Annotated in this window: 113 protein-coding genes, 3 tRNA genes and 1 pseudogene; 69 read left to right on the plus strand and 48 right to left on the minus strand. The window is 57.9% G+C overall.

From position 1 onward, the window contains the following. Positions 1-206: 206 nt before the first annotated feature. Positions 207-1556 carry a heavy metal sensor histidine kinase gene (locus tag ACIPLA_RS11280; RefSeq protein ID WP_218399093.1) on the minus strand — a complete coding sequence of 450 codons (1350 nt, stop codon included), beginning with the start codon at positions 1554-1556 and terminating at the stop codon, positions 207-209. Further along, positions 1556-2236 (minus strand): heavy metal response regulator transcription factor, encoded by a 681-nt coding sequence (locus ACIPLA_RS11285; protein WP_218399094.1) that lies wholly within the window; start codon positions 2234-2236, stop codon positions 1556-1558. Before ACIPLA_RS11285 ends, ACIPLA_RS11280 begins: the two co-directional genes overlap by 1 nt. A gap of 152 nt (positions 2237-2388) precedes the next feature. On the opposite strand from ACIPLA_RS11285, the gene ACIPLA_RS11290 reads away from it, so the two are divergent. Continuing rightward, positions 2389-2925, plus strand: coding sequence for a plastocyanin/azurin family copper-binding protein (locus ACIPLA_RS11290; RefSeq protein WP_401173165.1), 537 nt, complete (start codon positions 2389-2391; stop codon positions 2923-2925). Between the two features lie 61 nt (positions 2926-2986). Then, entirely contained in the window at positions 2987-3817 is an 831-nt protein-coding gene (gene queF / locus ACIPLA_RS11295; RefSeq protein ID WP_401173166.1) for an NADPH-dependent 7-cyano-7-deazaguanine reductase QueF, read from the plus strand. Between the two features lie 171 nt (positions 3818-3988). Here the strand turns inward: queF and ACIPLA_RS11300 are convergent, their stop codons facing one another. Next, the gene (locus ACIPLA_RS11300) at positions 3989-4252 is read right to left on the minus strand and encodes a DUF4404 family protein (RefSeq protein ID WP_123497830.1); all 264 of its coding nucleotides are present in this window, start codon (positions 4250-4252) and stop codon (positions 3989-3991) included. Positions 4253-4361: 109 nt separating this feature from the next. Continuing rightward, complete coding sequence (locus ACIPLA_RS11305; protein WP_218399097.1) at positions 4362-4982, minus strand: HAD family phosphatase; 621 nt, start codon at positions 4980-4982, stop codon at positions 4362-4364. A 200-nt stretch (positions 4983-5182) separates the two neighbouring features. Between ACIPLA_RS11305 and ACIPLA_RS11310 the strand changes: the two genes are divergently transcribed. Beyond that, positions 5183-5872: a VacJ family lipoprotein gene (locus ACIPLA_RS11310; protein ID WP_218399098.1), complete on the plus strand. Its 690-nt coding sequence runs from the start codon at positions 5183-5185 to the stop codon at positions 5870-5872. Positions 5873-6101: 229 nt separating this feature from the next. Here ACIPLA_RS11310 and ACIPLA_RS11315 read toward each other — a convergent pair whose 3' ends face one another. Further along, positions 6102-6401 carry a PilZ domain-containing protein gene (locus ACIPLA_RS11315; RefSeq protein ID WP_218399099.1) on the minus strand — a complete coding sequence of 100 codons (300 nt, stop codon included), beginning with the start codon at positions 6399-6401 and terminating at the stop codon, positions 6102-6104. 275 nt (positions 6402-6676) lie between these two features. On the opposite strand from ACIPLA_RS11315, the gene rssB reads away from it, so the two are divergent. Together rssB and rssC are read left to right on the plus strand one after the other, a co-directional pair. After that, complete coding sequence (gene rssB, locus ACIPLA_RS11320; protein WP_218399100.1) at positions 6677-7858, plus strand: two-component system response regulator RssB; 1182 nt, start codon at positions 6677-6679, stop codon at positions 7856-7858. After that, entirely contained in the window at positions 7858-8340 is a 483-nt protein-coding gene (gene rssC, locus ACIPLA_RS11325) for an anti-sigma factor antagonist RssC (RefSeq protein ID WP_007897104.1), read from the plus strand. Before rssB ends, rssC begins: the two co-directional genes overlap by 1 nt. A 165-nt stretch (positions 8341-8505) precedes the next feature. Here rssC and ACIPLA_RS11330 read toward each other — a convergent pair. The 3 genes and pseudogenes from ACIPLA_RS11330 to dusA all read right to left on the minus strand — a co-directional run bounded on the left by ACIPLA_RS11330 (position 8506) and on the right by dusA (position 11999). Continuing rightward, positions 8506-9759: pseudogene (locus tag ACIPLA_RS11330) on the minus strand (IS3 family transposase). Between the two features lie 115 nt (positions 9760-9874). After that, positions 9875-10801, minus strand: coding sequence for a transaldolase (gene tal, locus ACIPLA_RS11335; RefSeq protein WP_008007128.1), 927 nt, complete (start codon positions 10799-10801; stop codon positions 9875-9877). A 178-nt stretch (positions 10802-10979) separates the two neighbouring features. Continuing rightward, positions 10980-11999 carry a tRNA dihydrouridine(20/20a) synthase DusA gene (dusA, locus tag ACIPLA_RS11340; protein WP_401173167.1) on the minus strand — a complete coding sequence of 340 codons (1020 nt, stop codon included), beginning with the start codon at positions 11997-11999 and terminating at the stop codon, positions 10980-10982. Positions 12000-12101: 102 nt separating this feature from the next. On the opposite strand from dusA, the gene ACIPLA_RS11345 reads away from it, so the two are divergent. The 3 genes from ACIPLA_RS11345 to ACIPLA_RS11355 all read left to right on the plus strand — a co-directional run bounded on the left by ACIPLA_RS11345 (position 12102) and on the right by ACIPLA_RS11355 (position 15705). After that, entirely contained in the window at positions 12102-13196 is a 1095-nt protein-coding gene (locus ACIPLA_RS11345) for a site-specific integrase (protein WP_401173168.1), read from the plus strand. A gap of 134 nt (positions 13197-13330) precedes the next feature. After that, entirely contained in the window at positions 13331-14758 is a 1428-nt protein-coding gene (locus tag ACIPLA_RS11350; protein WP_401173169.1) for an AAA family ATPase, read from the plus strand. A gap of 2 nt (positions 14759-14760) precedes the next feature. After that, the gene (locus ACIPLA_RS11355) at positions 14761-15705 is read left to right on the plus strand and encodes a DUF4435 domain-containing protein (protein WP_401173170.1); all 945 of its coding nucleotides are present in this window, start codon (positions 14761-14763) and stop codon (positions 15703-15705) included. Positions 15706-15763: 58 nt separating this feature from the next. Here ACIPLA_RS11355 and ACIPLA_RS11360 read toward each other — a convergent pair whose 3' ends face one another. From ACIPLA_RS11360 to ACIPLA_RS11395, 8 genes are all read right to left on the minus strand, one after another. Continuing rightward, positions 15764-16024, minus strand: a complete 261-nt coding sequence (locus tag ACIPLA_RS11360) for a pyocin activator PrtN family protein (protein ID WP_401173171.1) — start codon at positions 16022-16024, stop codon at positions 15764-15766. A 104-nt stretch (positions 16025-16128) separates the two neighbouring features. After that, positions 16129-16335 (minus strand): hypothetical protein, encoded by a 207-nt coding sequence (locus ACIPLA_RS11365; protein ID WP_401173172.1) that lies wholly within the window; start codon positions 16333-16335, stop codon positions 16129-16131. Positions 16336-16394: 59 nt separating this feature from the next. Further along, positions 16395-16625, minus strand: coding sequence for a pyocin activator PrtN family protein (locus tag ACIPLA_RS11370; protein WP_401173173.1), 231 nt, complete (start codon positions 16623-16625; stop codon positions 16395-16397). Next, positions 16622-17005, minus strand: a complete 384-nt coding sequence (locus ACIPLA_RS11375) for a hypothetical protein (protein WP_401173174.1) — start codon at positions 17003-17005, stop codon at positions 16622-16624. Before ACIPLA_RS11375 ends, ACIPLA_RS11370 begins: the two co-directional genes overlap by 4 nt. Then, entirely contained in the window at positions 17002-17277 is a 276-nt protein-coding gene (locus tag ACIPLA_RS11380) for a hypothetical protein (RefSeq protein ID WP_401173175.1), read from the minus strand. Before ACIPLA_RS11380 ends, ACIPLA_RS11375 begins: the two co-directional genes overlap by 4 nt. A gap of 10 nt (positions 17278-17287) precedes the next feature. Next, a complete protein-coding gene (locus tag ACIPLA_RS11385; RefSeq protein WP_401173176.1) occupies positions 17288-17665 on the minus strand; it encodes a hypothetical protein in 378 nt (125 codons plus the stop codon). Further along, entirely contained in the window at positions 17662-17865 is a 204-nt protein-coding gene (locus tag ACIPLA_RS11390) for a hypothetical protein (RefSeq protein WP_401173177.1), read from the minus strand. Before ACIPLA_RS11390 ends, ACIPLA_RS11385 begins: the two co-directional genes overlap by 4 nt. A gap of 139 nt (positions 17866-18004) precedes the next feature. Beyond that, positions 18005-18685: a LexA family protein gene (locus tag ACIPLA_RS11395; RefSeq protein ID WP_401173178.1), complete on the minus strand. Its 681-nt coding sequence runs from the start codon at positions 18683-18685 to the stop codon at positions 18005-18007. A gap of 438 nt (positions 18686-19123) precedes the next feature. Here ACIPLA_RS11395 and ACIPLA_RS11400 point away from each other — a divergent pair, with 438 nt between their 5' ends. The 20 genes from ACIPLA_RS11400 (at position 19124) to ACIPLA_RS11495 (ending at position 34610) form a co-directional block, all read left to right on the plus strand. Further along, a complete protein-coding gene (locus ACIPLA_RS11400) occupies positions 19124-19612 on the plus strand; it encodes a phage regulatory CII family protein (protein ID WP_401173179.1) in 489 nt (162 codons plus the stop codon). After that, entirely contained in the window at positions 19605-19811 is a 207-nt protein-coding gene (locus ACIPLA_RS11405) for a TraR/DksA C4-type zinc finger protein (RefSeq protein ID WP_401173180.1), read from the plus strand. The genes ACIPLA_RS11400 and ACIPLA_RS11405 overlap by 8 nt, the downstream gene beginning before the upstream one ends. Then, complete coding sequence (locus ACIPLA_RS11410) at positions 19808-22507, plus strand: DUF5906 domain-containing protein (RefSeq protein ID WP_401173181.1); 2700 nt, start codon at positions 19808-19810, stop codon at positions 22505-22507. Before ACIPLA_RS11405 ends, ACIPLA_RS11410 begins: the two co-directional genes overlap by 4 nt. Positions 22508-22834: 327 nt before the next feature. Next, a complete protein-coding gene (locus ACIPLA_RS11415; RefSeq protein ID WP_401173182.1) occupies positions 22835-23323 on the plus strand; it encodes a hypothetical protein in 489 nt (162 codons plus the stop codon). 259 nt (positions 23324-23582) lie between these two features. After that, positions 23583-23930, plus strand: coding sequence for a phage holin family protein (locus ACIPLA_RS11420; RefSeq protein WP_401173183.1), 348 nt, complete (start codon positions 23583-23585; stop codon positions 23928-23930). After that, on the plus strand, positions 23927-24658 hold the full coding sequence (locus ACIPLA_RS11425; protein ID WP_401173184.1) for a hypothetical protein: 732 nt from the start codon (positions 23927-23929) through the stop codon (positions 24656-24658). Before ACIPLA_RS11420 ends, ACIPLA_RS11425 begins: the two co-directional genes overlap by 4 nt. A gap of 190 nt (positions 24659-24848) precedes the next feature. Next, positions 24849-25346: a hypothetical protein gene (locus tag ACIPLA_RS11430; RefSeq protein WP_401173185.1), complete on the plus strand. Its 498-nt coding sequence runs from the start codon at positions 24849-24851 to the stop codon at positions 25344-25346. Continuing rightward, positions 25309-27384 carry a phage terminase large subunit family protein gene (locus ACIPLA_RS11435; protein ID WP_401173186.1) on the plus strand — a complete coding sequence of 692 codons (2076 nt, stop codon included), beginning with the start codon at positions 25309-25311 and terminating at the stop codon, positions 27382-27384. The genes ACIPLA_RS11430 and ACIPLA_RS11435 overlap by 38 nt, the downstream gene beginning before the upstream one ends. 2 nt (positions 27385-27386) lie before the next feature. Next, the gene (locus ACIPLA_RS11440; protein ID WP_028939679.1) at positions 27387-27608 is read left to right on the plus strand and encodes a DUF6148 family protein; all 222 of its coding nucleotides are present in this window, start codon (positions 27387-27389) and stop codon (positions 27606-27608) included. Further along, positions 27605-29215 (plus strand): phage portal protein, encoded by a 1611-nt coding sequence (locus ACIPLA_RS11445; protein ID WP_401173187.1) that lies wholly within the window; start codon positions 27605-27607, stop codon positions 29213-29215. The genes ACIPLA_RS11440 and ACIPLA_RS11445 overlap by 4 nt, the downstream gene beginning before the upstream one ends. Positions 29216-29217: 2 nt before the next feature. Then, entirely contained in the window at positions 29218-30570 is a 1353-nt protein-coding gene (locus tag ACIPLA_RS11450) for a S49 family peptidase (RefSeq protein WP_401173188.1), read from the plus strand. A gap of 42 nt (positions 30571-30612) precedes the next feature. Further along, positions 30613-31026, plus strand: a complete 414-nt coding sequence (locus ACIPLA_RS11455; protein ID WP_401173189.1) for a hypothetical protein — start codon at positions 30613-30615, stop codon at positions 31024-31026. A 39-nt stretch (positions 31027-31065) separates the two neighbouring features. After that, positions 31066-32010: a Mu-like prophage major head subunit gpT family protein gene (locus tag ACIPLA_RS11460; RefSeq protein ID WP_401173190.1), complete on the plus strand. Its 945-nt coding sequence runs from the start codon at positions 31066-31068 to the stop codon at positions 32008-32010. Positions 32011-32044: 34 nt separating this feature from the next. Next, positions 32045-32287 (plus strand): hypothetical protein, encoded by a 243-nt coding sequence (locus ACIPLA_RS11465; protein ID WP_401173191.1) that lies wholly within the window; start codon positions 32045-32047, stop codon positions 32285-32287. Continuing rightward, positions 32277-32486, plus strand: a complete 210-nt coding sequence (locus ACIPLA_RS11470; protein ID WP_401173192.1) for a hypothetical protein — start codon at positions 32277-32279, stop codon at positions 32484-32486. The genes ACIPLA_RS11465 and ACIPLA_RS11470 overlap by 11 nt, the downstream gene beginning before the upstream one ends. Continuing rightward, a complete protein-coding gene (locus ACIPLA_RS11475) occupies positions 32479-32766 on the plus strand; it encodes a hypothetical protein (RefSeq protein ID WP_401173193.1) in 288 nt (95 codons plus the stop codon). Before ACIPLA_RS11470 ends, ACIPLA_RS11475 begins: the two co-directional genes overlap by 8 nt. Before the next feature lie 2 nt (positions 32767-32768). After that, positions 32769-33221, plus strand: a complete 453-nt coding sequence (locus ACIPLA_RS11480) for a hypothetical protein (protein WP_401173194.1) — start codon at positions 32769-32771, stop codon at positions 33219-33221. Between the two features lie 11 nt (positions 33222-33232). Further along, positions 33233-33988: a hypothetical protein gene (locus ACIPLA_RS11485; protein WP_401173195.1), complete on the plus strand. Its 756-nt coding sequence runs from the start codon at positions 33233-33235 to the stop codon at positions 33986-33988. Beyond that, positions 33985-34335 carry a hypothetical protein gene (locus ACIPLA_RS11490; RefSeq protein WP_401173196.1) on the plus strand — a complete coding sequence of 117 codons (351 nt, stop codon included), beginning with the start codon at positions 33985-33987 and terminating at the stop codon, positions 34333-34335. Before ACIPLA_RS11485 ends, ACIPLA_RS11490 begins: the two co-directional genes overlap by 4 nt. A 65-nt stretch (positions 34336-34400) precedes the next feature. After that, entirely contained in the window at positions 34401-34610 is a 210-nt protein-coding gene (locus tag ACIPLA_RS11495; protein WP_401173197.1) for a hypothetical protein, read from the plus strand. Here ACIPLA_RS11495 and ACIPLA_RS11500 read toward each other — a convergent pair. Further along, a complete protein-coding gene (locus tag ACIPLA_RS11500; RefSeq protein ID WP_401173198.1) occupies positions 34599-35264 on the minus strand; it encodes a hypothetical protein in 666 nt (221 codons plus the stop codon). The two genes, ACIPLA_RS11495 and ACIPLA_RS11500, sit on opposite strands and share 12 nt — an antisense overlap. A 125-nt stretch (positions 35265-35389) precedes the next feature. Between ACIPLA_RS11500 and ACIPLA_RS11505 the strand changes: the two genes are divergently transcribed. The 9 genes from ACIPLA_RS11505 to ACIPLA_RS11545 are packed head-to-tail and all read left to right on the plus strand — an operon-like array spanning position 35390 to position 46520. Further along, positions 35390-38149 carry a hypothetical protein gene (locus ACIPLA_RS11505; RefSeq protein WP_401173199.1) on the plus strand — a complete coding sequence of 920 codons (2760 nt, stop codon included), beginning with the start codon at positions 35390-35392 and terminating at the stop codon, positions 38147-38149. Between the two features lie 8 nt (positions 38150-38157). Continuing rightward, positions 38158-38808 (plus strand): DUF2460 domain-containing protein, encoded by a 651-nt coding sequence (locus ACIPLA_RS11510; protein ID WP_401173200.1) that lies wholly within the window; start codon positions 38158-38160, stop codon positions 38806-38808. Continuing rightward, complete coding sequence (locus ACIPLA_RS11515; RefSeq protein ID WP_401173201.1) at positions 38805-39668, plus strand: DUF2163 domain-containing protein; 864 nt, start codon at positions 38805-38807, stop codon at positions 39666-39668. The genes ACIPLA_RS11510 and ACIPLA_RS11515 overlap by 4 nt, the downstream gene beginning before the upstream one ends. Next, a complete protein-coding gene (locus tag ACIPLA_RS11520; protein ID WP_028939665.1) occupies positions 39665-40135 on the plus strand; it encodes an NlpC/P60 family protein in 471 nt (156 codons plus the stop codon). The genes ACIPLA_RS11515 and ACIPLA_RS11520 overlap by 4 nt, the downstream gene beginning before the upstream one ends. Continuing rightward, positions 40107-42644 carry a phage tail protein gene (locus tag ACIPLA_RS11525; protein ID WP_401173202.1) on the plus strand — a complete coding sequence of 846 codons (2538 nt, stop codon included), beginning with the start codon at positions 40107-40109 and terminating at the stop codon, positions 42642-42644. Before ACIPLA_RS11520 ends, ACIPLA_RS11525 begins: the two co-directional genes overlap by 29 nt. Before the next feature lie 12 nt (positions 42645-42656). Next, positions 42657-44768, plus strand: a complete 2112-nt coding sequence (locus ACIPLA_RS11530) for a hypothetical protein (RefSeq protein ID WP_401173203.1) — start codon at positions 42657-42659, stop codon at positions 44766-44768. Then, on the plus strand, positions 44765-45526 hold the full coding sequence (locus ACIPLA_RS11535; RefSeq protein WP_401173204.1) for a hypothetical protein: 762 nt from the start codon (positions 44765-44767) through the stop codon (positions 45524-45526). The genes ACIPLA_RS11530 and ACIPLA_RS11535 overlap by 4 nt, the downstream gene beginning before the upstream one ends. 59 nt (positions 45527-45585) lie before the next feature. Beyond that, positions 45586-46011, plus strand: a complete 426-nt coding sequence (locus tag ACIPLA_RS11540) for a cell wall hydrolase (protein ID WP_401173205.1) — start codon at positions 45586-45588, stop codon at positions 46009-46011. A gap of 44 nt (positions 46012-46055) precedes the next feature. Beyond that, positions 46056-46520, plus strand: coding sequence for a lysis system i-spanin subunit Rz (locus ACIPLA_RS11545; RefSeq protein WP_401173240.1), 465 nt, complete (start codon positions 46056-46058; stop codon positions 46518-46520). A 45-nt stretch (positions 46521-46565) separates the two neighbouring features. Here the strand turns inward: ACIPLA_RS11545 and ACIPLA_RS11550 are convergent, their stop codons facing one another. The 7 genes from ACIPLA_RS11550 to ACIPLA_RS11580 all read right to left on the minus strand — a co-directional run bounded on the left by ACIPLA_RS11550 (position 46566) and on the right by ACIPLA_RS11580 (position 51309). Continuing rightward, complete coding sequence (locus tag ACIPLA_RS11550) at positions 46566-46805, minus strand: type II toxin-antitoxin system HicA family toxin (RefSeq protein WP_401173206.1); 240 nt, start codon at positions 46803-46805, stop codon at positions 46566-46568. A 3-nt stretch (positions 46806-46808) separates the two neighbouring features. Next, positions 46809-47132, minus strand: a complete 324-nt coding sequence (locus tag ACIPLA_RS11555) for a hypothetical protein (protein WP_401173207.1) — start codon at positions 47130-47132, stop codon at positions 46809-46811. Positions 47133-47710: 578 nt separating this feature from the next. Beyond that, a complete protein-coding gene (locus ACIPLA_RS11560) occupies positions 47711-48214 on the minus strand; it encodes a type II toxin-antitoxin system death-on-curing family toxin (RefSeq protein WP_401173208.1) in 504 nt (167 codons plus the stop codon). A gap of 37 nt (positions 48215-48251) precedes the next feature. Further along, positions 48252-48422, minus strand: coding sequence for a hypothetical protein (locus ACIPLA_RS11565; protein ID WP_401173209.1), 171 nt, complete (start codon positions 48420-48422; stop codon positions 48252-48254). Between the two features lie 573 nt (positions 48423-48995). Next, on the minus strand, positions 48996-49211 hold the full coding sequence (locus tag ACIPLA_RS11570; protein WP_401173210.1) for a hypothetical protein: 216 nt from the start codon (positions 49209-49211) through the stop codon (positions 48996-48998). Between the two features lie 309 nt (positions 49212-49520). Beyond that, entirely contained in the window at positions 49521-50348 is an 828-nt protein-coding gene (locus ACIPLA_RS11575; protein WP_401173211.1) for a hypothetical protein, read from the minus strand. A gap of 241 nt (positions 50349-50589) precedes the next feature. Next, a complete protein-coding gene (locus ACIPLA_RS11580) occupies positions 50590-51309 on the minus strand; it encodes a hypothetical protein (RefSeq protein WP_401173212.1) in 720 nt (239 codons plus the stop codon). Positions 51310-51975: 666 nt separating this feature from the next. Here ACIPLA_RS11580 and ACIPLA_RS11585 point away from each other — a divergent pair. Next, positions 51976-52404, plus strand: a complete 429-nt coding sequence (locus ACIPLA_RS11585) for a hypothetical protein (protein WP_401173213.1) — start codon at positions 51976-51978, stop codon at positions 52402-52404. A gap of 704 nt (positions 52405-53108) precedes the next feature. Here the strand turns inward: ACIPLA_RS11585 and ACIPLA_RS11590 are convergent. From ACIPLA_RS11590 to ACIPLA_RS11600, 3 genes are all read right to left on the minus strand, one after another. Next, positions 53109-53528: a type II toxin-antitoxin system YafO family toxin gene (locus tag ACIPLA_RS11590; RefSeq protein ID WP_401173214.1), complete on the minus strand. Its 420-nt coding sequence runs from the start codon at positions 53526-53528 to the stop codon at positions 53109-53111. A 6-nt stretch (positions 53529-53534) separates the two neighbouring features. Beyond that, entirely contained in the window at positions 53535-53681 is a 147-nt protein-coding gene (locus ACIPLA_RS11595) for a hypothetical protein (protein ID WP_192343297.1), read from the minus strand. Between the two features lie 147 nt (positions 53682-53828). Further along, positions 53829-54098: a hypothetical protein gene (locus ACIPLA_RS11600; protein WP_007947603.1), complete on the minus strand. Its 270-nt coding sequence runs from the start codon at positions 54096-54098 to the stop codon at positions 53829-53831. A 531-nt stretch (positions 54099-54629) separates the two neighbouring features. On the opposite strand from ACIPLA_RS11600, the gene ACIPLA_RS11605 reads away from it, so the two are divergent. Further along, positions 54630-55130, plus strand: coding sequence for a type VI secretion system amidase effector protein Tae4 (locus tag ACIPLA_RS11605; protein WP_401173215.1), 501 nt, complete (start codon positions 54630-54632; stop codon positions 55128-55130). Then, positions 55130-55585, plus strand: coding sequence for a type VI secretion system amidase immunity protein Tai4 (locus tag ACIPLA_RS11610; RefSeq protein ID WP_218399174.1), 456 nt, complete (start codon positions 55130-55132; stop codon positions 55583-55585). Before ACIPLA_RS11605 ends, ACIPLA_RS11610 begins: the two co-directional genes overlap by 1 nt. A 237-nt stretch (positions 55586-55822) precedes the next feature. On the opposite strand, the gene ACIPLA_RS11615 is transcribed toward ACIPLA_RS11610, so the two are convergent. From ACIPLA_RS11615 to ACIPLA_RS11665, 11 genes are all read right to left on the minus strand, one after another. Continuing rightward, positions 55823-56614: a transporter substrate-binding domain-containing protein gene (locus ACIPLA_RS11615; protein WP_401173216.1), complete on the minus strand. Its 792-nt coding sequence runs from the start codon at positions 56612-56614 to the stop codon at positions 55823-55825. Between the two features lie 373 nt (positions 56615-56987). Continuing rightward, positions 56988-57446, minus strand: a complete 459-nt coding sequence (locus ACIPLA_RS11620) for a hemerythrin domain-containing protein (protein WP_401173217.1) — start codon at positions 57444-57446, stop codon at positions 56988-56990. Positions 57447-57784: 338 nt separating this feature from the next. Next, complete coding sequence (locus ACIPLA_RS11625; protein WP_218399137.1) at positions 57785-58054, minus strand: heavy-metal-associated domain-containing protein; 270 nt, start codon at positions 58052-58054, stop codon at positions 57785-57787. 89 nt (positions 58055-58143) lie between these two features. Further along, positions 58144-60225, minus strand: a complete 2082-nt coding sequence (locus ACIPLA_RS11630) for a copper-transporting P-type ATPase (protein ID WP_401173241.1) — start codon at positions 60223-60225, stop codon at positions 58144-58146. 102 nt (positions 60226-60327) lie between these two features. Then, positions 60328-60534: a DUF2933 domain-containing protein gene (locus tag ACIPLA_RS11635; RefSeq protein WP_223569339.1), complete on the minus strand. Its 207-nt coding sequence runs from the start codon at positions 60532-60534 to the stop codon at positions 60328-60330. 30 nt (positions 60535-60564) lie between these two features. Beyond that, positions 60565-60975, minus strand: coding sequence for a hypothetical protein (locus ACIPLA_RS11640; protein WP_401173218.1), 411 nt, complete (start codon positions 60973-60975; stop codon positions 60565-60567). Positions 60976-61121: 146 nt separating this feature from the next. Continuing rightward, entirely contained in the window at positions 61122-62051 is a 930-nt protein-coding gene (copD, locus tag ACIPLA_RS11645) for a copper homeostasis membrane protein CopD (RefSeq protein ID WP_401173219.1), read from the minus strand. Positions 62052-62054: 3 nt separating this feature from the next. Further along, positions 62055-62438: a copper homeostasis periplasmic binding protein CopC gene (gene copC / locus ACIPLA_RS11650; RefSeq protein WP_218399140.1), complete on the minus strand. Its 384-nt coding sequence runs from the start codon at positions 62436-62438 to the stop codon at positions 62055-62057. Positions 62439-62493: 55 nt separating this feature from the next. Then, entirely contained in the window at positions 62494-63384 is an 891-nt protein-coding gene (locus ACIPLA_RS11655; RefSeq protein WP_401173220.1) for a copper resistance protein B, read from the minus strand. A 10-nt stretch (positions 63385-63394) separates the two neighbouring features. Further along, complete coding sequence (locus tag ACIPLA_RS11660; protein WP_401173221.1) at positions 63395-65188, minus strand: copper resistance system multicopper oxidase; 1794 nt, start codon at positions 65186-65188, stop codon at positions 63395-63397. Positions 65189-65333: 145 nt separating this feature from the next. Then, positions 65334-66038, minus strand: coding sequence for a murein L,D-transpeptidase catalytic domain family protein (locus ACIPLA_RS11665; protein ID WP_218399143.1), 705 nt, complete (start codon positions 66036-66038; stop codon positions 65334-65336). A gap of 81 nt (positions 66039-66119) precedes the next feature. On the opposite strand from ACIPLA_RS11665, the gene ACIPLA_RS11670 reads away from it, so the two are divergent. Continuing rightward, the gene (locus ACIPLA_RS11670) at positions 66120-67871 is read left to right on the plus strand and encodes a murein L,D-transpeptidase (protein ID WP_401173222.1); all 1752 of its coding nucleotides are present in this window, start codon (positions 66120-66122) and stop codon (positions 67869-67871) included. Here ACIPLA_RS11670 and ACIPLA_RS11675 read toward each other — a convergent pair. Continuing rightward, a complete protein-coding gene (locus ACIPLA_RS11675; RefSeq protein ID WP_192343305.1) occupies positions 67868-68350 on the minus strand; it encodes a hypothetical protein in 483 nt (160 codons plus the stop codon). The genes ACIPLA_RS11670 and ACIPLA_RS11675 overlap by 4 nt on opposite strands. 144 nt (positions 68351-68494) lie before the next feature. Between ACIPLA_RS11675 and ACIPLA_RS11680 the strand changes: the two genes are divergently transcribed. Beyond that, positions 68495-69160, plus strand: a complete 666-nt coding sequence (locus tag ACIPLA_RS11680; protein ID WP_218399146.1) for a ribonuclease T2 — start codon at positions 68495-68497, stop codon at positions 69158-69160. Between the two features lie 125 nt (positions 69161-69285). Here ACIPLA_RS11680 and ACIPLA_RS11685 read toward each other — a convergent pair whose 3' ends face one another. After that, entirely contained in the window at positions 69286-69930 is a 645-nt protein-coding gene (locus ACIPLA_RS11685; protein WP_401173223.1) for an HAD family hydrolase, read from the minus strand. Positions 69931-70162: 232 nt separating this feature from the next. On the opposite strand from ACIPLA_RS11685, the gene ACIPLA_RS11690 reads away from it, so the two are divergent. From ACIPLA_RS11690 to ACIPLA_RS11710, 5 genes are all read left to right on the plus strand, one after another. Continuing rightward, positions 70163-71734, plus strand: coding sequence for a diguanylate cyclase (locus ACIPLA_RS11690; RefSeq protein ID WP_401173224.1), 1572 nt, complete (start codon positions 70163-70165; stop codon positions 71732-71734). 160 nt (positions 71735-71894) lie between these two features. Next, positions 71895-72062 carry a hypothetical protein gene (locus tag ACIPLA_RS11695; protein ID WP_218399149.1) on the plus strand — a complete coding sequence of 56 codons (168 nt, stop codon included), beginning with the start codon at positions 71895-71897 and terminating at the stop codon, positions 72060-72062. A gap of 78 nt (positions 72063-72140) precedes the next feature. Continuing rightward, the gene (locus tag ACIPLA_RS11700) at positions 72141-74711 is read left to right on the plus strand and encodes an EAL domain-containing protein (RefSeq protein WP_401173225.1); all 2571 of its coding nucleotides are present in this window, start codon (positions 72141-72143) and stop codon (positions 74709-74711) included. Positions 74712-74811: 100 nt separating this feature from the next. Continuing rightward, entirely contained in the window at positions 74812-75606 is a 795-nt protein-coding gene (gene xth / locus ACIPLA_RS11705; protein ID WP_401173226.1) for an exodeoxyribonuclease III, read from the plus strand. A 117-nt stretch (positions 75607-75723) separates the two neighbouring features. Continuing rightward, positions 75724-76563, plus strand: coding sequence for an arylamine N-acetyltransferase (locus ACIPLA_RS11710; protein ID WP_218399151.1), 840 nt, complete (start codon positions 75724-75726; stop codon positions 76561-76563). Positions 76564-76644: 81 nt separating this feature from the next. Here ACIPLA_RS11710 and ACIPLA_RS11715 read toward each other — a convergent pair whose 3' ends face one another. Together ACIPLA_RS11715 and ACIPLA_RS11720 are read right to left on the minus strand one after the other, a co-directional pair. Next, on the minus strand, positions 76645-76989 hold the full coding sequence (locus ACIPLA_RS11715; protein WP_192343310.1) for a BrnA antitoxin family protein: 345 nt from the start codon (positions 76987-76989) through the stop codon (positions 76645-76647). Between the two features lie 3 nt (positions 76990-76992). Beyond that, positions 76993-77274 carry a BrnT family toxin gene (locus ACIPLA_RS11720; RefSeq protein WP_123501395.1) on the minus strand — a complete coding sequence of 94 codons (282 nt, stop codon included), beginning with the start codon at positions 77272-77274 and terminating at the stop codon, positions 76993-76995. A 254-nt stretch (positions 77275-77528) separates the two neighbouring features. Between ACIPLA_RS11720 and ACIPLA_RS11725 the strand changes: the two genes are divergently transcribed. Continuing rightward, entirely contained in the window at positions 77529-79046 is a 1518-nt protein-coding gene (locus ACIPLA_RS11725; RefSeq protein WP_123501394.1) for a nucleobase:cation symporter-2 family protein, read from the plus strand. Positions 79047-79220: 174 nt separating this feature from the next. Here the strand turns inward: ACIPLA_RS11725 and ACIPLA_RS11730 are convergent. Beyond that, positions 79221-79296 (minus strand) — tRNA-Asn (locus ACIPLA_RS11730). A 226-nt stretch (positions 79297-79522) separates the two neighbouring features. Here ACIPLA_RS11730 and ACIPLA_RS11735 point away from each other — a divergent pair. Next, positions 79523-79753, plus strand: a complete 231-nt coding sequence (locus tag ACIPLA_RS11735; RefSeq protein WP_218399152.1) for a hypothetical protein — start codon at positions 79523-79525, stop codon at positions 79751-79753. Here ACIPLA_RS11735 and ACIPLA_RS11740 read toward each other — a convergent pair. Both ACIPLA_RS11740 and ACIPLA_RS11745 read right to left on the minus strand, forming a co-directional pair. Next, entirely contained in the window at positions 79750-79950 is a 201-nt protein-coding gene (locus ACIPLA_RS11740) for a hypothetical protein (protein WP_007905992.1), read from the minus strand. The two genes, ACIPLA_RS11735 and ACIPLA_RS11740, sit on opposite strands and share 4 nt — an antisense overlap. A 235-nt stretch (positions 79951-80185) precedes the next feature. Further along, entirely contained in the window at positions 80186-81382 is a 1197-nt protein-coding gene (locus ACIPLA_RS11745; protein WP_123501393.1) for an amino acid aminotransferase, read from the minus strand. A gap of 337 nt (positions 81383-81719) precedes the next feature. Between ACIPLA_RS11745 and uvrB the strand changes: the two genes are divergently transcribed. The 11 genes from uvrB (at position 81720) to ACIPLA_RS11800 (ending at position 93270) form a co-directional block, all read left to right on the plus strand. Then, positions 81720-83735, plus strand: coding sequence for an excinuclease ABC subunit UvrB (uvrB, locus tag ACIPLA_RS11750; protein ID WP_008007189.1), 2016 nt, complete (start codon positions 81720-81722; stop codon positions 83733-83735). Between the two features lie 279 nt (positions 83736-84014). Continuing rightward, the gene (gltX, locus tag ACIPLA_RS11755) at positions 84015-85496 is read left to right on the plus strand and encodes a glutamate--tRNA ligase (RefSeq protein WP_401173227.1); all 1482 of its coding nucleotides are present in this window, start codon (positions 84015-84017) and stop codon (positions 85494-85496) included. Positions 85497-85686: 190 nt separating this feature from the next. Next, positions 85687-85762: transfer RNA gene (locus ACIPLA_RS11760), tRNA-Ala, on the plus strand. A gap of 80 nt (positions 85763-85842) precedes the next feature. Next, a tRNA-Glu gene (locus tag ACIPLA_RS11765) sits at positions 85843-85918 on the plus strand. Positions 85919-86100: 182 nt separating this feature from the next. Continuing rightward, positions 86101-86640, plus strand: a complete 540-nt coding sequence (locus ACIPLA_RS11770) for a TetR/AcrR family transcriptional regulator (RefSeq protein WP_218399154.1) — start codon at positions 86101-86103, stop codon at positions 86638-86640. Positions 86641-86670: 30 nt separating this feature from the next. Then, positions 86671-87504 carry an alpha/beta fold hydrolase gene (locus tag ACIPLA_RS11775; protein ID WP_123498688.1) on the plus strand — a complete coding sequence of 278 codons (834 nt, stop codon included), beginning with the start codon at positions 86671-86673 and terminating at the stop codon, positions 87502-87504. Positions 87505-87552: 48 nt separating this feature from the next. Further along, entirely contained in the window at positions 87553-88002 is a 450-nt protein-coding gene (locus tag ACIPLA_RS11780; RefSeq protein ID WP_030132386.1) for a thioesterase family protein, read from the plus strand. A gap of 166 nt (positions 88003-88168) precedes the next feature. Beyond that, positions 88169-89128 (plus strand): tRNA-dihydrouridine synthase, encoded by a 960-nt coding sequence (locus ACIPLA_RS11785; protein ID WP_123498692.1) that lies wholly within the window; start codon positions 88169-88171, stop codon positions 89126-89128. Positions 89129-89258: 130 nt separating this feature from the next. Beyond that, entirely contained in the window at positions 89259-89705 is a 447-nt protein-coding gene (locus ACIPLA_RS11790; RefSeq protein ID WP_008075938.1) for an Hsp20 family protein, read from the plus strand. A 188-nt stretch (positions 89706-89893) separates the two neighbouring features. Further along, positions 89894-90592, plus strand: coding sequence for a DUF1266 domain-containing protein (locus tag ACIPLA_RS11795; RefSeq protein ID WP_401173228.1), 699 nt, complete (start codon positions 89894-89896; stop codon positions 90590-90592). Further along, the gene (locus ACIPLA_RS11800) at positions 90589-93270 is read left to right on the plus strand and encodes a DUF805 domain-containing protein (protein ID WP_401173229.1); all 2682 of its coding nucleotides are present in this window, start codon (positions 90589-90591) and stop codon (positions 93268-93270) included. Before ACIPLA_RS11795 ends, ACIPLA_RS11800 begins: the two co-directional genes overlap by 4 nt. Here the strand turns inward: ACIPLA_RS11800 and ACIPLA_RS11805 are convergent. The 3 genes from ACIPLA_RS11805 to ACIPLA_RS11815 form a co-directional block, all read right to left on the minus strand. After that, the gene (locus ACIPLA_RS11805) at positions 93267-94958 is read right to left on the minus strand and encodes an Hsp70 family protein (RefSeq protein ID WP_401173230.1); all 1692 of its coding nucleotides are present in this window, start codon (positions 94956-94958) and stop codon (positions 93267-93269) included. The two genes, ACIPLA_RS11800 and ACIPLA_RS11805, sit on opposite strands and share 4 nt — an antisense overlap. 114 nt (positions 94959-95072) lie before the next feature. Continuing rightward, a complete protein-coding gene (locus ACIPLA_RS11810; protein WP_401173231.1) occupies positions 95073-98351 on the minus strand; it encodes a PAS domain S-box protein in 3279 nt (1092 codons plus the stop codon). Between the two features lie 84 nt (positions 98352-98435). Next, entirely contained in the window at positions 98436-99326 is an 891-nt protein-coding gene (locus tag ACIPLA_RS11815) for a LysR family transcriptional regulator (RefSeq protein ID WP_007905966.1), read from the minus strand. Positions 99327-99647: 321 nt separating this feature from the next. Between ACIPLA_RS11815 and leuC the strand changes: the two genes are divergently transcribed. From leuC to ACIPLA_RS11860, 9 genes are all read left to right on the plus strand, one after another. Further along, positions 99648-101066, plus strand: a complete 1419-nt coding sequence (leuC, locus tag ACIPLA_RS11820; protein ID WP_401173232.1) for a 3-isopropylmalate dehydratase large subunit — start codon at positions 99648-99650, stop codon at positions 101064-101066. 10 nt (positions 101067-101076) lie between these two features. Beyond that, positions 101077-101721 carry a 3-isopropylmalate dehydratase small subunit gene (gene leuD, locus ACIPLA_RS11825; RefSeq protein ID WP_007905962.1) on the plus strand — a complete coding sequence of 215 codons (645 nt, stop codon included), beginning with the start codon at positions 101077-101079 and terminating at the stop codon, positions 101719-101721. A gap of 138 nt (positions 101722-101859) precedes the next feature. Then, positions 101860-102627, plus strand: a complete 768-nt coding sequence (locus ACIPLA_RS11830; protein WP_401173233.1) for a class I SAM-dependent methyltransferase — start codon at positions 101860-101862, stop codon at positions 102625-102627. A gap of 59 nt (positions 102628-102686) precedes the next feature. Next, entirely contained in the window at positions 102687-103769 is a 1083-nt protein-coding gene (gene leuB / locus ACIPLA_RS11835) for a 3-isopropylmalate dehydrogenase (protein WP_218399159.1), read from the plus strand. 67 nt (positions 103770-103836) lie between these two features. Further along, positions 103837-104949, plus strand: coding sequence for an aspartate-semialdehyde dehydrogenase (gene asd / locus ACIPLA_RS11840; protein WP_008075929.1), 1113 nt, complete (start codon positions 103837-103839; stop codon positions 104947-104949). Between the two features lie 257 nt (positions 104950-105206). Next, complete coding sequence (locus ACIPLA_RS11845; protein WP_401173234.1) at positions 105207-106217, plus strand: aspartate-semialdehyde dehydrogenase; 1011 nt, start codon at positions 105207-105209, stop codon at positions 106215-106217. Between the two features lie 208 nt (positions 106218-106425). After that, positions 106426-109086, plus strand: coding sequence for a FimV/HubP family polar landmark protein (locus tag ACIPLA_RS11850; protein WP_401173235.1), 2661 nt, complete (start codon positions 106426-106428; stop codon positions 109084-109086). A gap of 348 nt (positions 109087-109434) precedes the next feature. After that, complete coding sequence (truA, locus tag ACIPLA_RS11855) at positions 109435-110259, plus strand: tRNA pseudouridine(38-40) synthase TruA (protein WP_032830732.1); 825 nt, start codon at positions 109435-109437, stop codon at positions 110257-110259. A gap of 63 nt (positions 110260-110322) precedes the next feature. Further along, complete coding sequence (locus ACIPLA_RS11860) at positions 110323-110943, plus strand: phosphoribosylanthranilate isomerase (protein WP_401173236.1); 621 nt, start codon at positions 110323-110325, stop codon at positions 110941-110943. The last annotated feature ends 117 nt before the right edge of the window (positions 110944-111060 follow it).

The following is a 111060-nucleotide window of genomic DNA, read 5'->3' on the forward strand; positions in this document are numbered from 1 at the left end:
TGTGTTACGGCGCGGAACCTGGGGGCGGGGGCTTGCTCGCGAAAGCGGTGTATCAGGCGACATCAATGTTGACTATGCCGCCGTCTTCGCGAGCAAGCCCGCTCCCACATAGATTTGCGCCTTAACTGACTGGCATTGGCCAATGGGCCGCGTTTTTTGTGGGTACAGGTTTATTACGTCATCGTTCTTCGCGGGCACTATTGGCCTCAATCCCCCTTCGGCAACTCAATCACAAACCGCGTCCATCCCTTATCCGATTCGCAACGAATCTGCCCGCCATGGGCGCGGATGATTGACTGGGTGATGGCCAATCCCAACCCCGCATGCTCACTGCTGCCTTCACGGCGCGCCGGGTCTGCCCGGTAGAAGCGGTCAAACAAGCGCGGCAACAAGTCTTCAGAAATCACTTCCCCGCTGTTTTCAACCGTCAGGCTCAGCCCTGTAGGCTGTTCAACAATCTTCACCCGAACCTCGCCACCGCCCGGGGTAAACCGCAGTGCATTGTCCAGCAGATTGGACAGCGCCCGACGCAACATGCTGCGGTCGCCCTGCATGCGCGCGGTGCCGTCACGACTCAATTTCACCTGAGCGTCCTCGGCCAGCGGCGCAAAAAACTCCAGCAGCACATCGGCTTCCTCCGACAGTTCCAGCGCTTCGCGCTTGGGCATCAGCAAGCCGTGGTCAGCCTTGGCCAGGTACAACATGTCGTTGACCAGTTGCGCCATCCATTGCAGTTCTTCGAGATTGCTGTGCAGTGCTTCGCGGTAATCCTCGATGGGGCGAGGGCGGGTGAGGGTGACCTGGGTGTGGGTCAGCAGGTTCGACAGCGGTGTGCGCAGTTCATGGGCGATGTCGGCGGAAAACGCCGAGAGCCGCTGAAAAGAGTCGTCGAGGCGTCCGAGCATGGCGTTGAAACTGTAAGCCAGTTCCTCGAGCTCTGGCGGCATGTCTGCTTCTGGCAGGCGAGCGTTGAGCGATTGCGCCGACACGCCGCTGGCGACCGCACTCATGCGCCGCAACGGGCGCAAACCGCTGCGTGCGGCCCAGGCTCCGAGCAGAGCAGTGGCCAGCGCCGACAAACTGACCGTCAGCCAAATCAGATGCTGCATGCGCTGCAGAAAATGTTGGTGATGGGTGATGTCCAGCAACAAGGTCAGTTGCGGTGAATCGGGTTTGTCGGGGAACAGCGGTGCATTCAGGACGCGGTAGTCAGTGCCGTCGTCGCTCATCGTCGACAGGCCCAACTGGCGCGGCAAGTCTTTGGGTAAACGGGCCGAGCTGTCGTACAAGCGTTGGCCGTCGCTGCCAATGATGCGCAGCGAAAGATCGGCTTGTCGGCTCAATTCATCGGCCAGTCTGGTCTCGCTTTCGCTGGACGGAATGTCATCCAGCGCCCGGCGCAAGCCAATCAGCTTGCCATCCAGCAACTGCTGGTCCAACTCGACAAAGTGCGCCTCGCTGGCGCGGCTGAACAACACCCCGGCGAACAACGACACCACGGCAGTGCAAGCTGCGAACAGCAGCGCCAGACGATTGCTTAGAGAGAGTCGGCGCATCAGGCAGGGCGCTCTTCAAGGACATAGCCCATGCCGCGCACGGTGTGGATCAACTTGTTCGGGAAGTCATCGTCGATCTTCAGGCGCAGACGGCGGATCGCCACTTCGATCACATTGGTGTCGCTGTCGAAATTCATGTCCCACACCTGGGAAGCGATCAGCGACTTGGGCAGAACTTCACCCTGACGTCGCAGGAGCATTTCCAGCAGGGCGAATTCCTTGGCGGTCAGGTCGATGCGCTGACCGTTGCGTTCGACCCGGCGACGAATCAGATCCAGACGCAAGTCGGCCAGTTGCAGGCTGGTTTCCTGAGGCGTGGCACTGCCGCGACGCAGCAGACTGCGAACCCGCGCCAGCAGTTCGGAGAAGGCGAACGGCTTGACCAGATAGTCGTCGGCACCCAGTTCCAGGCCGTGAACCCTGTCCTCCACGGCGTCTCGCGCTGTAAGAAACAGTACTGGTGTGTCGAGGCCCGCACCGCGCACTGCTTGCAGAATCTGCCAACCATCGCGACCGGGCAGCATCACATCGAGGATCAACAAGGCGTAATCGCCGCTCAACGCCAGTTGCTGGCCGGTGCTGCCATCGGCCGCCAGTTCGGTGGTGAAACCGGCCTCGGTCAGGCCCTGACGCAGGTAATGGCCAGTTTTCGGTTGGTCTTCGACAATCAGCAGTTTCATGGGCGACTCGGGCAGTTGGAACGGTGCGTTATACCGTGGGCGGCGGCGAGACAGGCCAACCTGACAAAGTTGTAATCTGCCTGTCAGGTGGCTGGCAGAGCCCGCGGGTTAAGTTTCCCACAAGCTGAACCTCATCTTGTTGGAGTGCGACTATGTTTTTGCAAAATCGTCTGGTACTGACCGCTTGCTTGCTGACTCTGAGCTTGGGACTGGAGGCTTCGCCGGCGCATTCCTACGACTTCGGTCAACCGGCGGCAGCGACCAATGCTACCCGTAGCGTTGAAGTGGTGATGGGCGATATGTCCTTCACTTCCAAGGCGATTGATATCAAGGCCGGAGAAACCGTGCGTTTTGTACTGGTGAATAAAGGCCAGTTACTGCACGAATTCAACCTCGGCGACGCGGCGATGCATGCCCGGCATCAGCAGGAAATGCTCCAGATGCAGCAAAGCGGCATGCTGATGCCTACAGGCATGAAGGCCATGGACCACGGCTCCATGGCCACAATGGACCATTCCTCCAAAGGGCATGGGATGAAACACGATGATCCGAACAGTGTGCTGGTGGAGCCGGGCAAAACCGCCGAGCTGACCTGGACCTTTACCAAGGCCACCAACCTGGAATTTGCCTGCAATATCCCCGGTCACTATCAGGCCGGTATGGTCGGCAAACTGACAGTCAGTCAGTAAGCACTCAAAGGCGGGAGCAAAGGCTGGTAGAATCCGCTGATTCTTCAGTCAGGTTTCCGTCATGCATCCCGCAGCCGAACATTCGCCGCTGGGCAAGTCCAGCGAATACATCGCCACCTACACGCCGTCCCTGCTGTTCCCGATCCCGCGCACCGCGAAATGGGCCGAGCTGGGCCTGACGGCTGAAACCCTGCCGTACAAGGGCGTGGACTTCTGGAACTGCTTCGAGCTGTCGTGGCTGTTGCCGTCCGGCAAGCCCGTGGTGGCGATTGGCGAATTCAGCATTGCGGCGGATTCGCCGAACATCATCGAATCGAAGTCGTTCAAGCTGTACCTCAACTCGCTGAACCAAACAGCGTTTGCCGACACCGCAAGCCTTGAAGCGACGCTGGCAAAAGACCTTTCGACCGCAGCCGGCAAACCGGTGGGCGTGCGGATTCGCAGCCTGAAAGATGTTGAGGCGGAAGGCGTCGTGGCGTTGCCGGGTGTGTGTATCGATGAGCTGGATATCAGCGTCAGCAACTACGAGCATCCGCGTCCGGAACTGCTGCGGTGCAATGAGTCGCTCATTATTGAAGAGTGCGTACACAGCCATTTGCTCAAATCCAACTGCCCGGTCACCAGTCAGCCGGATTGGGGCAGCGTAGCGGTGGAGTATCGCGGCGCGGCGCTGGACCATGCGAGTTTGCTGGAATACATCGTGAGCTTCCGTCAGCACTCGGACTTCCATGAGCAGTGCGTGGAGCGGATTTTCCTCGACCTGCAACGGTTGCTCAAGCCAGAGAAGCTGACGGTGTATGCACGGTATGTGCGTCGTGGCGGGCTGGACATCAACCCGTATCGCAGCACGGAAGAAGTGCAATTGCCGAACCATCGGCTGGTTCGTCAGTAAAGCTCCAATGTGGGAGCGGGCTTGCTCGCGAAGACGTGGGCACATTCAACATGAAAGTGCCTGCTAGACCGCTTTCGCGAGCAAGCCCGCTCCCACAAGGGATTGCATTTCAGGTCGCAGGCATTAAAAAGCCCCGCTATCGATAGCAGGGCTTTTTTGTATCTGGCGGGTTCAGATCCCCATGTTGCCCAACGCTTGCACGATGTTGCGCAAGGTGCCAGCAAGGGTCGGGTGTTCAAGTTCGAAGCGCTCGACGGCCAGGTTCACATTGTCGGCGAGGTTGGTGTCCTGGGTTTTGGTTTCGAGTTCAAGTTCCAGTTCGATCTGTTGCATCAGCGCGTGCAGGTCAGCGCGCTCGGCTTCGGTAAGCGGTGGATTCTGTTCCAATTGCTCGCGCAGTTTGTTGAGCTGTTCTTGCAGTTCGCGGGCAGGCATGGCGTTCTTCCTTTTATCGATAGGCACTGGCATAGACCGCAGCGGCGCGCCAAAGGTCTACGGCTGACCTTTAGATTAATCCACTCCCGGGCAACCTGCATGATCTCGATCAGGGCTTCTCACCCTTGAGCCGGCGCAGGCTGATATCGGCCAGGCAGGTGTCGAGTTCGCCCAGATGATCGATTACCGAATGCACGCCCAGGCCGAACAACTGCATTGTCGCCTTGCCGCGCAGATGTTCCCGTTCCTTTTGGCTTAAGACCTGCCATTCGCTGGGGGCCAGCCCGCACAGCGAGCCGCAGGACGCCAGGCCAATGGTCCACAACCCGGCATTCAGGCCCGATTGCAGGAGTCGCGGTTCGCCGCTGACCAGCACACAACCGTCCAGACGTTCGACATTCAACGCCATCAAGGCTTGCCAACAGGCGTTCGGGGCTGGCCATGGATTGATTGTTGCCAGGTGTTGCGAAGGTTTGATCCATTCCGGGAGTGCCCCGGCCAGAGAGTGGCTGAGGGCGGGGGGCAGTTCATCGAGCCAGGCGCAAGGAATCTGTTGGCGCTGCAAGCTGGACAGGCTGTCCAGAGCGCCAAGCGTGACTTCGGCATGCTCGGCAGTCAGTGTGCCACCTTGGCGAGTACGTGCGCCGAAATCCACCAGGCATCCGCTGAGGCCGAAAAGTACCGCGGTCAGGCTGGGGGCGATGAGAGGCGTGGTTTCGGCGCGTGGCATATCAACATCCTTGAAATAGTAACAAGGCTATTCGTGGACGGTGACAGTTGAGTGACACTGATGTGAATCGCTTCCAGCCAGGAGAATCATCCGGAGGCCATCGCGCACGATGCTGCCTAAACCGGGTTTTCCGTCATATACTAGCGGCCTTTGCGCCTGGGCCAAGCCCCCGCGCCAGTACGAATCCAAGGAGTTTCTCTATGCGCTGGAGCAATCAGCTCGTTCAGCTTTGTATGTGTGCCAGTGTATTGCTGGCTCCGTTCGCGGCCCAGGCGGCCACGGAAGAAGACCCTTGGGAAAGCATTAACCGCCCGATCTACAAGTTCAACGATTTTGTCGACACTTACGCACTGAAGCCATTGGCTCAGGGCTATCAATTCGTCACGCCGCAGTTTCTGGAAGATGGCATCCACAACATGTTTCGCAACGTCGGCGACGTGACCAACCTCGCCAACGACGTGTTGCAAGCCAAGCCCGCTGCGGCAGGCGTCGATACCGCGCGTTTGATCTTCAACACCACCTTCGGCCTGCTGGGCTTCTTCGACGTGGGCACTCAGATGGGCCTGCATCGCAATGATGAAGACTTCGGCCAGACCCTCGGTTACTGGGGCGTGGGCAGCGGCCCATACTTGATGCTGCCGCTGCTGGGTCCAAGCACCTTGCGTGATGCGCCTTCCAAGTATGTCGACGGCTATACCGGCCCGTACCGCTACATCCACGACGTGCCGGTGCGTAATTCGATCTTCGGCCTGAACATCGTCGACGCCCGCGCCAACCTGCTGTCGGCCGAGAAGCTGGTCAGCGGCGACAAATACACCTTTATTCGCAATGCGTACCTGCAAAATCGCGAATTCAAGGTCAAGGACGGCCAGGTCGAAGACGATTTTTAATCTCGACCGGTAAAACGAAGAAGGCGGCCATTTGGCCCAATGTCAGTCAGTTCAGGCGCCATCCATGTGGGAGCGGGCTTGCTCGCGAAGACGGCGGCACAGTCAACATTGATGTCGCCTGATACACCGCTTTCGCGAGCAAGCCCGCTCCCACAGGTTCCGCGCCTTAACTGACGGGTGTTGGCCATCTGGCCGCCTTCTTTCGTTTGGCTTGCTGGTAAATTCGGGGCTATTTCATTTTCAGGATTGTAAGCCCGAGTTTCTGATTGGAACCCTCCTGTGTTTTCACCCACACCACTTCGGTATCGGCCTCAAGGCCTTTGAGCGCTGCATGATCGGAATCAATCCGCACGCTGAGATGGTCACCGACCTTGAATAAGCGGGGCGCCTCAACTTGCATGCCACTGCTGGAAAGGTCGATGCAGACGGCTGGCACCTCGTCGCCTTCATGAATCAGCGCCACATCGGCATCGACCCGCATGCGGATGAAATCGCGCTTTTCGCTGTAGTCCCGATCAGTTTGGCTCATGGGCTCGATCCTTCCTTTGGGTTACGGTTTTGCCTGTTCTTATAACTCCCGGTGATTTGACAAGTAAAGACGTCAAGCGACCATCGGCGTGAGCTTGAAACGCCTCGCGGATGGGAGTACCGTCTGCGCCTTAGAAGGGCACCTTTGGTGTACCTGTAAGTAGGGCTAACGCTCGAAAACGGTGCGGCAGAGAGGCTAGAAAGCGAATCCAGTAGTGTGTGCGGGGCCAATGCCCAGCCTGCTACGCCAACCTAATTCTGGCGCCGTTTGCCCACATGCCAAAAACCAGTGCCACGCTGCTGATAATCGATGATGACGAAGTAGTGCGCGCGAGCCTCGCGGCCTACTTGGAAGACAGTGGTTTCAGTGTCCTGCAGGCCAGCAACGGCCAGCAGGGTCTTCAGGTATTCGAGCAAGACAAGCCCGACTTGGTCATCTGCGATCTGCGCATGCCGCAGATGGGCGGACTCGAACTCATTCGCCAGGTCACCGAGCTGTCGCCGCAAACCCCGGTGATCGTGGTGTCGGGCGCGGGCGTGATGAACGACGCGGTCGAGGCCCTGCGCCTGGGCGCGGCGGACTATCTGATCAAGCCTCTTGAAGATCTGGCCGTGCTCGAGCACTCCGTGCGCCGGGCCCTGGATCGTGCGCGCCTGCTGCTGGAAAACCAGCGCTATCGCGAGAAGCTGGAAAAGGCCAACCGCGAGCTCGAAGCCAGCCTGAACCTGCTCCAGGAAGACCAGAACGCCGGTCGCCAGGTGCAGATGAACATGCTGCCGGTCAGCCCCTGGAGCATCAACGAGTTCCAGTTTGCACACCAGATCATTCCGTCGTTGTACCTGTCGGGCGATTTCGTCGACTACTTTCGGGTCGATGAGCGTCGGGTAGCGTTTTACCTGGCGGACGTTTCCGGCCATGGCGCCTCTTCAGCCTTCGTTACCGTGCTGCTGAAGTTCATGACCACGCGCTTGCTGTTCGAATCCAAGCGCAACGGCACATTGCCGGAGTTCAAGCCTTCAGAGGTTCTTGGTCATATCAACCGGGGCCTGATCAGTTGTAAGCTGGGTAAACACGTCACAATGGTCGGTGGAGTCATCGACGAGGAGACCGGTTTGTTGACCTATAGCATCGGCGGTCATCTGCCGTTGCCTGTGTTGTACACGCCAGACAGTGTTCGTTACCTGGAAGGGCGCGGTCTGCCGGTGGGCCTCTTCAATGAAGCCAGCTACGAAGACCACGTACTGGAATTGCCACCAGTGTTCAGCCTGACGCTGATGTCTGATGGCATTTTGGACCTTTTGCCAGAACCCACACTCAAAGATAAAGAAGCTGCTTTGCCTCAACGGGTGAAGGCAGCGGGCGGCAGCCTGGATGGTCTGCGCCAGGTTTTTGGATTGGCCACGCTAGGGGAGATGCCGGATGATATCGCCCTGTTGGTGTTGAGCAGGAATCTTTAATGAGTACCGGTAGAATCCAGTTCGCCGAGCAGGATGGCACCTTCGTCCTGAAGTTCGTCGGTGAAGTTCGCCTGACCCTGTGTTCGGCGTTGGATGCGACTATTGAGCGGATCTTCACCGCGTTGAATTTCAACGCCATCGTGATCGATCTGACCGAAACCCGCAGCATCGACAGCACCACCCTGGGCCTGCTGGCCAAACTGTCGATCCTGTCGCGGCAAAAGGTCGGCCTGCTGCCGACCGTCGTCACCACCCACGAAGACATCACCCGTTTGCTGCAGTCCATGGGCTTTGAGCAGGTGTTCAACATCGTTGATCGCCCAATCCCATGCCCTGAATGCCTGACCGACCTGCCAGACCAGGATCAGTCCGAAGAAGTGGTGCGCGTCAAAGTCCTCGAAGCGCACAAAATCCTCATGGGCCTGAACGACTCCAACCGTGAGGCGTTCCATGACCTGGTGAATGCGCTGGAGCGGCACTGATTCCCCTGAAACGGTGTGGGTCGGTCTGATCCCACACTAGCCCCGCGTAAACTCACCATCCCGACCCACTACGAATCCCTGTAGGAGCGAGGCTTGCCCGCGAAGGCGCCATAACGATCACCACATCCCCCAGCGCGAAGCCTATTCAATCTCCAACATCAATGTCTAGTCCTGAAATAGGTTTACACCTGTTTCACCCTAACGCCCGATGCACCGCATCGGGCGTTTTGTATTTCAAAGACAGATGCGGTCGCTCACCGTTATAGATCGATACCGACTCACTCACCATCTTCTTCGCCTGCGTTAGATCCTGTGGCCTCTCGAGCAAAAGCTCTGTCTTCAATATTCCGTTGACCCGCTCCGCCAAGGCGTTTTGGTAGCAGTCATAGCCGTCCGTCATTGAACACCTGATGCCGTGTTTCGCGTGCAGTTCCTGGTACATCCCCGAGCAATACTGGCTGCCTCTATCCGAGTGATGAACCAGCGACTGCTCCGTTCGACGGTGCTTTACCGCCCGGCGCAGTGCGTGTGCTACCGACTCGGTGTGCAGGCTTTCATGGACGTGATAGCCCACGATCTTTCGCGAAAAGGCATCCGTCACCAGGCTCAGATAGGCCACACCCTCCTGCGTTGGCAAATAGGTGATGTCAGCCACCCAGACTTGTTCCGGGCCGCTTGGAACAACCTGATCAGGACCTGGCTTGAGCAGGTTCGGATGGCGTCGGAAGCGATGATGGCTGTCAGTCGTCTTGTGATAAGCCCGCTTGCGAGCCACCAATAAACGTCTTTCCCGCAGGATCGAAAACAGCCGATCTCGACCCACTTGCAGCTCAAGTTGAGGCTGGCAATGCAGCAAATAATGCAGCTTTCGGGTGCCCAAACGCGGCTGCCGCTGACGTTTTTGCTGAACGAAATCGGCAACCTTCTGATCCAGAACCAGACGAGCAGCGTAGGCGCGATTGCGTTTGTAGTAAGCCTGTCGGCTTATCCCCATGAACTGGCAAGCCCTGCTGATGCTCAGGTTTTGGATTCGTTTTTGCGCGAGGACTTGCCGGGACGCTTTTTTACGACAGAGAGACCGTAGTCATTTTTCAAAACATCCACGACCGCCTCGAAAAACTGCGCTTTCTGATTGGACAGCGCCAACTGTTCTTCAAGCTCTTTGATGCGTTGCTCTGGCGTTAATGGTCGGTTTTTGTCGGGCATAGACCCCATCCTCGGCGAGCCAATGTATGTGCCTGGGCTCCAATCCTGCCGACCATGCTTGCGTAACCACGTCAGAACGGTCGTTTTGCCTTGAATCCCGTAGCGCTCCTGAGCCTCTTTATAACTCAGCTCGCCTTTTTCGACCTGATCGACGACCGACAATTTAAAGGTCAGCGTGTAGTCGCGCTGACTACGCCTTTTTGCTGATTTCATTACGTCCTCCTGAAAAACGGATCAGAAGGTGTAAACCTTATTCAGGACGGGACACAACGCACAAAAAAGGGCGAACCCGCTAAGGTTCGCCCTTTTTGCACAGCTTCGAACTAGATCAAAGCTTGGCCTGCAACAACGCCTCAAGCTTCTCCTGATCCCGAGCAAACTGACGAATCCCCTCAGCCAGCTTTTCGGTCGCCATCGCATCCTCATTGGACAACCAACGGAACTGCGCTTCATTCAGGCTCAGACGCGCCTCGCCAGCATGCCCCGGCGCCAATTTGCGCTCCAGCTTACCAGTATCCGCCGCCAGCTTCTCCAGCAGATCCGGGCTGATGGTCAACCGATCACAACCGGCCAACTGCTCGATCTGATTCAGATTACGGAAGCTCGCACCCATGACCACAGTCTTGTAGTCATTGGCCTTGTAGTAGTTGTAGATGCGCGTCACCGACTGCACGCCCGGATCATCCGCGCCGGTGTAGTCGTTGCCGGTGGCCTTCTTGTACCAGTCGTAGATACGGCCAACGAACGGCGAAATCAGGAAAACCCCAGCGTCAGCACAAGCCGCAGCCTGAGCGAAAGAGAACAGCAAGGTCAGGTTGGTCTGGATGCCTTCCTTTTCCAGCTTCTCGGCAGCGCGGATACCTTCCCAGGTCGAAGCGATCTTGATCAGCACACGGTCACGGCCAACGCCGGCCTTGTCGTACAGGTCGATCAGACGGTGCGCACGCTTCAATACGGCGTCAGTGTCGAACGACAGGCGCGCATCCACCTCAGTGGAAATACGGCCCGGTACAACCTTCAGAATCTCTTGCCCTACCGCAACGCCAAAACGGTCGCTGGCCAGGCCCACATCGCCCTTGCAGTCGTGAACGCAAGCGTTCAGCAACTCGGCATAAGCGGGAATGGCCGCCGCTTTGAGCAGCAGGGAAGGGTTGGTGGTAGCGTCCACCGGTTTAACGCGAGCGATTGCTTCGAAGTCGCCGGTGTCGGCAACCACGGTGGTCATTTGTTTGAGTTGTTCCAGCTTGGAAGTCATGAGCGTGCTCTGTCCTATGGGTCTAATGACATTACCCGAGCGCTTGCAGCCACTCAAGGGCGCGTACGTGTATCGATAGCCCCAGCGGCAACATCCTGAAAACGGATGTTTGAAAGGCGGGGCGTGGTATCGGTAGATACGATGCTGAAATGGGGGACAGGTTCAACGCAGGTGACGGTTAGCGCCCCTCCAGCAACTCCGCAGCCTGATCCAGCAACGCCAAAGGCTCTTTGGCTTTATGAATATCCACCGACAACAACTGCCGAAACTTCCGCGCCCCCGGAAACCCGGTGCCCAGCCCCAGCACATGCCGGGTGATATGGTGCATCGACCCACCCGCCAGCAGATGCTCGGCGATATAAGGCCGCAATTGCGCCAGCGCCTCGGCCCGGCTGATCACCGGCGCCTTGCTGCCGAACAGCTGTTGATCCACCTCAGCCATCACATAAGGATTGTGATACGCCTCACGGCCCAGCATCACGCCGTCAAACGTCTGCAAATGCTCGTGACAAGCCTCCAGCGTCTTGATTCCGCCATTGAGAATAATCTCCAACTCTGGAAAATCCGTTTTCAACCGCGCCGCCACGTCATAGCGCAGAGGTGGAATGTCACGGTTCTCCTTCGGCGACAGCCCCTCCAGAATCGCAATCCGCGCATGCACGGTAAAACTCGTGCACCCGGCATCCCGAACCGTGCCGACGAAATCACACAACTCCTCGTAACTGTCCCGCCCATTAATCCCGATCCGATGCTTCACCGTCACCGGAATCGACACCGCATCACGCATCGCCTTCACACAATCGGCCACCAACTGCGGATGCCCCATCAGGCACGCGCCGATCATATTGTTCTGCACCCGATCACTTGGGCAGCCGACGTTTAGGTTTACCTCGTCGTAGCCATGGTCCTGGGCCATGCGTGCGCAGGCTGCCAGGTCCAGCGGGACACTGCCGCCGAGTTGCAGGGCGAGCGGGTGTTCGGCTTCGTTGTGACGCAGGAAGCGGTCATGGTCGCCGTTGAGGAGCGCGCCGGTGGTGACCATTTCGGTGTAGAGGAGGGCGTGCTTGGAGAGCAGGCGCAGGAAGAAGCGGCAGTGGCGATCGGTCCAATCCATCATCGGCGCCACGCTGAAGCGGCGAGACGGCTCGGAACGGGCTTGGTTAGTGTTTACGGGCGCTTCAGGCTTTTCGAAATTCATTGATACTGATCTTTTATACAGCGGTTTTTACCCATTTTTCCTTGTTTTTCGAAGTCGGTTGCTACAATGTAGCAAGCGAACTCAGCAATGTAGCAACTGGAAATGGGCACGATCACATCGCGCAAGCGCAAGGACAACTCGACGGCCTATACGGCGCAAATACGGATCAATCGGGACGGGAAGACAGTTTATCAGGAAAGCCAGACCTTCGACCGCAAGCAGGTCGCCCAGGCCTGGATCAAGCGTCGGGAGACGGAGCTGGCGGAACCTGGTGGCATCGAGCGCGCGAATCGCAAGGGTGTGACGGTCAAGAAGATGATCGAGCAGTACCTGGAGGAATACGAAAAGATCCGTCCGCTGGGCAAGACCAAGAACGCCACGCTGAACGCGATCAAGGACACTTGGTTGGGTGAGCTCGACGACTCGGCGCTGACCAGTCAGAAGCTGGTGGAGTTCGCGCAGTGGCGGATGAGCAAAGAGGGCGGCGGCGTGCAGGCGCAGACGGTCGGCAATGATTTGTCGCACTTGGGTGCGGTGCTGTCTGTGGCGCGGCCGGCCTGGGGTTACGAGGTCGATCCACTGGCAATGCCAGACGCCCGTAAGGTGTTGCGCAAACTCGGCATGGTGAGCAAGAGCAAGGAGCGCAATCGCCGACCTACCCCGGAAGAGCTGGATAAACTAATGAAGCACTTTTTCGAGATGCAGGTGCGCCGGCCGGGCTCGATTCACATGCCGAAGATAATCGCTTTTGCAATCTTCTCGACACGCCGTCAGGAGGAGATCACGCGGATTCGTTGGGACGATCTCGACTGCGCGCGGCAGGCCGTCCTGGTGCGGGATATGAAGAACCCCGGGCAGAAGATTGGTAATAACGTGTGGTGTCATGTGCCTGATGAGGCGTGGGCGATTTTGCATACCATGCCTAGGGTTGCTGACGTGATTTTTCCCTATAATGCCAAATCAGTTTCTGCTTCGTTTACAAGAGCTTGTTTATTTTTGGGCATCAACGATCTACATTTCCATGATTTGAGGCACGATGGGGTGAGTCGACTTTTTGAAATAGGTTGGGACATTCCGAGAGTTTCGAGTGTATCTGGCCATAGGGATTGGAACTCTCTGAGGCGTTATACGCATCTTAAAGGGAGCGGCGACTGCTACAAAGGACTCGAGTGGATGAAACGATTGGTTGTGATATAGATAAAAATTGATACTTGTACCGATACAGGTGGGCGCGAGTTTATTGTAATGCCACTTGTGTATGCGTCGTAGAAAATACCCGCTTTAACAAGAGCAGGTGATGGGTAATTTTTATATGCAAATGGAGATGCGAAATGCGAATGAAGTTGGATGTAAATAATTTGCCTCACCCTTTGCTTGAATATTTCGAGTTGCGTGGGGTAAATAAGTATAAGCAGCTGACATTGGGAATGGCCAGCTCAATAAAAATTGTAGCTGCGGAAAATGGGACTGGTAAAACAACGTTGCTGAATGCACTTTATGCAGTGCTGTCAAAAAAACTTGCAAAGCTTTCTATAATCGATTTTTCCGAGCTTGTAATTAAGTTTAAAGATCTTGATATGTTGGTTGTGTCAAAAAAAGACCTGTTTGCTACAAACTTGAAATCGCAGGAAAACTCGGCGTTTGATGAGCTGTTGGAGTTTGGTCTCAAGGTTCAAGATATAAATTATATTTTCTCAAAGTATAGTCACACCGATTATGAGGGGCTCCGCTTGGAGGAGGCCTATAATCGAGTATATCTGAACGGTCCGTATGATCAGGAAGATACAGAAGATCTGTTTGTGCGTGCAATGCCCAGAATTGAAAGTAATGCCGCTTATCAAACATTGGTTTCATACGTGGATCAAGGTTTAGATGGCGTGGAAGTATTATATTTACCTACTTTCAGGCGTATTGAGGCAGAGTTCTCTGAATTTAACTTTCGGAAAAGTCGTAGAAATAGGTTTCCTGTATTTGAATTGGACTCCAAGACTGACGACACTCTAATCTGGTTCGGAATGGCTGATGTTGAAGAGCGGCTGGAAGTTATTAGAGATAGGATTAAAGCTCAAACATTTGACGCCTATTCTCGTTTGAGTGTTAAATCACTTGAAGACCTGTTGTCCCCCACTACGAAATCTCCTCCGTCAATAGCTGTCGAAGATAAAGCTCTCCATACTCAGCTGACTTTAGTTCTTACTCGTTTGGGTGAAGCTCAAGGAGCTACGGCCGAGAAGCTTTGGAGTCTGATTAAGAGTGGCGAAATCAATAAGACTAATTATGATAGTCTTCGATCCTACTTGTTTCAGATGTTGGATATTTATACGCAAACTCAAGCGGATGAACAATCTATTGAAGGATTTGCTCAAGTCATCAATAACTATTGGGAAACTTCTGCGTTTGAAACAAGTTCCAAGCCTGAAAAGAGGGTTGTATTTGATAAGCTGGCATTGTCAGTTGATGTGAGAATTCCTTATAGTGTCGATCCTTTAAGTTTGAATGATTTGTCGTCAGGTGAAAAGCAGATTGTATCTATTTTTGCTAGATTGCATTTGAGTCCTGGTAATCGGTATATAGTATTAATAGACGAGCCTGAACTGTCTCTGTCTTTAGCATGGCAGCGACTGTTTTTGATGGATATACTTTCTGCGCCAAGTTGCAGTCAGCTAATTGCTATCACTCACTCTCCATTTATTTTTGATAACGACCTTGATCCATTTGCTGAGCCGTTGTTAGTAAAATATGAGAGGCCGCAGGAATGAGTATGGTCGAGCTGTCTCAGCAAACACGCGGAGCGGGCTTAATTGACTCTATGCGAAAAGCCCGTGAAATTCCCCAGGTTGTCTTGCAGCAATATAGTAGTATCAGAAGCAAAGGGGAGAACTCCTTAATATGTGTATTTGAAGGTAATGATGATCTTCCATATTACGGAACTGTATTTAGATTGGTGGCGAACGATCATACGTTTGCTCCAATTCTTTCCAAGGGGAAAGAGCAACTTTTAGCGTTTAGACAGCTGCTGACAAAAAGGGAGCTTAACGACCCTAATATTGCTTACTTCATAGATCGGGATTTTGATGGTTTCAAGGGTTATCCTGAGGGCGATGATGTCTATTGCACCGATGGCTACTCAATTGAGAATCAGATGGTTGGCCCTGACGTTCTCTATGACTTGTTAGGCTCCGAGTATAAGTGTGAGGCCAGTAATGATAGTGCTTGCGTTGATGCTATTGTTCAGCATTATGGCGCCAGACTTAATGAGTTCGTTGATGTTATGCGACCTGTTAATCAAATAATTTACTATGCTCGCAAAAATAAAATTCCCTTGTCTGGGATTGAAAATAAAATTCGTAAGTATTTGAAGTTTGAAGATGATGCTGTGGTCGCCACAGATAATGATGTTTTTGAACTTGTAGGATGGCCTGAGTTTATTGATTATTCTAGCGTGGACTTTAATGATCAAGCTTTTTTGGAGTTAGACCCCATAATTGACTGGAGGGGTAAATTTCTTTTCGGATTTTTCGTGGAGATGCTCACTTATTATAAAGCTGATCGCACGTCGGAGCAGCCTAAGCATTTTGGAAGCAAGATTGGAGTTAAGTTTGATCCTCGAGGTGAGTCAGTTAGGGTTTTTGCGGTATTAGCACCCGTGCCAGATGCGCTCAGACGCTTCATTCTTCGGTTGCCAGGGAGGATGGGGAGTCAATAAAATTTATTGATTTTTTAAAGTTGCAGTGAAAGCGGGACTGAAAGTCCCGTTTTTGCTATTAGGATATAATTTTCCTTTGCTCTTTTATTGCTTTTTCTCGTTGTTGATCAATGTATTCGGCGAGGTCTTTGATGTGAACTCCTAGCGCCGCTTTTTGGCTGTTAGTGCCAAGGCGAGTGATGGGTATGTTTATCTCGCCGGAAGATTGTTTCGCTTTAAATTTTTCGACAGTAAGATTCATATAGTCCGAACATACTCGGTCTAGTGGAATTACTGCCTTCCCATCATATTGGGCTATTAGTAAAAAAAAAGTATTCATGTATCACTTTCCGGTGTTAGTGGTCCAAGAGAAGCCGCTGTAGCCAAAATGCGGTATACCTCGATAGGGCCCGCCGGGATTCTTGGCGGGGTGTTGCAGTGGTTTTAGCTCAGATTGAAGCTGCCAATGGTCAGCTTCGCGCCGCCGCCGATTTCCTGTTGAACGACATCCTTGAATTCTTGTGCGAGGTCTTCGCGCAGTTGCTCTTCGCCAATCCAGCGCAGGCGCAGCAGAGGCTTTTCACCGTCGGTGAGAACGGCAACGCGAAGGCGGATGATCTGGACCTTCAGCCCTGTGTCAGTAGGTTTCATGTGCTGTGCCTCTTTGAGTGCATGTTGTTCGCCCCTAGATGGCAGGGGCTACCGTTGAATCAGGCCGCTTGGGCATCGAGGAAGTCGGCCAGGTCGTGCAGGTAGACCACCCGTTTCGCGCGGGCCGAGTCGTGTAGGCGTTTCACAACCAGCGCGATGCGCCCGGCCTTGATCTCGTTCAGCAGGTAGCGGTCGGTGCGGATATGCGTGAAGTACTGTTCGCGTACTGCGGTCAGGGACGGGCAGGGCGTAGCGAACTGGCGTCGTAGTTGTTCTAGTGTGTTGCTCACGCTGCGTCCTCCCCGAACCCCTCCGGCTGGGACAGCAGCTTGAGGCGGATCAATTCAGCGAGGCCTTCTTTGCTTTTGCCGATGCCGGCGGCGCAGACGTGGCCATCTGCATCAGCTACTACGGCACCGAAGGGATATTCGGGCGAGTTGGTCGGGGTGACATAGGCGGTCTGGTCTTCGTGGATTACGTTGTTTACACAACGGAACACTTCAGCCAGTTCTGTGCTGAGCGCTGGCACGCTTTCCAGCAGCTGGACTGCTTCAGTCGAGGCCCCTAGGATCGTGGCGCGGCTTATCACGCCTGGGCAGCTCAGGTAGATCGGGATTAGCTTCAGGGCGCCGAGCGCTTGGGTATAGGCGTTGAGTTGATTGGTTTTCATGCGACGGCATCCTTTTTGGTAATGGTGATTCCCAGCTTCTTGGCCAGCCAATCCACGCCGTCTTTCTTCACCATCACCACGGAGTAGTGACGGCATTTGTTGAGAGACGGGATCAAGATGCTGCGTTGGTCCGAGTACAGGTGCCCTCGCTCTCGGTACTGGCTGGCGAGGTCACCACTGCTATTCAAAATGCCCAGTTCCCGCAGCCTTGTGCGGAAGGCGCGGGGCTTGAGGCCGAGCACTGCGGCCGTTTCGTTCAGGGTACGGTTCATGGCGCTGTCCTTAGGCTACGAGCAGTTTGCGAAGGCCATTAATTAAGGCTTCCGACTCGTCCAGCATTCGATGCATCTGTGTGGCCAAGTGCGCGAGCTCTGGGTTCGGTGCGGGCGGCTGCGCTGACTCGATTCGGCCATTGGCAATGTCCTGAATGAACTCCCTGAGGTGCAGGTGATTGGCTCGATCCGAACGCTTGAGCGTCAGGTGTCCGGAGTGACCACCGAAGTCGACGCTGATGACTGCGCTATCGTCGGTGAGCTCGACTTCGAAGCTCGCATGGATGGTTTGCTCTGGGCGCTGGAGTGGACACACAGCCGCACCACCCACCTGCAGGATGTTGTGTAGAAGTTCTTGCTTAGCGAGCGGAATCAGATAGTCATTCATGCTGCGTCACCGCCGAATGGGGCAGGTGCCTCATCAAGCGCAGCAATGTCGGCTGGCTTGATTGTGGCAATGCGGCCTTTTGAGGTGGTGATGACCAGAAGCCCGGTGCGGAGCTGGATTGTTTCAATTGCGGCGCGGCTGCTGCATGCTGAAGCATGTAGGTAGACCGGGCAGCGGGTTTTGCTGTGCTGTGTTTGCATGGCTCGTACTCTTTGGTGAGAGGTATACGATGCAGACGATACAAATACGTATTGATCCAGTCAATACGTGTTTGAATTGATTTTTGGATGGGCCACAAAAAACCCGCATGAAGCGGGCTTTGTTTAATTCCGTTACGTATTAAAAAATTTCGAGCTTCGAAAAGACGACTCCGCAAATTATCGCATCGGTTCCTAATTCGATAATGGGTTCCGGCCATGCGGGGTTCAAAGGTTTTAAGAACCGTCGATTTCCTTCCATCACCAACTGCTTAAACGTCGCCTCTTGGCTATCAACTAGTTTTGCGATGACCAACGAGCCATTCTCCGGATCTTTCGCTGGATCTACAAAAATGATGTCGCCATCTCGAAAGGATCGGCGTTCGTGTTGGTTAAACATCGAAAGCCCGCGCACTCGAAGGGCATAACTTTGGCTGCTATGCGATGCGGCGCAGGGAAGCCATATCTCAGCGTCATCAAGCGTTCGCACATCCTCAATTTCACACCAAGCGCCCGCTTGTACCCATGAAATCAATGGGACATATCCCTTGATAGCTGGTCCAGGTTCCACGTTGTATTCAGACGCAGATGAGCGCGTGGCCTGGTCAGCGGTTGGGTCTTTGTGTTCGCCTCCCTTCCAGAGCCAGTTGCTGCTGACCTTGAGAGCTTTGGCGATCTTTTCAACATTCTCATGACGCGGACTGGCTACTGCATTCGTCACGATTCTATGAATTGTTGGTTGCGGTACGCCAGAGCGCCGGCCAAGTTCGCCCTCGGATAACCCCATTTCCTGCATGCGTTGAGCGATGCGGTCACCAATCACTTTTCTCTGCCTTGATTCAAAAACGTATCGCCGATTGTATTGAATCAATCAATGCGTTTGTGTATTGTTTTGCTCAATGCGAAAGCGCATCGGTGAACAAGATGACTATCCAAGAAATGCTCGCGGAATTACTGCGGTCTGGGCTATCCCAACGGGTTATTGCAGATCGAGTAGGAACAACACAGCCGACTATTAATCGTGCCGCTAAAGGTGCAGATGTTCGGTATGTAACCGGAAAGGCCATTGAGAGCCTTTACACCCAAGAAAAAGAAGCGACTGACGTGAAGTCGGCTGCTTAAAAGGTGCCGGGCTGGGGCCTCTCACCAAAGAATCCCCCAGCCCGACTACGACGATACACAGCACATGCACATCGGTCGTGGTCGTAGGATAGGGTTTGCCCTGTCCTATGGCTACACCGTAAACAGGGGATTTACGGTTATGAGTCGCACAGATCTTTTGCCGGACGCTGGTCCGGTCCTTCCACTACGCCAGGCGATCTATCGCGCTGGTCGTGACTACAAGGGTGGAATTACCTCCCTTGCCTTTGACATGGTGTTGGACAACGACACCCTTCAGAAGAAACTCAAACTCGATGAAGAACGCCGCTGGCTGAACCCGGATGAGCTTGAGGAAGTAATCAGGCTGACCGGTGACTCGCGCTTGCTAGATGCATTGATGCGTCCAGCTGGTGCGGTCTGGTATCGACCAGTGCCGGTACCGGCTACACGCGATGCCCTGAAAGCCGTTGGCAAGTTGCTCGGCGAGACGGGGGAGTTCGTGGCAGCAATGCATGACGGCGCCGCCGATAACGTCTGGGAGCTTCACGAAGTCATTGACCTCGAAAAGCAGGGTATGGATGTGATCCGCGAAATCCTCGGCATCATGGCTGGTGCCCGTCAGGCGATGGAGGATCGCATCAATGGCTGACGATATCGATCGCGCAAACGACCAGGCGCAATACCTGCTCGACGTTGCCCTTCACCGCAGTCGTCGCGTGCCATCGAGCCGCGCCAGTGCGCAGTTCTGCGAGGACTGCGACGAACCTATCCCATTGCTTCGACAGCAGACGATTGAGGGTTGCGAAACCTGCGTCCACTGTCAGGGGGTGCGGGAGGCTCGGCGATGAGTGAACCGGCCAAAGGAATAGCCATCGCCACATGGGCAAAGCGTTACATCAATACTTTTGACCTCGCACTCGTATCCATTGAGCCAGGTGAAAAAGCCCCAAAAGGCATGGGGTGGAACAAACCGGGTGGCTATATCACCGACGCCGTCACGGCTGAGGCATTCTGGCAACGAAACCCAAATCACAACCTCGGCGTCGTGCTTGGGCCGAGTCGTGTCTGTTCGTTGGACGTTGATGACGTTCAATGGACACGGCACGTTCTATATGAGCTGCTGGGCCTCGATCTTGATGCGATGGCGGTGGTGTTCCCTACGATTGTCGGGAACCCGTTACGGTTCCGGGTGCTGTTCAAATTGCCGGAAGGCGTTGAGCTGACTCGGCATTCGCTTTCTTGGCCGAATGAAAATGACCCTGACGGTTCGATTTTCAAAGGGTTGATGGACAAGGCCAAGGCAGCGAAAGAGCAGGGTGATGGCGCTGGGGAAGCCGCAGCACGGGCGGAAGCTGATCCGTTCAAGCGCTTCACGGTGTTTGAATTGCGTGCTGGATTGGTGCAGGACGTATTCCCTCCGTCGATTCATCCGGGTACCGGCAAGCCTTACACCTGGAAAACCCCGCCGAATGCTACGGACGGTCTGCCGACGCTGACCAATGATCTGCTCGCCATCTGGCAAAACTGGGGCATCTTCAAACGCGATGCTGAGGCGGCGTGCCCCTGGGCGGTCGCGCCAACGAAGCCGCCGGCTAAGGTCATCAAGCGCCCAGCAACTGCGACAGGCAAGCGACCATCAGTGATCGACGAATTCAACCGTTGCCACGACGTTGAAGAGCTGCTGCGCACCCATGGGTATATCAAGCGGGGTAGCAAGTGGCTGTATCCTCAAAGCAGCACCGGTCTGCCTGGGGTGACGATCAGCGAGGGTAAGGTTTACTCGCACCACGGTGCTGATCCGCTCGCGAATGGGCATCAGAACGACGCCTTCGAAGTCTTCTGTTTGCTCAAGCACGGCGGCGATCAGTCAAAGGCGGTGAAGGACGCTGCGCGGGTGTTGGGTATGCCGCATTCAGCGCGACCGGAGCCGCGCGATCTTCCCCCGACCCCATCCGATGATTCGAGCGGGCCGAACCCTACAGCCGCCGACGCGGCCAGTGAGACCGCTCCTGCATCTGACGGGGGGGCGGGGGAGGTGCTTACGCTTGACCATTTGCTTCGTCGTTTCGCTTTGGTCGAGGGCACCACACACGTGTGGGACTGCGATCAGTCGCGAGTGATGAAGAAGTCTGCGTTCGAAGCGCGGGTTGGCAAGCCGCTGGCCAAAGCCTGGTTGGATGACATGGGCAAACGGCTGATCTCTGATGATCACGTCCGCGACATCGAGCAAACCCGTCGTATGGCGGGTAAGAAGGGTGGCGCTTTGGGTATGCCTCCTACCGATCGCTATGTGTACATCGATGGCACCAAGGACGTTTGGGACCGGGAGAAGAAGCGGCGCATTGCCGAAGGCGCGGTGAAGATGGCGCTGGGTGACACCTATCCGCTGTGGTTGAACAGCAGTGAGCGGCGCACGGTGGACGTCGAACATATCGTGTTTGATCCGACTATGACCAAAGACCCGGCGGTGTTTATCAATACCTTTGATGGCTTGCCGCTGGAGCCGGTTAGGGATGACGAAGCCTGCGCCAACCTGCGCTGGCTGATTTCATTCTTGTGCAACCACGACGAGGTAGCGGCCAATTGGCTGATTCGCTGGTTGGCGTATCCACTGCAGCATCTGGGCGCCAAGATGGATACCGCCGTTCTGATGCACTCAATCATGGAAGGCTCGGGTAAGAGCCTTCTGTTTGCTGATGCCCTAGGCATGCTTTACGGCCAGTACGCCGCGACGGTCGGTCAGACGCAGTTGGAAAGCAATTTCAACGCCTGGCAAAGCCGTAAGTTGTGGTCGGTGTTCGAAGAGGTAGTTAGCCGCGATCAGCGATACAACCAGGTAGGCAAGATCAAGCACCTGATCACGGGCAAAACAGTCCGGATGGAATCGAAGTTCATCAATGGCTGGGAAGAAGCCAACCATATGAACGCGGTTTTCCTAAGCAACGAGATTTTGCCGTGGCCGATTAGTGACAGTGACCGGCGCATGTTGGTGATGTGGCCCATGGAAACTTTGCCAGTCGATCGCCAAAAAGCGATCGGGCGGGAGCTGGAGCAGGGTGGTGTCGCGGCGCTGTACGGCTGGTTGTTGTCGATCGATCTGGGCGACTTCAACCAACGGACCCGACCGCCATCGACTGATGCTCGTGAGCGCCTGGTAGCCTTGAGTCGGGCTGGCTGGCAAACGTTCCTTCATCTGTGGAAGTACAGCGAACTGGGCCACGGTCTTTGGGGGCCGTGTCTGTCGACCGACCTCTATTCACTGTTCCTCGAATGGTGCCAGCGCAACAAAGAACACGTCATGAGTCAGACGAAATTCTCACTGTTCATCAGTTCCGAGGTGGATAAAACGCGGGCCATTCCCTGGACCGATGGCAACAACCGCCGCTTTGGCGCGTTCTTCTTTCCTTCTGATCCGGATGCTTCCCCGCCCCCATCACTGAAGGCGGCCGAGCTGGGCAAGCAGGTGGAAAATTGGCGGGCCAAGGCGAAGCTGGCGGGCTGGCATGTGGATAGCTGGGACCACATCAAGGCGGCTGCCGCATGACTATGCCTAAAAGTGTGTTGGGTGTGTCGGGTGTGTGTTGGGTTGATTTTGGATACCCCACACAGATTGGAACCTTCTATTCCGCTAGTTTTTGGGCGTTGTGTCGGGTGTGTTGGGTTTCACTACGCGTGCGCGCATGCATGACGTTATTCGTTCGGTTTCTGATGGATGATTTTTTTCTTCATGCGATGACGGAAATACCCAACAAACCCAACACACTCAACACAAACCAATCAAAACTATTGATTTATAAGGTTTTATCTGTGTTGGGTTTGTGTCGGGTTGGGTGTTTTTTGTGTCGGGTACGATTTGCAGGGGAGTGGGGCGATGATCGAGGAAGTTGAAGCGTTGATGCAGCATTGGGGCGCTCAGCACGGCCAGGTTGGCGACGGCGGCGGTTTGGGGAGTCCGATGGCGACAATTATGCAGTATGGCGGCTGCGCTCCCCGTGGTACTCCGGGGTCGCGAGATCTGATGATGTCGGCCGGTGGTGGTATGGATCATGCCAGTACCGAAGTTGCCGCTGCTGTTGCGCAGCTAGAACGGCAATCGGAGAAGGGCGCCCAGTTGGCTCTGTTGGCCCGCAATCGATACTTGGTTCAGCCTCCCATGACTGTGCGTGAGCAGCTTCGGTTGTTGCAGCTCGCCGAGGACGCTGACCGGACCTACAGGAACTGGGTGCATCGTTTGCATCAGCAGGTGTTGTTGATACTGACCGTTCGCAGCGCAACAACACGTGGGTGTGATCGTCGCAGTGGTACGGTGGAAACCAACTACACGCGGGCATCAATGAGCAGGCGAACGCGGGTCTGCTGATTGCCATTCGTCGATGTGGTTTGCCTCAAACATGAGTCAAAGTTGCGTCAAAGTTGCGTCGAGTCAAACAACCGAAAATGACCCCTTTTCGGTTTTTCCGGAGACGGGTAAAAAGTCCCCACGATGTGCGATTTGCGCCTGAGTCGCCGACTGAGCACGTGCTGTGCAGCTTCACCCGGCCTTCCCTAAGCCGGTCATCTAACCCCGCTTCGGCGGGGTTTTTATTTTCGGTGTACGGCGCAACCTATAAGGACAGAACATGACGAATGAGCAGCAAGCGCTGGCAGAGATGCCGATCTGGTTAGTGATCGTGCTGGCCCTGGTCGGTGGCGTGTCGGGCGAGATGTGGCGGGCCGACAAAGACGGTGCGCGAGGCTGGGCGTTGTTACGCCGCCTCGCCCTGCGGTCTGGCGCCTGTATCGTCTGCGGTGTATCAGCCATGATGCTGATGATCGGCGCCGGCATGTCGATCTGGACAGCCGGGGCCTTGGGTTGCCTGACCGCCATGGCCGGGGCAGATGTCGCCATCGGGTTGTACGAGCGATGGGCCGCCAAGCGCCTGGGCGTCAGCGAGACATCGGCAACTGGTGGCGAACAAGGGCAATGATGCGGCTGGAGATGCGCGACAACATCGACAAGATCGTGAAGGGCATGCGAGGGCTCAGCCGCAACAAGGTGCCCATTGCAGCGGCCAAGGCACTGACCTTCACCGCTGAGCGGGTGCAGATCGCAGAGAAAGCCGAGATAGCCCGGGTGTTTGATCGTCCCACTCGTTGGACGTTGAACTCGATCTATAAGCGAAGTGCCACAGCCACGCGGTTGTCCGCCCGCGTGTGGGTCAAGGACGAGGCCAGCTCGGGTGTTGCGGCCTCGAAGTACTTGCCGGTGCATATCGAGGGTGGCAATCGTCCGCACAAACGATTCGAGAAGGCGCTGATTCACTACGGCTTGATGCCAGCTGACATGTACGCAGTGCCAGGCAGACGCGCCCGAATGGATGGCAGCGGCAACATCAGTCGAGGGCAGATCGTTCAGATACTGTCGGCACTCGGTGCTGCTGAGCGTGTGTCAGGTTTCATGGCCAACCGCACGACTCGCAGTAAACGACGCAATCGCAATGCCCCCGACTACTTCGCTGGTCGCCCGGGCAACGGCACCGGCCCGTTGGGTATCTGGCAGCGCATCGGCAACGGTGCACGGCCCATCCTGATCTTCGTTAAGCGTCCGACCTACCGTCGTCGCTTCGACTTCTACGAGGTGGCCAACCGTGTCGCCGCTGCCGAGTTCGAACCGCTATTCCGCCGGGCATTGGCCCGCGAAATGGCTCGCGACTGAGGCCTTGGTGGACCTTTCAGCGTGTTTGCCCGGCTTTTGGCCGACTCAGGCACGGATCGAGGCCTCATCTCCTTTTTCAATGGGTCCTTTCGGCGACCTGGAGGAATGGGGTAATTCGAACCCCGATCTTTTTGCAGATTCAACCCGACATAGGGGGTTCCGCTTCCTAGTCCAGACCTTGGAGATGAGCATGCCAACACAGCGTGAAATCGCAGATCACCTGGACATGAGCGAGCGAAATGCTCGCGACGTGCTGAAGGGGATAGGCATCAGCGATTGGCAGTCATCCAGTTTGGACGTGATCCGGATCGCTTACATCCGCGACCTACGTGCGAAAGCGGCTGGGCGCGGAGGCAGCCAACTGGAAGAACTGAATGCGGTGCGGATCGATGAGGGGCGGGTCAAGGCAGCGAATGGTCGTCTGCTGTACCACGAAAAATTGCGGTCACTGATTCCCAGCATGGAAGCGGAACGCGTGCTGGCCGACTGGGCCGGCTTTGCCAACCGGGAATACCTGGGCGGCGTCGAACGACTTATTCAGGAAATCGAGAACGTGCAGAAACTCACGGTAGATCGATCTGTGGTGGCCAAAGTTGCTGGACCTACAACCGAGCGAATTGCAGGCTACGCGCGAAAACTTGGCGCGGAGCTTGTCGGCAGCAGCGGGGAAGTTCAACCCGCCGCGTGACGTACCGACAGCCGAGTACTTGAGCACCAAGTTTTACCTGCCCGCTGAAAGCGGGGTGCTGCATGGCCTCTATGACTTTCACTACACGCCCTATTTCCTCGGTGTTGCCGCCGCGCTGGACGATCCGCGTGTCAGCGAAGTGGACCTGATGAAGGCCGCGCAGATCGGCTGGACCTGGTTCCTGATCGGCTACCTGTTCAAGTTTGTCCAGTTCCTGCCTCGGCCAATCATGATCCTGTTTGCCAAGGAGAAGGACGGGAAGAACTTCCACGACGAAAAGCTCAAGCACGGGGTGACCGCGAACACCGAGATCAACAAGTTGATGCCGGTCGATACCAGCCGGACCTCCGGCAACCGGTGGGACCACAAAAGCTTCCCGGGTGGCTTCTTGAAGTTGGTGGCGTCGAACTCGCCCGGCAACGTCAAGTCGACCTCGTCCGTGGGGCTGTCGGTGGTCGAGGAACCGGACGACACCAGCGACGACGTGAAGGGGCAGGGTGACGCGATCGCCTTGCTCGAAGAGCGCGGCAAACGCTACCCCGGTTCGAAAATGCTGGTCGGCGGAACACCGGCGATCAAGGGGGCGAGCAAGACCGAAGCGCGTTTGGCGCAGACGGATTGCCGGGTATTGCCGATCATCTGTCACACCTGCGGCCAGGCCCATGTGTTGGACTTTGCTCACATCAAATACCTCGACATCGCCGAGGGGGCAGAGCCCCACGAAATCTATGGCCGTGCGGATCCTGAGACTGCCGGCTACGCCTGTCCGCACTGCGGTGAAATTTGGGACGACTACCAGCGCAAAGAGAACATCCGCAACACGGTGTTCAATGCGATCGAGGCGGGTGATCCGAACTGCGGCTGGGTACCGACCAAACCCTTTGCCGGGCGTGCCGGGTTCATCGAGCTGAACGAACTCTATGCCTGCCTGCCCGGTACCAGCCTGGCGGACATCGTGCGCGAACAACTCAACGCCGAGCACCGGGCGGAGATGGGGGACTTGTCGCTGCTGATCAAGTTCGTCAACCAGAAACAGGGTCGAGCTTACGAGTACAAATCGGATCTGCCCGAAGCCGACAAACTGGCGGAGCGGGCTGAAGACTATCCCGAACTGTTCGTGCCCATGGGCGGGTTGGTCCTGACGGCCGGCGTCGACGTCCAGCATGACCGGCTGGCAATCATCATCCGCGCGTGGGGCCGGGGCGAGGAGTCCTGGCTGGTTTATTGGGGCGAGATTCACGGTCAAGTGGTGTTGCCGGACCAGGGCGTTTGGCTTGACCTGGAGAAGCTGTTGTTTGCTCCGATTCCCCATGCCTGCGGCGCCAAGTTGAAGGTGCTGGCCGTCTCGCTGGACACCTCCGATGGCACCATCACCCAGGATGCCGCGTACGCATTTGTCCGTAAGCATCAGCAGCGTGGAGTGATGGCGATCAAGGGGGCGAGTGAGCGAGGCAACACCCGCGACGATGAGCGCAAGGAAATTTTCAGCGCGCCCCGGCAGGGGGTGGACACCGATAAGGAGCAAAAGGCCTCGAAGTACGGCCTGCGGCCTTACATCGTCGGCACGTCACGAGCCAAGGATCTGTGGATCGAAGGTCGGCTGCCGCTGACCGGCAATGGTCCTGGCCGAATGCACTTCTACAAGACGGTGCGGCCGGACTACTTCCGGCAGATCACCGCCGAAGTGAAGGCACCCAGTCGGCGGCATCACTACCGCAAAGTCTGGCAGAAGAAGGCCGGTGAGCCGAACGAAGGGACGGACTGCGAAACCTACGCGCTGCATGCGGCCCGGTCGTTGAAAACGCACCTGCTGAATGAACACGACTGGGCGGCGCTGGATGCGCAGATCCGGCAGGGCGGGTTGTTCGATTCGCCACCACCGGAACCCGAAGCTGAGCACGATCCCGAGCCCGCAACGGCACCGGAAAATCCGGCACCCACACCACCCGCTGAACCCAACGATCTCCCGCCTTCTGGCGGGAGAGTTGTTTCTGGGCGCCGCAGCGCAATGCGCGTGCTCTCTCAACGCAGGAATTAGACATGGCCATCACATTGGAACAAGCGCAGAACCAGCTGCAGGCCTGGCTCGACGCGAGCCTCAAGGTCAGCCAGAAACAGAGTTACCGTATCGGTACCCGCCAGCTCAATTACGCTGATGCGGCGGAGATCACCCGGATGATCGATTACTGGCAGGGGCAGGTTGATCGACTGTCCAGTGGCCGGCCTCGCGGCATTGTCCTGCGCGGGATCACACCGTTATGAGTCGCGCGCCGAAGGTGCCTGAGCCCACGTTGTTGGACCGGGCCATCAGTTGGTTCAGCCCCGAAAGCGGCGCCAAGCGTATGCAGGCGCGCATGACCATGACGGCGCTGGGTGGTTACAGCGGCGCCTCTAAACGCAAGCGCTCGCTCAGTGCCTGGCATGCGTCGGCTGGTAGTGCCGCCGCAGATCTGCTTCCGGATCTGCCGACGCTGCGGGAACGTTGCCGCGATCTGGAGCGTAACAACCCCATCGGCGGCGGTGCGATCAACACGGTCACCACCAAAACAGTGGGTACCGGCCTGGCACTCAAGTCGGTGGTCAATCGGCAGATCCTCGGTTGGGATGAAAATACCGCCCGCGAATGGCAGCGCAACACAGAGTCGTTGTTCAAGTCCTGGGCGGAAACCACGGCGTGCGACATCACCCGCGAACAAAATTTTTACGGGCTGCAGGATCTGGCCTGGCGTTCGGTGTTGAGCAGCGGTGACGTGTTTCCGCTGCTGACGCACAAGGAACGTCCGGGTCAGCATTATTCGGCGTGCATCCAGTTGATTGAGGCCGACCGGATCTGCAATCCGCAGGGCAAGGCCGACACGGAAACACTCACCGCCGGCATAGAACGAGACGCCGACGGCGAGCCGATCAAGGCGCACATCCTGCGCAGTCACCCTGGTGCTCTGGGTGTGAAAGAGCGGGTGTGGGATGAACGCCCATTCTTCAATGAGCGGGGTGGGCGGGCGTTGCTGCATTTGTACCGGCGTCGACGTGTGGGTCAACCGCGCGGCGTACCGTATCTCACTCCGGTGATCGAGAAACTCAAGCAGCTCGATCGCTACACCGATGCGGAGCTGGAAGCCGCCGTGGTGTCGGCGTTCTTCGCGGTGTTCATCAAGCCCGGGAACGGCGGCAATCTCAGCCCGCTGGCTTCAGCCGCGACCGGCAACACCCCGGTGGGCGGTGATCGCCCGGCCGGTCGTGAGTCGGGCGGCTGGGACGGTTCACTCAGTGGCGGCATCGTCGCCGAGCTGGACGATGGCGCCTCGATTGATACCGCCGCGCCGGGCCGTCCCAATCTGGCCTTTGATCCGTTCGTGTTGGCGATGCTGCGGCAGATCGGCATGGCCCTGGAGCTGCCGTATGAGGTGCTGATCAAGCACTTCACGGCCAGCTACACCGCCGCCCGTGCAGCGGTAATGGAAGCCTGGCAGTTCATCCGCGGTTGCCGCGACTTCCTTGGCAATGGCTTCTGTCAGCCGGTGTACGAGCACTGGCTGGAAGAAGCGGTCGCTCAAGGGGATGTCGATGCCCCCGGCTTTTTTGACCACCCGCTGTTGCGCTATGCCTACTGCGGCTCGTTGTGGGTCGGCGATGGTCCGGGGACGGTCGATCCGCTCAAGGACATCAACGCGGCCAAGGGGCGTGTCGATCTTGGCGTCAGCACGCTGGCCAAGGAATCGATGCTCTACGACGGCAGTGACTGGGAAGAAAACCACGAACAGCGCGCACTGGAAGTGAAGCGTCGGATGGAGGACGGCCTGTCGGCCACGCCGGCCTCACAGCCTGAAGATCAGCTGCCGCAAAACCCTGACTTATCCGAACGGACCTGACCATGACCGATAAACCAACCGACGCACCCCCCGTGCATCGGGTGACGGCGTTCGACCTGGTGTCGCGTGAACCCTGGGCCATTACCCCGGACATGCTCAACACCATTGCCGCCATCGCCCGGCGTGAACATGAAGGCCCCGAGGCGGTGGAGGCCCGTCAAGGTCGGCCCCTGCAGAACAGCCGCACGGTGACCCAGCGCGGCAACGTGGCGTTGGTGCCGGTCACCGGCCCGGTCTTTCGCTACGCCAACCTGTTCACCGCGTTGTCCGGCGCGACTTCGCTGGACGTTCTGGCGAAGGACTTCACCACGGCGGTGGATGACCCGCGAACCGAAAGCATCATCCTGGTGATGGACACGCCCGGCGGGCAGGCCAACGGCATTGCCGAGTTTGCGCAGATGATCCGCGCCTCTCCCAAACGGGTGGTCGCTTACGTCTCGGGCAATGCCGCCAGTGCGGGTTACTGGATGGCCTCGGCGGCGCACGAAATCGTCATGAGCCGCACCGGCGGCGTTGGCTCCATCGGCGCCGTGCTCAACATTCGTGCGAACAAGGATGACGGCAGCCTGGAGATTGTCAGCAGCCAGAGCCCCAACAAACGTCCGGACTTTACGACCGAGCAGGGCCGGGCGGTCGTGCAAAGCCATGTCGATCGATTGGCCGGCATCTTCATCGAGGACGTTGCGAGCTATCGCGGCGTGACCGTCGACGACGTCCTCGCCGATTTCGGCCAGGGCGACATGCGCATTGGTTCTGACGCCGTGGCGTTGGGCATGGCCGACCGCGAATCCACCCTGGAAAACCTAATTGCCGAACTCAATGGCAGCACTTTTGGAGATCGTTCCATGAGCACCACAACCACCAGCAAGCCCAACGACAGCGACAAGCCGCCGGTCATCGACCGCAACTACCTGGCCACCCACCATGCCGAGCTGCTCGCGACACTGGAGCACGACGCACACGCTGCCGGTGCCCGTGCAGAGTGCGATCGCATCAAGGGCGTCGAAGCCGCCGCGCTACCGGGTCACGAAGAGTTGATCGCCAGTCTCAAGTTCGATGGCGTCACCAGCGGGCCCGAGGCTTCTGCCCAGGTCATCGCGGCGGAGCGAGCCAAGCGTAGCAATGCCCTGGCCACGCTTCGCAGCGATGCCCCGGCGCCGGTCCCGAATGCCCCAGCACCCGCATCGGAACCGGTGGCAAAAACGGCTGAGGATCCAGATGCGCCGCTGGAAGAACGCGCCAAGGCGACTTGGGACAGTGACAAGGAAGTGCGTGCCGAATTCGGCACCTTCGAGGCCTATCACGGATATCGCCGGGCTGAGGACAAAGGCCTGATCAAGGTCTTGAAAAAGTAACTCGGCATTTAACCCTCACCCCCTCGGCTTTGGAGAACACCTATGCCTCTTACCCTCGACACCCCACGCTCCCATGAGATCGGGGATATCAACGAATTGCCCGTTGCAGCGGCCACGCAGATCTTCGAAGGCTCGGCGGTCGGGATCAACTCGGCGAACGGATTGGCTCGCCCCTTGGCCGCCGGTGATCTGTTTGCCGGTTTCGCTGATCGCAATGCCGACAACCGCCTGGGCGCAGCAGCTGCCCTGCGCGTGCGGCTACGTGAAGCCGGCAAGATCGAAGTGCCGATCACCGGGCTGGCCGTGACTGACATTGGCAAGCTGGTTTATGCCAGTGACAGCGGCACCTTTGCGCTCACCGCCGCCGGCAACAGTTTGATCGGCCATGTGCACCGTTTTGTCAGCGGTGGCGTGGGCATCGTCAAGTATGCCGCCCAGGCTATCCCGGCCGCGTAATCACGCGCCCATCCGTCACCTTCATCAGGAGAAACCCCCATGGGTGCTGAAGTACTTTCCAGCCGTGCCGTTATCGGCACTTTTTACGAACTGCTCGAGCAGAACACCGGGGCCAGCTGGATCGACTTCTTGTCGAACCTGTTCGATTCCGACCAGGCCAAAGAAACCTATCCGTGGATCGGTAGCGTTCCGACCTTGCGTGAGTGGATCGGTGGCCGTCATGCCAAAGGCTTCATTTCCGCTGATCTCGAAATCGAAAACCTGCACTTCGAAGCGACCATCGAAGTCCTGATCAAAGAGCTGCGCCGCGACAAAACCGGGCAGTTGCGCATCCGCCTTGGTGAACTGGCCGATCGCACCAACTCGCACTGGGCGCGGCTGCTGTCGGCGCTGATTCTCAACGGTGAAAGCCAGGTCTGCTACGACGGCCAGTACTTCTTCGATACCGATCATGAGGAAGGCAAAAGCGGGGTGCAGTCGAACAAGATCACTACCGACATCAGCGAACTGAGCGCCACGCTGCATGGCACTCCCAGCCGCCCGAGCCCTGAAGAGTTCCAGCAGGCGGTTGCCAAATCGGTCACCCAGTTGACCAGCCTGAAAGATGATCAGGGCGAGCCGATCAACGAACTGGCGCGTGAGTTTCTGGTGATGGTGCCCTTCAGCCTGCTGAGTGTGGCGCAGTCGGCATTGACAGTACCGCGCGGTACGAACATCAGCGAAATCGTCATGCCGGACAACGTCACCGTCCGTGTGATCGGCAATGTGCGCCTCAATGCCTGGACCGACAAATTCGTCACTTTCCGCACCGACGGGCGCCTGAAAGCGTTCATTCGTCAGCAGGAAACGGACGTGGTGATGAAGGCCAAGGCTGAGGGCTCGGAGTTCGAATTCGACAACGATGCTCACCAATACGGCGTCGATACCTGGCGCAACGTCGGGTTCGGTCGCTGGCAGTACGGCGTCCTGAACCAACTGGTGTAAGCCCTCAGGCTTTCATCCCACAGAGGACAACACCATGCCGAAATACCGTGTGGATCAGCCCATCACCCTGTATGGGGGGGAGCTGATTCTGACCGATGCTCAGGCCAGTGCGCGAGCGCACAGCCTGGAGCAGGTTAAAAAAGGGCGCTACACCATTGTGCAGCCAGTCCAGTTCAAGATCGGGGAGGAAATCGTGATCCCTGGCGAACCGGACAAAGCGCTGGCGCAGCGAGTGACCAAACTCGAACGAACGGCGGGGGCAACCAATGGCGAATAAATCCTACACCGTGCTATCCGGTTCCTTTCGCGACCATAACAACGAAGTGATTGGCGTCGGTGGCACTGTCGAATTGCCCGATGATGTGGCGGTCCGTTTTCGTCACCAGCTGCTGGAAATCAAACAGGATCCGGCGCCGGCCACGGTCGCTGCATCGGCCAAGTCCAGCGGAGCGGCCAAGGAGGGCCGTGATGTTTAACGAAGACCTGGCGGGCTTCCTCGAAGATTTTGATGCCGGCGGTTTGGTCGATGATCAGCCATTTCTGGCCGTTCGCGATATGCCAGACGAAATTCGGGCCATGGCCGGCATCAATAGCCAGTCCACCTATTACGAGATCCTGGTCATCACCGCCGAGGCCCAGCGGCTGGCCATCGACAACGGGAAAATGATCAAGGTCGGGGGCGTTTCTTTCCGGGTGCGTGACCGACTAATGATCGATGACGGGGCGTTCAGTCTCGTTTCACTCACCGAGATTTAATCATGCCTTCGATCCAAGAACGCATCGTCCAGCGGGCGCAGGCGCTGATTCTGGGCGCCAATACGTTGGCCGAAGATCGTGTGTTTCGAAGCCGGACCGAGGCATTCACGCGCAAACAAACACCCGCCATCGTGATCCGCCCGGATCTGGAAACCACCGAACGTGAGAGTCACACGGTGGATCGCAACCAGTTCGAGCTATCGGTGGAAATCCTCGCCCGTGAAGACACCGTGACCAGGAACGCATGGGATCAAGTTGCCGACCTGGTGAAGGTTGCCGTGCATACGGTGCTGGTGGGGGAGGACGCGTTTCCCGAAGCCGATCGCGTGCAGCGTTTCTACATCGACTGGATTGAAGAAGACGGTGACAACACCGCAGGCAACTGCATGGTGCGTTATCGCTTCACTTACTTGTGCAATGCCGGCGATCTGACGTCCGGTCCTACCTTTTACTGAGGAACACAACCATGCAAATTGCATTCGGCAGCGGGTTGTTTTACGCCACCCCGCTGATGGACGCCTTCGGCAACGCCATTTCCGCACCGACGCCGATCCTGCTGGGCATCATGCAGGAAGCGTCGGTCGACCTGTCTTTCGATTCCAAGGAGTTGTTTGGCAGTGAGCAGTTCGCGGTCGATGCGGCACGCGGCCAAGGCAAGCTGACGGGTAAGGCCAAATCGGCGCAGATCAGCTTGCTGCAGTGGAACCAGCTGGTGTTCGGCCAGACCCTGACCACCGGCCAGGTGCTGGTCCATCACGCCACGACCCCGACCGCTATTCCGGTCGGTACCGAGATCCTCGTGAACCCACCAGCCGGGGGCTCGCTCTCCGGTGATCTGGGGGTTCGTGGTGCCGGTGCGGTGCCTTTTGTGCGCGTGCTGAGTGCGCCGACCGCTGGCCAGTACACCTTCGATGTGGCGACCGGCACCTACGGATTCGCCGCGGCTGATGTCGCCACGCCGGTGTTTATCGACTATCGCTATACCGTGCAGACCGGTAAGAGTCTGTCGGTGCGCAATTTGCCGATGGGTGACATGCCGGTTTTCCAGGGCGAGTTGATCCTGAAGTACAAGGGCAAAAGCATTTATGTACGGGTGCCCAACTTTGTCAGCAACAAACTGGGCATCGCCACCAAGCAGGATGATTACACCATTCCGGACTTCGAATTCACCGGCTATGCCGATGAGTTTGGCGAGGTGTGCTACTGGAGTGCGAACGAATGAGCACCGTGAACATTCCTGGCATCAGTTATCCGTTTCCCGGTAAGCCGTTGGTGATTCCGCCGCTGTCGTTGGGTGACCTGGAGCAGCTGTTGGATCGGATCAATGCGATCGTGGCCGGCGGCATGGACCGGAGCAGCATTGCGACGGTGATCGACGCCACGCACGCGGCGCTTCGCCGTAACTACCCGGACATGCTCCGCGAGGAGGTGGCGGGTTTGCTGGATCTTCGCAACATGCGCGACGTACTCAACGCCGTGATGAGTGCATCCGGAATGGAGGCGCAGCCGGTGAATGAACAGGGGGAAGTCCCGGCCCCTTCGACTGGGGCCAACTCTATGCTCACCTGATTGCCAGTACCGGGCAAAGCCCCGTCACGCTACGGCGTGATTGGGACATGACAATGGTGGGGCACATGACCGACTACTGGCGTCACCATCCACCGGTTCATGTGCTCGTTGCCGGGTACATGGGATACAAACCGGAAGCCAACGTTACTGATGCGCCTGATCTGGAAACGAATCTCGCCGCGATTATCGAGGATTTACGAGACGACCTTCCGGCGCATTTGCGCGCGGCATTGGACGCGTTTACTCCTGCAGAATCCAGTCGACTAACTCAGTAGTGGAAAATGCTCTTCTGCAAGGATGCAGGTGTGCCCAAACCGCATACGAGAAGCAATGCCAGCGATCATTGAGCTCGACACTACTCCGTTCTCAATATGGCTAGACGCGACGAATAAATAGTCGGTGTATTCACGTACGTCACAAGGCACTCCCCCGGCATTCCGAACTGCCTGATAGCACTCCTTGCGTGTCCCATTCCTAAATGGACCAGTGAAGGCACAGAGCTTGTCTTGAATGTTTGGGGGGGTATCAGGGATGTCGAACAGCGCTTGATAAAGATTCCCCAGTAGCGGTGGGGGGGCAGTGATCAAGTGCGGCCAGCTAAGGTCAAAAATTGATTCGATATCGGGGTAAACCGATGAGATGAAGTGAATCAGATCTTTTTCTGATTCTGGATTCCACGGATCTTCGCTAATAGCTCTTTTGATTGCCGATAGAAGTTGCTTGTGTGGATAAATGGATGAAATTTTAGGATTTTGCTCAAACCAATCGACTATCTCCTTGGCTTTGGTCTGGTCAATGAAACCTTCGCTGAGCGTACCTAAAACTGCTTCGCTTATCGGATCAAAAAGATTGTCGTCTCGATCAAACCAGAGATTCCTCACTTTACGGATTCTCTGAATTTCAGCTTTGTCTGGTTTTGGTAGTGACATAACCGCTCCTTGGCTGGCTCGACAATCTCCTGACGCTACTACAAGGATTGTCCTGAGGTACATCACTTCTCTGAATTCAATACCGCTTCGGCGGTTTTTTTATAGCTACCTTTCTAGGTGTCGGCATGGATAAAAACATTGCGTACCAGTTCACTGCCGGTACCCAGGGTTTCGATCGGGCGGTGGATAGCATCGAGCGCAACATGCGTGACGCTCGAAGTACGTTCAATCGCGAACTCAAGGCGATCAACACCGACATGGTCGGCAGTCAGGTGCAGATCAGCCGTCTAGGGACTGCGGCCAATGATGCTTTCGCCTGGGTCGGTTCCAAACTCAAAGGTGACCTGTTGGCGTTGGGCGCCTCGATGGCAGCGGTTTTTTCGGCAGTGGCTATCAAGGACTTTGTGGCCGATAGCAAAGCGGCCGCCATCCAGCAGGAGGCCGCTTACCGGGGCTTGGAGGCGGTGGCCAATCATGCGGGTGTCGGTATCGGCCGGGCGATGCAGGAAGCGCAGAAGTTGTCCGCTGACGGTCTGCTCAGCGTGGGGGATGCCGCCAAAGCCCTGCAAAACTTGCTGAGTCGGGGATACAACCTGGATCAGTCGATCGCGGTCATCAACCGCCTGAAGGACGCGGCGGCCTTCAACCGGCAGGCCAATCTCGGTTTGTCCGAAGCGGTGTTAACGGCTACCGAGGGTCTGAAAAGCGAAAACTCGGTGCTGGTCGATAACGCGGGTGTGACAAAAAACGTCGCCAAGATGTGGGACGAGTACGCCAAAAGCATTGGCTCCACACGCGACAAATTGACCGCGTCCCAGAAGGTTCAGGCTGAATACACCGGCATCCTCAAGGAAACCGAAGCTCAGGTGGGTAATGCGGCGAAAGCCGCAAAAGGGCTCACCGGTAGCCAGGCCGAACTGAACGCCAAAAGCAACGAGCTGAAGGTCACGGTCGGTACCATCCTTGAGCCCGCGTTCATCAGCCTGAATAAAACCTTGGCCGAGACTGCGAGCTGGTTCAATGGCTTGCTCAAAAGCATGACCGGTGTGGGGTTAACGGTCGATGACGTCACCGGCAACATCGCCCGTCTTGAGGCTTCTTTGGCGAATTTCAAAGAAGGCCCGCGAGGCGGCGGTGCCAGGGGGCCGCTGGAAGGCACACTGCAAGAGCAACGTTTGCTCTTGGAGCAGCTGCAGTTGTCGTCGGACAAAATCGACGAAGTCGACGCGGGCATGAAGACGCGCCTGGCTCGCATTGAAGAGCAGCGGCGTAAAGTTGCCGCGATGGCAGCGACCGGTGATACCGCCTTGTCCACCAAGCAGCAAGCCCAGTTGCGTCCTACGACCTATGGTCTTGAAGTTAGTCGTCTGACCAAGCTCGAAGAGTCGTATGCCGCTGCCATTAAGCGGCGCAAGGAACTGCAAAAGGGCACCGAGCCACCGGCCAAGCCCGAGCCCGAAGTCAGCGACGGCGGTGCCACAAAGTCTCGGGTCAGTCAGTGGTCCGAGGTGCTGGACGCGCAGAAGGTCGCCCACGCACAGCAGCAGGCAGAGCAAGGCACCTACTACCAGTTTTCGCTTCAGCAAGAGGTGGAATACTGGCAGGGGATTCTCAAGCGCACGGACCTGAGTGCGTCCGAACGTCTCGGCGTTCGGCGCAACTACCTGGCTGCACTGACAGCCATGCGGCGTCAGGACGAGGGTAAAGCGTTCGCGGATCTACAGGCTCAGGCGCAGCAGTATCGCAACAACATGGATGCGCGATTGCTGATCGCCCAGCAAGCGTTGGAGCGCAGCCGGCAACTGTATGGCCAGGACAGTCAGGAGTATCGCCAGGCGGCGGCGGAAGTGGTCGCGATCGAGCGAGAGAAGCAACAGCAGATCTCGACGATGAAGCAGCAGCAACTGGCAGCCGATCAGCAGGCCCGGCTGGGCAATATCGCCCATGCCGAACAGATGGCCCAGCTGGACCTGCAAGCCAACCTGATCACCCAAGGGCAATTGCTGCAGGCGCAGGCCGAGTTCGAACAGCAGCGCTACGCCATTGAGGCGGCTGCATTGGCGCAGCGAAAAGCCTTGCTCGACCAAGACCCTGACCGCAACCCAGTTGCCCTGCAGCAGGTTCAGCAGCAGATACTGGCCCTGGAACAAACGCATCGCAACAGCATGGCAGTCATCGGCCGGCAGCAAACCCTGGAGTCGCAAAACAACTGGACTGGCATGCTCGGCAGTGTGCAGTCGAGTTGGACCAGCGGCCTCAATGGCATCCTGACTGGGACGATGAGCACTCAAGGATTGCTGCAGGGCATCTTCGGCAGCATCGGCACCGCGTTCATCGAGAACATGGTGACCAAGCCGTTGATGGCCTGGATGTTCGGTGAAACCGCCAAGACCGGCGCGACGGTGGCCGGCGTCGGTGTGCGGACAGCGGCAGAGGCGGGTGGTGCGGCAACGTCCGTGGCGATCTGGGGCGCGGCGACGATCAAGAACATCATTGCCAGTGCCTGGCAAGCGATGGCGGGTGCCTTCGCGGCCATGTCGGCCATTCCTATCATCGGTCCCGTGCTGGGTGTCGCTGCCGCTGCGGCGGCCGGCGCCTTCGTGTTTGGTTTGGTGAAAAACGTGGCGTCGGCCGAAGGCGGCTACGACATTCCGGCGGGTACCAACCCGATGACTCAGCTTCACGAACAGGAAATGGTTCTGCCCAAGCAGTACGCCAACGTCATCCGCCAGGCGGCGAATGGCGACGGGCAATTGGGGGGCGGCGGCACCTATCACTACAACGATTACAGCGGCCGGATGACGCCGGCAGACATCCGGCGCAATGCCCGGGCGTTTGCCGAAGAAATGCAAAAAATGCGGCGCAACGGTGCCATCAAGGCATAGGGGGAATCATGCCATTAGGTCCGTTCTGGCCACCACGCTGGATAGCCAGCTATCCGGATGTGGGAGTAGTCAAAGAAGGTGTTTTGCCGCGTATGCCGGGGCAAACATTGCTGTCGAAAAAGGCTCCGGAGTGGAGCACGGGGGTGCAAAAGGCGGTTAGCGGCCGACGTCGCACTACTGCTTATTACTCGGCGCCCTTGTGGTCATTCCAGATCAGTTACAACGCGGTGCGCAAGCGGCCGGGGCTGGATGAGTGGTCGCGCCTGGTGGACTTTTTCAACAGTCGCAAAGGGCAGTTTGGCGAGTTCCTGTACTTCGATCGCTCCGACCACCTGGTGAGACTGCATCGGTTCGGTACCGGCGACGGCACCACCGTACGGTTTCAGCTGTCCCGCCCCATCGGTGGCTGGATCGAGCCGGTGTATGGCGTCGTCAACATTGATGCGCTGACGGTGGGTGGCGTTCTGACGGCGGCGTACAGCGTCGACGAGCTCGGCCTGGTCACTTTTGCCGTGCCGCCGCCGAACGGAGCGTCATTGGTGTGGAGCGGCGCGTTTTATTTTCGCTGCGCCTTTGATGCTGATTCGCTGGATGGCGCTCAGCCTTTCCGGACGATTTGGGAAATGAAAAACGTCGCCTTTACGAGTATCAAACCATGATCGATGCCAGTCCAGAGTTGAAGCAGTTCCTGGCCACAGCACGCAGCTTCGTGATGGCCGACCTGTACACGATTGTCTTGGCCAGCGGACAGGTGCTGCGCTACACCGATGCGGGCCTGCAGATTTACTACGCCGGGCAGAACTACTCGGCCAGTGGTCCGCTGATCAAACGCACCGGCGTGCGTGCGGTGCGCGGCATCGAGGTGGATACCTTGAACGTTACCTTTACCGCCGGCCTGAACGACACAGTACTGGGGGAGTCGGTGCTGCCGTTCATTGCCGGTGGTGGGTTTGATGGCGCTACGTTGAATCTCGCCCGGGCGTTCATGGTGGACTGGGGCAAGCCGGTGGTTGGAGCGGTGACACGCTTCATTGGCCGGGTGGCCGAGGTTGATCCCGCGGATCGCGAGCAAGCAACCGTGACAGTCAAGTCGCCGATGGAACTGCTGGACACCAAAGTCCCTCGGGGTGTGTATCAGCCATCGTGTCTGCGCACGGTGTACAGCGCCGATTGCGGTGTTAATCGGGCGTTGTTCCAAACGGCGGGAGTGGTCCAGGCCGGCAGCAACACCGCGTTGCGCATCAATTCCAACGTGATGGCGGATCAAGGCTGGTTCGACCAGGGGGTGATTCGCTTCGTCAACGGGGCGAACGCCGGTGTGGCCCGCACGGTGCGTCGGCAGACCGCAGACGGCGCGATCACGATGATCCTCGGCGTGCCTGCTGTGCCCGTCCCGGGCGACCAGTTTCTGATTTATCCGGGCTGTCCGCGCACGCTGGATGCCTGCACCAACAAGTTCGGCAATCGCGCGCGTTATCGCGGCATGCCCTTCATCCCAGTCGCGGAGACGTCCATATGAACGCGCTTGAAGCTCAGCAGCGGGCGGCCGTGGTGGCCGAGGCAGAACGCTGGCTGCGCACACCGTACCAGCACCGTCAGCACTTGCTGGGTGTCGGTGTCGACTGTGCCTGGCTGCTGATCGAGGTCTACAACGCGGTTGGACTGATGCCCTTGATCGACCCCGGACCTTATGCCCAGGACTGGCACCTGCACCGCAGTGAGGAACGCTACCTGGACTGGCTCGACCGGTACGGTCACCCGGTGGAAACACCACAACGCGGAGACATGGCGGTGTGGCGTTTCGGCCGCACCTACAGTCACGGCGCGGTGGTGATCGATGAACACCGGGTTATCCATGCCTACCGCGATATAGGCGTGGAATACGCAGACATGCGCGAGGAACGGCTGGCCAGCCAGCTGGTGCGTTATTACACACTCAATCTATATGGAGTCAGCGATGGGGGGCAGCAGCACCACGATCTCTAACAGCGCTACGCGCATCAATGCGCTGCAAGTCCAGAGCAGCGCGAGCGGCAAACCGATCGCCTGGCTCGCCGGGCGTAATCGCATCAGTCCCAACCTGATTTACTACACCGACTTTGAATCCGTGGCGAAGACCACGAAGAAAAAGTCGGGCGGCAAGGGTGGTGGCGGAGCGACCCAAAAAGACACCACCTACACCTACTACGCGGCGCTGATCCTCGCAATTGGTCGCGGAACGTTGGGGGCTGTTCACCGCATTTTCCGCGACAAGGAAGTGTTCACGGAAACGGTCATAAAAGGTGTGACCCAGTCGGCCTTGGCTCAGGCCGGTTTCAGTTTTGCGCAGGGTACCCGTGACCAGCCGGTGTGGGGCTTTCTTCAAACCAAGCATCCAGCCGAGGCCATCGCCTACGCGGACACGGCCTATGTGTATGCCAGTCGGTATCTGCTCAACGATAGCGCTGGGGTGCAGAATCACACGTTCGAAGTCGATGGTCCCTATCAAGTACCGGGGCTGCCGGACGCCAATCCCGGGGAGTTCTTGCCAGGACTACTGCTCGACCCTCTGGACGGTATCGGATTTAACCCGGCGTGGATTGCCGACCTGAGCAACTATCGCAATTACTGCCTGGCTGAAAACCTGTTGTTGAGTCCTGTGCTCGACGAACAGTCACCGGCCAGTGAGGCGATCGCCCGTTGGCTACAGCTGACCAACAGCGAACTGGTCTGGTCGGCGGGTCAGCTCAAGGTCATTCCCTATGGCGATCAGGCAGTCACCGGCAACGGCGTGTCCTGGTTTCCGGATGTCGCGCCAGTGGCGAACCTGACCGATGACGATTTTCTGGCCGAGGAGGGTGAGCCACCGGTCTCACTCAAGATCAAGAGTCAGGCGGACAGCTACAACGAAGTCTCGCTGGAGATTCTCGATCGCGCTCACGAGTACAACACCGACGTGGTGCGTGGCACCGATCAGGCGGCCATCGAGCAGTTCGGCTCGCGACCGATGGAGACGATCAAGGCCTATGAGATTTGCGATGTAGCGATCGGCGCGCACGCCGCGCAGCTGCTGGTTCAACGCAAGCTTTACGTGCGCAATGAATACCAGTTCTCGCTGGGCTGGCAGCATGTGCTGCTGGAACCGATGGACCTGGTCACCATCACCGAGCCGGGATTGAATTTGCATCAGCGTTTAGTGCGCTTGATCTCGGTCGAGGAGGACGAAGAGGGCAAGTTGGCCGTGGTGGCCGAGGATGCATTGTTGGGTGTCGGCAGTGCGCCGAAGTATCCAGTGCAAAGCAAGAGCGGCTTTCAAAGCAATCAGAACATCGCACCCGGTCCGGTCTTGGCGCCGATCATGTTCAACCCGCCGGAAAGCCTGTTGCTCGCCGGTGAGTTGCAAGTGTGGGGTGCTGTGGCCGGTGCGAGCCCCAGCTGGGGTGGTTGCGAGATCTGGATCAGTGCCGACGGCGACAGTTATCGGATGGCCGAAACCATTTATGGCCGGGCGCGTATGGGCAGGCTCTCCGCGACGTTGGCTGCCGGTAGCGATCCGGACACGGCCAATGCCTTGTCCGTGCAACTGGCGGCTACGGATGAACTGACGGCCGCGACCACCGCTGAGGCAGACAGTGGCGCCACCTTGTGCTGGGTGGACGGGGAACTGCTCAGCTACCGCGATGCAACGCTGACCGGCGTGGGGGCTTATCAGTTGGGCTACCTGCGACGTGGTCGGCTCAGCTCGCCGGTGGCCAGCCATCCGGCCGGTTCACCCTTCGTGCGCTTGGACGATGCGGTCTGGAAATACAGCTATGCCCGGGATCAGATCGGCAGAACCGTGTGGGTGAAGTTCCGCTCGTTCAACGTGTATGGCCGGGCGCTGGAGAATCTGGCGGACGTCACGGCGTACAGCGTCACCTTGTCGCCCGCGCGGGTGGTACCGGCTTCGGCGCAGAACCTGGCGTCGGTCGGCTCATTCGAAGCGCCGTACTTCACCGTCAGTTGGACGGCAGGGGCGCGTGCCGAAGATCGGCTGGTACGGATCCGCAACGCAGGCAGCAATGCGCTGCTGCGTCAGGTGTCGACGACCAGCACCGCCTTCACCTATCAACGTGCCGATGCCTTGGTCGACGGCGCGTTGATACGCAGTTATCGCGTGGAGATCATCGAGCGAAACGCTGCCGGCAGCGCACCGTTGACGTCGGTGTTGGTGACCAATACGGCGCCGCCGACCGTGACCGGTACTGTTGCGACAGTCAGCGGCACCACAGTTGATGTGAGTTGCGACGAAAGCACTGCAGCAGACGCTGCTGGTTATGTGTTCGTGTACTCCACGTTCGCTGATTTCGATCCGACCATCGCAGGGGCTGTTGGATATCAGGGTTCGTCCCGTTCCGGGGAGATTGCCGGCTTGATCGTCGGTACCACGTACTACCTGCGTGCTGCTGCCTATGACACCTGGAGCAGCACACGCAACCAGCTCAACTTCGCTCCGGCGATCACCTTTAACACCTGATAGAGAGCCACCATGCAACCCATTCAATTCTTTGCCGCAAGGGCCGAGGACGGCGTCCTATTGCCTGGAGCGACGGTGCGTGTGCTTGTGTCAGGGACTCAGACGCTGGCCACCTTGTTCACCGACGCGACGGCGTCCGTGATTCAGGGCAACCCATTTAGTGCCGATGCAGCAGCCCGGGTGTTCTTCTATACGAAGGTCGACCGGATTGATATTCAGATCAGCTACGGGGGTTACCAAGCACCCTTGCTGCGTGAGATCCACACGGTGGATGCCGCCGACGTGGTGGACGCCGAGGTTGGAAGGCTTCGGTTAGAACTCACCGATGGGAAAATCTACCCCAGCGAGGCGGCAGGTCGAGCCAGTGCTACCGTTCTCAATGGGATGATGTTCTGGGCCGCCAGTACCGATCCACGGATTCTGCGAACATTGTGGCAGAAGGTGGATAGCGCTACTTCGCTGCATGTCTCCGATGATGTCAGTAAGAAAGTCGTCGATGACCTTTCCAGCAGGGCTGATCGTGACGATGCGCTCGGGTTTTACCGGGACGGCGTGTCGGATTTCGCCTTTCCGATCGTAGACCCCTCGGGAAAGGTCGTGGGCTTTTTGGGGAACGGAGGAGTGTTTGCCACTCACCTTGAGGTGCCCTCCATGGCCGCGGTCCCTTCTAGGGATGGACCGTCGGGAATCCCCATTATTCAATCGCTGGTCGATCGCAAGAACGGCATCACGTTCAACCCCGATGACGGCCGGACTGATCTGTTGCTATCCGACAATGCGATTCGGTTTGTCGCGCAGAACCTGAGCGGCGTCTCGACCTACCTGCCGCTCACGGAGATGCGCGGCTCCTATGCGGTGTCTTCGGTTCGGCGAACCACAGCGTTCAATATCGCCGCGATTCAGGACCGCAGTGGTCAATCGTATGACGGTAAGCAAAGGGCCACAGGCTCTTACGACACCATCGTGATCGATCGCAAGGCGCCGATGCGATTCCGGGGAATGATCGGGCAGTCAAATTCTTTGGGGGCATCCAGCCCTGGCATCCTCGAAGGTCGGCCGTTGTTTCCTCATACGGTATTGTCGTTTGACGGCCGTTTTTTTATGCAGGGATCAAATGGGCTGGTGAACGGGGAAACCTTGACCGATCTGGTGCCGCTGTACGATTCGGCCGCCGGCCTCGGTCAATGGCCGGCGGCCCTGGCGGCGTTCGCCTCCGCGCAGGCGTGGGCAGACGCTGGCCTTCCTCAGGTCGGCCAAGTCGTGGCGACGGCAGGCCAAGGCGATCAGCCGGCCGCTAGTTTTTTATCCGGTACGGTGAACTGGATCAATTTGATGACCTTCGCCAATCGCGCCAAGGTCTGCGCCGCCCTCTACGGGCGCACCATTGAATGCCGACACCTGACCTACATTCAGGGTGAAAAGTCGGATAACTGGTACGCCGATTTCAATACCTTTGCCGACACGGTCATCCCTGCACTGAAGACCCAGCTCGGCCAGACTAGCCTGATGGAGATTGCCCTGTGGCAGACCGTCGGCGTGTCACCGGATAACGGTGTCGGCCAACTGCAGATTGCTACAGCGGATGCGCGGACTGATGTGAAGCTCTTCGGCCCGATGTACATGCTGCCAGTCAGTGATCTTCAGCATGCCAATGCCTTGGGCAAGATGTTGATGGCCGATATCCATGCGGCAGTGGAGGTTCAGATCGAACTGGGCAGGACGTGGAAACCCCTGCGGATGCGCAGCGCTGTGCGGGTCGGTACGACCGTTACCCTCACGGTGGACTTGCCGCCCGGGACCACCAGCACTGCCAAAGATCAGGACTGGCTGCCGCAGGTCACTCAGGATGGCTTTGTGTTCCGCGACAGCAACGGCGCTACCGCCATCACCGCCATTGTGTATGCCGGGGCCACCATCACCTTGACCCTGGCGGCTGTGCCAACTGGGGGCAGTCCGGTTGTTCGGTACGCAATGGATTACGGCCTAGGGGCTGGCTACTACTCCATGGCAGGTAACGCCATTGCCATGACCGAGACACCATCTTTTTACCATCGCCTGGGGCATCCAGTACCGAAGTTCATTCGGCATAACCTCTTGCGTCAACAAATAGGAGTCACCGTATGAGCATCGCTGGAATCCGGATCAATCAACCTTTTAACAACGATGCGTTGAGCGTGGGCGGCTCGCGGGCTGAAGCGCTCATTGGCGATGTTCACCTGGTTAACTGGTTCCAGGCGGATCCCCGTAGCGTGGACCTGGACGGTGCCGAAATCATTTCCTTTACGGACAAAAAGGGTACGGGGGCCAAGTTCACTCGGGCGACTTCGGCCAACTCGGCGACGCTGGTCAACGGCTTGTTTGGAATCTACCCGGGGGCCAGGTTCAACGCGTCGGAATCCGACAAGTCGGTATTCTCTGGGGCTGCTGCCAATCTATCGCTGCCGTTTACCTGGGCCGGTGTGGCGACACTCAACAATAATACGGCTGCCGCCAACCTGATGGGCACCTTTACCAGCACCACGGTCCGATCGATTCTGAACGTATCCGGGGGTGCGGCGGCGATGCGTCTGCAATTTGGCACGGTGAGTACCGGCGCACTCGCCATTCCCATTGGGGAGCCTTTCGCCTTCGCCGCTGGATTTGATGGCACCAACATCTTCTTGATGGTCAATGGTGCGGTGAGCGTTGTCGCGGCGGCCGGCGCTCCCAGTATGTCGGCCTTGAGCCTTGGTGCGTTGCCTGGAGGAGGGCAGTTCTGGGACGGTAATGTGTCCGACATTTTTATCTGTGATATCGCCTTGAACAGCTCGGCTCCTGCAGCCACCGCGTTGCTCAGCAAGATTCGAGGCTTCACCCAAAGGGCCTATGGCCTAAGTGCCTGATCAATTCCCGTCATCTATTGCCCGCCAAGTGCGGGCTTTTTTTCGCCTGGAGAAAAGTTATGACTGCAACCGAAGTAGACCGAGACATCTTTGCGCGCACGCTGTGGGGTGAAGCTCGAGGGGAGGGGCTGGCTGGGCAAATCGCTGTGGCGTGGACCATCCGCAACCGCGTGAACGACGGCAAGGCCAAGTCCTGGTGGGGCGAGGGCTATGTCGGTGTGTGCCAGAAACCGTATCAGTTCAGCTGCTGGAACAAGAACGATCCGAACTTCGTCTACCTGAGCGGTGCTAAGTCGATCCCGTTCCGCGAGTTTGCTCAAGCGCAGATCGCCGCTGAACAGGTGATGAGCGGCAAGGTTCCGGATCCCACTGGTGGAGCCACGCACTACTACGCGACCACTTTGCCGAAAGCACCGGCGTGGACTGTGGGAGCGAAACAGACATTCCGGCTCGGCCGCCACGTCTTTTTCAGGGATGTGCCGTGAGCCCCGCGTCGCAGAAGTTAGCGGCCGCAGGCGTGCTGATCCTAATGCTGCTGACTACGGGGGGTACCTGGAAGGTGCAGGACTGGCGGTACGGCAAGCAGCTGGCTGAACAGGCTGGCCTGCACAAGGACGATTTGACCGCCATCAGCAATGCGGCCGCGGGCCAAATCCGAGCCGATCAGGAAAAGCGCCTGGCCCTGGAGCAGCGCTTGTTTACCAGCGAACATTCCCACTACAAGGAACTGAGCGATGCTCAAACCAATCAGGATCGCCTGCGCGATCGTCTTGCCACTTCTGATCTGCGGTTGTCAGTCCTCCTTGCCGAGGATTCAACCGGTGGCTGCTCAGTGCCAGCCGGCACCGAAACCGGCGGCCTGGTTCATGGAGGTGCGCGCGCCCGACTTGACCCAGCGCATGCTCAACGAATTATCGGCATCACCGCCGCCGGCGACCAAGGACTGATCGCACTGGCAGCGTGCCAAGCGTATATACGTGAATTGTATAAATAGAGATTTTGTTCGTTCGGCAGGACGCCAGAATGGGGTGCGGTACTTTCAGTCCGTAGCTGCAGCATAGAAAGCTGCTTTGCTCACGCCTGCCTGCTTGGCCATTGAGCTGACCAAGTCAGGCCCGAATGGCTGCTTTGGACAATCCACGGTCACAATGTACCTCTCAGAGTCAGTGGTTTTTACCCACTTTTCATGAGAGGTTCCAGTTCTAGGTCTTGGCTCAAATCCGAAGGCTTTCAGGGCCTTTTTGACTTGTTTGCAGTCTAGGGGGTGGTGCTTCGCCATTCCTTACGAGGCTAGCTTGAGGGGCATAGCGTCGCGGAAAGCAAATGCATTCTGCTTCCAGCGATGAATATGATTCATTGCGGAAATCAGGTGGTACTTCGCTACGATGGGCAAAGGTGACTTGCGACTCAGAAGCTGAGCCGCATAAGGTCGGTCTTCGCCTTCCAAAATGTCTTGCAGATAATCAGTCACCTGAGCATGCAGCTTGCTTTTGACTTCTTGAAAGCTGTCACCTTGTACCGCCAAGCAAAGATCAATGCAGAAAGCCTGCCAGTAACCTTCCTTCCGCTCAGCGAAGCAGCGAAGCAAGATTTCATTCGGTTTCATGGGATCTCCTTTTTGGTAGAGCGTTGTAAAAAGACGTGGTCAACAAGTTATCCACAGCTTTATCAACACTGGACGGCGATTATCGACAAGTCAACGGGCTTGTCAATTGCGAAATTGTGTCTGAGCGCATAACTCAATCGATCCAATCGCGCCTTCATACACATTCCGACCGATGGAATCGATGGATAGTTCGCTTGGAGAGACGCAGCATCCAACCGCGTCTTCAACCCGGAGTCTAGCTCTGGTTTCAGCTTGATGATGGAATCTTTTCTTATCGGTACAATAAGGTACCGCTATAGCTGCTTTTCTTGGATCGGCTTCGCCGGCAGATGCCCTGGTTGGTGACCTACGGCATCACTTTTTGATTCGAGCTGTCATTTGTCGTCCGGTCCGAAAATGGTGCATGCCGAAATTTTGGCGCAAAATAAAAAATCACAATGGATTGACAAAATATTGGCTACAGGTACGATAAGGCCCCGGGCCGCGATGCGGCCCGGGGCCTTATCGTACCTAGAGCGAAAGTCATCAAAAACCCGCTAATTTTCGGGTTTCATTCAGCAGGGATGTCGGAAAAAGGGTCAGCAGGCTGGTTTGGCTTCTAAATGACCAAACATTGCAAGAAACTCGTTGGGGCCGTTTAAGCCGTCCGTGTCAAAGGGGCGAGACCAATAGGCAAGCCAATTTTCTAAGTCTTCTTCGTTGTACTCATGATTTGCAATGCCAACCATGATTTCTACGAAATCATCCCCCGGAGCGGTTAACTCGTAACCATTCAGCAACAGGAACATATAGCCTGCAGCAGCTGCGGTTCGCTTGTTGGCGTTTGCAAAAGGATGATTTTGGATGAGGCTGTGCATCAGCAGAGCGGTCAGGCAGAACATATCTTGGGTACCTGTGTAGTACCGATGCTGTGCTGGTCGCTGTTGAGATGAGCTCAGCTCATTAGGCCTGATCACCTTTATTGGCTCGCCAGGGGTTTGGGCTAGGATCAGTCGTTTGTTGATCCAAATCAACGCCCCTGGAGTGAGATATCTGATCCCCTCCAGAGTTTCGCTGAGCTCCGACAGCTCCATTGGCGGCATAACACAGCTCCATTGGCGGTATAACGCAGACCTTCAATCAGACCTTAGCCAGATCCTCGAACGCCTTTTCATAACGATGGAATGCTGTGCAGAAAGCCTTTTCGATTTGAGCCTGGTATGCGCCTTCAGCAGGACGCGCAAGCGCCACGCTCGATTTGTCGCGCTGCGGTATGCAGAGGCGATCAGTTTTCTTCAGTGCATTTCCCACGGTACTCTCCTCAATCCCGACGCTCTGCCGGGACATGCCATGACTATAGCTAGTAATGACTACGCTTGTGCTCACAAAACAAAAGATTTTGTGTCCACTTAAAGTGGGGGCTGATTCTTCATATGTCAACGCATGAAGTCAATGAAAAAAGACTATAACAAGCACCGCTTGTCCATTCGTCACCGTCATAAGCTTATCGGCAGTGAAGAACAGCGCTAAAGCGATGCAGTGAAAAAATCACCCCTTCAGCCATCAGACCGCTGGCAAACCTGTGTGTTCTATCGGAAGTCATGCGACCGATTGGCGCAGCTGATAGCTGTCAAAAACCAGCTTGGTTTCCCTGCCTTTTCTAGCCTAAAACCACCGCAAATGACACAAAGATTTGCGACTATGGATCTCTGACGGCCTTTATTCATAAGGGGTCACGATTTAGGGGGGTAGGCGGATCGCTGGTCGATGGCTATGAGATATGCCTGTGTGAACGCTGCTTTCAAAAACGTTATCACCCAGCCTGGGCCGATAGCTGCCTGTGAGATGAACCGGATTCACCTCGAGCCTTTGGTATGCAGTCGGTTAACCGATGTCCAATCTCTTCAATCGAGCTAGGCCTTGTTTAATATGGCCGGCGTTTTCACCCATCGTCCATAGCGCCCCGCGGACATTTCCGCCCACTTCCCGTGCCCCTTGCTCCTCAACCATGAGTGTCAACTCCATAATGGCGGCCTCCAGAGCCTGCTGGTTCTCGTACAGCCTTCCCAGCACATCCGATAGTGAATAATCGCTTGGCATGGTGTCGATTCCTTTCGAGAAAACCCAAGCATAGCAGCGACAGTGCCCACAGCTGGGGCCTGAAATAGGTTGCTTTAAATTTGCTACAAGGCGAAAGGGATTGTGCCGCTGAGCCAAGCAGATTTGGGATATGGGGGCAGCGAGTCAATGGTGAATGGGGTAAAAATGGGGCAAACCATACGCCAAAACCTTGCCATTCAATGCCCTCTATGCATTTATGTAAGCAGACAGAAGTAGGCGTTATGGTCAAGGGCTAGGGTAGCCCTATCGCCATTTCTCTGAGCCTCACCTTTTGGGAGAGATCCTGCGCTACTTTTCACCAGGTTTCATGAGGGATGTCTGTTCCGGTCCGAAGGGGTAGCAGAAGGCCGTGCCAAGCCGAATCGGATCGTACTGTAAGTAACTTTCAATGGACCCATCTGGGACGAGCGCCTTAACCCTATCAGCAGATTTATGACAATAGCGAAGCATAGCGTTGGCAATGGACTCGGTTGATTTATCAGAGGCGTATACCAAAGCGAGCCCCTCAGGCAGATGGTGGTTTCCAAAGTAAGGGGTGCGGCCTGCGTTAATTGCGATGTGTGACTTCCTGTCGTGATCAACCACCAAGCCAACACGTTTAGACGCTTGCAATGCGTTTGCAGCGTGGCGGGTTATTGCAAGGTGCCAGCCCAAAAGCTCAGCCACTGCGTTGTGGTCAGGGTCAGCGATGACGTAACAGGCAACTGGCATAATCGGCACCTCTCCGCTTAACGATTTAAGCTGGTCAGGAAGGCAATAAATGGAGCAGACGCTTATTCGGTGACCACGGTGGATGCCGTTAACAGTGTTTGTATCTACAGCTATTAGGTAGTCGAATTGATCCTGTAGATCAGCGAAGCGGCTTTGCGAATGAGAGAAATCCTTAGCCGGGGCTGAGTAGAGTACTTTCTCGTCCGGCTTGTTCTGTCGCTCGTAAGCTACCTGCCTTTGTAGGCTAGCGGGATCAATTTCAAGGATGTTTATCTGGCCGCTGGGTTCAAACTGCAAGGTGATAGATGAGACCATTTCTGCAGTATGGCCGACAACGTATTCAGACCTAGGAAGCGTCTGCTTGGCCTGTCGCTTTCGCTGTTTCTTGCTCTGTTTCTCGCTCATAAGGACCCCTTAACTCTATGGGAGTGTATAGCCCCACGGGGAGTCGGGAGAGTTTTGGCTTTCGTGCATCACATAGCTAATACGCCTATTTGAGGTGCCGAGGAAGCTGCCCGAATCGCCTTGGACTTTCTAGACACTTCTAAGCGTCAGCTTTTGATCGGGAGCCACCTGAGGTTGAATCCACAACCCAAAGCGGGCCTCGCAAACCCCGCCAAGCCGCACGTACCGAAATCGCCCGCTTTCATCGCAAAAACTGATAGGTTCCAGTTACGCGACCTTCGGGATTAGGAGCCTCCTCAATCCAAATTTCCTTTGCTTGAACGACACCGCATGCGTTCTCTACACCGTATTTAGCATTTTGAACGCCTGTTATCGTGAAAGGAACAATAGTGTTGCCGGAGCAAGGATGACCTCTCATTTTGAAGTTCACTGCCCAGCCTTGATCAAACTGTCCGGCGGCCACACATACACGCACTATTCTCGCAATCCCATTGGGGTCTTTGTAGAGAGTGGTAGGATTGTTCGGCGTGTAGGACCACGAGTAGATTTTACCGTTGTCTATTGGCCATTGAGGATCAGCATCGAAGTTGGCGTGTCGTATCGAGCCGCCGGCGGCGGGAAAACCTTGATTCTGCGCCCCCGGGATGGAAACTCTTCGTACATGTCCGAGCGCCGCGCAACCCGTGCCGGTTACTGTTGTCGTAGTAGGATTGCCTACACCGCACTGTTCTGTGGAAACCATGAATGTTACAGGCGTCGCCTTGTTGTCCACGCAGAGTTCAACATCAATTGGTGTCTTAATGTCGAGCACCAAGGTATCTGGCACTAGCGGCCGAAAGTACCGCCATCTCGTTTCGGTAATGTTCGGAGTGTCGAGAGGAGTTATCGGGGCGTCTCCGTAGTTTACACAGGCGGTTACGAGAACACAGCCAAATGAAATGGCGAACTTGACGCAGTTCATTGCTCTCTCCTCTGTTCACGTGTTGACGGGCCCGAAAGTATCGAGCTGGGTTTGACAGATCAACTGCGTGAGTTGCGCGGCCTACAGTGATGAGACCGAGTTCGGCGATAACGTAAAAGCAGGGGTTCTTATTGTTAGCTTTCTCTACTTCTGTAGCTTGTCAGCTTAGCATTGCTTAAGATTAATAAAGGCTGAGCGATCTTGTATTTATAGTTTTTGTTGGAGTAAAAAGTGTTTTGTTAGCGCGATTCGAAATTTAGCGAGATTTTAGTGTTGTTGTTTTTAAGCGTAAATCAGCCCGGATGGGCAATGTATTGCCGACGGCTCCTCGTGGATTAGAGAGGGCAGACTTGGCAATGCGAAGCCGAGATCAGCAGGACCAGATGGCATCATGGAGGCCAGTAGGGCTGGGCGGTTTTTTTCAAATCTTAAGTGCGGCGGCGTGTGGTCTATGCTCAGTGACTGTGGATGAAGAAAACCACAGTCACTGTTAACAGGAGTGTCAAATGCCAGCGAATCTACGCGGGAGAGATCTAGAAAGTTGGCAGTTCATACATGATGAGAGAGTCAAGCGATGGCCGAAAGCCAAAACTATGGCTTATCCCACGTTTTTCGATGCTTTCTCATTGAGTGCTTAATATTTTTTTTTTTTTTTGGAGAGCTGAAATGATGATTTTGAGAAATGCGATTGCGATTGTTGCGCTTGTTGCCTCATCTGGTGCCGTATGGGCTGAGGGTGTACAGCTCTTTATTGGAGTTGAGCCATGCAACAATGGGGAGGTTGCGACGGTTGAAAGGCATAAAGGCTGCGCTACAAGAAATATCGGACATACAATTGAAGCTGCAAGTGCGATACCGCTAGATAACTTTGTTGAGGTGTTTGCTGGTAACGATGTGGTAAATAATAAAATTGTTAGTAAGGACTTTAACTACTTGGGTGGCTCGATGGAAAGTATCGGTTATCTCTCGAAGAATCCGATTGCTGGTGGGAAAAAACTCAATAGGGGTAATGGGAAGTGTAATAATGGCGATACAACAACTAGTACGCTTCATAAGGGTTGTGGTACTGAGTTCTTAGGGTATACAGCGCCGTAAAAGTAGAAGAAGACTATGTAATGCGTAGTCTTGAACGAAGGTCTCTATTTCTTTTTGCTTTTTTGGCATATGTCTTGCTTTGAGAGGGGCAAAGCAAGACCTTCAAAGCATCCGACCTTCAGCTTTCAATATCCAGATTGCAACTCCAAAAAAGCGAAGTTGTGTACCAATTTCCGTACCAGTAGGTAGGTAATAGCGTGCTAGCTTGCGTTATATAGGTGTAATTCTCCCCCGGAGAAGTAATCACCAGGCATGACGTCGACTCCTTTCAAGAAAAAACACAAGCATAGTACCGGCAGTGCCCATGTCAGGCCGTAATTGCAGCTTGCTTAGAAATTGCTACAAAGCGAAGAAGTCGCAGCGGATTAGCCCGTCTGGCTGGGGCGTTGGAGGACTACTAGACCCAATCCATCATCGGGGCGACGGAGAAGCGGCGGGAGAGCGGAGCGGGTGTGGCGGTGATTGGGGGCATTGGCGTTTCTGGAATGGGTGAGGCTGGGAGATGGGGAGTTTATCAGGATTGGGCTTGCGGGGCTCAGGTGAGTATTGCTGTGGTAGTTCGGGACAAATGGACAGAAGAATGAAAGGGATTCAGGGAGATAACGCGAGTAAATAGATCCCACCCCATTTTTCGTGGGATTCTCTTTTTCGCCATAAGTAGTAATCAAAGAAACCCGGCTAAACACCGGGTTTTTGCGGACAGTTCACAGGTCATCCAGATCAGGGAATCTGATCTTGCCAACAATCCAGGGCTCTACGATATCGTTGCGCATCGTACGCAGGAACGAACCCCATTCTTTACGATTGTGAGCATCCGGCCCCGTGACCGTGAGCAGTAAGTATTCATCTCTGAAGTCGTCGTAGGCATAGATTAGCCAGAAGTCATTATCAGGGTCATCAACAAGTGCGGTGCGATAATACTGACGACTGATTTTTGCCCAGCGAGTTTGTATCTCTTCTGTACTCGCGAGGTGGATATGGTGCATTTCGCTCAGGTCGAGCTTCTCGTCTCTACCGAAAATGGCAGGCAGGTCGCCGAACAACTTGTAGTTGTAGAACTGTGCGGCAATTGTTTCCCAGTGTTTTACTTTTTGAAAAACTGCAGCAATTTTAACTGCCGGCATCCAGACCTACTTTGTAATAGGAAGCTTGCCAGTGATCACAAACGTATCAAAGACCTTCTGCCCATCACGCGCTGCTTCCCGAACATCCAGGAACGTCAGTTCTTTATGGACGACCTTTCTGCGGGGCTTGTCGGTTTTTTTAGTGGTGGCCATCGGAGCCTCCGAAAGATGTGTATTCATGCTGACCAGCTTATGTGATTGAAGGGATCCGGGCAAACCGCGACAGCGGTACACGGGCTACATTTTTTTGTCGAATTCGATGAGGCCGAGGGCGTCCGGGGAGGGCGCCCCTTTTTGACGTCAGGAGGGTTCAGCATCCATACGTCGGGCGATAACGTCCAGCACATCGCAGCCATCGCGTAATGGCACGCAGCACAGTAGCGCGAAGTCACTGAGTATTACTGAATCCGTGGTGATATCACCGCGCATCGCAAGGTTTTCAAGAATCTGCGTCACGGCTCGAATTCTGTAACTGGCGGTGCTGAGCAGTGAGTGCAAAGGTTGTGTGGTGTTTACAAAAAGGCTTGGCAGATCGTCGGCATTGCTGGTTAAAGCCATGTATTCGTTCATGTGGAGCTCCATTAATTCAAGAAAACTACTACTCAATCGTCGCCAAACGAATGGGTGGTAGCCGTACGCGGGTTGGCGAACCGGGCAATGGAGAAACCGGCAGACCCTAAGGTCTCCCGCGCACAGCCACCATAAAACAGGCAGCTAGGTGCGTTCCGAAGCGCTCCGAAAATGGTCGAAGGCTTCAGTTCAATTGCCATCGAGTCGCCAAACCCGACACGCCATTTGGGCGTCGGGTGGACTATAGGTCTCGTGACAAAAACGCAGCAATGGATAAGTGTACGGACAATTCCTAGTGTGGTGTAGGACGTTACTCTTTTTACAGTTTGTCTGGGCGAGGGCATCAATCGTGATGCGTTGCTGTTGCAGGACTTCGCGCGGGTGTTGGCGATTCCGCTGTGCGCTGGCTGCGATTTGCTGGATGTGATGGGGCGGCGCTTCTTCATGACCCCGTCATTCAGGTCTATGTCACCTCAAGCATGAAGGATTAAACTGCCGCAGATTTCTGCTTCCTAAACTCAAGGATGAAATATGATTCGACCCTCATTTTCCAGCGCGTGGGCGGCATCTCAACGGATTTACGACACCGTCAATCCATCTGAAAAAGTTGCGACAGTCATTGGCGGCAATGTTGCAATGAACATTAACAGCCGTGATCCGGCCCTAAGGTGGGTCAACACGTGCGCGGTGCGCATGAGTTATATCCTCAATTACTCCGGCTCACTCATACCGCGAATAGTTGGCGAAACCGTGTCTGGCGCTGACAAGCGCTGGTACTTTTATCGTGTCAAAAGCCTGATTGCCTATCTGGAACAGCAATGGGGAAGTGCCGAGACGGTCAGATACCCGGCCGCAGATGGCGGCACCCTGGCGGGCCGAAAGGGTCTTATTTTGTTTGAAGTTTCTGGCTGGTCGGACGCTCAGGGGCATGCCACTTTGTTTGACGGCAGAATGTGTTATGACCACTGCTATTTCAATGAGCCGGGTATGAACTATCAAACCGACCGTGCAAACTTCTGGAGTTTGTCTTGATGAAGTATTTGACTGCGGTCTTGGTGTTGGCTTGGGCCGCCGCGCCTTCCAACAGTTGGTCCAAGGATGATCCGACCAACTCCCCACAGGCAGGCGGGCGCACCTACGCGCAAAATTACAAGGATATGGTGCTGGCAGACTGCATCGCTACAGCCTACAAGAGCGAACCTAAAGCCGCCCAGGACGCCGGAAGCAGTGCCAGTGCGCTTATGGACTGGACCTATTTTGATCTGGAGCAAGCACCTCAAGCCGGTAGACCTCTGGTTGACCAGTTTCTGGCTCGTGATTATCACAATCCACTGGTCGAATCAGAGCGTCAAGGCGTTCGCTTTGAGCTGCTCAAATGCCTGGACCTGTATCACAGCAAAGAGTTGGACAGCCAGGTCAGGCAATTGGTCATCAATCCCCAGCATACCTATCGTCAGGACAACCCGCCGCGACCCAAAAAGGATTGACCCTGTGTCGCGATTGAAGATGAGCAGCCGTTGACGGGCTTTCGGCCCAGGATGACGACTTAAGATCGTGCCGCCACGCTTCCGGTCCACAGGAAACTGAAAATGATTTCGAGGATGCAACGGCTGAAATACTTCCGCCGTTGCGTGATCTGCCTGATGCATTGCGAGTTCTGTTTTTGCGACTGCTTCGCAGCCGAACGCAGGCTTCGCCAGCTGCTACAGGTGGTATGTAGCGAGCTATTTCGCCTCTGGCACCGCTATCCACTGACCCAGAATTTTCTGGTAGCTCCCCGTCACCTTGGCCAGGTGCAGCCACTGATCGACATACAACTTCCAACTAATATCATCACGCGGCAGCAGATAAGCCTTCTCCCCATACTGCATAAATTGCGTTGGGTTAACCGCGCACAGGCCCGGTTTAAGTTTCTGCTGGTAGAGCGCTTCCGAGGCGTCGGTAATCATCACGTCAGCTTTCTTATCCAGCAGTTCCTGGAAGATGGTCACGTTGTCGTGAAGCTTCAATTGCGCTTTGGGCAGGAAGGCGTGGACGAAGGCTTCGTTGGTGCCGCCGGCCGGTTCGACCAGGCGAACGGAAGGTTGGTTGATTTGTTCGATGGTCTGGTATTGCGCCTGGTTTTCACAGCGCACCAGTGGGATTTTGCCGTCGACGTCCAGCGTGGTGCTGAAGAAGGCTTTTTTCTGGCGTTCCAGCGTGACGGAGATGCCGCCGACGCCAATGTCGCATTTGCCCGCGAGCATGTCGGGCATCAGGGTTTTCCAGGTGGTCTGGACCCACTCAACCTTCACGCCCAGGCTGTCGGCCAATGAGCGGGCCATGGCGATGTCGATCCCCGAGTATTCGCCGTCTTCACCTTTGAAGGTATAGGGTTTGTAGTCGCCGGTCGTGCAAACGCGCAGTTGGCCTTGTTGCAGGACGGTGTCGAGATGGGAAGGGCTTTGCTCTGCCTGAACGCCGCTGGCTAGCGCGAGCAGGCCACAGAGCATCATTGTGCTTTTTATGGTTTTCATTGTTATAGGGCTTTTGTGATGGAGTGGGGTTCAAGCGGGAGTCAGTGTAGTTAAAGCGCTTCTCGACTGTCATCCACTGTCCCAATACTCCATTCACTCCAGCGCATAGTACGTGTCAGGCAAGGCCCGACACGTATCCCTTCACATTAGTTGTTTATCCACAAGCCAAGGACTTCGAATGCTTAAGATGCGCTTCAATCGAGTTGTTGGCAGAGTGGACTCTTACTCCCTTGAGTTTATCGAGTGGCGGCTCTTTCCAACGCTTTGATGTTGTCCATCCAGCAGAACCCACCAGACCAATTGCCGATATAGGTAGCTGCGGTGGGTTTGATTTAAGTAATTTTAACTCGACGTCCACCACGTTCATTACTTCTTAATGCCATTGACGCTTGATTTCCTGCCACTGGTTGTCTGACAGCCACTTATCTGCCACCGGAAAGAAAATATTTTCCTCGGCGTCCATATGATCGTAATATTTTTTGATGAAATCATCGATAGTGTCAGCAATGACTCTCGTTTCCTGAGTTGTGTTCTCCAACATCTTCAGCTGTCCGGCAATGCGCCCAAATGCCTGATGATCTCGCTCGATATCCTTGACACGTTGGTGGATCGGTGCCTCAGTCGTTAGCAAGGCCAGCCGAATAAGTTCTTCATTTTCATGGTGGTGTCGCTCTGCATCACCATGCAAGGCTTCCAGCATCTTGAACAACAGCTTGCAGTCATCAGCACCATCGGATTCATGCCTAATTTTCCTCAGCAACTCTTTGATCTTAGTAATTTTCATAGCTACTTCATGATGATAGGCCTGAAGTTCTTTTAATAAGACGTTCATATTAAATCCTCGTTATGACCAAACCATCACGGGTTCCTGCACCTTTAAATTTCAATACCTTGTCAAACACACTCGCCAGTACTATTTAACCTTTTTAGTATAGGTGAGCACAAAGCACTCATCTCAGGAAATTTGCCGCCCTTGGAAAAAATTGAAATATCAAGTTTATGTTTATATGCATTATTTGATCTGCCGGATATCCGTCAGCGAAAACGGAAGGAAAAAGCAGCGCCCAAATCGACGCGATCCACTTCTTGACTGTCATCCATCACAATAAAGAGGTCGCAGCGGCCGCACACTGGATGACGACGCCACGATTTCCTCCGATGGCCCGGGCTTCAACGACAGCAACAACCGGCCCCACCGCACCCGGACGTTTTCCTGACCTGCTCGTGACTGTCTGCGGCCAACAGGCTTGCCGGATAACCAGCCTCCGTCAGCGCAGAAATCAGGGTGTTGCTTTGTATATCGCCCGTCACCTTGACCCGGCCATGGGCCAGATCGACCGTCACCTCGCCAACTCCCTCCAGCGGTTGCAGCGCCGCGTTGACGTGTTTGACGCAGCTGCTGCAACTCATGCCTTCGACGTGCAACTCAATACTGTTCATGGATAAACCTCTTTGGTGGCGGCGCCCATCAGCGCTTGAAGTCATCGTTGACCTTGTCACGATGGCAAGGTCAAGCGCTTGTTTCGTGCTCAGTCAATCGAGGCCTGGCGCAGGCGCAAGGCGTTAAACACCACTGAGGCAGAGCTCACGCTCATGGCCAGTGCAGCCACCAACGGGGACAACAGATGCCCGGTCAACGGGTAGAACAACCCGGCGGCGAGGGGGATGCCCATGGCGTTATAGGCCAGGGCAAAGGCCAGGTTCTGGTGCATGTTGCGTACGGTTGCCACCGATAGGCTGCGGGCATGCAGAATGCCGAGCAGGTCGCCCTTGACCAAGGTCACCTGAGCGCTGTTCATGGCAACATCGGTGCCGGTGCCCATGGCGATACCGACGTCGGCTCGGGCCAGGGCCGGGGCGTCGTTGATGCCGTCGCCGGCCATTGCCACACGGTGCCCGCGTTCCTGCAATCCGGCGACCAAGCGTTCCTTGTCCTGTGGTTTGACCTCGCCGTGGACTTCTTCGATGCCCAGTTGGCGGGCGACGGCGCGGGCGGTGGTGAGGCCGTCCCCGGTCGCCATAATCACCCGCACGCCATCGGCCTGCAGGCGTTCGACGGCGAGCCGGGTGGTGGGTTTGATCGGGTCGGCGACGGCGAGTAGCCCCGCGAGCACGTCATCCACGGCCAGGTACATGATGCTGGTTCCGTCGCTGCGCAGCTGCTCGGCGTGGGGCTGCAGGGCTTCGATGGCGACGCCGGCTTCAGCCATCAGGGCGGTGTTGCCCAGTTGAACACGGTGCCCGTCGACTTGTCCGCGCACGCCGATCCCTGACGCCGATTCGAACGTCTGCGCTGTGCTCAATACCAGTCCGTTGGCGCGAGCGCGCTCGACGATGGCGTGGGCCAACGGGTGCTCACTGCCCTGGTCGAGACTGGCGGCCAGGCGCAGCACTTCGTCAGCACTGTAGCCAGGCGCAGGTTCGACGCTGTGGAACGCCGGGCGACCTTCGGTAAGAGTGCCGGTTTTGTCCACGATCAGGATGTCGACCTTGCGCAGGTTCTCGATCGCCGCCGCATCCCGGAAGAGCACGCCGCTGCCGGCAGCCTTGCCGGTGGCGACCATCACCGACATGGGTGTGGCCAGGCCCAGAGCGCACGGGCAGGCGATGATCAGCACGGCCACCGCATTGATGAGGCCGAACACCCAGCTCGGTTGCGGCCCCCACAGCCCCCAGCCGACAAAGGTCAGAACGGCGATGGCGATCACGACCATGACGAAGTAGCCGGCAATCACGTCTGCCAGGCGTTGCATCGGTGCCTTGGAGCGTTGTGCCTGAACCACCATCTGCACAATTTGCGCGAGCACGGTCGCTGAACCTACTTTTTGCGCCTGCATCACCAGGCTGCCGTGGGTATTGAGGGTGGCGCCGATCAGTCCGTCACCAGGGCGTTTCATCACGGGGAGCGGCTCGCCTGTGAGCATGGACTCGTCCACCGCGCTTTCACCCTGCAGCACCACACCGTCGACCGGGACTTTCTCGCCGGGGCGCACACGCAAGGTGTCGCCGCTGTGCACATGGCTCAGGGCAATGTCCGCTTCGCTGCCATCGGCGTTGATCCGGAGCGCGGTCTTGGGCGCCAGGCCAAGCAGCGATTTGATCGCGGCAGAGGTTTGTGAGCGCGCCTTGAGTTCGAGCATTTGTCCGAGCAGTGTCAAGGAGATGATCACCGCCGCCGCTTCGTAGTACACGCCAACCCGGCCATCCATCATGAAGGTGGCTGGAAACAGGCCGGGTGCCAGCGTGGCGGCAAGGCTGTAGAGGAAGGCTGCGGCGGTGCCGAGGCCGATCAGCGTCCACATGTTGGGGCTGAGCTGGATGATCGAGCGCACGCCGCGCACATAGAACGGCCAGCCGGCCCACAGCACGACAGGCGCGGCGAGCACCAATTCGACCCCGTTCTGTGTGGCACCGTGAAACAGATTCAAGCCATGACCACCCATGGCCAGTGCAGTCACTGCCAGAGTCAGCGGCAGGGTCCACCAGAAGCGCCGGGAAAAGTCCTCGAGCTCAGGATTGCTTGCTTCCTCCAGTTCGGGCAATACCGGTTCCAGGGTCATGCCGCACTTGGGGCATGTACCCGGGCCGCGCTGGCGGATTTCCGGGTGCATGGGGCAGGTGTACTCTTTTTCGGTCGCCGCCGACTCCGGTGCCTGCTCCGTCTGAGCAGGTGACTTGAGGTCATCCAGATGTCCGTTATGGCGATGCATGGGTCAGCGCCTGCCGCCGTGGTGATGGCCAAACAGGTGCATCAGCGGGCACAGCAATAGAATCAGGTAAGGCAGAATCGGTGAGATATGGCCGTAATGTTCGCGAGCCAGGTAAAACAGACCGATTACTAGCAGCATCCCCAGCGCGATGCCGGGTTTACTGCGCCAGAAGGAGGGGGCTGGAGGCGTCGAGGGTGGTGAGTGGTTCATGTGGCGAGCTCCATTCCGACGAAGTGAGATTTATTGGCCCATCGGCATCTTCATCATGCTGGATTGCTGATCCATCATTTTCATCATCATGTCCATCATCGCTGTGCCCGAGCCGTCCTTGCTGCCGGACATGCCCTTGCCCATCCCCATGCCTGTGCAATGGTCGTGCATCATGCCCATGCTGTTTTTCATCGTGGTCATGGCTTCCTGCATCGCTGCCTGGCGTTCGGCCGGGGTTTTGGCGGCGATCATTTTGTCGTGGGCCGCCTGCATTTTCTGCATCTGTTCGCTCATGGCCTTGTCTTGCATGGGCATGGCTGGGGTGGTGGTAGTTGCCATCGGTGCTGCTGGCGGCTGGTCGGGGTGATGTTCGTCGACTGCCAGGGCCATCAACGGGCTGCAGACGATCAAAGCGGCGAGCGATTTAATGTAGGCGTGCATGGCAATCTCCAGAGAGTAAGGGCTGATCAGCCGCCGCCAGATGGCCGCTGATCAGAACATGTCGTATTTCCCCATCAAGGGCATAAGCCTGAAATTACGCCATGGCCGCAGCGTGTTATTGATCCATATCAAACGACCCCTTCAGGCTATTGCGCTGCTATTTCCATCTCCGGGCTCAACGTTCCGAGCCAGGCCACCAACCCCACGATCACCACCGCAGCCACCCATTCCACCAGCACGCTGCGCCGCAACGCATTAGCGGCGACGGCGTATTGCCCGTCCAGCAACGATCGCTCCAATAACGGCCCAAGGTGAAACCGGTTCAACGCGGCGAGCACTAGCATTCCTGCAAACAGCACCACTTTGATGAATAGCAAAACCCCGTAAGTACTGAGAAATACCTCATCCAGTTTCGGCCCGACAATGAACAGATAATTCACAACCCCCGTCACCGTAATGACCACCACGATGACCGCGCCAATCACCTCAAATCGATTAACGGCGCGGGCCAACAACTTGATGCGCGCTTCAGTGTGCAGGGCGTTGATTCTTGCCATCAGCGCAAACGCCATCAATGCGCCAAGCCAGGCCCCTGCCGTCAGCAGGTGCAGAATGTCCACCGTGAAATGCCCGACACGACGACTGCCTTCATCCATAGCGCCATGCCCGTTCCAGGCCAGGCTGGAAAGGGCAACACCGCCGGCAAAAGCTGCAACCCATAAACTGAAACCAGGTGCACGGAGCATCACCACTAAACCTGCGACGACCAGCGCAACAATGCGAACCCCCCAAGCCAACCCGACGTTCGTCTCGAACAGCATCATCTCAATGTGCGGACGCAGTTCGGCGAAGTCCGATTCCCCGCTCATGGCACTCGCCATCATCACCATGCTCGCGACGGACAACACCACTCCCAGCACCGCCGTTCCCGCTAACATCGGCCGAAACGGCAACACCGTTCCCGACAGCCGTTCCAGTCCTTTAAGGCTGTACAGCCCAAAGAGCGCCACCCCAAACAACAGCATCAAATCCACATACAACACAAAGCGAAGGGCAATGCTGATTGAGTCGCTCATCCATCACTTCACTTTGAACGTAACGTTGCCGGTGATCGGGTGAGTGTCCGAAGACACGGCGCGCCATTCGACTTTGTAGCTGCCGGTGGGCAGTGGCGAGAGCGGGGTGATGACCATGGTTTTCGGGTCGCTGCCGCCGGAAACTTTGGCCTTCATGGGCATGGGCGAATGGGCCATGCCGGGCATTTCGGTCATGACCAGTTTGGCGCCGGAGAACTGGGTCACGAGGTTTTCGGAGAAGTGCAGTTCGATGTTGCTCGGTGCTGTGCCGTCCGCGCCTTCGGCCGGGGTAGAGGAGAGCAGTTTCGGGTGGGCTTGAGCGAGTGCGCTCATGAGCAGCCCGGTTGAAAGTGCGATGGCAACAGCGGTGGTTTTGATTGTGCGCATGCAAGGCCTCTTACCGCTTTAAGCGGTTGGTTTTTAGGTTTTCGAGTTAATACATTTAGAACCACAGCCGAACGCCGACGACAAGGCGGGCTTCGCTGCGGTCCTCGCCTTCGTCCTTGGCGTAATCGGCGGTTTTGCCATAGGTGCGGTTCCAGGTCACGCCAATGTAGGGCGCGAATTCCCGGCGAATTTCATAGCGCAATCGCAGGCCGGCTTCGGTGTTGGACAGCCCGGAACCGATGCCCCGTTGCGGGTCGTTTTTGCCGTAGACATTGAGCTCGGCGGTCGGCTGCAAAATCAGCCGGTTGGTGAGCAGGATGTCGTAGTCGCCCTCCAGCCGTGCGGCGGTCTGGCCACCTTCGCCGATGAAGGCCGTGGCCTCGGCTTCGAAGTTGTACAGCGCCATGCCTTGCACACCTAGTGCGGCCCAGGTTTGTGGGGCGCCGGGTTTGAAATCCTGGCGCACGCCGGTCACCACGTCCCACCATGGGCTGATCGCGTGGCCCCAGAGGGCCTGGACTTCGGCGTCTTCGGTCTTGCCATTGACGCGTTCGCCTTCGGAGCGCAGCCACAGGCGATCGATGTCGCCGCCGACCCAGCCGGACAGATCCCACGCCAATGCGCTGCCGTCGTCGGCGTCCTGCCATTCGAGTTTGTCGGCGAGCAAGTAATAGTTGAGCGAGGAGTCATGCACGGCATGGCCGGCGGGGCTGACGTAGACGGCAGCGCGGTCGGCGTCAGTCAATGCCGGGATCGGCGTGCGACTTTGGGTCGGCGCGGCGGGCTGCATCTGGCCGTTGTCCATGCTCTGCATTTGGCTGTGATCCATGCCCGGCATCTGGCTATGGTCCATGCCCTGCATATCGTCGGTAGCAGCCATGGCCGAAGAAACCGTGAAGCCAGCGAGTGCCAAAGCGAGGCGGGTAGAGCGATTCAGTCTGGTCATGGGTAGCGCCTCATTCTTCCACGCGAACTTCACGGAACATCCCCATTTCCATGTGGTACAGGAGATGGCAGTGATAGGCCCAACGGCCGAGCGCGTCGGCGGTGACCCGGTAGCTGCGCTTTGATCCCGGTGGCATGTCGATGGTGTGTTTACGCACCATGAACTGGCCGTTCTCGTCTTCGAGGTCGCTCCACATGCCGTGCAGGTGAATGGGGTGAGTCATCATCGTGTCGTTGACCAGCACCACACGAATTCGCTCGCCGTACTTGAGTCGCAGCGGTTCGGCGTCGGAAAATTTCACGCCGTTGAACGACCAGGCGAACTTCTCCATATGGCCGGTGAGGTGCAGCTCGATAGTGCGACCGGGCTCGCGGCCATCCGGGTCTTCGAAGGTGCTGCGCAGGTCGGAGTAGGTCAGCACGCGGCGACCGTTGTCGCGTAGGCCCAGGCCCGGGTCGTCAAGTTTCGGCGAGGTGCTCATGGCTTGCATGTCCACCAGTGGGTTGTCTTTTTCCGTATCTGGGTGGGATTGCATACCGGCCATGCCACCCATGGCCATGCTGCTGTGATCCATGCCGGCCATGTTGTCCATGCCTTGGATGTCACCGCCGTCCATGCCCGTCATGCCTTGCGGTGCACTGTGATCCATCCCCGCCATGTCGCCGTCCATGCTGCCGTGATCCATCCCGCCCATGCCCATGTCATCCATGGTCACCAGCGGTCGCGGATCCAGCGGAGGCACTGGCGCCGACAAGCCGGCCTTCACCGCAAGGGTGCCTCGTGCAAAACCCGTTCGGTCCATCGACTGGGCGAACAGGGTATAGGCGTCCTGGGTCGGCTCGACGATGACATCGAACGTCTCCGCCACCGCGATGCGGAATTCGTCGACGCTCACCGGTTTGACGTGTTGGCCATCCGCGGCGACCACGGTCATTTTCAGGCCGGGGATGCGCACGTCGAAGTAGGTCATCGACGAGCCGTTGATGAAGCGCAGTCGCAGCTTTTCGCCGGGGCGGAACACGCCCGTCCAGTTCATGTTCGGCGCCTGGCCGTTCATTAAGTAGGTGTACGTGGCGCCGCTGACGTCGGCCAGATCGGTGGGGTTCATCTTCATCTCGGCCCACATCTTGCGATCGGCGACTGTCGAGCCCCAACCTTTCTCGCTGACGTCGTGGATGAAATCGCCCACGGTGCGCTTGTGGTAGTTGTAGTAATCCGATTGTTTCTTGAGTTTGCTCATCAGGCCGACCGCGTCTTCATCGGTCCAGTCGGTCAGCATCACCACGTAGTCGCGGTCGTACTGGAAAGGCTCCGGTTCCTTGGCGTCGATCACCAATGGCCCGTAAACCCCGGACTGTTCTTGAAAGCCCGAATGGCTGTGATACCAGTAAGTGCCGTTCTGCCGGACTTTGAACTGGTAGACGTACATCCCGTCCGGCTCTATACCGTGAAAGCTCAGGCCCGGCACGCCGTCCATGTTGGCGGGCAGCAAGATGCCGTGCCAGTGAATGGAAGTGGTGTCCTTGAGTTTGTTCTTCGCCCGCAGCGTGACGGTGTCGCCTTCCCGCCAGCGCAGCAGGGGGCCGGGAATGCCGCCGTTGATGGTCATCGCGGTTCGAGGGTTGCCGGTGATGTTGACCGGGGTTTCGCCGATGTACAGGTCGAACTCGGTACCGGCCAGCACGTTCGGTTCGCCGGGGCTGGTGACCGCCCAGACCGGCGTGCGCCACAGCCCGAGGCCCGCGAGGGCTCCACCCGCGGCCAGGCCCTTCACGAAAGTGCGTCTTGAGGTGTTGGAATGCATGCCGTTTTTCCCATCCGTCAGCCTGATGAAGCCCTCAAGTCCATCCTGAGCGGAGGGAGGAGAACTTAATGAGGTGAAGGCTAACAGGCGGCGCCTTTCAGCAGACTGAGGCCAAGATTACATTTCTGACAGTTTCACTCGGTGTTTAGTGACTTCTGTTCGGCTTGGACGAGTCTGCCACGGTCGCGTTACCGCAATTGATATACGAAGAAGACTTCAACCAGCGCTGATCCGGATAGTAAGAAAACAGCAACTGCCCGTCCTTCATCGAATCGATCAGCTGATGCGCAATCGCAGGTCTCACCGCCGGGCAACCCAGGCTTCTGCCGATCCGGCCATTCGCCCGCGCCAGGTCAGGACTGACATACGGCGCGCCATGAATAACGATCGCCCGCTCGAAAGCGTTGTCGTTGAAACCCGGCTCCAGACCTTCCATGCGCAACGAATAACCGTTCTGCCCGACATAGCTGGACTGGGTTCGGTACAAACCAAGGCTGGTGGCGAAGCTGGCATTGCGGTTGGAGAACTGACGGGCCATGTTTTCGCCGCTGTTGCGACCGTGGGCGACCAGTTCGTGGAACAACAATTTGCGTTGTTTAAGGTCGAACACCCAAAGACGCTGCGCGGTCGAGGGCAGGGAATAATCGATGACTGCTAGTCTTTGCACCGGGGCCGCGCTTTGGGCCCGGCTGCATTGGGAAGCGCGTACGGCCAAGGCAATCACCTTGGCGTTGGCATTGGGGGCCGCTTTGATCAGCGCGGCTTCAAGCGAATCGGCGTAGGCTGCCGGTAAGGTAAACGCGGTCAGCAACAGAGCCGTCATTAAAAAGCCGAAGCGGTCTAGGGCCATATGCAAGTCTCATCTGATTGTTTCGAGTCTAGCAGCGCGCACGACGCTAGCCGGTTGAAAACGGGAGATTAAGGATTATCCATGGGGCAGTTAACAAGGTTATTCGTCATAAGCCGCATATTTTTTATGGGCTTTCTGATAAGCGGCATGGCAATTGCGGAAACTTCGCCGATTGAGCAGTCATCTCCCGTTAGTGTCGGCGCGGATGCCGCGCCTGGTGATTATGTCGGTCAGGCGATTCAGGCGGCGTTGGCGCCATTGAGGTCGGCGTTTCCCCCGTTACTCACGTCACCGGGCCATCAACGGGTCGACGTCAATCGAGCGGTGCTGGATTTTTATAGCCATCGTGGCTATCGCGCCGCCTGGACGGACGATGACGATGTCGTCCAGTTATTGAAAAGCCTGAGTGACACCGGGGTCGATGGCCTGGACCCCGAGGATTTTCGAATTGCCGAACTGGTCACGGCCAGAAACTCGATGCAGGCAACTGAACCAACCCCCGGACAACGGGCGGCTTTTGATATCTCGGCGACCCAGACGTTCATCACGGCGCTGCTGCAGTTGCGGCGCGGCAAGGTCGACCCTTCGCGACTGGACATCCATTGGAATTTCGACCCGGTCGGCATCGATCCTCGGGAGGACGTCAATCTTTTCTTCGCTGCCCTCGATAGCCATGACGTCGCGCGCGCGTTCGCTCAAGCGCCGCCACAAGAAGCGATTTATGGCACGTTGCGACAGGGCCTGGCGCAATTGCGCAGGGTTCGCGACAGTGGTGGTTGGCCAAAGGTCCCGGGAGGGCAGACCCTCAGGCCTGGCATGGACGACGCCTCGGTTGCTCAGCTGCGAGCCCGTTTGGTGGCGGGTGGTTACCTAAGCGCGAAAATGAACGCGCGCTCCGACTACGACGACACCGTCATGGCGGCGGTAAAGAAGTATCAGGCCGAGCAATACCTCGGGGCGGATGGGGTGGCGGGGCCGGCGACACTCGCGGCGCTGAATGTGCCGGTCGAGGCGCGAATCGATCAGGTTCGCGTGAACATGGAGCGGGCGCGGTGGCTGCTGTACAAACTTCAGGGTACTTTTGTCATCGTCGACATCGCCGGGTACAAGGTTTCGTTCTATCGCGATGGCAAGCTGATATGGCGCTCCCGGGTGCAGGTCGGTAAACCGTATCGCAGCACACCGATTTTTCAATCCGAGATCACTTACATCACGTTCAACCCGACCTGGACCGTGCCGCCGACCATTCTGGTCAAGGACATGCTGCCGAAGATTCGCAACAATCCCGGTTATCTTGATGCAAACCGGATCCGCGTGATCGATCGAGAAGGCAACGTGCTCGACCCGTCGACTGTCGATTGGGACAACCCGCGCGGCCTTACGCTGCGTCAGGATGCAGGGTCGGATAACTCGCTGGGGCAGGTGGTCATCCGCTTTCCCAATGATTACGCCATTTATCTGCACGACACCCCGCATCGCGAGTTGTTTGCGCAATCCAATCGTGCGACCAGTTCTGGCTGTATTCGAGTAGAAAACCCGTTGCAATTGGTGGAGCTGTTGTTCAACGACCCGGTTCGCTGGGGCAGCGAAGGGATTCAAAATCAGTTAGCCAATGGCAAGACAGAGAACATCAGGCTCCCCGTGAAAGTGCCGGTGCTGTTGGCCTATTGGACAGTGGACCTGAGTCTTGATGGGCGAGTGACGTTCAAACCCGATGTGTATGGGTACGATAACCCTGTGTTGCGTGCGCTGAATCTGCCTTCGGAACGGCCAACGCTGGACGGGAGGCGAGCGGCGCCTCCCTCGATGGCGGTGGGGCAGAACAAGCTTTAAAGCCCCAGCCCTTCTTGCACCGCCAGAAGCAGGTTGTGTTCCGTCAGCGCGATCGCATCCGGCTGTTGTCCGGACTGTTCGATCGCCTGAAGCCACCAATGCGTATGGCCGTGTTCATCCACGGTTCGCAATAGCGCGAGTTCCTTGTCTGTCGAGTGAATCTCGATCCGCCCGGCACCGTCGGCGGTGAAGCGGGCGACGGGATCGAAGGTGATGCTGTGGTGGTTGCCTTCGATCAGCAGTTGGTCGATGGCGTAGTCGTAAGTCGCCCCGTCCGGAGCCCTCTCGAACACGTGAGTGGAGTTGCGTCGTAGCTTCAGGCCCACTTCGATCAGTGGCTGCAGCCAGGCTTCAATCTGGTGATATAGCTCGTAGACCTGGGCGGGCCAGCTGTCGATGGCCTGATCGGCGATGGTCGCATCGGCACTGGTTTGCCGGGATTGTTTCAGCTTCTCGGCGAGCTCGTCTGCTTTACTCATTTCGATTTCCTGTCGTGATGTCAGTTAATCGTAGCTCCTTCAAGGTCATGCGGTTTTGCCTTGCGTCATGCGATTGAAACACCCGCGTGACAAAACCAGTCTTCGGCCCTTTACGGCCAAATCAATCATCCCAAGGAGTGGGTAATGAAGAAATTTTACGCAATCGTCGCGTTGATCGCGCTGACCTTCGGCAACATCGGCCTGAGCAGCGCCCGCGAAACCCAGAGCAGTAAAGTCCAGGCGGAATCGGTCGCAGGGGTGTTCGATTACTACTTGCTGACGCTCTCCTGGTCGCCGACCTTCTGCCTGACCCACAAAGATGATACGCAATGCTCGGGTAAAGGCTACGGCTTCGTGCTTCACGGTCTCTGGCCGCAATACGCCAAGGGCGGTTGGCCGGAGTCCTGCCCGCCGAGGGTGACCTTGTCGCCGGCGGAAAATGCCAAGGGCCTGACCTTGTTCCCGACCCAGAAGCTGCTCGATCACGAATGGGCCAAGCACGGCACGTGCAGCGGCCTCGGCGCCATGGGGTACCTGGACGCGTCCGACAAGGCGCTCGGTGCGGTCAAGATCCCGCAGAAGCTGCAACCGTTCAGCAGCTCGTATTACTTTGAAGCTCAGGAAATCGCGCAGATGTTTCGCCAAAGCAACCCCGGGATTCCGGCCAATGGCATTGCCGTGATTTGCAATGGCCCGGAGTTGTCGGAAGTGCGGGTGTGCATGGGCAAGGACCTGGGGTTTGGCGCGTGCGGGACGGGTGTAAAGACACAGTGTCGGGCAGGGGATATTCGGGTTCCGCCTTCGCGGTGATGGATTGACTGTTGCGGACCAGTAGGAGCCAGGCTTGCCGGCGAAGGCGTCCTTAAGGGCGCCTTCGCCGGCAAGCCTGGCTCCTACGAAAATCGGTTTACGCAACGGAATGTAGCCGTTCAGTGTCATCTCGCTGACTGTACGGGCAACCCAAGCGCCACCAGTTCCTCGCGCAGTTGTTCCGGGCTGAAGAACTGAACCGCATGAAATCCCTCCCGGCGTGCTCCTGCGATATTCGGCGCATGATCATCGACGAACACCGCGCGGCGGCTATCAACGTCAAACCGCGATAGCAGTAACTGAAAAATCTCCGGCGAAGGCTTGATTATCCCCTCGGCACCCGACACCAGAATGCCTTCGAATCGCTGCAAGAACTCAAAGCGTTCAAGGGCAATCGGAAAGGTTTCGGCGGACCAGTTGGTCAGCGCCAATAACCGCACGCCTTTGGCATGCAGTTCATCGAGGATGTTCACCGTTTCTTCTATGGCACCATCGAGCATTTCTTCCCAGCGCTCGCGGTAGGCGCGAATCAATGCTTCCTGGGATGGGTGTCGGGCGATGGCTTCCTCAATCGCCTCCTGCCAGGTTCTGCCTTGGTCCTGTTGTTCGTTCCAGGCGGTGTGGCAGACCTCAGACAGGAATGTTTCCATGGCCTCCAGGTCTTCACCGAACAACTTTCGGTAAAGGTTTCTGGGGTTCCAGCGGATAAGGACATTGCCGAGATCGAACACAACGGTGTCAATGGCGGCAGGGTAGTGCGCAGCGCTCATGTTTTTCCTCCTTGGGTAAACGGCCGGGGCATGCACGGCAGCCGATATCGAAGCGTTCGACAGGCTCCTGAGGTTTTTCATCCTAGCAGAGACGGTTTTCGTGTTTCACTCGCGCGGGCAAATCGGTCTCTGTAAACCTGGCCTAATTGCCCCGCACAACCCCGTAGAGTAAGCTCACAAAGAATAAGGGTTTTGGGCCTTTGCCCATGCCTTACCCTTTCAGGACTCGCTTTTGCCTATCCCCATTCCCGATCCGCACCACGCGCCCGATGGTGCCTTGAGGCGGTTGCCCCTGCTCAAAGCTGCGGTGCTGTTTATTGCGGCAGTGTGCCTTTGTCTTTGTGGGCTGCTTTATCTGCAACTGGAGCAGTCGCGCCGTCACGATCTGGCGTTGGCCGAGGTGTCTTCGTCGAACCTGACGCGAGCCATGGCGCAACAGGCCGAAGACACGTTCATGAAAGCCGATCTGGTGCTGATCAGTCTGGTGGACTGGATTCAGGCTGAAGGTTTCGACGCTGTCCAGACGCCACGCTTGCAGAAAACCTTCGCCCGGCGGGTGCAGGCGCTGCATCAGTTGCACGGGATATTTCTGTTCGACAAGCAGGGGCAACGGGTCGTGACGTCGTTCGAAAACCTGTCCCGTGGCCCAGGTGTGGCGGACCGCGAATACTTCAGGTTTCACCAGCAGAACGTATCGTCCCTGGCACACATCGGCCCAGCGATTCGCAGTCGGGAGAGTGGCGAATGGATCATTCCGGTGTCCAGACGGATAAACGACCAGGACGGCAATTTCCAGGGGGTGTTGCTGGCCGGGATCAAGATGTCGTACTTCGACCAGTTCTTCAAAAGCTTCAGCCTCGATAACAACGGCGCGATGTTTTTGGCGTTGACCGATGGAACACTGCTGGCGCGACGGCCGTTTGTGGAATCGCAGATCGGCACGTCATTGGCTCAGGGGGAGATTTTTAAAAAACTTCTGCCCAGTGCGACATCCGGCAACGCCATGATCAGCTCGGTGGTGGATGGCATCGTTCGGTTGTATGGCTACCGACAACTCGATACCTATCCGGTGGTGGTCGCGGCGGCATCTTCCAAAGACGCGATCCTCAAGGACTGGTATGACACGGCGATTCAATCCAGTGTGATCGTCGCTCTGGTCGTCCTTGGCGTGGGGTTGTTCGGTTGGGTGTTCATTCATCAGGTGCGCGCGGGCGAGCGCATCGAGGCGGATTTGCGCGAGGCGCAGAAAACCCTGGAGCTGATCGCCACCCACGACAGCCTGACCGGGTTGGCCAACCGTCGATTGTTCGAGCGGGCGCTGGAGATCGAGTTCGGGCGCGGTGCCCGGCGGTCGAGCCCGCTGAGCCTGATCATGCTCGATATCGATTACTTCAAACGCTATAACGACACCTACGGTCATGTGGCGGGGGACCATTGCCTGGCCGAAGTGGCGCGGGCTCTGAAGAGTTGCTGTCACCGCAATGCCGATCTGGCGGTGCGCTACGGCGGCGAAGAGTTTGCAGTGCTGCTGCCGGACACCGACATCCATGGTGCGCTGACGATCGCTGAGAAGATCCGTCGCAGCGTCATGGACAAAAACATCATCCACAGCGGCTCACCCACGGGCTACGTGACGGTCAGCCTTGGCTGTTATTCGTTTGTGCCAACGGGGCACGACAGCACCGAAATGTTGATCAAGCGCGCGGATGCGGCGCTGTACCAGGCCAAGCATTCGGGGCGAAATCGTTCGGCGGTGTTGTCCATGGAAGGCGGCGTCGAGGCACTGATGCGCTCGGACCGCTAATGCTAGTCAGTTAAGTGCAATCCATGTGGGAGCGGCGGTGCGGCGATCCGACTTGCTCGCGAAGGCGGCGGCACAGTCAACATTGATGTCGCCTGACACACCGCCTTCGCGAGCAAGCCCGCTCCCACAGGTTTCGCATTGGTCGTCATGGATTGCTTTTATGCATCGAACTGCCCGTCCCACCGCCAGCACCACCAGTGCCACCACCGGCAGACCCCGTCCCGCCTCCAGCACCCGAGCCGGAACCGCTGGCGCCGCCATAGGTGCCCGTGCCGCTGACTTGCGTTATTCAGGGGCGGTGACCAGGCAGGGCTGCTATGGTCAGTGAAGAGCCTGGCTGTCATGACGACAGACCAGACCGCGCCGGCCTCACCCGATAAGGCGATCGATCGACAGGATCAAGTGCATGGATTTTACTGCCATTACTACCGCTGCACCTGCGCGTCATACACCGATTACTCGAAATCTGATGTTCGTCATCGGCGTGCTGTTTATGGTAGGGGTGTTGATCGCGCTGATGGCCCTGTTCAGCATTGCCGCACGGCTCGATATTCAGGATCTGGGCAAAACCACGTTCTACACGCAACGGGCACTTGAGAACCGCATCACCGCCTCGAAAAACTACATCGCCAGCTACGCCAACTGGACGACCGCCTACGACCACCTGAACGACAAGGTCGATGTGCAGTGGGCTTACGTCGAGCAGAACATGGGTAAAACCCTGTTTACCATCGATCACTACGACGCGGTTTTCGTAATCGATGGTCAGCGAACCAAATACGCCACGGTGCGCGGGCTGCTGGTTCAGGATCAGGCGACAGCCTATCTGTCGACCTCGATGGCGACGCTTGTAGACGAGGTTCAAAGTCAGGAAAGCCTCATCGAGCCCATCAGCCGGTACACTTTGTTCGAAGGCAAGCCGGCGCTGTTGACGGCGGCCGCGATCGTGCCCAATGACGAACGCCCGGCGGTCGATCCCAAGAGCACCTCAGTGCTGATATACGTCGACCAGTTGAACCCTGAAAAGCTCGCTACCTTGAGCGCCGATTACGGTTTGCATGACTTGAGCCTGACGGCCGACGACGTCATTGTTCCCGGTCAGCCAGCCGTCGCTCTGACCGGCACCGGTTACAGCCTGGACTCCCGGCTTGAGCAGCCGGGTCACCAATTGCTTTGGTCGTTGCTGCCGCCACTGGGCGGGGCGTTGTTGATTCTGGCGTTATTGACGGCTTACTTCTTTCGTTATGTCCTGCGCACGTCGGGGCATGTGGATGCCAGTTACACCAGCCTCGATTTGTCGAATCAGGCGCTTGAGGCCAGTGAAGAACGCTTTCGTGCGGTGGCCGAAGCCGCGTCCGACTGGATCTGGGAAACCGACGAACAGCATTGCATCACTTATCTGTCGGGGCGCTTCAGCACCGTCACCGGGTTCTCGGATCAACAATGGCTGGGGCAGAACATCGGGCAACTGCTCAATTGCGAAACCACGCCCTTGTCGCTGTGGCTGAACAAACTTGATGAAGAGCAAGCCGTCAGCCACTTGCGCTGTTCCTACCGTGATCAATCGGGGCAACAGCGAGTGTGCCGGGTGTCGGCGCGACCGATCCAGCGCAAGGGCGCGCTATTGGGTTTTCGCGGGACGGCCAGCGACATCACAGATGAAGTCGCCGCCCATGCGCAGATCCAGCATCTATCGATGCACGACGCACTGACCGGCTTGCCGAACCGCAACAAACTGGCGCGCTACCTCGAAGATGCGCTGGCACTGAAAGAGCAATCGACGGCGTTGACGTTGTTGATGATCGACCTGGATAACTTCAAGCCGATCAACGATTCCCTCGGCCACCCGGCGGGCGATGCGGTATTGCTGGAAGTGGCGATCCGTTTGCGCGAATGCACGCGGGATATCGATCTGGTTGCGCGATTGGGGGGCGACGAGTTCGTGCTGGTGCTCCACGGCATGGACAGCCACGCGGAAATCGACCGGTTTTGCGAGCGCTTGCTCGACAGCCTGCATCAACCGATCCATTACGATCATCACACGCTGCACATTGGCGCGAGCATCGGTATCGCCTTGAGTCGGCGCCAGGGGCACGTTCCGGAGGAGCTGATTCGCTGTGCCGATATCGCGTTGTATCAGGCCAAATCCAATGGCAAGAAGACCTGGTGCTACTTTGCGCCGCACATGAACGATCAGATCCAGCACCGCCGACAACTGGAAAGCGACCTGCGTCAGGCGATCAAGAACAACGAATTCGTGATGCATTACCAGCCGCGTTATCACGTCGATGGCAAACAGATCGTCTCGGTCGAAGCGCTGCTGCGCTGGCAGCATCCGGTGCAAGGCTTGTTGAACCCCGATGCGTTTATCCCATTGGCCGAGCAGACCGATCTGATCGTGCCATTAGGGCGCTGGGTGTTGCGCGAGGCGTGCGAGACAGCCCTGACCTGGCCGGGAGCGATGATGGTGTCGGTCAACTTGTCGCCGGTGCAGTTTGCCCGTAGCGATGTGATCGAGGATGTCCGGGAGGCATTGATCCAGAGCCGCTTGCCCGCCAGTCGACTGGAACTGGAGATCACGGAAAATGTGATGCTCATCGATGTCGACGGCGCTCTGGCGACCATGAATGCGCTCAAGGAGTTGGGCGTACGGCTGAACATGGACGATTTCGGCACCGGTTATTCTTCGCTCGGTTACTTGCGCACGTATCCGTTCGACGGGATCAAGATCGACAAGCGCTTCATTGCTTCCATGAGCAACGGCAGCAATGACCGCGCCGTGGTGCAGGCGATCATCAACCTGGGCAAGGCCATGGGCCTGACCGTGACGGCCGAAGGTGTCGAGACGCTGGAGCAACTGGACTTTCTGATTTCGGACCAGTGCCATGAAGTGCAGGGGTTCTACCTCAGTCGGCCGGTGGACAGATATGCACTGCTGCCGTTGCTCAAGGCATCATGGGACGATCACCCGCTGTAAGTCTCGCGCCTTTAGTCGCCTGTTTCGTTCGCCACGGCAACTGCCGTGGCGCACCCCGGTCACAACTGGATACCGCCCCATCCGTTGCGAGCGTCGGATCATGAAGAACCTGAAAATCGCCACCTTCAACGTCAACGGCATGCGCGCCCGCTTGCCGAACCTGCTGGCCTGGCTTGCGCGAGAACAGCCAGACATCGCCTGCTTGCAGGAACTCAAATCGGTCGACGGCGCATTCCCCGTCGCGGAGCTGGAGGCCGCCGGGTATGGCGCCGTCTGGCACGGCCAGGTGTCGTGGAACGGGGTGGCGATTCTGGCGCGCGATGCGCAGCCGTTGGAGAGCCGGCGCGGTTTGCCAGGTAATGACAGCGATACCCATAGCCGCTACGTGGAAGCCGCCGTGCACGGGGTTCTGGTGGGATGTCTGTACCTGCCCAATGGCAATCCGCAGCCGGGGCCGAAGTTCGATTACAAACTGGCGTGGTTCGAGCGTCTGATTTCGCACGCCAAGGACTTGCAGAGCAGCGACCATCCGGTGGTGCTAGCCGGCGATTACAACGTGGTACCCACCGATCTGGACATCTACAACCCGCGCTCCTGGCTCAAGGATGCGCTGCTGCAACCCGAGAGTCGCGCGTGTTATCAGCGGTTGCTGGATCAGGGTTGGACCGATTCCCTGCGTCATCTGTATCCAGAGGAGCGGATCTACACCTTCTGGGATTATTTCCGGCAGCACTGGCAGAAAAACTCGGGGTTGCGCATCGATCATCTGCTGCTCAACCCGGCACTGAGTCCTTACCTGCAGGAGGCTGGCGTCGATGCCTGGGTTCGCAACGAACCTCATGCCAGCGATCATGCACCGACATGGATTCGAGTGGGTTCGCGCAAGCGTCGATAATCCTGGCGTGTGCGGTGATTGGCTAAATCAATTGTCAGTCCGACCGTATTTTCCCTTATACATGGCGCCCATCGGTGGAGCGATCCATCCGCGGACCTCTGCATAAAGGATTGAGCGATGAGCGAGACACAACTGACGAATCTTGCGCTGTACCTGCAACGCCTGGGCTTCGATACGCCCCCGGCGCCGACCCTGGAAACCCTGCGCCAACTGCAGCTGCGCCACACCGGCGCCTTCCCGTTTGAAAACCTCACCACTTTAATGGGCGAACCGGTGCTTATCGATCTGCCGTCCATCGAGCAGAAAGTCCTGCACGAAGGTCGCGGGGGCTACTGCTACGAACTCAACAACCTGTTCCTGGCCTTGCTTCAGACGCTGGGTTTCGAGGCGCGCGGCATCACCGGCCGCGTGGTCATGAACCAGCCGGAAGGCGCATGGACCGCACGCACTCACCGCTTGAGCCTGGTAACCCTCGGCGGTGTACGCTACATCACTGACGTCGGCTTCGGCGGTATGGTGCCCACCGCCCCGCTGATGCTGGATACCGAAGCTGAGCAGTTCACTCCCCACGAAACCTATCGCATCGAACCGCATGCCGACGGCTACACCCTGCGTGCTAACGTCGGTGATGAATGGCGTGCGATGTACATCTTCGACCTGCAACGTCAGGAAGACATCGATTACACCCTCGGCAACTGGTACGTCTCGACCCATCCTGAATCTTCCTTCGTGAAACAATTGATGGTGGCGCGGACGGGGGAGGGATGGCGACGCACATTGAGTAACGGCAGCTTTGCCATTCACCGCATGGGCAGTGAGAGCGAGCGGCGGCAGGTGACGGATGTGGATGAGTTGATCGGGTTACTGGAACGTGAATTCGGGATTCGAGTGCCAGCGCAGGAAGTGTTGAAGCGGGTGCTGGAGCGGTTGATTGAGCCTGTGTCGCAGGCAAATTAAGCTCCACGCAAAGGGGCGGATTTGATCAATTCGCTCCTTTTTCTTTTGCTCGATCCAGGCGTGGGTGTGTTGGTTTTGTGCCTAGGAACGAACCTCAAGCTCCATCACGTGATGGATTTCGCTGAGGACCTCTGACAACTTTTTCTCCAGGCTTTTCAGCTCGGAGGCGGTGAGGCCTTTTTTGAGATGCCCGACATTGGCAACAGCCGTGTTCTGATCGGGCTTCGCCGTTTTGCCTTTATCACTGAGCAATGCCTGGCGCAGGGTATTGTTGATCACCGTCTGGTAGCCATACCCCTCGCTTTCTGCCAACGCGCGCGCGGCCTCTATGACGACATCATCGAGCATGATGGTGATTCGGGTCTTGCCTTTGCTGGAGGCAACCGCTCCACGCTTGGCATTGCTGAAGTCGTATTCATCTTTCATCGGTCAAGCCTCCATATAGTGGCGACGCTCGTTTTTGGTGGCGATGCGCGCGGAAATGATTCGCACGAAATTCGGGTCGCGGTAGGTGTATGCAACGACCAGCAGTCGACCTTTGGCATCCAGCCCGATGATGATCCATCGCTGCTCATCATGGTGGTTGTCCTGAAGCGTCAACGCTCGATCGTCATAAAACACAGGTTCTGTCTCGGCGAGGCTGATGCCTTGGTGCTTCAGTTTGTTGGCCGCGTTCTTTGCCTTGTGATACTGAATTTCGAATGACTTCATTATGCATACTTTATATGCATAAGCGAGAGGGCGGCCGTGCCGGCGGTCGCTTGGAAAGCAAAAGATTAGCGGTGGAGAGGAATAGGGGAGGAGGGATGTATTTCAAGAGTTTTTAGGCCGGAGGCTCTACGGCTTAAGGACAGTGTGAACATCTGTCCGTAATCTGACTGGTTGGTTGTATACAACTCTATAGACATTTGTCCTGACTATTGAATACAGTGTGCGCACAACAAAAACCAGGGAACCCCCCAACCATGAAAACGCCCCATGTTTCACAACAACGGCCCGAGGATGAGAATCTCGGGATCGGCGCGAATATGGCTTACGGCCTGCAACACGTTCTGACCATGTATGGTGGTATCGTCGCGGTGCCTTTGATCATCGGCCAAGCGGCCGGGCTCTCGCCGGCGGACATCGGTTTGTTGATTGCTGCTTCATTGTTTGCAGGGGGGCTGGCGACGTTGCTGCAGACCCTGGGTTTACCGTTTTTCGGTTGTCAGTTGCCGCTGGTGCAGGGCGTGTCGTTTTCCGGCGTTGCGACCATGGTGGCGATTGTCAGCAGCGGTGGGGAGGGTGGCTTTCAGTCGATTCTCGGAGCGGTGATTGCCGCGTCGTTGATCGGCTTGCTGATCACGCCGGTGTTCTCGCGAATCACCAAGTTCTTTCCGCCGTTGGTAACCGGCATTGTGATCACCACTATCGGCCTGACGCTGATGCCGGTGGCTGCGCGCTGGGCCATGGGCGGCAACAGCCATGCCCCGGACTTCGGCAGCATGGCAAACATCGGCCTGGCGGCGGTGACGTTGGTGCTGGTACTGCTACTGAGCAAGATCGGCAGTGCGAGCATCTCCCGTTTGTCGATCCTCTTGGCAATGGTCATTGGCACCGTCATCGCCGTGTTCCTCGGCATGGCGGATTTCTCGTCCGTCACCCAAGGCCCGATGTTCGGCTTCCCGGCACCGTTCCATTTCGGCATGCCGACGTTCCACTTCGCCGCGATTCTGTCGATGTGCATCGTGATCATGGTGACCCTGGTGGAAACCTCCGCCGACATTCTGGCCGTCGGTGAAATCATCGGCACCAAAGTCGACTCCAAACGCCTGGGCAACGGCCTGCGGGCCGACATGCTGTCGAGCATGATCGCGCCGATCTTCGGCTCCTTCACCCAGAGTGCTTTCGCCCAGAACGTCGGGCTGGTGGCGGTCACCGGGATCAAGAGCCGTTTCGTGGTGGCCACCGGCGGTGTGTTCCTGGTGGTTCTCGGTTTGCTGCCCTTCATGGGCCGCGTCATCGCCGCCGTGCCAACCTCCGTACTCGGCGGCGCCGGCATCGTGCTGTTCGGCACCGTGGCGGCCAGCGGCATCCGGACGCTGTCCAAGGTCGACTACCGCAACAACGTCAACCTGATCATCGTCGCCACCTCCATCGGTTTCGGCATGATCCCCATCGCTGCACCGAATTTCTACGACCACTTCCCCAGCTGGTTCGCGACGATCTTCCACTCGGGCATCAGCTCCTCGGCAATTATGGCCATCGTGCTGAACCTGGCCTTCAACCACCTCACTGCCGGTAACTCGGATCAACAATCGGTGTTTGCGGCCGGTACCGAGCGAGTCTTGCGTTATCAGGATCTGGCGGCGTTGCGGGAAGGGGATTACTTCAGCGAAGGCAAGTTGCGTGACTGCGACGGGAATGAGATTCCGGTGGTAGAGGCAGAGCATGGGCATGCCGAGCCGCGGGCGGTGCATGCGAAAAGCAGTGAGCATGTTTGACGGCGGTACCCGGTAAAGAGGCAGGTAGATCAAAAGATCGCAGCCTGCGGCAGCTCGGGGATTCGTGTGAGATGCGATCTCCGGAGCTGCCGAAGGCTGCGATCTTTTGACTTTATGGCGAGCACAAAAAAGCCCCTGAGTCTTTCGAATCAGGGGCTTTTCGGTCTTGCTGTCTGGCTCCACGACCTGGACTCGAACCAGGGACCCAGTGATTAACAGTCACTTGCTCTACCAACTGAGCTATCGCGGAATGGCGTCTATGTTACTGATTCAAAAAGAGAAGTCAAGCCTCTGTCGGCAGTTTGATGTTTTCATCGGATCAGAGGGGGGTTATCGGCCATTGGCGGTTACCAGAATCGCGGTAGAGGTCTACCATGGTCGCCCGGAAGTGGTGACACGCGCTGCCGGCCCTCAGCCGAAAAGGTACGCGCCATGAATCATCCAGCCCTCACACTTCAAAACAGCGGGGTGTTCGCATGAGCATCGCTCAGATCAGCCTGCCCAAAGGCGTTGGTCCGCACGCCGAGAAACTGTTCGACGCAATCACTCAGGCCAGCACCGCTGACGAATTGAACCGCGCGGGCGGCAAGGCCGAAGGTTTTGTCCTGGGCCTGGAAAGCACCAAGGCGATTAAAAGCCAGGTGGCCGAGTCGCTTTATGTCGCCTATGACGACGCGGCCAGCCAGCGCGCGGGCGAACTGGCCTAACCGCCGAAGGTAATAGTGCCGAGCATCAGCTTGGCGTACAGCATCGTGGCGGTCAGTTGTACCAGCCACAAGGCCAGGCCGCCAAGGAACACGCCCGCAGCCACTTGCAGCACCAGGTTATTACCGCGTTTGGCCGAAGAGCGGGGTACGAAGTGGTCCAGCTCGTCGCGGTCGGCGCGTAGGTCATCGTTTTTCATGTGGGTTCTCAAGAATTCTCGGGTGTACTCATAACCTGTGGGAGCGGGCTTGCTCGCGAAGGCGGCGGCACATCCAGCATCAATGTGACAGATAGACCGCTTTCGCGAGCAAGCCCGCTCCCACATTTTTGATCTGCGTGCAGTCTAGAGCGAGCGGTCGCCGAACTGGGAATTATCAAAGACAAATAAAAAACGGGAAGCCCTGCGGCTTCCCGTTTTCGTATCACGCGAGGACTCAGATCACCTGAACGATGGCCTTGGTCACGACGTCGATGTTGCTCTGGTTCAGCGCAGCAACACAGATGCGGCCGGTGTCCAGAGCGTAGATGCCGAACTCGCTGCGCAGGCGGGTAACCTGCTCAACCGTCAGGCCGGAGTAGGAGAACATGCCGCGCTGGCGACCGACGAAGCTGAAATCGCGCTGTGGAGCGTTTTTCGCCAGCAGGTCGACCATCTGGGTGCGCATGCCGCGAATCCGCAGGCGCATTTCTGCCAGTTCCTCTTCCCACTGGGCACGCAGTACCGGGCTGTTCAGCACGGCGGCGACGATGCTTGCACCGTGGGTCGGCGGGTTGGAGTAGTTGGTGCGGATCACGCGTTTGACTTGCGACAGTACGCGCGCGCTTTCTTCTTTCGATTCGCTGACGATCGACAGGGCGCCAACGCGCTCGCCGTACAGCGAGAAGGATTTGGAGAACGAACTGGAAACGAAGAAGGTCAGGTCCGATTCGGCGAACAGGCGCACGGCCGCGGCGTCTTCATCGATACCGTCGCCAAAGCCCTGGTAAGCCATGTCGAGGAACGGCACGTGACCTTTGGCCTTGACCACTTCCAGCACGTTTTTCCAGTCCGCCGGGCTCAGATCCACGCCGGTCGGGTTGTGGCAGCAAGCGTGCAGCACAACGATGGAGCCGGACGGCAGGGCGTTCAGGTCTTCCAGCAGGCCGGCGCGGTTAACGTCGTGGGTGGCGGCGTCGTAGTAGCGATAGTTCTGCACCGGGAAACCGGCGGTTTCGAACAGGGCGCGGTGGTTTTCCCAGCTCGGGTCGCTGATGGCCACGACGGCGTTCGGCAGCAGTTGCTTGAGGAAGTCGGCGCCGATTTTCAGCGCGCCGGTACCGCCGACGGCTTGGGTGGTGATAACCCGGCCAGCGGCGATCAGCGGCGAATCATTGCCGAACAGCAGTTTCTGCACGGCCTGGTCGTAGGCGGCGATGCCGTCGATCGGCAAGTAGCCACGGGAAACGTGTTGAGCGGCGCGAATCGTCTCGGCTTCGACAACGGCGCGCAGGAGTGGAATTCGCCCCTCCTCGTCGCAGTAAACACCGACCCCCAGGTTGACCTTGTTGGTACGGGTATCGGCATTGAATGCTTCGTTGAGGCCCAGGATTGGATCGCGTGGTGCCATTTCGACAGCGGAGAACAGGCTCATTATTGCGGCGGCTCTGAATGGAGTGTGGAGGGACGTGTCGCGCTCCAGCCGAATGCACTAGAGCGGTGCACAAACGGGGAGCTAGTATAGAGGCCATCAGCGATTGATGGCGACAGGCGATTCGGCTTTTACCGTAAGTTTTTCCAATTATTTTTCGATCGTGGGTCGAGTGGTGTCGTCAAAGGTTTTACCCGATGTAGGACGTTTGCCTTGAAAGCGATGGCAATCGGCTCCACATTGAGCACAATCCAGTTTTTTCCTTGGGCGACATCGGTCGTTTGTGGTTTTTTTCGTCGCTGTCCGGTTTGACCGGACAGGCGCGAATCCAGAGGTATGTATGTCTGAATTCCAGCTAGTTACCCGCTTCGAGCCCGCCGGCGATCAGCCGGAAGCCATCCGCCTGATGGTCGAGGGCATTGAGGCCGGGCTGGCGCACCAGACGCTGCTCGGTGTGACCGGCTCGGGCAAGACCTTCAGCATCGCCAACGTGATCGCCCAGATACAGCGCCCGACGCTGGTGCTGGCGCCCAACAAGACCCTGGCCGCGCAGTTGTATGGCGAATTCAAGGCGTTCTTCCCGAACAACGCCGTTGAATACTTCGTGTCTTATTACGACTACTACCAGCCCGAAGCCTACGTGCCGTCGTCCGATACCTTCATCGAGAAGGATGCCTCGATCAACGACCACATCGAGCAGATGCGCCTGTCCGCCACCAAGGCGCTGCTGGAGCGCAAGGATGCGATCATTGTCACCACTGTGTCGTGCATCTACGGTCTGGGCAGTCCGGAAACCTATTTGAAGATGGTGTTGCACGTGGATCGCGGCGACAAGCTCGACCAACGCGCGCTGTTACGTCGGCTGGCCGACCTGCAATACACCCGCAACGACATGGACTTCGCCCGGGCGACCTTCCGGGTGCGCGGCGACGTGATCGATATCCACCCGGCGGAATCCGATTTCGAAGCGATCCGCATCGAGCTGTTCGATGACGAAGTGGAGAGCTTGTCCGCCTTCGATCCGCTGACCGGTGAAGTCATCCGCAAACTGCCGCGTTTCACCTTCTATCCAAAGAGCCACTACGTGACCCCGCGGGAAACCCTGCTCGAGGCCACCGAAGGGATCAAGGTCGAATTGCAGGAGCGCCTGGAATACCTGCGCTCCAATAACAAACTGGTGGAAGCCCAGCGACTGGAGCAACGCACCCGTTTCGACCTGGAGATGATCCTCGAACTGGGTTACTGCAACGGCATCGAAAACTATTCGCGCTACCTGTCGGGCCGTGAATCCGGCCAGGCGCCGCCCACGTTGTTCGACTACCTGCCGGCGGATGCCTTGCTGGTGATCGACGAATCCCACGTCAGCGTGCCGCAAGTCGGCGCCATGTATAAAGGTGACCGTTCCCGGAAAGAAACGCTGGTGGAGTACGGTTTCCGCTTGCCCTCGGCCCTGGACAACCGGCCGATGCGTTTCGACGAGTTCGAAAGCATCAGTCCCCAAACGATTTTTGTCTCGGCCACGCCGGGCAATTACGAGGCGGAGCACGCCGGCCGAGTGGTCGAGCAATTGGTGCGACCGACTGGCCTGGTGGACCCGCAAATCGAGATTCGTCCGGCGTTGACTCAGGTCGACGACTTGCTCTCGGAAATCACCAAGCGTGTGGCCCTGGAAGAGCGGGTGCTGGTTACCACGCTGACCAAGCGCATGTCCGAAGACTTGACCGATTACCTGGCCGACCACGGTGTGCGCGTGCGTTACCTGCATTCGGACATCGACACCGTGGAGCGGGTCGAAATTATCCGTGACTTGCGTCTCGGCGTCTTCGATGTGCTGGTGGGGATCAACCTGCTGCGTGAAGGCCTGGACATGCCGGAAGTCTCGCTGGTGGCGATTCTCGACGCGGACAAGGAAGGTTTCCTGCGTTCCGAGCGCTCACTGATCCAGACCATTGGCCGGGCGGCGCGCAACCTCAATGGGCGGGCGATTTTGTACGCAGATCGCATCACCGGCTCCATGGAGCGGGCGATCGGCGAGACCGAGCGTCGTCGCGACAAGCAGATCGCCTTCAACCTGGCCAATGGCATTACGCCGAAGGGTGTGTTCAAGGACGTCGCCGACATTATGGAAGGCGCGGTCGTGCCGGGTTCGCGCAGCAAGAAGCGCAAAGGCATGGCCAAGGCCGCCGAGGAAAGTGCCAAGTACGAGGCCGAACTGCGCTCGCCAAGCGAGATCAGCAAACGCATTCGTCAGCTGGAAGAAAAGATGTACCAGCTCGCCCGCGACCTGGAATTCGAAGCCGCGGCGCAGTTGCGCGACGAAATCGGCAAGTTGCGGGAGCGGTTGATCGCGGTTTGATTTGTGGTGTCTGACAGGGCCTCTTCGCGAGCAAGCCCGCTCCCACAGTAGACCGCGTCCGCCCGGACAACTCGGTCAACTGTGGGAGCGGGCTTGCTCGCGAAGGCGTACGACTGAACGCCATATTCGTCAGCTAAAGCGCTTCCCCCCAGCCCTCAACCCACCTCGGCCTATGAGTGATGTGGAGGTAAATACCCCACTCACTGGAGCCGGGCGGCTATCGCCTGTTACCATTCGCCTCTTGTTTGATCTTCGCTTTTATTCTTTTCGAGACATGCCATGACCACCGTCCGCACTCGCATCGCGCCATCGCCTACCGGGGACCCCCACGTAGGTACCGCTTACATCGCTTTGTTCAACTACTGCTTTGCCAAGCAGCATGGCGGTGAGTTCATCCTGCGGATCGAAGACACCGACCAACTGCGTTCGACCCGCGAGTCCGAACAGCAGATTTTCGATGCCCTGCGCTGGTTGGGTATCGACTGGAGCGAAGGCCCGGACGTCGGCGGCCCGCACGGTCCTTACCGTCAAAGCGAGCGCGGCGATATCTATCAGAAGTACTGCCAGCAATTGGTCGACTTGGGTCATGCCTTCCCGTGCTTCTGCACGGCTGAAGAACTGGACCAGATGCGCGCCGAGCAAATGGCCCGCGGCGAAACCCCGCGTTACGACGGCCGTGCGCTGTTGCTCTCCAAGGAGGAAGTCGCGCGTCGTCTGGCCGCTGGCGAGCCACACGTCATCCGCATGAAAGTGCCGACCGAAGGCGTGTGCGTGGTGCCTGACATGCTGCGTGGCGACGTCGAGATCCCGTGGGATCGCATGGACATGCAAGTGCTGATGAAGACCGACGGCTTGCCGACGTACTTCCTGGCCAACGTTGTCGATGACCACTTGATGGGCATCACCCACGTTTTGCGTGGTGAAGAATGGCTGCCTTCGGCGCCGAAACTGATCCTCTTGTACGAATACTTTGGTTGGGAGCAACCGCAGCTGTGCTACATGCCACTGCTGCGTAACCCGGACAAGAGCAAGCTGTCCAAGCGCAAGAACCCGACCTCGGTGACGTTCTACGAGCGCATGGGTTTCATGCCGGAAGCAATGCTCAACTACCTGGGCCGCATGGGCTGGTCGATGCCGGACGAGCGCGAGAAGTTCTCCCTGCAGGAAATGGTCGACAACTTCGACCTGCAGCGCGTCTCCCTCGGCGGGCCGATTTTCGACATCGAGAAACTGTCGTGGCTCAACGGCCAATGGCTGCGTGACCTGCCGGTGGAAGAGTTCGCCGCTCGTCTGCAAAAGTGGGCGCTGAACCCTGAATACATGATGAAGATCGCACCGCACGTGCAGGGCCGGGTTGAAACCTTCAGCCAAGTCGCACCGCTGGCCGGCTTCTTCTTCGCTGGTGGCGTGAACCCGGACGCCAAGCTGTTCGAATCCAAGAAACTCTCGGGCGATCAGGTTCGTCAGTTGATGCAGTTGATTCTATGGAAGCTGGAAAGCCTGCGGCAGTGGGAGAAGGACAGCATTACCGCGACGATTCAGGCGGTGGTCGAATCCCTGGAGTTGAAGCTGCGTGATGCCATGCCGCTGATGTTCGCCGCGATCACAGGGCAGGCCAGCTCGGTGTCGGTGCTCGACGCGATGGAAATCCTCGGTCCGGACCTGACCCGTTTCCGTCTGCGCCAGGCTATCGATCTGTTGGGTGGCGTGTCGAAGAAGGAAAACAAGGAGTGGGAAAAACTCCTGGGCGCTATCGCTTAAGGCTGTTTAACCTTGTGTAGGAGCTGCCGAAGGCTGCGATCTTTTGATCTTGCTCTTCGGCGCCACCCCCGTTTTTCGGGGGGAGGGCGGTAAGTGATTGTTATGTGGGCAAAAAATTTTGGAAATTGTTAAAAATAAGTTTGACAGCCTTCCGATGCGCCATTAAGATTCGCCCCGTCCTCAGCGATGAGGGGCTATAGCTCAGCTGGGAGAGCGCTTGCATGGCATGCAAGAGGTCGACGGTTCGATCCCGTCTAGCTCCACCAATTTTACAGTTCAAGGTCTGGCCACACCGGCCTTGAATCGATCAGCTCTCAGCACTGATCAGTTGTATAGAAGGGTTTGTGTCCCCTTCGTCTAGTGGCCTAGGACACCGCCCTTTCACGGCGGTAACAGGGGTTCGAGTCCCCTAGGGGACGCCACGATTACCCGCTCTGCGGGATTTTTAAGGGTCATTCAATTATTGAATGGCCCTTTTGTTTGTCTGGCGTTTGGCCAACTCTCCTTTTTTCTCAAAACTGTTCTTCAGACCAGCGGTCACATCCGCGACTTGCGAAAAATTATTATGAGAATAATATTCTAGTCGTAATATTCGGAGGCAACGATGAACGATAAAAAAGCTCAAACCCGCGAACGCATCCTCAAGGCTGCCAGTGCAGCGCTGATTCAGCGCGGCCCGGCCGAGCCGAGCGTGGGCGAAGTGATGGGCGCGGCCGGCCTGACGGTCGGCGGCTTCTACGCGCATTTCGAAAGCAAGGACGCGTTGATGCTGGAAGCATTCAAGCAGCTACTCAGCCATCGTCGTGGCTTGATCGCCGACATGGATGCCGAATTGACCGGCGAAGAGCGTCGCGCGTTGGTCGCAGCGTTCTACCTGTCGCGCAAACACCGTGATTCCACCGAGCGGGCATGTCCGATTCCGGCGTCGGTCGGCGAGCTGGGCCGTCTGCCGGACGAATTTCGTGTGGCATTGAGTGAGCATATTGAGTTGATGGTCGCGCAGTTGGCGGCCAGCCCGGAAGAGGCCGACAAAGCCTTGGCCGACATGGCCTTGATGGTCGGTGGTTTGGCTCTGGCGCGGGCGCTGGGGCCAGGAGAGTTGTCCGATCGATTACTGCGCGCCGCCAAGTCGGCGGTGCTATGACCTGAAGGCGCCAGCCTGAGGAGATGAGCGATGAACACGTTGAGCTGGGTTCGTGGCGTTAATGGCACCTTGGGCTGGTTCGCGCCGCAGTTGGTGGCGAGCAAGATGCGCCTGGCGTTCATGACTCCGCGGGAATTGCCGCCGCGTGATTGGGAATTGCCGCTACTGGCGAAATCCGAACGGATCACCTTGCGTTTCGGCCTCTCCGCGTTGCGTTGGGGACAAGGGCCGGCGGTGTTGTTGATGCACGGCTGGGAGGGCCGGCCGACACAGTTTGCCGCGCTGATCACCGCGCTGGTCGATGCCGGTTACACCGTGGTTGCCCTGGACGGCCCGGCTCACGGTCGCTCACCTGGTCGCGAAGCAAATGTGGTGCTGTTCGCCCGGGCCATGCTCGAGGCGGCCGCTGAGTTGCCGCCGCTGCAAGCGGTCATCGGACACTCCATGGGTGGCGCCAGTGCCATGCTCGCAGTTCAGTTGGGCTTGCGTACCGAAACCCTGGTCTCGATCGCCGCCCCGGCGCGAATTCTCGGGGTATTGCGTGGGTTCGCACGCTATGTACGCCTGCCGCCCAAAGCGCGTTCGGCGTTTATTCGCCAAGTCGAGAAAGATGTCGGCATGCGTGCCGCTGCACTGGATGTCGCGCACTATCAGCTCGACATGCCGGGGCTGATCGTCCATGCCGAGGACGACAACTTTGTTCCGGTCAAGGAATCCCAGTTGATCCACGAAGCCTGGTTCGACAGCCGTCTGTTGCGCCTGGAAGAGGGCGGGCATCAGCGGGTGCTGGCCGATCCTCGGGTGATCGACGGCGTTCTTTCGCTGCTGGCCGGTCGCAGTCTGCAATCGCGCCAATCGGCCTGAGCATCCGTTACACTGCCCCGGTCGAAATAATCTGACCAGGAGTGGGGCATGGGCTGGGATCGGGCAACGCCGTTTATCATTGATCTGGAAGTGGGCGCCGAGGACATCGACGGGCTGGGCCATGCGAACAACGCGGTGTACGTGACCTGGCTCGAGCGTTGCGCCTGGCGCCACTCGCAGCGGCTGGGCCTGGATCTGGTCGAATACCGACGGCTGGATCGGGCGATGGCGGTGGTACGGCACGAGATCGATTACCTGGCGGCGGCCTATGAGGGTGATGAGTTGCAGTTGGCGACCTGGATCGTCGATTGGGACCAGCGCCTGAAAATGACCCGACACTTTCAATTGAAGCGCCCCAGCGACAACACGACCTTACTGCGGGCGCAAACCACTTTCGTGTGCATCGAACTGTCTACCGGCAAGCCCAAGCGCATGCCGGCGGAGTTTATCGAGGGCTATGGCCCGGCGTTGCAAGAGTTGGATTCAGCGAAAATTTAATGTGGGAGCGGGCTTGCTCGCGAAAGCGGTTTAACATTCAACGATTATGTTGCCTGTTAGTCCGCTTTCGCGAGCAAGCCCGCTCCCACAAGGGATCTGCGATGTTCTGCAGATTTTCCGCGTAATCCAGTAAACTGCCGCACGTTTTTCGTTGAGTGTGTTTTTCATGCAAATTGCTTTGGCGCCCATGGAGGGGTTGGTCGACAACATCCTGCGGGACGTGCTGACCCGTGTGGGCGGTATCGATTGGTGCGTGACCGAATTTATTCGGATCAACGATCAACTGCTTACGCCTGCCTATTACCACAAGTTCGGTCCGGAACTGCTGACCAACGCCCGAACCGCCTCCGGCGTGCCGCTACGGGTGCAACTGCTGGGCTCCGATCCGGTGTGCCTGGCGGAAAACGCCGCACTGGCCTGCGAGTTGGGTTCCGAAGTCATCGACCTGAACTTCGGCTGCCCGGCCAAGACCGTCAACAAATCCCGTGGCGGTGCGGTGCTGCTCAAAGAGCCTGAACTGCTCAACCAAATCGTCGAACACGTCCGTCGTGCGGTGCCAGCGCACATTCCAGTGACCGCCAAGATGCGCCTCGGTTTCGACAGCCCGGACGGTGCACTTGTCTGCGCCACGGCCCTGGCCGAAGGCGGCGCGGCGCACATCGTGGTTCATGCGCGGACCAAGACCGATGGCTACAAGCCGCCAGCCCACTGGGAATGGATTCCTCGGGTGCAGGACGTGGTCAAAGTGCCGGTGTTTGCCAACGGCGACATCTGGAGCGTCGAGGACTGGCGTCGTTGCCGCGAAATCAGCGGCGTCGAAGACATCATGCTCGGTCGCGGTCTGGTATCGCGTCCGGATCTGGCCCGGCAAATCGCCGCCGCCCGCGCCGGTGAAGACGTCGTTGAGATGACCTGGGCCGAGCTACTGCCGTTGATTCAGGACTTCTGGCTGCAAGCCAAAGCGCAGATGACACCGCGTCAATCGCCGGGTCGCTTGAAGCAGTGGCTGGCGATGCTGACCCGCAATTATCCCGAAGCCGTAGAGCTGTTCACCGTCCTGCGTCGTGAGACCGAACTGGATAATGTCTCGCGTTTACTGGGTCTGCAGGTGTCTGAAGCGGCCTGAATCTACTTAAAAAAATCTTGAAATAATCTCTTGAAAAGCAATCAGCGGTCCTTATCTAAGGATTACGCGATGCCGAATTCGGGTCGCGGAGACAAAAAAACTTGCTGATTATGTTCAGGAGATTTGAATCATGAGTACTGCATTTTCCCTGGCCCCACTGTTCCGTTCCTCGGTAGGTTTCGACCGTTTCAACGACCTGTTCGAAACCGCCCTGCGCAATGAGCCAGGCAGCACCTATCCACCCTACAACGTTGAAAAATACGGTGATGACCAATACCGCATTGTCGTAGCGGCCGCCGGTTTCCAGGAAGAAGACCTGGACCTGCAAGTGGAGAAAGGTGTGCTGACCATCAGTGGCGGCAAACGTGACGCGGACGAAAGCGTCACTTACCTGTACCAAGGCATCGCGCAGCGCGCCTTCAAACTGTCGTTCCGTCTGGCGGACCATATTGAAATCAAGGCCGCCGAACTGCGCAACGGTTTGTTGAGTATCGATTTGCTGCGCGTGATTCCGGAAGAAGCGAAAGCCAAACGCATCCCGATCAACGGGACGGAAAAACCGGCTCTGCAGCACTGAGTCATTCGAAGAAATACATTCGTTTGAACAGGCTGTAACCCGCTGAATGAAGGCCCCGACTTGTCGGGGCCTTTTTGTTTCCAGGCAAAAAACAGCAATGCAAGCTTTGCCGCCTTGCGACGGTTTCTCTACAATCCGCGCCAGTTTGCCGACCCCCATCCTGCCAGGTCGGCCCGGAGCTTTTTTTCATGGAAGAGATGCAACAGCGTTGGCTGTGCGGTCTATCTGCGCCGATGGTGGCCCTCAATCCTCGCGCCATTTACGACGAGCCTGCTTTCTACTCCGATCCGCAATTCATCGACCTGCAATGCAGCTGGGGCATCAATGACCGGCCGCAGTTGTTGGACATGCTCGAAAGAATGACCGATAACGGCCACGCCACACACCTCGCAAATGCGTATCGCTCATGGCAGCGCTGTTTGCCCAGTGAGTGGCAGGCGTTGCTCGAGACGCTAGATACGCGTGAGCGCATCTTGCATGAGTTTGCCAGTCGTACTTATAGCGGCTGCGGGCCGGGTGGTATTCAGGCGTGGGATTTGGGGCGTATGGGCTTTCTCTTGCGTTGTGGCGTGCGCAACGAGTGGATCGATCTGTGCGAGAGTCTCTGGCTGCATAGTCGACTGGCGGTGAGGGCGCAATATCACTACGGCAGCTGGTTTTCTTATTTCAATGGGTTTCTGGCCGGCCGTGCATTCTGGGGGTGTCTGAGCAGCAGTGACCAAACGCTCGCTTACGAACTGGACCGACAAGGGGAATGTTCAAGCAGTCTGCGCATCGCTCACGGCCTGAACCGAAACGTGCCTTCTTTCCTGGCCGACTTGCCCTGGCACATGGACCTCAACTTACCGCCACGCCCGGCGTCCCTTGAGGAGTTCGACTGGTCATGAGTTGCTGGATACGCCTGGGTATAGAACCCACCAAAGACCAGACACTTATTCGAAATGCCTACCGCGCGCGTCTGCCGGAGCATCATCCGGAGAGTGATCCTGAGGGCTTTCAGGCACTGCGTGAGGCCTATGAAAGTGCCAACCGTTTCGCTCGTCATGAAGAGGTCGAAATCGAAGATCAAGGCGCTGATGCCCCCGAGATTCCACAGACCTTGGTGGATTTTTACGCATTGCTCGAAGATCCGGCCCGGCGCTTCAATCTGGAGGCCTGGCAAGCGTTTGTCAAAGCGTTGGATCAGCTGCCTCTGGACGCTTTTGATGACCTCGGTTGGGGGCTGTTCCATGCATTGGCCAATGCCGGGTCGCTGTCTTACTGCTGTGCGAATCTGCTGGCGCAACGGATGGGTTGGGAACACCAGTTGCTGGATCTGGAGTTCGAGCAGGCGAATAAAGTTGAACAGTTCCTGCAACGCATCAAGACGCCAGACCCGTTCGACACGACACTGATGAGCGGCTGGTCCGAGCCTGCACAGATGGAAACCCTGTGGTATGTCCGCAGCCTCGACTACCTCTTCGATCATTGTCCGCTCCATGAATTCGAAGACTTTGTCAGCCATCACACCTGTTTGCCGCTGCCGGCAGACGAAGTGTTCATCAAGCGTTTGCTGGTGCGGTTCACTCAGGCAGGTATCGGTGGTGCAGGTCTGCAGCGGCTGTGTGTCGAACAACAGAGCCAAGCGCCAGACGATGTCGATTGGCTTTATTTGTTGGCTTGTCAAAACAGTTTGTTGGGTCTTGAGGATCAGGCGCTGCCTTGCTGGATCCGGCTCTGGCTGGAGTATCGTCACCCGAAGGCCGAAAGCTTCTTGCTGCAGCTTTGCGCCAAACGTCAGCCAGACTTTCTCGCGCTGCTGATTCAGGCCTTCGACCGTCTGGAAAGTTTCCGTGACTGGTCCCATGACCTCGACGATGCCACTCAAGAATATGGCAGCCCTTCACAGCGTCCCGAAACGCTGGCTCGCTGGCTTGGGGTCGGGCAACTCAATCTGCAAGGTTTGGCAGGCGCATTTGTCGATTGGCGGATGACGGGGGATGAACTGCCTCTGCTGGCATTGCTTCTAGGGGAGCATGCGGATTCCCGCTTGCAGCGTCTGTACCGGCATGCATGGGCCTTGCATCGTGGGGATGTGTGGTTGTTGCAACAAATACTGGACGAGCCGCATCCGTTCGATGCCCTTGAGGGGTTGGTGCTGAGCGGGTTCAAGTATCAGGCAGAGCAGCAGCTCCATTGGTTGAGTCAGGCGCCGATTCCATTGGCAATGAAGGCCTTTCTCAACAGTCGTTCAGTTGAACCGCAACTGGCCGAGGAACTGACAAAAGACGAGCCGCACAAGATTTGTCGCCTGTGGCTGCGCAGGCTGCGGGCTTACGATCAGCCTGCCCTGGTGCGGATCGATCAGGCATTTGATTTGCTGGACGCAGAAACGGACGCGAACTTGCGCAGCTTGAGCCTGCTGGTCCAATTGGGGCAGCGAGGCGCGGTCCTTCCGGACATTGCGCAAGGCGAGGCAGCGTGGCAATGGCACGCTCAAACGGTATTCCTGCTGGCATTACTCGAACAGCCTGAGCGTTGGCTGGCGTTGATCGATGCGCAATGCCTGGAGCGACTGGAGGTCAATCCGGCTCATCCCCTGAGTCGACTCCAGCCGTTATTGCGGCGTTTGCAGCGTGAGCAAGGTAACTGCACCGGTTTGCTGGGGTGGCTGCAAGGTACCGATCCGGTCCATGGCTTGCTCGTGCAGCAGCTGTTCAATGTGCAGCAGGTCCTCGACAGCGCAGCGCTGCCCGGTAACGCGCAGCTCTATACCTGCATTGAAAGTGATCCTGATGCGTGCGGCGAGGATTTGCTGGGGCTGATGCTGCTCTGGGGTGTGCTGTATCACGATCCGAGCCTTGACGCCGAGCAACATCGCGCACTGTTGCAATCCATCGCCGCTATCAGTTGTGAAGATGACTGGTTCGAAGCGTTTCGTGATGGTTTGCTCAAAGGGGATCCTGTTTGGCCGCCGCGCAAAGTGCTGACGGATTTCGACGTCGACAAGCTGCTGGTCTATGAAGTCCTCGATACGCTGAGAAGCCTCATTCGTTATGGCGCGGCAGGAGTTCCCAGGACCAAGGTGCTGCAACAGTTGCAGCGCGGCAAGGATGAAACCGCGAACAGTGTCGGCCTGCGTCTGGCTTTGACTGCGTTGCTGTCCTGGAGCGAACGCTTGCTCCTGGCCAAAAGCGACACTCGCTCGGTGCCGTCTGCTGCGGTCTGGCGCTTGGGCACGCGATTGGGGCGCAAGGCGTTTATCGGGCAGGTGCTGGGGTGTGTGGTGATTACCCCGATCGTGGCGCTGCTCAGCGGCACTGCCGTCTCGGGGGTTGTCATGCTGTTGCTGGGCATCGCGTTGGTGCTCAGTGCGATTCTGCGCCGGCTGCATGACATTGGCCGCGGGATCCCCACACTGCTGATTATTGCCTGCCTGACGCCGGTAGTGCCGTTCCTGCCTCTGGTGTTGTTCGGCTTTCCTGGCGACAGGCTGCCTAACCGCTATGGTGTGCCGCCGGACAGCGCCGGTGAGGACACGCTGCCCGGTGGTTTGCAGGCGACCCTGCGGCGGCTTAACGGCTAAAGGCGCAGTTGATCCAGCGCTTTATTGAGTTGTGACCGATGGCTGGCAATCTCCGCCGATTGCTGGCCACCGAGCACGGCGGTAAAGGCATCCAGCCAACCGGCAATTTGTTCGCGCTCATCGCCCAGGCTCTGCGTCCACGCACGCTCCAGTCGTGCCAGCAGGGTGCGATTGGGCAGCGCGTCCCGTGGATGGATTTTCAGGGCGCTGAGCCGTTCATGGCTGTTTTGCCGTGATTGCGGGTCGAGCCCGGTGGGGCTGCGATCAATGCTGTGGCTATGGCGTTCGCCGCTTGCCAGCAGGGTCACGTCAACTTCAAGCAAACCGTTGATGTCGTAGCTGAAGCGCACATCCAGGGCCTGTGTCTGGTCGCAGGGTGTCACCGCGACGTCGAAAGCATCGATGAAAATATTGTCCCGCACCCACGGCCGTTCACCCTGATAGACCGCGATACGGATTTGGTCTTGCTGCGGATGGGTGGTGTAAAAGCGTTGCACCCGAGAGGTCGGGATCACGGTGTTGCGTTCGATGATCGGCGAGAAGGCGCCGCTGACGTCTTCACCGCGATTGGTCGAGATGCCCAGAGTGTACGGGCAGACGTCGGTCAGGATCAGCTCCTCGATTGCGCTATCGCGGGCCTTGCATGCCGCCTGGGTGGCGGCGCCCAGTGCGACAATCGTGTCCGGGTCGAGATGGCGATAGGGCAGGCGCCCGAACAGTGTGGCGACCATCTGCTGCACGGCTGGCATCCGCGTAGCACCGCCGACCAGCACCAGACTGTCGAGGTCCCGGGGCTTGAGCCGTGCATCGCGCAGGGCTTGTTCGATGGGCGCGCGCAACCGGGCCAGCAGCGGTTCCCAGATTTTCAGCGCGGCGGCTTCATCCAGCGACCACTCGCGCAAGACGCCGGCGCCATTCCAGTTCAGATGCTGGATGCCTTCACTGAGTTTGCATTTGAGTTGCTCCAGAGCATCACCCAGGCTGGCCAACCCCTGGCCGTCGATCAACTGCGGGGTGAGTTGCCAGTCTTTCAGGCAGGCCTGTAGCAACGCTGCAGTGAAGTCTTCGCCGCCGAGGAAGTTGTCGCCGGTGGAGGCATGCACTTCAATCAGCGGCAGTGCGTATTCAAGTACCGTGACATCGAAGGTGCCGCCGCCCAGGTCGAAAATCAACGTGCGCTCGAACTTCTGCTCGTGCAGCCCGTACGCCATGGCGGCGGCAGTCGGCTCGTTGATCAGTCGTGACACCGTCAAGCCTGCCAGCTCGGCGGCAAACAGCGTGCGTTTGCGTTGCTCGTCACTGAAGTAGGCCGGCACCGAAATCACCGCCTCATGTACCGGATGGCCCAACCAGGCTTCGGCATCCTGTTTGAGTGAACCGATCACCAGCGCTGACAGTTCTTCCGGGCTGAATTGCCGCCCGCCCAGTTCGAACTGTTTGTCGCTGCCCATAAAACGCTTGAACGCCGCCACTGTGCGTTCCGGATGGGTGGTCAGGCGGGCGCGAGCCGCATTGCCAACCAGAATGCTGTCGTCCTCATCGAGGCTGACCACTGAAGGGGTGAGGAAATCGCCGAGGGCGTTGGGAATCAACTGTGCCCGACCTTTCTGCCAAACGGCGATCAGGCTATTGGTGGTGCCAAGGTCGATACCCAGCAAGGCCGGGCGGGGGAGGGTTGCATCCTGCATGGTTGATCTCTTTGGGGCGGTGCAAAAAAACGCGACCCTACAGGTTGAGAGAAAACCTGGCAATTGGAGCGTCTGTTACGGAACGTCTCCCGTGCGGTGCATCAGTGACCCCGATTATTTGAGCAGTTTCTGAAACTCCTCCACCGGCAACGGCCGGCTGTGCAAATACCCTTGATACAAATGGCATCCCAGCCCCTGCAAAAACGCCAGTTGCTCCAGGGTTTCCACCCCTTCGGCGATGACTTCCAGCTCCAGACTGCGGGCCATGGCGACGATGGCGCGAATGATTTCGGCATCGTTGGGGTCGGTGGTGGCGTCGCGGATGAACGACTGATCGATTTTCAGGGTGTCTACCGGCAGGCGCTTGAGGTAGGTCAGCGAGGAATAACCGGTACCGAAATCGTCCATGGCAAAGCTCACGCCGAGTTTTTTCAGGCGCCGCATTTTGCTGATGGTGTCGTCCAGGTTCTGGATGACGATGCCTTCGGTGATTTCCAGTTTCAGCAACGAGCAGGGCAGGCCATGGCTGCCGAGGCTGTGTTCGATGCGTTCGACGAAATCGTTCTGACGGAATTGCCGGGGGCTGATGTTCACGCACAGGCTGAAATCGAGTGGATTGATCAGGCCTTTGGCGATCAGATGTTTGAAGGCCGCGCAGGCTTCGTCGAGGATCCACGTGCCGACTTCCAGAATCAGCCCGCTGTCTTCCAGCACCTTGATGAACTCGGTGGGCGATTGCGCGCCCAGTTGCGGATGGTGCCAGCGTACCAAGGCTTCTGCGCCGGTAATACGGTTATTGCGAGCATCCACCTGCGGTTGGTATTGCACGCTGAACTCACCCCGGGAAAGGGCAAGGCGCAGGTCGGTTTCCATGCGCAGGCGTTCGCTGGCGGCCTTCTGCATAGTGTTGTGATACATCTGCGTGGTGTTGCGGCCTGAATCCTTGGCGCGGTAGAGGGCGATATCGGCGCGTTTGAGCAGGTCGGTCGGGGTCGAGCCGTGGTCGGGGATCAGCGCGATGCCGATGCTCGGCGTCACTTGCAGGCGCTGTCCGTCGAGGAACATCGGTTCGGACAGCAGTTCGCGCAAGGTATCCGCCAACTCCCGGACCTGAGCGCTGACGTCGCTGCGCGAACCTTCCAGGCCGCTGAGCAGCACCACGAATTCGTCACCGCCCAGACGCGCGACGGTGTCCTCCATGCGCACGCTGGCTTCAAGGCGCGCGGTGATGATCTTCAGCACCGTATCGCCCACCGGGTGGCCAAGGGAGTCGTTGATGTGCTTGAAGTGATCGAGATCGAGGAACATCAGCGCGCCACGCAGGTTGTGGCGTTTGAGCAGGGCGATCTGCTGGCTCAGGCGATCCATCAACAGGGCGCGGTTGGGCAGGTTGGTCAGTGGGTCGTGGTAGGCCAGGTGACGGATCTGTGCTTCGGCGTTTTTCAGCAGGCTCACATCCCGAGCGGTCAGCAGCAGGCACGCCGTTTCGTTGAGGGTGATCGGCTCCACCGAGACTTCAACGGTCAGCAACTCGCCGCGTTTGTTGCGCCCGAGCATTTCCTGATGATGAACCCGGCCCTTGATCTGTAGCTCTGCCAGCAGTGCCGAGCGCTGTTTCTCTTCGGCCCAGATGCCCACCTGATACACCGTGCGGCCGATCACTTCATCGGCGCGATAGCCAGTCAGGCGACAAAAGCCGTCATTAACTTCCAGGTAGCGTCCGGTGTCGCGCTCGGTAATGGTGATGGCGTCGGGGCTTGAGTGGAAGGCCTTGGCGAACTTCTCCTCGCTGGCCTTGAGCGCCGCTTCCGAGCGTTGCTGCTGGGTGATGTCACGCAGGGTGGTGACGATGCAAGGTTGGTCGCCGACGCTGATCTGCCGGCTCGATATCACGCAAGTCAGGGACTGCCCGTCCTTGTGCTGAACGATGATCGCCACATTGTTCAGGCCCTGTTCGCGGATGACCCGCTCGATCCTTTGCAGGCTCTTCGCCGAAGCGTCCCACAGGCCGATTTCGTCGGCGCTGCGGCCAATCACGTCGACGGTGCTCCAGCCGAACGTTTGAGTGAAGCTGGAGTTGATCTCGATGAAGTGGCCGGTGTCTTGGCGCGTGACGCAGATCGGGTCCGGGCTGACCTGGAACAAGGTGGCGAATTTCTCTTCCGACGCAACCAGTTGCTGTTCGCGCTCCACTTGATCGGTGATGTCCAGCAGCGTGCCGGCCATGCGCAGCGGGTTGCCCTGTTCATCGCGGTAGAGTCTGGCGCGGCTTTCCAGGTAGCGCGAGCTGCCATCCGTTAGCTGCACGCGGTAAGTCAGCTGGTAATTGCCGGCCGGGCCTTCGCGCAAGCTGCGGTAGGCGTCGCGCATGGTGCCGCGTTCTTCGTCGGGCACGCCTTCGAAAAACGCATCGAAGGATTCATGGAAGGGTTTGGGGTCCAGCCCATGTAACTGGGCGGCCCGCGCCGAGCCGTAAAGCATGCCGCTGGGAATGTGCCAATCCCAGGTGCCGAGTTGCGCCGAATCCAGGGCCAGGTCGAGGCGTTCCTGGCTGTCTTTGAGGGCGTGCTCGGCAATTTTGCGTTCGGTGGTGTCGAGGAATGTGCTCAGCAGGTAAGGCTGGCCTTCGAGTTCGACCTTTTGCGCGCTGAGGATGCCGTCGTGAACCTGCCCATTGCTGGCGCGAAATTGCACCTCCATGTTGATCAGCTCGCCTTTGGCCTTGGTGGCCTTGACCAGTTGCACCCGTTGTTCCGGATTGACCCAAAGGCCCAGTTCCAGCGTGGTTCGGCCGATGGCGTCTTGCACCGGCCAGCCGAACAGGCTTTCGAAATACTGGTTGGCTTCGCTGATCAAGCCGTCTTCCTGACGGGTCAGCAGGACCATGTTCGGGCACAGGTGAAACAGCGTGGCGAAGCGCTTTTCCGAACTGCTCAGCGCCTGTTCGCGCTGGCGCTGATGGGTGATTTCACGAATGACCCCAATCATTCGCGGTCGGCCGTTTTTGTCCGGCAGCAGGCTGCCGTTGATTTCCAGCCAGTGCAGACTGCCGTCGGGCCAGCGGATACGGTGGTGCATCGCCTGCTCCAGCGGGGCGCCGGCGATCACTGCATTGAAGGCGCGGATGGCTTTCGCCCGATCCTCCTGAGGCAGCAGGTCGAGGTATTCCAGATCTTCCGGCAGCGGTTGTCGGGGATCGAAGCCGAACAACGCCTGAGTACCCCGAGACCAACTGATCTGCCCCCGCTCGATGTCCCAATACCAGGCGCCCAGCCGAGCGCCGTTGAGGGCTGCCAGCAACTGCGGGGCGCTTTCCCAGCTCTGCTCGGACCGTTTGGGGTCAAGTGCCTGAATTCGCGGCATCGGCGGCATACGTTCAACAGATTTGGGCATGGATAACAGGCCTTGGGCTGAATTGGGCGTTAGGCACAGGGTTTTGGGGCTCTATAGGCGTAGCACAAAAAGAAGAAGCACAGCTTAGCCGCGAGTCCCTGGCTGATCGATTTGTGCATCCAGCAGAGCCATGAAGGCCCGTGCCGCGTTCGACAGCGTCCGTTCGGTGTGCAGGATATAGCCTAGCTGGCGAGTGAGCTGTATGCCCGGCAAAGGTATGCGCGCCACTTGATCGTCCAGCATGGTGCGCGGCAAAACGCTCCAGGCCAGGCCGATCGAGACCATCATCTTGATGGTTTCCAGATAATTCGTGCTCATGGCGATGTTCGGCGTCAGGCCCTGGGCCTCGAACAGGCGCTGCACGATGTGGTGGGTAAAGGTGTTGCCGCCGGGGAAAACCGCAGGGTGCAGGGCAATATCCGCCAAGCTGACCGGACCGTTAGCGATCAGCGAATGCTCTGGGGCGACCACGAAATCCAGCGGGTCGTCCCACACCGGCGTGGCCTTGACCAGTGCATGGGGCTCCGGTGCAAGAGTGATTACCGCCAGTTCGGCGCGGCCATGGAGGATTTCTTCGTAAGCCACTTCCGAATCGAGGAACTGAATATCTAGCGCCACTTGTGGGTAACGTCGGGTGAACTCCCTTAATAAGGGCGGTAAACGGTGCAGGCCGATGTGATGACTGGTGGCCAATGTCAGACGACCGGAGACTTCGCCGGTCAGGTTGGTCAGGGCGCGGCGGGTGTCATCCAGTACATTGAGGATCTGATAGGCCCGTGGCAGCAGGGCGCGACCGGCTTCGGTCAAGCTGACTTCCCGGCCCAGTCGATCGAACAGCCGTACCTTCAATTGCTGCTCCAGGCCGGCGATGCGTTTGCTGATGGCGGGTTGTGTCAGGTGCAGCCGTTCGCCAGCGCCGGAGAAGCTTCCAGTCTCGGCAATCGCGATAAAAGCATTGAGGTTGGCGAGGTCCATGATGATGTCTCAGTTGTATTCCAGATGGTTATGCAAAGCATGAAAAATATGAATTTGAGTTATTTAATGTAACCCCCTAGGATCGACCTCACAAGCCAAGGGGTTATTGAAATTGCTCAAGACCCGGAGGTCTGTGTGGCGAGTTTGTTGGGTCAAATTCGGATGCCGGAAGTTCATAGCCAAGGAGCTGCGACGAGTCATAGCTGGCTATGGCGAGGAGCAGCAACGCAGGATATGGGCTTCCGGCGCCGAAGTTGACCTAACAGAACTCGCTACACAGACCTCTCCGGCATAGAAACAAGCTGATGAGGAAACCGTCTGATGGCCGGCAAAACGCTCTACGACAAGCTCTGGGATTCGCATTTGGTCAAGCAGCGCGACGATGGCTCGGCGCTGATCTACATCGATCGTCACATCATCCACGAAGTGACCTCGCCGCAAGCCTTCGAAGGCCTGCGTCTGGCCGGGCGCAAGCCTTGGCGCATCGATGCCAACATCGCGACCCCGGACCACAACGTTCCGACGACTGCGGAGCGCAAGGGTGGCATCGAAGCGATTGTCGACCAGGTCTCGCGTTTGCAGGTTCAGACCCTCGACGATAACTGTGACGAGTACGGCATCGTCGAATTCAAGATGAATGATGTCCGCCAAGGCATCGTTCACGTCATCGGCCCGGAGCAGGGCGCCACCTTGCCGGGCATGACCGTGGTTTGCGGCGACTCCCACACCTCGACCCACGGCGCATTCGGTGCCCTGGCTCACGGTATCGGCACTTCCGAGGTCGAGCACGTGCTCGCCACTCAGTGCCTGGTCGCGAAAAAAATGAAGAACATGCTGGTGTCCGTCGACGGCCAGTTGCCGTTCGGCGTGACCGCCAAGGACATCGTCCTCGCAGTAATTGGCAAGATCGGCACCGCCGGCGGTAATGGCCACGCCATCGAATTCGCCGGTAGCGCGATTCGCGACTTGTCCGTTGAAGGCCGCATGACCATTTGCAACATGGCGATCGAGGCCGGCGCTCGCGTTGGCCTGGTGGCGGCTGACGAAAAAACCGTGGCTTACGTCAAGGGCCGTCCATTTGCTCCGAAAGGCGCGGAATGGGACTTGGCTGTCGAGGCCTGGAAAGACCTGGTTTCCGACGCGGATGCCAAGTTCGACACCATCGTCGAACTCGATGCCGCTCAGATCAAACCGCAAGTCAGCTGGGGCACCTCGCCTGAGATGGTCTTGGCTGTCGATCAGAACGTTCCCGATCCTGCGAAGGAAATGGACCTGGTCAAGCGTGGCTCCATCGAACGCGCCTTGAAGTACATGGGTTTGACCGCCAATCAGGCGATCACCGACATTCAGCTGGACCGCGTATTCATTGGCTCCTGCACCAACTCGCGGATCGAAGACCTGCGCGCCGCCGCCGTGATCGCCAAGGGCCGCAAAGTGGCTTCGACCATCAAACAGGCCATCGTGGTTCCGGGTTCGGGGCTGGTGAAGGCTCAGGCCGAATCCGAAGGCCTGGACAAGATTTTCCTCGAGGCCGGTTTCGAATGGCGTGAGCCGGGGTGCTCGATGTGCCTGGCGATGAACCCGGACCGTTTGGAGTCGGGCGAGCATTGCGCGTCGACCTCCAACCGTAACTTCGAAGGCCGTCAGGGCGCCGGTGGCCGTACGCACCTCGTCAGCCCGGCCATGGCCGCCGCCGCCGCGGTGAACGGTCGCTTCGTCGACGTTCGTGAATTGATCTAAGGAGCGCAGCATGAAAGCTTTTACCCAGCACACTGGTCTTGTCGCGCCTTTGGATCGTGCCAACGTCGACACCGACCAGATCATTCCGAAGCAGTTCTTGAAGTCGATCAAGCGCACCGGTTTCGGCCCGAACCTGTTCGATGAGTGGCGTTACCTGGATGTCGGGCAGCCGTATCAGGACAACTCCAAGCGTCCGTTGAACAAGGACTTCGTCCTCAACGCCGAACGTTATCAAGGCGCCAGTGTGTTGCTGGCCCGCGAAAACTTCGGTTGCGGCTCCAGCCGCGAACACGCGCCGTGGGCGCTGGAAGAGTACGGTTTCCGCAGCATCATCGCGCCGAGCTACGCCGACATCTTCTTCAACAACAGCTTCAAGAACGGCTTGCTGCCGATCATCCTGAGCGACGCTGAAGTTGATGAACTGTTCCAGCAGGTCGAGGCGACTCCGGGCTATCAATTGCAGGTTGATCTGCAAGCCCAGACCGTGACCCGTCCGGATGGCAAGGTGTTGAGTTTTGAGATTGACGCGTTCCGCAAGCACTGCCTGCTCAATGGCCTGGACGATATCGGCCTGACCTTGCAGGACCACGAGGCGATTGCCACGTTTGAAGCCAAACACCGTGCGAGCCAGCCGTGGTTGTTTCGTGATGCGTGATTTTGCGTAAGGCTTGATGACGCCTTCGCGGGCAAGCCTCGCTCCTACGATTGAACTGCATTCCCCTGTAGGAGCGAGGCTTGCCCGCGAAGAGGCCCGCACAGGCACCACAAGACTCATTCCCAAAAGGAAGTCCCCATGACCAGCACCGCCCAGCACAGTCAGGTCGTACAAAAGCAATTCGGTGAACAGGCCTCGGCCTATCTGAGCAGCGCCGTACACGCTCAAGGCACTGAATTCGCGCTGCTACAGGCTGAACTGGCGGGGCAGGGCGATGCTCGCGTGCTCGACCTCGGTTGCGGCGCCGGTCACGTGAGTTTTCACGTGGCTTCGCTGGTCAAGGAAGTGGTGGCTTACGACCTGTCCCAACAGATGCTCGATGTGGTTGCCACTGCTGCCGTTGATCGCGGCTTGAACAATGTGTCCACCGTACTCGGTGCCGCCGAACGCCTGCCGTTTGCCGATGGCGAGTTTGATTTCGTCTTCAGCCGCTATTCGGCGCACCATTGGAGCGACCTCGGTGTGGCCCTGCGCGAAGTTCGCCGGGTGTTGAAGCCGGGCGGGGTGGCGGCGTTCATCGATGTATTGTCGCCGGGCAGCCCGTTGTTCGACACTTACCTGCAAAGCGTCGAAGTGCTGCGCGACACCAGCCACGTACGCGATTATTCTGCCGGCGAGTGGTTGCGTCAGGTCAGCGAGGCGGGGTTGCATACCCGCAGCACTACGCGCCAGCGGTTGCGTCTTGAATACACGTCCTGGGTCGAGCGCATGCGCACGCCGCAGGTGATGCGCGCGGCAATCCGCGAGTTGCAGCAATCGATGGGCAATGAAGTTCGCGAATATTTTGAGATTGAGGCCGATGGCTCGTTCAGTACCGATGTGCTGGTGCTGATGGCTGAACGATAAGCGCCAAGACTTTTTCCGGGTACGCCTGCGGGCGTGCCGACTGATGACATGAGGAAAGCATGAGCAAGCAGATTCTGATTCTCCCGGGTGACGGTATTGGCCCGGAAATCATGGCCGAAGCAGTCAAGGTGCTGGAGCTGGCGAACGACAAGTACAGCCTGGGCTTCGAACTGAGTCATGACGTGATCGGTGGCGCCGCCATCGACAAGCACGGCGTGCCGCTGGCCGACGAAACCCTGGTCCGTGCCCGTGCCGCCGATGCGGTATTGCTGGGCGCCGTGGGCGGCCCGAAATGGGACACCATCGAGCGTGACATCCGCCCTGAGCGCGGCCTGCTGAAAATCCGTGCGCAGCTGGGTCTGTTCGGCAACCTGCGTCCGGCAATCCTGTACCCGCAACTGGCCGAGGCTTCCAGCCTGAAGGCGGAAATCGTCGCGGGCCTGGACATCCTGATCGTCCGTGAACTGACCGGCGGCATCTACTTCGGCGCGCCACGTGGCGTGCGTGAACTGGAAAACGGCGAGCGTCAGGCCTACGACACCCTGCCGTACAGCGAGACCGAAATCCGCCGTATCGCCCGTGTCGGATTCGACATGGCCCGCGTGCGCGGCAAGAAACTATGCTCGGTAGACAAGGCCAACGTGCTGGCGTCCAGCCAACTGTGGCGTGAAGTCGTCGAACAAGTGGCCAAGGACTACCCGGACGTCGAACTGAGCCACATGTACGTCGACAACGCCGCCATGCAACTGGTGCGTGCACCGAAGCAATTCGACGTGATCGTCACCGACAACCTGTTTGGCGACATTCTTTCCGACGAAGCGTCGATGCTCACCGGCTCCATCGGCATGCTGCCGTCGGCGTCGCTGGATGCCAACAACAAAGGCATGTACGAGCCGTGCCACGGTTCGGCGCCAGACATCGCTGGCAAGGGCATTGCCAACCCGTTGGCGACCATTTTGTCGGTGTCGATGATGCTGCGTTACAGCTTCAATCTGCAGGATGCGGCCGATGCTATCGAGAAGGCCGTGAGCCTGGTATTGGATCAGGGCCTGCGCACGGGCGACATCTGGTCGGCCGGTTGCACCAAGGTCGGTACGCAGGAAATGGGCGATGCAGTAGTCGCCGCGCTGCGGAATCTGTAATCTCTTTGGCCCGCTGCAACTTTCAACCATGAAAGCAGCGGCCCACTTTTAAGAAGGTGTAGTTGCGATGAAACGTGTAGGTCTGATCGGTTGGCGCGGTATGGTCGGTTCCGTGCTCATGCAGCGGATGCTGGAAGAGCAGGATTTCGATCTTATTGAGCCGGTGTTTTTCACCACTTCCAATGTCGGTGGCCAAGGCCCGTCCGTGGGCAAGGACATTGCTCCGCTCAAGGACGCTTACAGCATTGAAGAGCTGAAAACCCTCGACGTGATTCTGACCTGCCAGGGTGGTGACTACACCAGCGAAGTTTTCCCGAAGCTGCGCGAAGCCGGCTGGCAGGGTTACTGGATCGACGCCGCTTCCAGCCTGCGCATGCAGGATGACGCGGTGATCGTGCTGGACCCGGTGAACCGCAAGGTCATCGACCAGCAGCTCGATGCGGGCACCAAGAACTACATCGGCGGCAACTGCACCGTCAGCCTGATGCTGATGGGTCTGGGTGGCCTGTTTGAAGCCGGTCTGGTCGAGTGGATGAGTGCCATGACTTATCAGGCGGCCTCCGGTGGCGGCGCGCAGCACATGCGTGAACTGATCAAGCAAATGGGTGTGACCCACGCCGCTGTCGCCGATCAACTGGCCGACCCGGCCAGCGCCATTCTCGACATCGATCGCCGTGTTGCCGAAGCCATGCGCAGCGACGCGTACCCGACCGAAAACTTCGGCGTACCACTGGCTGGCAGCCTGATCCCGTGGATCGACAAGGAACTGCCGAACGGTCAGAGCCGCGAAGAGTGGAAGGCCCAGGCCGAGACCAACAAGATCCTCGGTCGCTTCAAGAGCCCGATCCCGGTGGATGGCATCTGCGTGCGCATCGGCGCCATGCGTTGCCACAGCCAGGCGCTGACCATCAAGCTGAACAAAGACGTGCCGATCGCCGACATCGAAGGGCTGATCAGCCAGCACAACCCTTGGGTCAAGCTGGTGCCGAACAACCGCGAAATCAGCATGCAGGAGCTGAGCCCTACAAAGGTTACCGGTACCCTGAACGTGCCGGTCGGCCGTCTGCGCAAGCTGAACATGGGTTCGCAGTTCGTCGGTGCCTTCACCGTCGGCGACCAACTGCTGTGGGGCGCGGCCGAACCGCTGCGTCGCATGCTGCGGATTCTGCTTGAGCGTTGATCTGTTGAAGCAATGAAGAGCCCGCGCCTTGAAAGAGGTGCGGGTTTTTTTTGGAGTTGTGCCGTCTGTCAGGGCCTCTTCGCGGGCAAGCCTCGCTCCTACGGGACCGAGTCGATGATGGGTTCGACACTCACCTTGTAGGAGCGAGGCTTGCCCGCGAAGAGGCCGGTACACCCACCACAAATCCCCTGTCGAATTGCCTCACTGCCAGCCACCCGGTAAAGTGCCGCTCCCCCCGTTTCGCCAGAGGTAGAACCATGAGCCAGTCCTTTGATATTGCCGTAATCGGCGCCACCGGTACTGTCGGCGAAACACTCGTCCAGATTCTCGAAGAGCGGGATTTTCCGGTCGGTAACCTGCACCTGCTGGCGAGCAGTGAATCGGCTGGTCATTCGGTGCCGTTTCGCGGCAAGAACGTGCGGGTGCGGGAAGTCGATGAGTTCGATTTCAGCAAAGTCCAGTTGGTGTTCTTCGCCGCCGGCCCGGCGGTGACCCTCAGTTTCGCTCCGCGTGCCACGGCCGCCGGTTGCTCACTGATCGACCTGTCCGGCGCCTTGCCGGCTGATCAGGCGCCGCAAGTGGTGCCTGAGGCCAACGCAGAAATTCTGGCCAGCCTGAAAAAACCTTTCCAGGTCAGCAGCCCAAGTCCTTCGGCCGCGACGCTGGCGGTGGTGCTGGCGCCGTTGCTCGGTTTGCTCGACCTGCAGCGCATCAACCTGACGGCGTGTCTGGCGGTCTCTGCCCAAGGCCGCGAAGCGGTCACTGAGCTGGCCCGGCAAACCGCCGAGCTGCTTAACGTGCGTCCGCTGGAGCCGGCTTTCTTCGATCGGCAGATGGCTTTCAACCTGCTGGCGCAAGTCGGTAAACCTGACGATCAGGGCCATACGTTGCTGGAAAAGCGCCTGGTGCGCGAACTGCGTCAGGTCATGGCGCTACCGTTATTAAAGATTTCCGTCACTTGTATTCAAGCTCCGGTGTTTTTTGGCGATAGCTTTAGCGTGACCTTGCAGTCATCGAGCGCTGTCGACCTGGCGAAAGTCAATGCAGCTCTGGAAGCGGCGCCCGGTATCGAACTGGTCGAGGCGGGCGATTACCCGACCCCGGTAGGCGATGCAGTAGGGCAGGACGTGGTTTACGTTGGTCGGGTTCGCAGCGGGATCGACGACCCGGCGGAACTTAATGTGTGGCTGACGTCAGATAACGTACGCAAAGGGGCCGCGCTCAATGCTGTGCAGGTGGCTGAATTGTTGATAAAAGACCTGCTGTAAAAGATACTTGGCAACAATTTATCGAATGATTCCGGTCGAGTGTCATGCTTGGCCGGAATGCTTAAGGTGAGCCACCCCGCAGGGCTTCCCATTGCATGAATGAAATGATCGCGCGCGACGACCCTTCGCCGCCGCGCGCAATGCCTTACGGCAGCGGCAATCAACACCTTCTCGCTGGCCGAGGAATGTTCAAACAAAGGAAGAGGTTATGGTTCAAGTTCGCAAACTGGTGTTAGCAATAGCGGCCGCCTCGGCGCTGTCCTCCGGTATGGCGCATGCCCTCGGGCTCGGGGAATTGACCCTGAAATCGACGCTGAACCAGCCTCTGGTCGCAGAAATCGAGTTGCTCGACATCAAGGACCTCACGGCTGCCGAAGTGGTGCCGAGCCTGGCCTCGCCCGAAGATTTCGCCAAGGCCGGTGTCGATCGTCAGGCATTTCTCAATGACCTGACCTTCACCCCGGTGCTTAACGCCAGCGGCAAAAGCATCTTGCGCGTCACGTCCAGCAAACCGCTGTCCGAACCGATGGTGAAATTCCTGGTTCAGGTGATGTGGCCCAACGGTCGTCTGCTACGCGACTACAGCGTGCTGCTCGATCCGTCCAAATTCTCGCCGCAGACCGCCGATGCCGCCGCGCAACCAGCGCCAGCCCAAACGGTGACTGCGCCAGTCACTGGCGCGACCAAATCGTCGCAATACACCACCACGCCGCGCGATACCCTGTGGGAGATCGCCGCGAAGGCGCGTAACGGTGGTTCGATCCAGCAGACCATGCTGGCCATCCAGGCGCTGAACCCGGATGCGTTCATCGACGGCAACATCAATCGACTGAAAACCGGTCAAGTGCTGCGTCTGCCTGATCAGGTGCAGAGCACCGACCTGCCACAGCCCAAGGCCATCGCAGAGGTCGCCGCGCAGAACACCGCGTGGCGTCAGGGCCGTCGCTACGTGGCGAAACCGGGAGCCGGTCAGCAGCAACTCGATGCCACCAAGCGCGCTCGCGGTGAAGGTGCTTCATCGCAGCCTGCCGCAGACAAACTGAGCCTGGTGTCTGCCGACACCGGCAAGGGCGGCAAAGGCGCCGCCGGTGATGCGAAAGCGTTAAGCGATAAGCTGGCCGTTACTGAGGAAAGCCTCGACGCGACTCGTCGTGACAACGCCGAATTGAAAAGCCGCATGAGCGATCTGCAAAGTCAGCTGGACAAGCTGCAACGCCTGATCGAACTGAAGAACAACCAGTTGGCCAAATTGCAGGCCGCAGGCGGAGCGGATGCATCCGCTTCGAGCACTCCGGCGATGTCGGCTGAGCTGGCGGCCAGTCCTGCGGCAACGCCTGCGGACGCGGCTCCGGTCCCTGCGCCAGAGGCTGGCGCACCAGAAGTCGTTCCGGCGCCAGTCGTCGAGCCAACATCCGATGATCAGAAATTCAACGAGCTGCTGACCAATCCGATCCTGCTGGGTCTGGTGGGTGGCGGTGCGGTGGTGCTGCTGCTCTTGCTGCTGTTGCTGGCCCGTCGTCGTAAGGCTCAGCAAGAAGCCGAGAAGCATCTGCGCATGGCCCGTGCCTTGGAGGAGGAGCAAGAGTTCTCCGTCGACCAGGATCTGCCGCCAAGCAGCTTCGAAGGCCTGGAAGTTCCGCCGCCGAGCGTGAAGCTTGCGACCGCGCCAACGCCAACGCCAACGCCTGCACCCGCGCCGGCCCCGGTGATTGCTCCGGTTGTGGTGACGCCGCCGATCGCTGCGCCACTGGTATCGCCTGCGGCCGAGCGTTCCGAGCGTTCCGACGACGTACTGGCTCAGGCACAGTCGCACATTGCCGGCGGTCGTCTGAATCAGGCCGCCGCATTGCTGGAAGACGCGATCAAGCAAGAGCCGCAACGCAGTGACCTGCGCTTGAAGCTGATGGAAGTCTATGGTCAGCAGGGTGACCGCGACGCGTTCGTCGCTCAGGAGCGTCAACTGGTGGCCAACGGCGATAACTTCGCCCGGGTTGAAGAGTTGAAAAGCCGCTTTCCGGCCATGGCTGTTGTGGCGGCCAGCGGTCTGGCGGCCGCCGCCATCGCTGCCGAGCTGGACGCGCAATACGTCAAGGACCTGCTGCTGGACGAGCCGCAAGCCCCGGAGCCGGCATTGTCCGACTTCGACAGCGCCTTCGATCTGAGCCTGGACGATCTGGAGGCGGCTACGCCGATCGCGCCAGTGGTTGCTGCGGAGCCGGAGGTGGAGCCAACGCCCGTACCGGCACCCGCACCCGCGCCAGAAGAGCTGGCTGAATTGGACGAATTCCCGCTGGACGACGATCTGAGCTTTGAGTCGGTGTTGCAGCAACAGACTGAAATCAAGGAAAACCTCGACGATCTGTCGGTCTTCGACCTGGACATGGATCTGGGCGGCGACGCCTCGCCGGCAACCCTGGCCGAAGATGACTTCCTGCTGAGTCTGGATGAAGATCTCAAGGATTTGCCTGTCGCCGAAGCGGCGCCCGTGACCGAGCCGACGCTCGACGACCTGGAGTTACCTGCGGATTTCGACCTGTCACTGGCTGATGAAATGGACGCCGCTGCCCCGGATCAGCCTGATGCCTTCGAAAGTGAACTCAACGACGTCAATGCGGAACTGGATCGTCTGTCCCAGAGCCTCGGTGAGCCTAGCTTTACCGAGGAAGACGCTTTGGCCTCCGCGGCTGATGAGCCGGACTTCGATTTTCTCTCCGGCACCGATGAGGTCGCTACCAAACTCGATCTGGCCCAGGCCTACATCGACATGGGCGACAGCGACGGCGCTCGGGACATCCTCAATGAGGTGGTGACCGAGGGCGATGCCGGTCAGAAGAGCGAAGCTAAGGAAATGCTCTCGCGTCTGGCATGAGTCATCGGTAAGGCATAAAAAAACGGCAGCCCATCGAGGCTGCCGTTTTTGTTTTGGCGAGGATGCGATGACGCCTGTTGGATGGCCTTCGCGGGCAAGCCTCGCTCCTACAGGGGGGCGGGGTTGTCCACATTATTTGTACCCGGCACATCCCTTGTGGGAGCGGGGGTGTCTGTATCATTTGCGCCTGGCACCAATCTCCTGTGGGAGCGGGCTTGCCCGCGATGAGGCCGGAACAGTCCATGGAGATCCCTCTGGCGTCCCCGCCCGACAGCCTTATAATGCATGCCTTTGCGCAGATCAGCAGGCTGTCACCCCTTGGCAAATATAGATAATCCGGCCGCCGAAATGGCGGCCGACGGCTTTTTTCGGATCGCGTTGGGCGTCGAATACAAAGGTTCGCGCTATCGCGGCTGGCAGCGCCAGGCCTCCGGTGTGCTCACGGTGCAGGAAACCCTTGAAAAGGCCTTGTCCAAAGTCGCCGACTCACCGGTGTCGCTGCTCTGCGCCGGGCGTACGGATGCCGGGGTGCATGCCTGCGGTCAGGTAGTGCATTTCGATACCCAGGTCGAGCGTTCGATGAAGGCCTGGGTGATGGGCGCCAATATCAACTTGCCCCACGACGTCAGCGTCAGTTGGGCGAAGGTCATGCCGGCGCATTTCCATGCGCGGTTCAAGGCGATCGCCAGGCGCTATCGCTACGTGATCTACAACGATCAGATCCGTCCGGCGCACCTGAACGATGAAATTACCTGGAACCACCGCCCGCTGGACGTCGAGCGCATGTCTGAAGCCGCTCAGTATCTGGTCGGTACCCACGACTTCAGTGCATTCCGCGCCGGTCAGTGCCAGGCCAAGTCGCCGATCAAGGAGCTGCATCACCTGCGTGTCACGCGCCATGGCAAAATGATCGTGCTGGATATCCGCGCCAGCGCGTTCCTGCACCACATGGTGCGCAACATCGCCGGAGTTCTGATGACCATCGGCGCTGGCGAGCGTCCCGTGGAGTGGATGAAGGAAGTCCTGGAAAGTCGTATCCGTCGTTCCGGCGGGGTAACGGCCCATCCGTTCGGTCTGTACCTGGTCCAGGTCGAGTACCGCGACGAGTTCGAATTGCCTGAGCGTTACATCGGCCCACACTTCCTTACCGGCTTCTCGGAACTTGACGGCTGACGCCCTCAAACGCTTTTGTTACCATCCGGGACTTTCCCGGATTTGTCCTGAGGTTCTATCGACATGTCAGCCGTTCGCAGCAAAATTTGTGGGATTACCCGCATAGAAGATGCGTTGGCGGCGGTCGAGGCCGGGGCCGATGCCATCGGTTTTGTGTTCTACGCCAAAAGCCCACGGGCCGTAACTGTCCAGCAGGCGAGGGCGATCATCAAGGCCTTGCCGCCGTTCGTGACCACCGTGGGGTTGTTCGTCAATGCCAGCCGCTGCGAGTTGGGGGAAATCCTCGATGCCGTGCCGCTGGACCTGTTGCAGTTCCATGGTGACGAGACCGCGGCCGACTGTGAAAGCTGGCACCGGCCGTATATCAAGGCGTTGCGGGTCAAGGCCGGTGATGACATCGCAGCGGCTTGCGATGCCTACGCCAGTGCCAGCGGGATCCTGCTCGACACGTACGTCGAAGGCGTTCCAGGGGGAACCGGTGAAGCGTTCGACTGGTCTCTGATACCGCAAGGCCTGAGCAAGCCGATCATCCTGGCGGGCGGCTTGACACCGGACAACGTCGCGGAGGCGATTGCCCGGGTTCGGCCTTACGCGGTAGACGTCAGCGGTGGAGTAGAGGCGAGCAAGGGCATCAAGGATCACGCAAAGATTCAGGCATTCATCAAAGCGGTTGTTGGGGCTTGATGTGACGGCTGGCACACTGCCGCCGTCCACAGGCATGGCTGAGGATATTTGGGGTTGTACGCAGGTCGCATCTCGCTGACCCGGCACGCCATCGATCATCGCCACACATATGAATTT

The organism is Pseudomonas sp. NPDC086112, from assembly GCF_044746425.1.
In the GTDB taxonomy this organism is placed as follows: Bacteria; Pseudomonadota; Gammaproteobacteria; order Pseudomonadales; family Pseudomonadaceae; genus Aquipseudomonas.

Coding starts and splice junctions, on each gene's coding strand:
- ACIPLA_RS11425 (WP_401173184.1), top strand. CDS start 23,927: ATGATGCGGCTGGAGATGCGCGACAACATCGACAAGATCGTGAAGGGC.
- ACIPLA_RS11695 (WP_218399149.1), top strand. CDS start 71,895: ATGCATCGAACTGCCCGTCCCACCGCCAGCACCACCAGTGCCACCACC.
- ACIPLA_RS11585 (WP_401173213.1), top strand. CDS start 51,976: ATGATGATTTTGAGAAATGCGATTGCGATTGTTGCGCTTGTTGCCTCA.
- ACIPLA_RS11815 (WP_007905966.1), bottom strand. CDS start 99,326: ATGGACCTCGCCAACCTCAATGCTTTTATCGCGATTGCCGAGACTGGA.
- ACIPLA_RS11415 (WP_401173182.1), top strand. CDS start 22,835: ATGATCGAGGAAGTTGAAGCGTTGATGCAGCATTGGGGCGCTCAGCAC.
- ACIPLA_RS11725 (WP_123501394.1), top strand. CDS start 77,529: ATGAAAACGCCCCATGTTTCACAACAACGGCCCGAGGATGAGAATCTC.
- ACIPLA_RS11375 (WP_401173174.1), bottom strand. CDS start 17,005: ATGAAAACCAATCAACTCAACGCCTATACCCAAGCGCTCGGCGCCCTG.
- ACIPLA_RS11800 (WP_401173229.1), top strand. CDS start 90,589: ATGAGTTGCTGGATACGCCTGGGTATAGAACCCACCAAAGACCAGACA.
- ACIPLA_RS11860 (WP_401173236.1), top strand. CDS start 110,323: ATGTCAGCCGTTCGCAGCAAAATTTGTGGGATTACCCGCATAGAAGAT.
- ACIPLA_RS11410 (WP_401173181.1), top strand. CDS start 19,808: ATGAGTGAACCGGCCAAAGGAATAGCCATCGCCACATGGGCAAAGCGT.
- ACIPLA_RS11805 (WP_401173230.1), bottom strand. CDS start 94,958: ATGCAGGATGCAACCCTCCCCCGCCCGGCCTTGCTGGGTATCGACCTT.
- ACIPLA_RS11420 (WP_401173183.1), top strand. CDS start 23,583: ATGACGAATGAGCAGCAAGCGCTGGCAGAGATGCCGATCTGGTTAGTG.
- ACIPLA_RS11505 (WP_401173199.1), top strand. CDS start 35,390: ATGGATAAAAACATTGCGTACCAGTTCACTGCCGGTACCCAGGGTTTC.
- copC (WP_218399140.1), bottom strand. CDS start 62,438: ATGCGCACAATCAAAACCACCGCTGTTGCCATCGCACTTTCAACCGGG.
- ACIPLA_RS11560 (WP_401173208.1), bottom strand. CDS start 48,214: ATGCCGCCAATGGAGCTGTCGGAGCTCAGCGAAACTCTGGAGGGGATC.
- ACIPLA_RS11510 (WP_401173200.1), top strand. CDS start 38,158: ATGCCATTAGGTCCGTTCTGGCCACCACGCTGGATAGCCAGCTATCCG.
- ACIPLA_RS11715 (WP_192343310.1), bottom strand. CDS start 76,989: ATGAAAGATGAATACGACTTCAGCAATGCCAAGCGTGGAGCGGTTGCC.
- ACIPLA_RS11615 (WP_401173216.1), bottom strand. CDS start 56,614: ATGAAAACCATAAAAAGCACAATGATGCTCTGTGGCCTGCTCGCGCTA.
- ACIPLA_RS11305 (WP_218399097.1), bottom strand. CDS start 4,982: ATGCCACGCGCCGAAACCACGCCTCTCATCGCCCCCAGCCTGACCGCG.
- leuB (WP_218399159.1), top strand. CDS start 102,687: ATGAGCAAGCAGATTCTGATTCTCCCGGGTGACGGTATTGGCCCGGAA.
- ACIPLA_RS11485 (WP_401173195.1), top strand. CDS start 33,233: ATGCAAATTGCATTCGGCAGCGGGTTGTTTTACGCCACCCCGCTGATG.
- ACIPLA_RS11540 (WP_401173205.1), top strand. CDS start 45,586: ATGACTGCAACCGAAGTAGACCGAGACATCTTTGCGCGCACGCTGTGG.
- ACIPLA_RS11490 (WP_401173196.1), top strand. CDS start 33,985: ATGAGCACCGTGAACATTCCTGGCATCAGTTATCCGTTTCCCGGTAAG.
- ACIPLA_RS11290 (WP_401173165.1), top strand. CDS start 2,389: ATGTTTTTGCAAAATCGTCTGGTACTGACCGCTTGCTTGCTGACTCTG.
- tal (WP_008007128.1), bottom strand. CDS start 10,801: ATGACTTCCAAGCTGGAACAACTCAAACAAATGACCACCGTGGTTGCC.
- ACIPLA_RS11595 (WP_192343297.1), bottom strand. CDS start 53,681: ATGGCCACCACTAAAAAAACCGACAAGCCCCGCAGAAAGGTCGTCCAT.
- ACIPLA_RS11600 (WP_007947603.1), bottom strand. CDS start 54,098: ATGAACGAATACATGGCTTTAACCAGCAATGCCGACGATCTGCCAAGC.
- ACIPLA_RS11845 (WP_401173234.1), top strand. CDS start 105,207: ATGAGCCAGTCCTTTGATATTGCCGTAATCGGCGCCACCGGTACTGTC.
- ACIPLA_RS11660 (WP_401173221.1), bottom strand. CDS start 65,188: ATGCATTCCAACACCTCAAGACGCACTTTCGTGAAGGGCCTGGCCGCG.
- ACIPLA_RS11475 (WP_401173193.1), top strand. CDS start 32,479: ATGTTTAACGAAGACCTGGCGGGCTTCCTCGAAGATTTTGATGCCGGC.
- ACIPLA_RS11570 (WP_401173210.1), bottom strand. CDS start 49,211: ATGCCAAGCGATTATTCACTATCGGATGTGCTGGGAAGGCTGTACGAG.
- ACIPLA_RS11640 (WP_401173218.1), bottom strand. CDS start 60,975: ATGCACGCCTACATTAAATCGCTCGCCGCTTTGATCGTCTGCAGCCCG.
- ACIPLA_RS11735 (WP_218399152.1), top strand. CDS start 79,523: ATGAGCATCGCTCAGATCAGCCTGCCCAAAGGCGTTGGTCCGCACGCC.
- ACIPLA_RS11300 (WP_123497830.1), bottom strand. CDS start 4,252: ATGCCTGCCCGCGAACTGCAAGAACAGCTCAACAAACTGCGCGAGCAA.
- ACIPLA_RS11720 (WP_123501395.1), bottom strand. CDS start 77,274: ATGAAGTCATTCGAAATTCAGTATCACAAGGCAAAGAACGCGGCCAAC.
- ACIPLA_RS11495 (WP_401173197.1), top strand. CDS start 34,401: ATGACCGACTACTGGCGTCACCATCCACCGGTTCATGTGCTCGTTGCC.
- ACIPLA_RS11280 (WP_218399093.1), bottom strand. CDS start 1,556: ATGCGCCGACTCTCTCTAAGCAATCGTCTGGCGCTGCTGTTCGCAGCT.
- ACIPLA_RS11365 (WP_401173172.1), bottom strand. CDS start 16,335: ATGAAACCTACTGACACAGGGCTGAAGGTCCAGATCATCCGCCTTCGC.
- ACIPLA_RS11530 (WP_401173203.1), top strand. CDS start 42,657: ATGCAACCCATTCAATTCTTTGCCGCAAGGGCCGAGGACGGCGTCCTA.
- ACIPLA_RS11455 (WP_401173189.1), top strand. CDS start 30,613: ATGCCTCTTACCCTCGACACCCCACGCTCCCATGAGATCGGGGATATC.
- ACIPLA_RS11445 (WP_401173187.1), top strand. CDS start 27,605: ATGAGTCGCGCGCCGAAGGTGCCTGAGCCCACGTTGTTGGACCGGGCC.
- ACIPLA_RS11790 (WP_008075938.1), top strand. CDS start 89,259: ATGAGTACTGCATTTTCCCTGGCCCCACTGTTCCGTTCCTCGGTAGGT.
- ACIPLA_RS11635 (WP_223569339.1), bottom strand. CDS start 60,534: ATGAACCACTCACCACCCTCGACGCCTCCAGCCCCCTCCTTCTGGCGC.
- ACIPLA_RS11770 (WP_218399154.1), top strand. CDS start 86,101: ATGAACGATAAAAAAGCTCAAACCCGCGAACGCATCCTCAAGGCTGCC.
- ACIPLA_RS11810 (WP_401173231.1), bottom strand. CDS start 98,351: ATGCCCAAATCTGTTGAACGTATGCCGCCGATGCCGCGAATTCAGGCA.
- ACIPLA_RS11380 (WP_401173175.1), bottom strand. CDS start 17,277: ATGAACCGTACCCTGAACGAAACGGCCGCAGTGCTCGGCCTCAAGCCC.
- ACIPLA_RS11630 (WP_401173241.1), bottom strand. CDS start 60,225: ATGCACCCGGAAATCCGCCAGCGCGGCCCGGGTACATGCCCCAAGTGC.
- dusA (WP_401173167.1), bottom strand. CDS start 11,999: ATGAATTTCGAAAAGCCTGAAGCGCCCGTAAACACTAACCAAGCCCGT.
- ACIPLA_RS11350 (WP_401173169.1), top strand. CDS start 13,331: ATGCGAATGAAGTTGGATGTAAATAATTTGCCTCACCCTTTGCTTGAA.
- ACIPLA_RS11740 (WP_007905992.1), bottom strand. CDS start 79,950: ATGAAAAACGATGACCTACGCGCCGACCGCGACGAGCTGGACCACTTC.
- xth (WP_401173226.1), top strand. CDS start 74,812: ATGAAGAACCTGAAAATCGCCACCTTCAACGTCAACGGCATGCGCGCC.
- leuD (WP_007905962.1), top strand. CDS start 101,077: ATGAAAGCTTTTACCCAGCACACTGGTCTTGTCGCGCCTTTGGATCGT.
- ACIPLA_RS11680 (WP_218399146.1), top strand. CDS start 68,495: ATGAAGAAATTTTACGCAATCGTCGCGTTGATCGCGCTGACCTTCGGC.
- ACIPLA_RS11550 (WP_401173206.1), bottom strand. CDS start 46,805: ATGGCGAAGCACCACCCCCTAGACTGCAAACAAGTCAAAAAGGCCCTG.
- ACIPLA_RS11700 (WP_401173225.1), top strand. CDS start 72,141: ATGGATTTTACTGCCATTACTACCGCTGCACCTGCGCGTCATACACCG.
- ACIPLA_RS11775 (WP_123498688.1), top strand. CDS start 86,671: ATGAACACGTTGAGCTGGGTTCGTGGCGTTAATGGCACCTTGGGCTGG.
- truA (WP_032830732.1), top strand. CDS start 109,435: ATGGCGGCCGACGGCTTTTTTCGGATCGCGTTGGGCGTCGAATACAAA.
- queF (WP_401173166.1), top strand. CDS start 2,987: ATGCATCCCGCAGCCGAACATTCGCCGCTGGGCAAGTCCAGCGAATAC.
- ACIPLA_RS11385 (WP_401173176.1), bottom strand. CDS start 17,665: ATGAATGACTATCTGATTCCGCTCGCTAAGCAAGAACTTCTACACAAC.
- ACIPLA_RS11390 (WP_401173177.1), bottom strand. CDS start 17,865: ATGCAAACACAGCACAGCAAAACCCGCTGCCCGGTCTACCTACATGCT.
- ACIPLA_RS11625 (WP_218399137.1), bottom strand. CDS start 58,054: ATGAACAGTATTGAGTTGCACGTCGAAGGCATGAGTTGCAGCAGCTGC.
- ACIPLA_RS11500 (WP_401173198.1), bottom strand. CDS start 35,264: ATGTCACTACCAAAACCAGACAAAGCTGAAATTCAGAGAATCCGTAAA.
- ACIPLA_RS11665 (WP_218399143.1), bottom strand. CDS start 66,038: ATGGCCCTAGACCGCTTCGGCTTTTTAATGACGGCTCTGTTGCTGACC.
- ACIPLA_RS11670 (WP_401173222.1), top strand. CDS start 66,120: ATGGGGCAGTTAACAAGGTTATTCGTCATAAGCCGCATATTTTTTATG.
- ACIPLA_RS11515 (WP_401173201.1), top strand. CDS start 38,805: ATGATCGATGCCAGTCCAGAGTTGAAGCAGTTCCTGGCCACAGCACGC.
- rssB (WP_218399100.1), top strand. CDS start 6,677: ATGCCAAAAACCAGTGCCACGCTGCTGATAATCGATGATGACGAAGTA.
- ACIPLA_RS11470 (WP_401173192.1), top strand. CDS start 32,277: ATGGCGAATAAATCCTACACCGTGCTATCCGGTTCCTTTCGCGACCAT.
- ACIPLA_RS11480 (WP_401173194.1), top strand. CDS start 32,769: ATGCCTTCGATCCAAGAACGCATCGTCCAGCGGGCGCAGGCGCTGATT.
- ACIPLA_RS11525 (WP_401173202.1), top strand. CDS start 40,107: ATGGGGGGCAGCAGCACCACGATCTCTAACAGCGCTACGCGCATCAAT.
- ACIPLA_RS11545 (WP_401173240.1), top strand. CDS start 46,056: ATGCTGCTGACTACGGGGGGTACCTGGAAGGTGCAGGACTGGCGGTAC.
- ACIPLA_RS11580 (WP_401173212.1), bottom strand. CDS start 51,309: ATGAACTGCGTCAAGTTCGCCATTTCATTTGGCTGTGTTCTCGTAACC.
- ACIPLA_RS11535 (WP_401173204.1), top strand. CDS start 44,765: ATGAGCATCGCTGGAATCCGGATCAATCAACCTTTTAACAACGATGCG.
- ACIPLA_RS11450 (WP_401173188.1), top strand. CDS start 29,218: ATGACCGATAAACCAACCGACGCACCCCCCGTGCATCGGGTGACGGCG.
- asd (WP_008075929.1), top strand. CDS start 103,837: ATGAAACGTGTAGGTCTGATCGGTTGGCGCGGTATGGTCGGTTCCGTG.
- ACIPLA_RS11590 (WP_401173214.1), bottom strand. CDS start 53,528: ATGCCGGCAGTTAAAATTGCTGCAGTTTTTCAAAAAGTAAAACACTGG.
- leuC (WP_401173232.1), top strand. CDS start 99,648: ATGGCCGGCAAAACGCTCTACGACAAGCTCTGGGATTCGCATTTGGTC.
- ACIPLA_RS11430 (WP_401173185.1), top strand. CDS start 24,849: ATGCCAACACAGCGTGAAATCGCAGATCACCTGGACATGAGCGAGCGA.
- ACIPLA_RS11555 (WP_401173207.1), bottom strand. CDS start 47,132: ATGAAACCGAATGAAATCTTGCTTCGCTGCTTCGCTGAGCGGAAGGAA.
- ACIPLA_RS11360 (WP_401173171.1), bottom strand. CDS start 16,024: ATGAATACTTTTTTTTTACTAATAGCCCAATATGATGGGAAGGCAGTA.
- gltX (WP_401173227.1), top strand. CDS start 84,015: ATGACCACCGTCCGCACTCGCATCGCGCCATCGCCTACCGGGGACCCC.
- ACIPLA_RS11620 (WP_401173217.1), bottom strand. CDS start 57,446: ATGAACGTCTTATTAAAAGAACTTCAGGCCTATCATCATGAAGTAGCT.
- ACIPLA_RS11795 (WP_401173228.1), top strand. CDS start 89,894: ATGGAAGAGATGCAACAGCGTTGGCTGTGCGGTCTATCTGCGCCGATG.
- uvrB (WP_008007189.1), top strand. CDS start 81,720: ATGTCTGAATTCCAGCTAGTTACCCGCTTCGAGCCCGCCGGCGATCAG.
- ACIPLA_RS11400 (WP_401173179.1), top strand. CDS start 19,124: ATGAGTCGCACAGATCTTTTGCCGGACGCTGGTCCGGTCCTTCCACTA.
- ACIPLA_RS11440 (WP_028939679.1), top strand. CDS start 27,387: ATGGCCATCACATTGGAACAAGCGCAGAACCAGCTGCAGGCCTGGCTC.
- ACIPLA_RS11310 (WP_218399098.1), top strand. CDS start 5,183: ATGCGCTGGAGCAATCAGCTCGTTCAGCTTTGTATGTGTGCCAGTGTA.
- ACIPLA_RS11575 (WP_401173211.1), bottom strand. CDS start 50,348: ATGAGCGAGAAACAGAGCAAGAAACAGCGAAAGCGACAGGCCAAGCAG.
- ACIPLA_RS11780 (WP_030132386.1), top strand. CDS start 87,553: ATGGGCTGGGATCGGGCAACGCCGTTTATCATTGATCTGGAAGTGGGC.
- ACIPLA_RS11610 (WP_218399174.1), top strand. CDS start 55,130: ATGAAGTATTTGACTGCGGTCTTGGTGTTGGCTTGGGCCGCCGCGCCT.
- ACIPLA_RS11830 (WP_401173233.1), top strand. CDS start 101,860: ATGACCAGCACCGCCCAGCACAGTCAGGTCGTACAAAAGCAATTCGGT.
- copD (WP_401173219.1), bottom strand. CDS start 62,051: ATGAGCGACTCAATCAGCATTGCCCTTCGCTTTGTGTTGTATGTGGAT.
- ACIPLA_RS11345 (WP_401173168.1), top strand. CDS start 12,102: ATGGGCACGATCACATCGCGCAAGCGCAAGGACAACTCGACGGCCTAT.
- ACIPLA_RS11675 (WP_192343305.1), bottom strand. CDS start 68,350: ATGAGTAAAGCAGACGAGCTCGCCGAGAAGCTGAAACAATCCCGGCAA.
- ACIPLA_RS11655 (WP_401173220.1), bottom strand. CDS start 63,384: ATGACCAGACTGAATCGCTCTACCCGCCTCGCTTTGGCACTCGCTGGC.
- ACIPLA_RS11465 (WP_401173191.1), top strand. CDS start 32,045: ATGCCGAAATACCGTGTGGATCAGCCCATCACCCTGTATGGGGGGGAG.
- ACIPLA_RS11285 (WP_218399094.1), bottom strand. CDS start 2,236: ATGAAACTGCTGATTGTCGAAGACCAACCGAAAACTGGCCATTACCTG.
- ACIPLA_RS11745 (WP_123501393.1), bottom strand. CDS start 81,382: ATGAGCCTGTTCTCCGCTGTCGAAATGGCACCACGCGATCCAATCCTG.
- ACIPLA_RS11315 (WP_218399099.1), bottom strand. CDS start 6,401: ATGAGCCAAACTGATCGGGACTACAGCGAAAAGCGCGATTTCATCCGC.
- ACIPLA_RS11460 (WP_401173190.1), top strand. CDS start 31,066: ATGGGTGCTGAAGTACTTTCCAGCCGTGCCGTTATCGGCACTTTTTAC.
- ACIPLA_RS11685 (WP_401173223.1), bottom strand. CDS start 69,930: ATGAGCGCTGCGCACTACCCTGCCGCCATTGACACCGTTGTGTTCGAT.
- rssC (WP_007897104.1), top strand. CDS start 7,858: ATGAGTACCGGTAGAATCCAGTTCGCCGAGCAGGATGGCACCTTCGTC.
- ACIPLA_RS11605 (WP_401173215.1), top strand. CDS start 54,630: ATGATTCGACCCTCATTTTCCAGCGCGTGGGCGGCATCTCAACGGATT.
- ACIPLA_RS11520 (WP_028939665.1), top strand. CDS start 39,665: ATGAACGCGCTTGAAGCTCAGCAGCGGGCGGCCGTGGTGGCCGAGGCA.
- ACIPLA_RS11405 (WP_401173180.1), top strand. CDS start 19,605: ATGGCTGACGATATCGATCGCGCAAACGACCAGGCGCAATACCTGCTC.
- ACIPLA_RS11710 (WP_218399151.1), top strand. CDS start 75,724: ATGAGCGAGACACAACTGACGAATCTTGCGCTGTACCTGCAACGCCTG.
- ACIPLA_RS11850 (WP_401173235.1), top strand. CDS start 106,426: ATGGTTCAAGTTCGCAAACTGGTGTTAGCAATAGCGGCCGCCTCGGCG.
- ACIPLA_RS11355 (WP_401173170.1), top strand. CDS start 14,761: ATGGTCGAGCTGTCTCAGCAAACACGCGGAGCGGGCTTAATTGACTCT.
- ACIPLA_RS11785 (WP_123498692.1), top strand. CDS start 88,169: ATGCAAATTGCTTTGGCGCCCATGGAGGGGTTGGTCGACAACATCCTG.